The sequence below is a fragment of the Nocardia miyunensis NBRC 108239 genome (assembly GCF_001613065.1).
Taxonomy (GTDB): Bacteria; Actinomycetota; Actinomycetes; order Mycobacteriales; family Mycobacteriaceae; genus Nocardia; species Nocardia miyunensis.
Genome location: NZ_BDBQ01000074.1, coordinates 1 through 90,085, shown reverse-complemented (window position 1 = coordinate 90,085; position 90,085 = coordinate 1). Strand labels below are relative to the sequence as shown.

The 90,085-nt window shown below is 67.5% G+C and carries 82 protein-coding genes and 2 pseudogenes; 39 read left to right on the top strand and 45 right to left on the bottom strand.

Features of this window, described 5'->3' with window-relative positions; genetic code table 11:
- The coding region (locus NM2_RS30775; protein WP_169816262.1) for an NAD(P)/FAD-dependent oxidoreductase at positions 1-771 on the bottom strand (771 nt) is incomplete at its 3' end.
- A gap of 229 nt (positions 772-1,000) precedes the next feature.
- Positions 1,001-2,281 carry an MFS transporter gene (locus tag NM2_RS30770; RefSeq protein ID WP_067676140.1) on the bottom strand — a complete coding sequence of 427 codons (1,281 nt, stop codon included), beginning with the start codon at positions 2,279-2,281 and terminating at the stop codon, positions 1,001-1,003.
- Between the two features lie 137 nt (positions 2,282-2,418).
- Between NM2_RS30770 and NM2_RS30765 the strand changes: the two genes are divergently transcribed.
- Complete coding sequence (locus NM2_RS30765; RefSeq protein ID WP_067676134.1) at positions 2,419-3,087, top strand: FadR/GntR family transcriptional regulator; 669 nt, start codon at positions 2,419-2,421, stop codon at positions 3,085-3,087.
- A gap of 9 nt (positions 3,088-3,096) precedes the next feature.
- Here NM2_RS30765 and NM2_RS30760 read toward each other — a convergent pair whose 3' ends face one another.
- From NM2_RS30760 to NM2_RS30750, 3 genes are all read right to left on the bottom strand, one after another.
- On the bottom strand, positions 3,097-3,948 hold the full coding sequence (locus NM2_RS30760; protein WP_067676060.1) for a TIGR02569 family protein: 852 nt from the start codon (positions 3,946-3,948) through the stop codon (positions 3,097-3,099).
- A gap of 132 nt (positions 3,949-4,080) precedes the next feature.
- Positions 4,081-5,265 carry an adenylyltransferase/sulfurtransferase MoeZ gene (gene moeZ, locus NM2_RS30755; protein WP_067676057.1) on the bottom strand — a complete coding sequence of 395 codons (1,185 nt, stop codon included), beginning with the start codon at positions 5,263-5,265 and terminating at the stop codon, positions 4,081-4,083.
- A gap of 80 nt (positions 5,266-5,345) precedes the next feature.
- Positions 5,346-6,425 carry a DUF3152 domain-containing protein gene (locus tag NM2_RS30750; protein WP_439956943.1) on the bottom strand — a complete coding sequence of 360 codons (1,080 nt, stop codon included), beginning with the start codon at positions 6,423-6,425 and terminating at the stop codon, positions 5,346-5,348.
- 258 nt (positions 6,426-6,683) lie between these two features.
- On the opposite strand from NM2_RS30750, the gene fasR reads away from it, so the two are divergent.
- Complete coding sequence (gene fasR / locus NM2_RS30745; protein ID WP_067676048.1) at positions 6,684-7,361, top strand: HTH-type transcriptional activator FasR; 678 nt, start codon at positions 6,684-6,686, stop codon at positions 7,359-7,361.
- 73 nt (positions 7,362-7,434) lie between these two features.
- Here fasR and NM2_RS30740 read toward each other — a convergent pair whose 3' ends face one another.
- From NM2_RS30740 to NM2_RS30730, 3 genes are all read right to left on the bottom strand, one after another.
- A complete protein-coding gene (locus NM2_RS30740) occupies positions 7,435-7,662 on the bottom strand; it encodes a DUF3107 domain-containing protein (protein ID WP_067676046.1) in 228 nt (75 codons plus the stop codon).
- Positions 7,663-7,823: 161 nt separating this feature from the next.
- The gene (locus NM2_RS30735; RefSeq protein WP_067676043.1) at positions 7,824-8,522 is read right to left on the bottom strand and encodes a ferritin-like fold-containing protein; all 699 of its coding nucleotides are present in this window, start codon (positions 8,520-8,522) and stop codon (positions 7,824-7,826) included.
- A 150-nt stretch (positions 8,523-8,672) separates the two neighbouring features.
- Entirely contained in the window at positions 8,673-9,734 is a 1,062-nt protein-coding gene (locus NM2_RS30730) for an alpha/beta fold hydrolase (RefSeq protein WP_174575700.1), read from the bottom strand.
- Positions 9,735-10,185: 451 nt separating this feature from the next.
- Here NM2_RS30730 and NM2_RS30725 point away from each other — a divergent pair, with 451 nt between their 5' ends.
- Together NM2_RS30725 and NM2_RS30720 are read left to right on the top strand one after the other, a co-directional pair.
- A complete protein-coding gene (locus NM2_RS30725) occupies positions 10,186-11,922 on the top strand; it encodes a DEAD/DEAH box helicase (RefSeq protein ID WP_067676124.1) in 1,737 nt (578 codons plus the stop codon).
- Between the two features lie 207 nt (positions 11,923-12,129).
- The gene (locus NM2_RS30720) at positions 12,130-13,350 is read left to right on the top strand and encodes an Rv3212 family protein (protein WP_067676040.1); all 1,221 of its coding nucleotides are present in this window, start codon (positions 12,130-12,132) and stop codon (positions 13,348-13,350) included.
- Positions 13,351-13,654: 304 nt separating this feature from the next.
- Here NM2_RS30720 and NM2_RS30715 read toward each other — a convergent pair whose 3' ends face one another.
- Positions 13,655-14,341 carry a class I SAM-dependent methyltransferase gene (locus tag NM2_RS30715; protein ID WP_174575699.1) on the bottom strand — a complete coding sequence of 229 codons (687 nt, stop codon included), beginning with the start codon at positions 14,339-14,341 and terminating at the stop codon, positions 13,655-13,657.
- Positions 14,342-14,388: 47 nt separating this feature from the next.
- On the opposite strand from NM2_RS30715, the gene NM2_RS30710 reads away from it, so the two are divergent.
- Complete coding sequence (locus NM2_RS30710) at positions 14,389-14,805, top strand: MarR family winged helix-turn-helix transcriptional regulator (protein WP_067676037.1); 417 nt, start codon at positions 14,389-14,391, stop codon at positions 14,803-14,805.
- A gap of 245 nt (positions 14,806-15,050) precedes the next feature.
- Complete coding sequence (locus NM2_RS30700; RefSeq protein WP_067676031.1) at positions 15,051-15,314, top strand: hypothetical protein; 264 nt, start codon at positions 15,051-15,053, stop codon at positions 15,312-15,314.
- Positions 15,315-15,366: 52 nt separating this feature from the next.
- On the opposite strand, the gene NM2_RS30695 is transcribed toward NM2_RS30700, so the two are convergent.
- A complete protein-coding gene (locus NM2_RS30695; RefSeq protein ID WP_067676028.1) occupies positions 15,367-15,555 on the bottom strand; it encodes a hypothetical protein in 189 nt (62 codons plus the stop codon).
- A gap of 209 nt (positions 15,556-15,764) precedes the next feature.
- On the opposite strand from NM2_RS30695, the gene NM2_RS30690 reads away from it, so the two are divergent.
- On the top strand, positions 15,765-16,412 hold the full coding sequence (locus NM2_RS30690; protein WP_084531727.1) for a nucleotidyltransferase domain-containing protein: 648 nt from the start codon (positions 15,765-15,767) through the stop codon (positions 16,410-16,412).
- Between the two features lie 132 nt (positions 16,413-16,544).
- On the opposite strand, the gene NM2_RS30685 is transcribed toward NM2_RS30690, so the two are convergent.
- Positions 16,545-17,075 (bottom strand): hypothetical protein, encoded by a 531-nt coding sequence (locus NM2_RS30685; RefSeq protein WP_157121409.1) that lies wholly within the window; start codon positions 17,073-17,075, stop codon positions 16,545-16,547.
- Between the two features lie 313 nt (positions 17,076-17,388).
- Here NM2_RS30685 and cutA point away from each other — a divergent pair, with 313 nt between their 5' ends.
- The 6 genes from cutA to NM2_RS30655 all read left to right on the top strand — a co-directional run bounded on the left by cutA (position 17,389) and on the right by NM2_RS30655 (position 21,796).
- The gene (gene cutA / locus NM2_RS30680) at positions 17,389-17,712 is read left to right on the top strand and encodes a divalent-cation tolerance protein CutA (protein WP_067676025.1); all 324 of its coding nucleotides are present in this window, start codon (positions 17,389-17,391) and stop codon (positions 17,710-17,712) included.
- Positions 17,713-18,227: 515 nt separating this feature from the next.
- Positions 18,228-18,842, top strand: a complete 615-nt coding sequence (locus NM2_RS30675) for an acid phosphatase (RefSeq protein WP_067676022.1) — start codon at positions 18,228-18,230, stop codon at positions 18,840-18,842.
- Positions 18,839-19,315, top strand: a complete 477-nt coding sequence (locus NM2_RS30670; RefSeq protein ID WP_067676018.1) for a GNAT family N-acetyltransferase — start codon at positions 18,839-18,841, stop codon at positions 19,313-19,315. The genes NM2_RS30675 and NM2_RS30670 overlap by 4 nt, the downstream gene beginning before the upstream one ends.
- 96 nt (positions 19,316-19,411) lie before the next feature.
- Positions 19,412-19,753, top strand: a complete 342-nt coding sequence (locus NM2_RS30665; protein ID WP_067676015.1) for a YciI family protein — start codon at positions 19,412-19,414, stop codon at positions 19,751-19,753.
- 69 nt (positions 19,754-19,822) lie between these two features.
- On the top strand, positions 19,823-21,115 hold the full coding sequence (locus NM2_RS30660) for an RNA polymerase sigma factor (protein WP_067676013.1): 1,293 nt from the start codon (positions 19,823-19,825) through the stop codon (positions 21,113-21,115).
- A 72-nt stretch (positions 21,116-21,187) separates the two neighbouring features.
- Positions 21,188-21,796, top strand: coding sequence for a GNAT family N-acetyltransferase (locus NM2_RS30655; protein ID WP_067676010.1), 609 nt, complete (start codon positions 21,188-21,190; stop codon positions 21,794-21,796).
- 6 nt (positions 21,797-21,802) lie between these two features.
- Here the strand turns inward: NM2_RS30655 and NM2_RS30650 are convergent, their stop codons facing one another.
- Positions 21,803-22,198 carry a hypothetical protein gene (locus tag NM2_RS30650; RefSeq protein WP_067676111.1) on the bottom strand — a complete coding sequence of 132 codons (396 nt, stop codon included), beginning with the start codon at positions 22,196-22,198 and terminating at the stop codon, positions 21,803-21,805.
- A gap of 169 nt (positions 22,199-22,367) precedes the next feature.
- Between NM2_RS30650 and NM2_RS30645 the strand changes: the two genes are divergently transcribed.
- Together NM2_RS30645 and NM2_RS30640 are read left to right on the top strand one after the other, a co-directional pair.
- The gene (locus NM2_RS30645) at positions 22,368-23,327 is read left to right on the top strand and encodes a diacylglycerol/lipid kinase family protein (protein ID WP_067676007.1); all 960 of its coding nucleotides are present in this window, start codon (positions 22,368-22,370) and stop codon (positions 23,325-23,327) included.
- A gap of 230 nt (positions 23,328-23,557) precedes the next feature.
- Positions 23,558-23,812 (top strand): WhiB family transcriptional regulator, encoded by a 255-nt coding sequence (locus tag NM2_RS30640; RefSeq protein ID WP_040827274.1) that lies wholly within the window; start codon positions 23,558-23,560, stop codon positions 23,810-23,812.
- Positions 23,813-24,611: 799 nt separating this feature from the next.
- On the opposite strand, the gene NM2_RS30635 is transcribed toward NM2_RS30640, so the two are convergent.
- Together NM2_RS30635 and NM2_RS30630 are read right to left on the bottom strand one after the other, a co-directional pair.
- Positions 24,612-26,123 carry a sensor histidine kinase gene (locus NM2_RS30635; RefSeq protein ID WP_067676004.1) on the bottom strand — a complete coding sequence of 504 codons (1,512 nt, stop codon included), beginning with the start codon at positions 26,121-26,123 and terminating at the stop codon, positions 24,612-24,614.
- A gap of 3 nt (positions 26,124-26,126) precedes the next feature.
- A complete protein-coding gene (locus NM2_RS30630) occupies positions 26,127-26,342 on the bottom strand; it encodes a biotin/lipoyl-binding carrier protein (protein WP_067676001.1) in 216 nt (71 codons plus the stop codon).
- Between the two features lie 90 nt (positions 26,343-26,432).
- Between NM2_RS30630 and NM2_RS53465 the strand changes: the two genes are divergently transcribed.
- On the top strand, positions 26,433-26,507 hold the full coding sequence (locus tag NM2_RS53465) for a 50S ribosomal protein bL37 (protein ID WP_110293457.1): 75 nt from the start codon (positions 26,433-26,435) through the stop codon (positions 26,505-26,507).
- A gap of 99 nt (positions 26,508-26,606) precedes the next feature.
- On the opposite strand, the gene rsrA is transcribed toward NM2_RS53465, so the two are convergent.
- A complete protein-coding gene (gene rsrA, locus NM2_RS30625; protein WP_067675998.1) occupies positions 26,607-26,870 on the bottom strand; it encodes a mycothiol system anti-sigma-R factor in 264 nt (87 codons plus the stop codon).
- Between the two features lie 44 nt (positions 26,871-26,914).
- Positions 26,915-27,622, bottom strand: coding sequence for a sigma-70 family RNA polymerase sigma factor (locus tag NM2_RS30620; protein WP_067676107.1), 708 nt, complete (start codon positions 27,620-27,622; stop codon positions 26,915-26,917).
- Positions 27,623-27,894: 272 nt separating this feature from the next.
- Here NM2_RS30620 and ybaK point away from each other — a divergent pair, with 272 nt between their 5' ends.
- The 3 genes from ybaK (at position 27,895) to NM2_RS30605 (ending at position 29,489) form a co-directional block, all read left to right on the top strand.
- Positions 27,895-28,398, top strand: a complete 504-nt coding sequence (gene ybaK, locus NM2_RS30615; RefSeq protein ID WP_067675995.1) for a Cys-tRNA(Pro) deacylase — start codon at positions 27,895-27,897, stop codon at positions 28,396-28,398.
- 177 nt (positions 28,399-28,575) lie between these two features.
- Positions 28,576-29,070, top strand: a complete 495-nt coding sequence (locus tag NM2_RS30610; RefSeq protein WP_067675991.1) for a MarR family winged helix-turn-helix transcriptional regulator — start codon at positions 28,576-28,578, stop codon at positions 29,068-29,070.
- A 158-nt stretch (positions 29,071-29,228) separates the two neighbouring features.
- Positions 29,229-29,489: a hypothetical protein gene (locus NM2_RS30605; protein ID WP_157121407.1), complete on the top strand. Its 261-nt coding sequence runs from the start codon at positions 29,229-29,231 to the stop codon at positions 29,487-29,489.
- A gap of 184 nt (positions 29,490-29,673) precedes the next feature.
- Here NM2_RS30605 and NM2_RS30600 read toward each other — a convergent pair whose 3' ends face one another.
- Positions 29,674-30,444, bottom strand: coding sequence for an SOS response-associated peptidase (locus NM2_RS30600; protein ID WP_067676104.1), 771 nt, complete (start codon positions 30,442-30,444; stop codon positions 29,674-29,676).
- A gap of 145 nt (positions 30,445-30,589) precedes the next feature.
- Between NM2_RS30600 and NM2_RS30595 the strand changes: the two genes are divergently transcribed.
- The 4 genes from NM2_RS30595 to rsgA all read left to right on the top strand — a co-directional run bounded on the left by NM2_RS30595 (position 30,590) and on the right by rsgA (position 35,236).
- Complete coding sequence (locus tag NM2_RS30595; RefSeq protein ID WP_067675985.1) at positions 30,590-32,095, top strand: aldehyde dehydrogenase family protein; 1,506 nt, start codon at positions 30,590-30,592, stop codon at positions 32,093-32,095.
- Positions 32,096-32,155: 60 nt separating this feature from the next.
- A complete protein-coding gene (locus NM2_RS30590) occupies positions 32,156-32,806 on the top strand; it encodes a Uma2 family endonuclease (protein WP_067675982.1) in 651 nt (216 codons plus the stop codon).
- 85 nt (positions 32,807-32,891) lie between these two features.
- Positions 32,892-34,238 carry a 3-phosphoshikimate 1-carboxyvinyltransferase gene (gene aroA / locus NM2_RS30585; RefSeq protein ID WP_067675980.1) on the top strand — a complete coding sequence of 449 codons (1,347 nt, stop codon included), beginning with the start codon at positions 32,892-32,894 and terminating at the stop codon, positions 34,236-34,238.
- Positions 34,235-35,236, top strand: coding sequence for a ribosome small subunit-dependent GTPase A (gene rsgA, locus NM2_RS30580; RefSeq protein WP_067675977.1), 1,002 nt, complete (start codon positions 34,235-34,237; stop codon positions 35,234-35,236). The genes aroA and rsgA overlap by 4 nt, the downstream gene beginning before the upstream one ends.
- A 42-nt stretch (positions 35,237-35,278) precedes the next feature.
- On the opposite strand, the gene NM2_RS30575 is transcribed toward rsgA, so the two are convergent.
- The 4 genes and pseudogenes from NM2_RS30575 to NM2_RS30560 form a co-directional block, all read right to left on the bottom strand.
- The gene (locus NM2_RS30575) at positions 35,279-37,141 is read right to left on the bottom strand and encodes a DNA/RNA helicase domain-containing protein (protein WP_369690344.1); all 1,863 of its coding nucleotides are present in this window, start codon (positions 37,139-37,141) and stop codon (positions 35,279-35,281) included.
- A 258-nt stretch (positions 37,142-37,399) separates the two neighbouring features.
- Positions 37,400-38,854: an alpha/beta hydrolase gene (locus tag NM2_RS30570; RefSeq protein WP_067675974.1), complete on the bottom strand. Its 1,455-nt coding sequence runs from the start codon at positions 38,852-38,854 to the stop codon at positions 37,400-37,402.
- An 841-nt stretch (positions 38,855-39,695) separates the two neighbouring features.
- A pseudogene (gene secA / locus NM2_RS30565) lies at positions 39,696-42,333 on the bottom strand (preprotein translocase subunit SecA); the annotation flags it as partial.
- A 191-nt stretch (positions 42,334-42,524) separates the two neighbouring features.
- Positions 42,525-42,854, bottom strand: a complete 330-nt coding sequence (locus tag NM2_RS30560) for an Rv3235 family protein (protein ID WP_084531724.1) — start codon at positions 42,852-42,854, stop codon at positions 42,525-42,527.
- Positions 42,855-43,242: 388 nt separating this feature from the next.
- Between NM2_RS30560 and NM2_RS30555 the strand changes: the two genes are divergently transcribed.
- From NM2_RS30555 to bluB, 6 genes are all read left to right on the top strand, one after another.
- Positions 43,243-44,661, top strand: a complete 1,419-nt coding sequence (locus tag NM2_RS30555) for a WS/DGAT/MGAT family O-acyltransferase (protein WP_157121406.1) — start codon at positions 43,243-43,245, stop codon at positions 44,659-44,661.
- A 49-nt stretch (positions 44,662-44,710) separates the two neighbouring features.
- Entirely contained in the window at positions 44,711-45,274 is a 564-nt protein-coding gene (locus NM2_RS30550) for a DUF6912 family protein (protein WP_067675965.1), read from the top strand.
- 58 nt (positions 45,275-45,332) lie between these two features.
- The gene (locus NM2_RS30545) at positions 45,333-46,481 is read left to right on the top strand and encodes a ferredoxin reductase (RefSeq protein WP_439956942.1); all 1,149 of its coding nucleotides are present in this window, start codon (positions 45,333-45,335) and stop codon (positions 46,479-46,481) included.
- A gap of 107 nt (positions 46,482-46,588) precedes the next feature.
- Complete coding sequence (locus tag NM2_RS30540; RefSeq protein ID WP_067676089.1) at positions 46,589-48,085, top strand: fatty acid desaturase; 1,497 nt, start codon at positions 46,589-46,591, stop codon at positions 48,083-48,085.
- Positions 48,086-48,182: 97 nt separating this feature from the next.
- Positions 48,183-49,436: a fatty acid desaturase family protein gene (locus NM2_RS30535; protein WP_067675962.1), complete on the top strand. Its 1,254-nt coding sequence runs from the start codon at positions 48,183-48,185 to the stop codon at positions 49,434-49,436.
- A 163-nt stretch (positions 49,437-49,599) separates the two neighbouring features.
- Complete coding sequence (gene bluB / locus NM2_RS30530; RefSeq protein WP_157121405.1) at positions 49,600-50,232, top strand: 5,6-dimethylbenzimidazole synthase; 633 nt, start codon at positions 49,600-49,602, stop codon at positions 50,230-50,232.
- A gap of 18 nt (positions 50,233-50,250) precedes the next feature.
- Here bluB and NM2_RS30525 read toward each other — a convergent pair whose 3' ends face one another.
- The 13 genes and pseudogenes from NM2_RS30525 to cofD all read right to left on the bottom strand — a co-directional run bounded on the left by NM2_RS30525 (position 50,251) and on the right by cofD (position 66,026).
- Positions 50,251-51,543, bottom strand: a complete 1,293-nt coding sequence (locus NM2_RS30525) for an acetyl-CoA C-acyltransferase (protein WP_067675959.1) — start codon at positions 51,541-51,543, stop codon at positions 50,251-50,253.
- Positions 51,544-51,693: 150 nt separating this feature from the next.
- Positions 51,694-52,290 carry a ribosome hibernation-promoting factor, HPF/YfiA family gene (gene hpf, locus NM2_RS30520; protein ID WP_245718291.1) on the bottom strand — a complete coding sequence of 199 codons (597 nt, stop codon included), beginning with the start codon at positions 52,288-52,290 and terminating at the stop codon, positions 51,694-51,696.
- A 378-nt stretch (positions 52,291-52,668) separates the two neighbouring features.
- Complete coding sequence (locus NM2_RS47985) at positions 52,669-53,313, bottom strand: ComF family protein (protein WP_084531723.1); 645 nt, start codon at positions 53,311-53,313, stop codon at positions 52,669-52,671.
- A 100-nt stretch (positions 53,314-53,413) separates the two neighbouring features.
- Positions 53,414-55,255: an MtrAB system accessory lipoprotein LpqB gene (gene lpqB, locus NM2_RS30515; protein WP_157121404.1), complete on the bottom strand. Its 1,842-nt coding sequence runs from the start codon at positions 55,253-55,255 to the stop codon at positions 53,414-53,416.
- A gap of 419 nt (positions 55,256-55,674) precedes the next feature.
- Positions 55,675-57,309 (bottom strand): annotated as a pseudogene (gene mtrB, locus NM2_RS30510) (MtrAB system histidine kinase MtrB); the annotation flags it as partial.
- 44 nt (positions 57,310-57,353) lie between these two features.
- Positions 57,354-58,031, bottom strand: a complete 678-nt coding sequence (gene mtrA / locus NM2_RS30505; RefSeq protein WP_067675951.1) for an MtrAB system response regulator MtrA — start codon at positions 58,029-58,031, stop codon at positions 57,354-57,356.
- Between the two features lie 78 nt (positions 58,032-58,109).
- On the bottom strand, positions 58,110-58,757 hold the full coding sequence (locus tag NM2_RS30500; protein WP_067675947.1) for a dTMP kinase: 648 nt from the start codon (positions 58,755-58,757) through the stop codon (positions 58,110-58,112).
- 55 nt (positions 58,758-58,812) lie between these two features.
- A complete protein-coding gene (locus tag NM2_RS30495) occupies positions 58,813-59,439 on the bottom strand; it encodes a Uma2 family endonuclease (RefSeq protein ID WP_067675944.1) in 627 nt (208 codons plus the stop codon).
- 355 nt (positions 59,440-59,794) lie between these two features.
- Positions 59,795-61,270 carry an adenosylhomocysteinase gene (ahcY, locus tag NM2_RS30490; protein ID WP_067675941.1) on the bottom strand — a complete coding sequence of 492 codons (1,476 nt, stop codon included), beginning with the start codon at positions 61,268-61,270 and terminating at the stop codon, positions 59,795-59,797.
- 102 nt (positions 61,271-61,372) lie between these two features.
- A complete protein-coding gene (locus NM2_RS30485) occupies positions 61,373-62,539 on the bottom strand; it encodes an alkane 1-monooxygenase (RefSeq protein ID WP_067675938.1) in 1,167 nt (388 codons plus the stop codon).
- A gap of 499 nt (positions 62,540-63,038) precedes the next feature.
- Positions 63,039-63,557 carry an NUDIX hydrolase gene (locus tag NM2_RS30480; protein WP_067675935.1) on the bottom strand — a complete coding sequence of 173 codons (519 nt, stop codon included), beginning with the start codon at positions 63,555-63,557 and terminating at the stop codon, positions 63,039-63,041.
- 76 nt (positions 63,558-63,633) lie between these two features.
- Positions 63,634-65,016: a coenzyme F420-0:L-glutamate ligase gene (locus NM2_RS30475; RefSeq protein WP_439956941.1), complete on the bottom strand. Its 1,383-nt coding sequence runs from the start codon at positions 65,014-65,016 to the stop codon at positions 63,634-63,636.
- Positions 65,013-66,026 carry a 2-phospho-L-lactate transferase gene (cofD, locus tag NM2_RS30470; protein ID WP_439956940.1) on the bottom strand — a complete coding sequence of 338 codons (1,014 nt, stop codon included), beginning with the start codon at positions 66,024-66,026 and terminating at the stop codon, positions 65,013-65,015. Before cofD ends, NM2_RS30475 begins: the two co-directional genes overlap by 4 nt.
- 597 nt (positions 66,027-66,623) lie before the next feature.
- Between cofD and NM2_RS30465 the strand changes: the two genes are divergently transcribed.
- Complete coding sequence (locus tag NM2_RS30465; RefSeq protein ID WP_040827503.1) at positions 66,624-66,857, top strand: WhiB family transcriptional regulator; 234 nt, start codon at positions 66,624-66,626, stop codon at positions 66,855-66,857.
- 85 nt (positions 66,858-66,942) lie between these two features.
- On the opposite strand, the gene NM2_RS30460 is transcribed toward NM2_RS30465, so the two are convergent.
- Positions 66,943-67,419, bottom strand: coding sequence for a metallopeptidase family protein (locus NM2_RS30460; RefSeq protein WP_169816261.1), 477 nt, complete (start codon positions 67,417-67,419; stop codon positions 66,943-66,945).
- A gap of 130 nt (positions 67,420-67,549) precedes the next feature.
- On the opposite strand from NM2_RS30460, the gene NM2_RS30455 reads away from it, so the two are divergent.
- The 5 genes from NM2_RS30455 to NM2_RS30435 all read left to right on the top strand — a co-directional run bounded on the left by NM2_RS30455 (position 67,550) and on the right by NM2_RS30435 (position 72,946).
- Positions 67,550-67,942, top strand: a complete 393-nt coding sequence (locus NM2_RS30455; RefSeq protein ID WP_067675932.1) for a DUF3499 domain-containing protein — start codon at positions 67,550-67,552, stop codon at positions 67,940-67,942.
- 58 nt (positions 67,943-68,000) lie between these two features.
- Complete coding sequence (locus tag NM2_RS30450) at positions 68,001-69,428, top strand: phosphomannomutase/phosphoglucomutase (RefSeq protein ID WP_067675930.1); 1,428 nt, start codon at positions 68,001-68,003, stop codon at positions 69,426-69,428.
- A gap of 106 nt (positions 69,429-69,534) precedes the next feature.
- Entirely contained in the window at positions 69,535-70,713 is a 1,179-nt protein-coding gene (locus NM2_RS30445; RefSeq protein WP_067675927.1) for a tobH protein, read from the top strand.
- The gene (gene manA / locus NM2_RS30440; protein ID WP_067675923.1) at positions 70,713-71,930 is read left to right on the top strand and encodes a mannose-6-phosphate isomerase, class I; all 1,218 of its coding nucleotides are present in this window, start codon (positions 70,713-70,715) and stop codon (positions 71,928-71,930) included. Before NM2_RS30445 ends, manA begins: the two co-directional genes overlap by 1 nt.
- A gap of 95 nt (positions 71,931-72,025) precedes the next feature.
- A complete protein-coding gene (locus NM2_RS30435; protein ID WP_067675921.1) occupies positions 72,026-72,946 on the top strand; it encodes a cation diffusion facilitator family transporter in 921 nt (306 codons plus the stop codon).
- A 295-nt stretch (positions 72,947-73,241) separates the two neighbouring features.
- On the opposite strand, the gene NM2_RS30430 is transcribed toward NM2_RS30435, so the two are convergent.
- The 5 genes from NM2_RS30430 to rfbD all read right to left on the bottom strand — a co-directional run bounded on the left by NM2_RS30430 (position 73,242) and on the right by rfbD (position 78,373).
- The gene (locus NM2_RS30430) at positions 73,242-74,708 is read right to left on the bottom strand and encodes a phytoene desaturase family protein (RefSeq protein ID WP_218026021.1); all 1,467 of its coding nucleotides are present in this window, start codon (positions 74,706-74,708) and stop codon (positions 73,242-73,244) included.
- A gap of 25 nt (positions 74,709-74,733) precedes the next feature.
- Positions 74,734-75,306: a TetR/AcrR family transcriptional regulator gene (locus NM2_RS30425; RefSeq protein ID WP_067675915.1), complete on the bottom strand. Its 573-nt coding sequence runs from the start codon at positions 75,304-75,306 to the stop codon at positions 74,734-74,736.
- A 131-nt stretch (positions 75,307-75,437) separates the two neighbouring features.
- On the bottom strand, positions 75,438-76,556 hold the full coding sequence (gene manB, locus NM2_RS30420) for a mannose-1-phosphate guanylyltransferase (RefSeq protein WP_067675912.1): 1,119 nt from the start codon (positions 76,554-76,556) through the stop codon (positions 75,438-75,440).
- 53 nt (positions 76,557-76,609) lie between these two features.
- Positions 76,610-77,527 (bottom strand): glycosyltransferase family 2 protein, encoded by a 918-nt coding sequence (locus NM2_RS30415; RefSeq protein ID WP_281182547.1) that lies wholly within the window; start codon positions 77,525-77,527, stop codon positions 76,610-76,612.
- A gap of 9 nt (positions 77,528-77,536) precedes the next feature.
- Positions 77,537-78,373 (bottom strand): dTDP-4-dehydrorhamnose reductase, encoded by an 837-nt coding sequence (gene rfbD, locus NM2_RS30410; protein ID WP_245718286.1) that lies wholly within the window; start codon positions 78,371-78,373, stop codon positions 77,537-77,539.
- A 111-nt stretch (positions 78,374-78,484) separates the two neighbouring features.
- Here rfbD and NM2_RS30405 point away from each other — a divergent pair, with 111 nt between their 5' ends.
- The 3 genes from NM2_RS30405 to NM2_RS30395 all read left to right on the top strand — a co-directional run bounded on the left by NM2_RS30405 (position 78,485) and on the right by NM2_RS30395 (position 82,255).
- The gene (locus NM2_RS30405) at positions 78,485-80,005 is read left to right on the top strand and encodes an LCP family protein (RefSeq protein WP_084531721.1); all 1,521 of its coding nucleotides are present in this window, start codon (positions 78,485-78,487) and stop codon (positions 80,003-80,005) included.
- Positions 79,993-80,709, top strand: coding sequence for a TIGR03089 family protein (locus NM2_RS30400; protein WP_067675909.1), 717 nt, complete (start codon positions 79,993-79,995; stop codon positions 80,707-80,709). Before NM2_RS30405 ends, NM2_RS30400 begins: the two co-directional genes overlap by 13 nt.
- A 241-nt stretch (positions 80,710-80,950) precedes the next feature.
- Positions 80,951-82,255 carry a cytochrome P450 gene (locus NM2_RS30395; protein ID WP_067675906.1) on the top strand — a complete coding sequence of 435 codons (1,305 nt, stop codon included), beginning with the start codon at positions 80,951-80,953 and terminating at the stop codon, positions 82,253-82,255.
- A 26-nt stretch (positions 82,256-82,281) separates the two neighbouring features.
- Here NM2_RS30395 and NM2_RS30390 read toward each other — a convergent pair whose 3' ends face one another.
- The 5 genes from NM2_RS30390 to NM2_RS30370 all read right to left on the bottom strand — a co-directional run bounded on the left by NM2_RS30390 (position 82,282) and on the right by NM2_RS30370 (position 88,020).
- On the bottom strand, positions 82,282-83,856 hold the full coding sequence (locus tag NM2_RS30390; protein ID WP_084531720.1) for a carboxylesterase/lipase family protein: 1,575 nt from the start codon (positions 83,854-83,856) through the stop codon (positions 82,282-82,284).
- A gap of 144 nt (positions 83,857-84,000) precedes the next feature.
- Positions 84,001-84,273, bottom strand: a complete 273-nt coding sequence (locus NM2_RS30385) for an Rdx family protein (RefSeq protein WP_067675903.1) — start codon at positions 84,271-84,273, stop codon at positions 84,001-84,003.
- 141 nt (positions 84,274-84,414) lie between these two features.
- Positions 84,415-84,819 carry a YchJ family protein gene (locus NM2_RS30380; RefSeq protein WP_067675900.1) on the bottom strand — a complete coding sequence of 135 codons (405 nt, stop codon included), beginning with the start codon at positions 84,817-84,819 and terminating at the stop codon, positions 84,415-84,417.
- Positions 84,820-85,189: 370 nt separating this feature from the next.
- Positions 85,190-85,630, bottom strand: coding sequence for a hypothetical protein (locus tag NM2_RS30375; protein ID WP_067675897.1), 441 nt, complete (start codon positions 85,628-85,630; stop codon positions 85,190-85,192).
- Complete coding sequence (locus NM2_RS30370; RefSeq protein ID WP_245718288.1) at positions 85,615-88,020, bottom strand: AAA family ATPase; 2,406 nt, start codon at positions 88,018-88,020, stop codon at positions 85,615-85,617. Before NM2_RS30370 ends, NM2_RS30375 begins: the two co-directional genes overlap by 16 nt.
- 453 nt (positions 88,021-88,473) lie before the next feature.
- Here NM2_RS30370 and NM2_RS30365 point away from each other — a divergent pair.
- A partial coding sequence (locus NM2_RS30365; protein ID WP_169816260.1) for an SWIM zinc finger family protein occupies positions 88,474-90,085 on the top strand: 1,612 nt, incomplete at its 3' end.

The window sequence follows — 90,085 nt, the reverse complement described above, 5'->3', positions numbered from 1 at the left end:
CTCGTCGCGCGGCCGGATACCGGCGGAGAACACCACCAGCGAGGCGTCGATGACCGATTCGTCGGACAGCGAAACACGGACTCCCGCACCATCTTCCGCGGGCTCGATCGAGGAGGTGCCGACACCGGTGTGCACCCGCAACCCGAGATCGCCGACCAGCTTCTCCAGGATCGCGCCACCGCCCTGATCGACCTGCACCGGCATCAGCCGCGGCGCGAATTCGACCACGTGCGGGGTCACGCCCATCAGGCGCAGCGCATTGGCCGCTTCCAGCCCGAGCAGACCACCGCCGACCACTACACCCACGGCTCCCGGCCCGGCCTCCTGCGCCGCCGCCCGGATGCCGTCAAGATCCTCGATGGTGCGATACACGAAACATTCGGGCCGATCGTGTCCCGGCACGGGCGGGACGAACGCGTACGAGCCGGTCGCCAGCACCACCGCGTCGTAGGCGATGGCCTCGCCGTCGGAGGTGAAGACCTTGCCCGCGCCGCGATCGATCGACTCGGCCCGCACGCCCAGCCGCAGATCCACCAGCTCGTCGCCGGCGTACTCGTTACCGGGCAGCGCCAGCGCCGCCGGATCCCAAACGCCCACGTAGGAGGACAGCGCGACGCGATCGTACGCGGCACGCGGCTCCTCGCCCAGCACCATGATCTGCCACCGGTCCTCGGTATCACGCGACCGCAGCGCCTCGACGAAGCGATGACCGACCATGCCGTGGCCGACGACGACAACGGTGCGCTGGGCGGGGATGCGCGGCACGCTCACGGGGAACCTCCTGAATTCCGGATGACCCCACGGTAGGAAACGGGTATTGCGGCGATGCTGCGCGAAATGACCGTCAAATCAACGGTTGCTCACCTGCGTGACGATCTTCCCGTGAGATACCGGCCCCTGCCCTGCTACCGGATGCGCGGCCGCGAATGCGTTCGGGCCGAGGTGTTCCCGGCCACAGCATCATCGAAACGCATGTGGCCCGGACCACGCAACCGGACGATCAGTTCCAGGTGTCCTCGAGCATCCGCGGCTTGCACGCCTGCCAGGCGCCGGCCAGCATCACCACCACCGCGAGGGCCAGCAGGGCGAACGGCACGGCCCAACCGCCGGTCACGGTGTGCAGTACGCCGAACAGCAGCGGCCCGGCGCACGCGGCGGTGTATCCCACGCCCTGGGCGAATCCGGACAACGCCGCCGAACCCGCCTGGGTGCGACTGCGCAGATTGATCAGTGTCAACGCCATCGGGAACGTACTGGGCCCCAGGCCCAGCAGCAGCACCCACAGCACCGGGGCGCTCATCGGAGCCAACAGCAGTCCGGCGAACGCCACGAAATAGCAAATGGCACAACCGATCACGATCGGGAACGGATTGCGCACCCGGGCGGTCACACTCGGCGCGGCCAGCGCCGCGCCCAATCCGATGAACGAGAACACCGCGACCATGGTGCCGCCGAAGGCCGCGCTCGCTCCGGCGTCGGTGAAGATCTTGGGCAGCCAGGTGAACATGGCGTAGGTCGTCAGCGAGGTCATCCCGAACATGCCCGCCATACCCCACGCCACCGGCGACTTCCACGCCTTACCGCCCGCCGACTGGTCGGGCAGCGCGGTCCGGGCAGCGTTGAACGGCGGTGCTTCCGAGGGCCCTGCGTGGTGACGCTCCGCTACCGCCTCCGGGCCCGCCGGGCGCACCGCGACATCGCGACCGCGCCGATCGCGCAACACCCACAGCCACGGCAGCGCCGCGACCAGGGGAAGCAGCGCCCACACGCCCAGCGAGACACGCCAGCCGTCCGCGTCGGCGACCGGCACGGCGATCAGTGCGGGCAGCACGGTACCCAACTGCACCATCGTGATGTAAAGGGCGCTGAGCGTCGCGAGGCGATCGGAGAAATACCGTTTCACCAGCGGTGGGACCACGACGTTGCCGACGCCCATCCCGGCCAGGGCCAGCGCCGAGAACACCAGCAGCTCCCAGGTCGCCGGAACCAGTGCGCGCACCGCCTGCCCGACCGCGGCCGCCAGCATGGCCACCAGCGCCGTGCGCTCGAGCCCGAGTCGGCGCACCAGAATCGGGGTGAGCACGCCCGCGGCGGCGAACATCACGGTCGGGATCATGCCGAAGACGCCGACGACCGTCGTCGAATAACCGATATCCGCGCCGATCCGCTCGGCCAGCGGGGTGAACGCCGTGACCGCGAGGCGCAGGGTGAACGCCGAGACGATGATCGCGGCGAAGACCAGCAGCCGCCCTTCCAGCAGAACGCGGCGACGGTCGGCGATGGTTCGGACGTCCGCGTGCTGCGGTTCGGCGGACGCGATGGACGGGCTTTCGGCGGGGGCGGTCAGTGGCACCGGTAAATCATAGGATGACCGGATGATGGGAGGCAATGGATTACTACCGGGGTACTCTGTTGCGTGTGCAACAAGTCCGGCGCACCAGCCTCATCGCTCAGGTCACCGACCAGCTTCGTGCCGAAATTCGTTCCGGCCGCTGGCCCGTCGGCTCCCGCATACCCACCGAACCGGAGTTGACCGAACTCACCGGCACCGGCCGCAACACCGTGCGCGAGGCGGTGCAGGCGCTGGTGCACGCCGGAATGCTGGAACGCCGGCAGGGATCGGGCACCTACGTGATCGCGATCTCCGATCTGGGCGGCACCCTGGCCAAGTACTTCGCCGACGCCGTCGAACGCGACATCCTCGAACTGCGCCAGGCCCTGGACACCCAGGCCGCGCGCCTGGCGGCGCAACGCCGCGACGACAACGACATCGCCACCCTGCTGTATCTGCTCGACGAACGCCGAAAGGCATGGGACGACGACGATCCCGGCGCCATCCACGCCGACGTCCAACTGCACCGCGGCATCGTGGTCGCCAGCCACAACGCGGTCTATCTCGAGTTCTACGATTCCCTGCTGCCGGTGATGGAACAGGGAATCCGTTCGCGCACACCCAAATCCGGCGGTTCCTATCACACCGAACACGCCGAGTTGGTGAACGCGGTGATCGCGGGCGACCCCGAACGCGCCGCGAAGGCGGCCGACTGCTTCCTCGGCTCGCTCATCGCCGAATATCCCGGCCGCTGACCACCGCGACTAGAGCAGCAGCCGGACCATATCGGCCGTATGGGCCAGTCCCGGAAACGCCTCGGGCGTCGAGCGCGGATGCAGCGCGTGCACGGCGAGCCGGAACATGACCGCACGCAACATCATCTGCGGCCATTCCGGCAGATCCGACCACCGGTGCAGCAGCCCCTCGTCCGCGCCGCCCCAGGACAGCGCGTCGACCACGATCACCCCGGCCGCCCAGGACGCGGGTCGCCAATAGGGGGTGATATCGGTCAGGCCCGGGGTCGCCGTGCCGGAGAACAGAACCGTGCCGAACAGATCGCCGTGCACGAGCTGCGAGGCCGCCTGCACCGTTTTGCGCAGGGTGGACAGCTGGGCCAGGATTTCGAGACTGCGCTGCCCGTCGGGCGAGGTCACCGGCTGCATGCCACCTGCCTTGAGGCTGCGCAGCGGCACCGGTTCCCAGGCCGCGCGGTCGGCGGCGACGAAGACGTCCACGTCCATCCACGGACCGATGGGCTGTTGCGCCAGGAACCGCGGACGCTCGAGCCGGGCCGTGGCCCGATGCAGCCGCAGCGAGACCGACACCACCTCGTCGTGCCGGGGTTCGGGGGTGCCTTCGAGGAATGTGTCTGCGCGCCAACCGGATACGACGTACCGTCCGTCGGTCGCGCGAACCGGATGCGCCAGGCGCAGCCCGTCGACCGACAACGTCTCGCGGACATTCGCCGACCACGCGGCACGCGCGTGGTCGGCCACCGGTGAGAGCACCACATCCCCGCACCGCCAGCCGCCGTCCCAGTCCCCCAGCGCGATCGGCGTCACTTCGCGAAGACCGAATGTGGCCCGCACATGCTCGGGGGGTTCCACAGATGTCACGGCCGTACCGTACTCCCGCCGAGTGAACCACTCCCGCCGCCGCGCCGAAGCAACGCCCACGTCGAGATCACGCAGGCAGAACCCCGGATCCGCCGCCCCGGACCCGATGAAGTCGCGCGGCGGCGGCGGAACTCAGTAGACCGGGAGGGAGGGGTCGATCTGCTTGGCCCAGGCGATGATTCCGCCCTGCAGGTGGGTGGCGTCGGCGAATCCGGCCTGCTTGAGTGCGGCCAGGGCCTCGGCCGAGCGCACGCCGGTCTTGCAGTGCAGCACGATCGGGCGGTTCTGCGGCAGTTCGGACAACGCCTCACCGGACAGGATGCGGTCCTTGGGGATCAGCTTCGCGCCCTCGATGCGGACGATGTCCCATTCGACGGGCTCGCGCACGTCCACGATGGCGACGTCCTTGCCGGCGTCGAGCATGTCCTTGAGCTCGCGCGCGGTGATCGTGGAGCCCGCGGCCGCGGCCTGCCCCTCCTCGGACACCACACCGCAGAACGCGTCGTAGTCGATCAGTTCGGTGATCGGCTGACGTTCGGGATCGCGGCGCAGCTTGATGGTCCGGTAGCTCATGTCCAGTGCGTCGTACACCATGAGCCGGCCCAGCAGCGGGTCGCCGATGCCGGTGATCAGCTTGATGGCCTCGGTCACCATGATCGAGCCGATCGACGCGCACAGCACGCCCAGCACGCCGCCCTCGGCGCAGGAGGGAACCATGCCCGGCGGCGGGGCCTCGGGGTACAGATCGCGGTAGTTGATGCCGCGGTCGTCGGGTGCGTCCTCCCAGAACACCGACACCTGGCCCTCGAACCGGTAGATCGAACCCCACACGTACGGCTTGTGCGCCAGCACCGCCGCGTCGTTGACCAGGTAGCGGGTGGCGAAATTATCGGTGCCGTCGACGATCAGGTCGTAACCGGAGAACAGTTCGACCGCATTGTCGTTGTCCAGCCGGAACTTGTGCAGCACCACGTCGATTCCGGAATTGATCTCCAGAATCGAGTCGCGCGCGCTGTCGGCCTTGCTGCGGCCGATATCGGATTCGCCGTGAATGATCTGGCGCTGCAGATTCGACGAATCCACCTCGTCGAATTCCACGATGCCCAGCGTGCCGACTCCGGCGGCGGCCAGATAGAGCAGCGCCGGGGAGCCCAGCCCGCCCGCGCCGATCACCAGCACCTTGGCGTTGCGCAGCCGTTTCTGCCCGTCCACGCCCAGATCCGGAATGATCAGGTGGCGGCTGTAGCGGGCAACCTCCTCCCGGCTCAGCTCACCGGTCGGCTCGACCAGCGGCGGCAGGGGCTTCGGTGATGACACGTCCTGGACTCCTTGTATCGAATTCGCAGTAACGAAGTATGCAACACCCCGAATCGGGCCACTGTTCCCCGGGGCAGCTCTCATCCGCGAGGATAGGGCCACGGGTTGAAGCGGCACTTCTTGCCGTCTTTGGGTACGACGCCCTGCGGGTCGAGAGCGGCGATGTCGTCGTTGCGGATGCCGAAGGTCTGCTGCATCATCACCGGCGCGAGACCGCCGTCGACGGCACAGGGCTGGTGGTCGTGATAGCCGACGGCATGGCCGACCTCGTGATTGATCTGGTACTGGCGGTACGAGCCGATATCGCCCTCGAAGGCCAGCGCGCCGCGCACCCAGCGCACCTCGGACAGGACCACGCGGCCCAGATCGGAGTTGTAGCAGGAGGAGTCGATGGGAATGTCGAATCCGCAATCGGCCTCGGTGGTCTTGCGCGAGGTCAGGGAGATGCGGAAATCCGGTTCGCCCGAATCGATCCGGCGGAATCCGAATCGGGTGTCGTGAATCCAGCTCTTCGGGTTGGACAGCGTCGCGTCGACCATGTGCGCCATCGACTGGTCGCCGCCGTATCCGGCCGTTTCCACCCCGTCCTCGATCTCGACGGTGTAGGTGAACAGATGTTCCTGCGCGGCGCCCACCTTGGCCGACGTGCCGGGCACGACATGCCAGGTTCCCTTGCCCGCCTCGGTGAACGGGCCGCCGTCGGGCAGCGCGCCGGTCGGCAGTCCGGCCGCGAACTTCCCGTCGCCCTTGGGCGGTACGCCGATGATGCCGCCCCGATCCGACCGCGGACTCAGCTTTCCCACGCCGGGTATGCCGGATCCGCCGGAGGTCCCCCTGTCCCGCACCGCGTTCACCACGACCAGAACCGTCACCACGATCAGCACCGGCAGCGCGTAGGCCCGCCAGCCGTAGGTGGACACGAAGCGGCGTGCCATCGCCCGCTGCCGTTTCGCGCGTCCGGGCCGGGACGCGTCGGCCTCCCGCTCCCGGGAATCGTGATCCGGAGAATTCGTCGGATCCCACTGCGCTCGCAACGGTTGCCGGTCGCGGTCCCCGCCGGAAAAATCCGTATCCTCCGCGGCGTCCTGGTCGGGCACTACCGTGCCGACGCGACCGCGCCGGGCACCGCCGTCGAATGATCCGTCCTGTTGGTCGGTCACGACGAACAGACTCTCACAACCGTGATCTGCGCAATGCAGGACCGGGAAGAGCGGATCGGTTGCGAGATATCTCACCACTGTGCGAGATTGCTTACGAAGACCATTTACTGACAAGTTGCCAATAGCTACCGGGATCGGCTGCGCATACCCAGCCTCCGAGTTGGCCCGAGCCCAGCGAGGGACAATCGGAACGAGTATCGTTCGTTGGATACCCCGTGCACACCTTATTCCGCCGGGAATTGATTGGGAGATGCCGAAATGACAGACCTCGTGGACCGGATGACGTCGTCTCGACTGTCGTCCGAGACCATGGCCCCGAACAAGCGTGGAACCCGCCTGCCCCGCGACGCCCGCCGGGCGCAACTACTCGCGGCGGCGAGCGAGGTCTTCGTGCTACGCGGATACCACGCGGCGGGCATGGACGAGATCTCCCAATGCGCGGGTGTCTCCAAACCCGTTCTCTACCAGCACTTCTCGAGCAAGCTCGAGCTGTATCTGGCGGTGCTGCAGAACTACATCGACGCGCTGGTTTCGAGTGTGCGTCAGGCGCTGCGTTCCACCACCGACAACAAGCAGCGCGTTCGTGCCGCGGTCGCCGCCTACTTCGACTTCGTCGACCACGACACCCAGGGTTTCCGGCTCGTCTTCGAATCCGACCTGACCAGTGAGCCGCAGGTGCAGCGCCGGGTCGAGCAGGCCACCGAGGCATGCGTGGACGCGGTCTTCGACCTGGTCGCACACGACTCCGGCCTGGACCCCTACCGCGCCCGCATCCTGGCCGTCGGCCTGGTCGGCGCCAGCCAGATCACCGCTCGCTACTGGCTCGAGGCCGACCGGCCCATCCCCAAGGAAGAAGCCGTCGACACCACGGTCTCGCTCTGCTGGGGTGGCCTCAAGCACGTGCCGACCCGTTCGCCGGGAAGTTCGGCGTACTAGTCGCCGACCAGGCACACGTACAGACGATTTCGGGCCCCGGCGGTGTCGCCGGGGCCCGAAATCGTATGAACCTCTAGACCGCGGCGAAGCCCACGCGGCCGGTGGCGGCGGTGCCGATCTCCACGTAGGACACCTTGGCCGCCTGGATCAGAAACTTGCGACCCTTCTCGTCGGTCAGCGATATCACGCCGTCCTTGCCGGTCAGCGCACCGGACACCAGCGCCTCGACCTCTTCCGGGGTCTGCGAGCTGCTGATGACGAGCTCACGCGGGCTATCCGAGATACCGATCTTGACCTCCACGGCCAACCTCCTAAAAGTCCCTATGTCGTCATGATCAGGCTAATGCAGGGCAGGCGAGCCCACGTAACGCTCTCAGCGAAACGCGGTACGCGCCGCACGCCCCGCCCGGCGTGCGCCGAAACGATTCTCGAATGCCGCAGCGCGACAAGCGATCACCGCCCTCAGCCCAGACCCAGCACACGCATGCGCTCGGCGTGACTGTCCTGCATGTGCTCGAACAGCGCGGCAACCCCGTTGAGATCGCCGGTGGCCACGAGTACGAGTTCGGTCAGCTCGTCGCGCTGGGCCATCACCCACTGCGCCTGGGTGATCGCCTCGCCCAGCAGCCGTCGTCCCCACAGGTTCAGCCGGTCGCGCTCGGAACGGCTCGCCTCGACCGCGCGGCGGACCTCCTCCACGACGAACTGCGAATGATCGGTCTCGGCCAGCACGTCGCGCACGACCGCGGCCACCTCGGGGGCCAGCGCACTGGCCAGCACGGTGTAGAAATCCGCCGCGAGACCGTCGCCGACGTAGAACTTCACCATCGACTCGAGCCAGGTCGAGGGGTCGGTCGAATTGTGGTAGGCGTCCAGCGCGCGCACGAACGGCGCCATCGCGTCGAACACCTCGACTCCGCGATCGGCCAGGGCCCGGTTCAACATCTCGAAGTGGCCCATCTCGGCGGCGGCCATCGTCGCGACGGACACCTTGCCCCGCAGCGACGGCGACAGCTTCGCCTCCTCGGCGAGCCGATAGAACGCCGAGATCTCACCGTAGGCGAGGACGGCGAACAGGTCGGTGACGCCGGGATGATCGGCGGGAATGCGAACAGTGGATTCGGTCGAATCGTCCAGCGCGGCAGGCGGGTTTGCTCCCATGCCCTACACCCTAGTATCGCGCTCGGTGCAGTTGTGACAGGTCACCGTGATTTCACGGTGTCGTGCCCATCCGCTCATGCTGTAACTACAGACGGCATGAGCGGGGCCCTGCGTGGTGACGCTCCGCTGCCGCCTTCGGGCCTCGACCGCTCATGCCGGGGCATCCGCGAGGAACTTCTCCAGGTACGTCCACGTCGTGTTGCGGGCGGCCGGACCGGTGAGGATGCCGAGGTGACTGCCCGGCGCGGTCTCGAAGCGGACCCACGCGGCTCCGGTGAGGGTGCGGGTGCCGTGTTCGACGGCGGCGGCCGGGGTGATCACGTCGTCGGGACCGCCCACCAGCAGCACCGGCGCGGTCACCTCCGACAGCGCGATACGACGCTCACCCAGCCGGAATTCGCCCTTGCCGAGGTCGTTGGCCAGCATGCAGCGGCCCCACAGCTGGTTGTAGAGCCGTCCCGGATATCCGGGCATGCCGGCCTGGAAACGATCGATCGTCTCCATCCGGCCGAGCGTGGCGGCATCGGTGAGATGCGTCGCGACGAACAGTGGGCGCCGCAGCTCACGCTCCCAGGACGTCGCCCGGTAGGCCAGGCGAGTCAGCGGCGCGGGGACGCCGCCCGCCAGCCGGATCAGCGTGGACGCGCCGATGCCGCCGGTGAGCCGGGCCGCCGCGCGCACCTGCGGCACGAACGTCACCTTGTCGTAGTCCAGGGGCGCGCCGACCGCGGTGATCGAGCGGATCGGCAGCGCCGCGTCGGCAGCCGCGGTGAGCAGCGCGAGCACGCCGCCCAGCGACCAGCCGACCAGATCCACCGGCGCACCCCCGCGATCGGCGGACACTCGCCGGATCGCCTCGGGCAGGATGTCGTCGATCCAGTCCTCGAACCCCATCCGCCGGTCGGCGAAGGTGATCTCGCCGTAGTCGACCAGATACGGGTGATGCCCGCAGTCGAGCAGGAAACGCGCCAGGCTCTGATCGGGACGCAGATCGAAGCAGGTGGCCGCGGCGGCCAGCGGCGGAACGAACAGCACCGCGGAACCCGCGTCGGCCACACCCGGTTCCCCGATGCGCTCGAAACGATGCAGTCGCCGGTGCGCCTGATCCCACAGCACCGTGTACGGCGTCGGGGCGGGCTGCTCGATACCGTCGCCGAGCGTCAGCGCCCAGGCGTTGCGCGCGGCGCGGGTCACGGTGTCTGCCAGATTCACAGGCATCAAGGTATCCCGTGACACGGCGTCACACATATGTGGGATCTGCCACTCCCCCGGCGCCGGCCCCGGACCACCGCGCGCATACGCAAATTCAACGGGATTCGTGAATTATCCTGTGCCACACCGCACACCACGCGGGAAGACAATAAATCCGGCGAACTTCGCACCGGCCGCATCGCGCATTTACCATGAGGCATCCCGAGCGGCGGAAGATATCACGCTACAATCTGCATGGGTAGCGGAAATTTCGACTCGTGACATCACAGGGTGACCGAGCAGAAGTACCGCGGCCCGAATGGAAAATGTGCGCGCACAGATCCGCAACACCGATGCGCCGCGCCAGGTTGATGCCGCCACCGGCATCCCGCAGCGGCCGAGGTGGGACACACCGCCGGATATGTGGCCGAGAGTGGACCACCGGGTCCGCCCCACACCTCGTGCGCGCGAGATGCGAAACCGCGAGGAAGGCAAGAACCTGAGCAAGATCACCGTGGAACAAGAACCCGGGTTGAGCGACAATCTGGTGACAGCAGAGCTCGACCCCACGCACACCGCCCCCACATTCACCGAATTGGGAGTTCGCGCGGAAATCGTCCGCGCACTCGCCGAGATCGGAATCGAACGTACTTTCGCAATCCAGGAACTCACCCTGCCGCTCGCGCTGGCCGGTGAAGACCTGATCGGCCAGGCACGCACCGGTATGGGTAAGACCTTCGGATTCGGCGTGCCACTGCTGCACCGCATTTCCAGCGGCAATTCGGGCACCACCGCGCTGGACGGCACACCGCGCGCACTGATCATCGTGCCGACGCGTGAATTGTGCATCCAGGTCACCAAGGATCTGGAGAATGCGAGCAAATACCTGACCAATCACCAGGGACCGCTGAAGGTCACCTCGATCTACGGCGGCCGACCCTACGAAACCCAGATCGCGGCGCTGCGCGCCGGCGTCGACGTGGTCGTCGGCACCCCGGGCCGCCTGCTGGACCTGGCCGAACAGCAGCATCTGGTCCTGGGCAAGGTCGGCGTGCTGGTACTGGACGAGGCCGACGAGATGCTCGATCTGGGCTTCCTGCCCGATATCGAGCGCATCCTGAACATGGTGCCGGACCAGCGCCAGACGATGCTGTTCTCCGCGACCATGCCCGGCCCGATCATCACCCTGGCGCGCACCTTCCTGCACAAGCCGACCCACATCCGGGCCGAGGAGCCGCACGATTCGGCGGTGCACGATCGCACCGCGCAGTTCGTCTACCGGGCGCACGCGCTGGACAAGAGCGAGGTGGTCGCGCGCATCCTGCAGGCGTCCGCACGCGGCGCGACCATGATCTTCACCCGCACCAAGCGGACCGCGCAGAAGGTCGCCGACGATCTGGCCGAGCGGGGCTTCGCCGTCGGCGCGGTGCACGGCGACCTGGGCCAGGTACAGCGTGAGAAGGCCCTGGACAAGTTCCGCAAGGGCAAGATCGACGTGCTGGTCGCCACCGACGTCGCCGCCCGCGGCATCGATATCGACGATGTCACGCACGTCGTCAACTACCAGTGCCCCGAGGACGAGAAGACCTACGTGCACCGCATCGGCCGCACCGGTCGCGCGGGCCGCACCGGCGTCGCGGTGACGCTGGTGGACTGGGACGAGCTGAACCGCTGGTCCGCCATCGATTCCGCACTCGGACTGGGGATTCCGGAGCCGGTGGAGACGTATTCCCGCTCCCCGCACCTGTTTTCGGATCTCGACATCCCCGAGGGCGCGACGGGTACGTTGCGCCGCAAGGTGGAACGCGACGAGGACGCGGTCGTGGAGGAGCGCACCCCGCGCACCCCGCGCAAGCGCAACCGTCGCCGCACCCGCGGCGGGCAGCCGATCGACGGCGTCGAAAGCGCCCAGATGACAACCGAACCCGATGACGAGGGCACCGAATCGTCTGCGGCCGAACAGGATTCGACCGATTCGGAGACCGCCGACAAGCCCGCGCGGCGTCGCCGCCGTCGCCGGTCCTCCGGTGCGAGCGCGGCTGCCGAAGACGGTGCGCAGTCCACGTCCGAGGCCGACGGCTCGGACGCGCCGCCCGCCGAATCGGATGAGCAGGCCGACAAACCGGCCCGCCGCCGTCGCCGCCGTCGCCGGCCCGCAGGCGAGGAATCCGCCGAGGCCACGGACGCACCGATCTCCGTGACGGCCTGAACGTCGTAGCGATACCGACCGATCGAGGGGCCCCGCCTGCGAGTCAGGCAGGGCCCCTCGTCGGTTGGATCCGCCGGGCCCGCCGATTCGCTTCAGCGGCCTCGGCACTCCCGCTCGGCCGGGCGCACCAACCTGTGCGGCACCGGAAAGTCCTGCGCCGCGACGTCACCATCGGGCGGGCTCGGCGGATCGACTACGCTCGCTGGCGTGCTCGCACCTGAGCGGCGGACGCGCGCCGATCTCCTTGCCGCAGTCGCGATCGCCGTCGTGGTGGTGATCGCGATAGTCGTCGTGTGGTGGATCAGCGACGCGCGCGGCACGATTTCCGAGCCCGCCGCGCATGCCGCCGAACAACCCGTCGCCGCCGACCAGCTGCCGCAATCCCTGCACGAGCTGTGGCACGCGCCGGACGGCGCGGCGGCGCGGGCGCTGACCGCCGCCGGGGTGGCCGTCGCCGGTGACGGCGGCACCATCACCGGATACGATCCGGTGACCGGTAAGCAGGTGTGGAAATACCAGCGCGATATGCCGCTGTGCGGTGTGGAGGCGCAGTACGGCACCGTCGTGGGCACCTATCGCGATCAGCGCGGGTGCAGCCAGACCACGATGCTCTCGGCCGACACCGGCGCCCGCCGCACCGCGCGCAGCAGCTATATGGATCACGCGATCACGTTGACCGCGGACGGCACCTACTTCCTCGCCCAGGGTTCGGACCGGCTCGAGGTGTGGCGTTCGGATCTGGTGCGCACCCTCGAATACGGCTACGTGGACGCGCCGGTGAACATCAAGACCCAGCCGCGCGTCGGCTGCACCCTGCTGTCTTCGGTGTCCAGCAGCAGCCGGTTGGCGGTGCTCGAGCACTGCCCCGGCGACGGCGCGGACCGGCTGAGCGCGCTGAACCCGGCTCCCAAGGACAGCACAGTGCCCGAGGAGTACGGCTCACATGTGCTGACCGATCCCGGTGCGAACGTCGAGGGCGCGCGCGTACTCGCGGTGTCGGACAACCGAATCCTGCTGTATCTCCCCGGAACCGGCACCACCACACCGGAATTGGCGATCTTCGACGGCACCGCGAATCTGCTGTCCACCGAGCGTCTGAACGCCCCTCTCCCGCCGACGGCGACCGCCACCCGAATCGGCTCGGCCTACCTGATCTTCTCCGGCAACAGCGTTATCGCCTTGAACTCCAGCACATTCGATCCGCTCTGGACCGCCCCCGACGCCCTCGGCTCCCCCGTCCTCATGGCCGGTCGGATCCTCATCCCGGTCGACGGCGGCATCGCCGCCCTCGACCCCGACACCGGCGTGGAGACAGCTCGAATCCCCTTGCAGCGCACCGACTATCACAACGGCCCCATTTCCCTCGCCGCAGTGGGATCCACCATCCTGGAACAACGGGACGGCCGCATCTACGGCATCGGCCAGTAACAACCGAGGCGTGCCGGGGGCGAACACCCAACCCCTGCATGTTCGAAGTCCTTGCGCCCGTATACTTTCCGCCCTCTCTACGAAAATCACAAGGGGGGGTTCAGGTCGAAAACTGTTGCACGGCAATCGCTTTGCAATGCACAGCGGTCCGGGCAGTGCGGCCCGACGAGCACCGGCCACATCGGAGATGCCGGCGCCCGGAAACTCCACGGAGCCGTGCGATCGAGTGCGACAGAACGCCCGCGTTCGGTCATGGACCTGTGCGCGGGCGTTCGGAAAACGTTGTGCTGTACCTTGTTTCGCCTCAGCCCAGGTGGGCCGACAGCAGCCAGGCCGGTACCGACTTGCGGCCCGGGCCCTCGTCCCGGATGTCGGATCCGGCGAATTCGCCGAAGCCGGGAAAGTTGTCCGGGACGTTGGCGTGGATGCGGGCCGGGCGGATCTCGTCGATGGTCCAGTACGGGCCGACGGCCTCGCGCAACTCGTCCTCGCTCACGGCGTTGACCGGGCCCGCGGGCAGGGTCGCGCGATCGAAGACGAGGACGAAATAGGATGCGCCGGGCGCGGCGGCGCGCACGATCGACTCCTGGTACCCCTTGCGCAGTTCCACCGGCATCGAGTGGAACAGGGTGCTGTCGACGATGGTGCCGAACCGGCCGTCGTAACCGGCGAAAGAGCTGATGTCGGCGATCTCGAAGCTGGCGTTGGTCAGGCCGCGCTCGGCCGCCCCGGCTCGGGCGAGGTCGATCGCGGTGGGCGACTGGTCCAAGCCGACGGTGGTGAAACCTCGTTCGGCGAGATACAGCGAGGTCGCGGCCTCGCCACAGCCTGCGTCGAGGACTTCGCCGTGGAATCTGTCGGCATCGATGAGTGCGGCGATCTCGGGCTGCGGCTCGCCGAGACTCCACGGCGGCCGATTTCCCTGCCCCATCTCGGGGGCCTCACCACGGTAGGCGGATTCGAACATCGCGTCATTCGATGAACTCGTCATGACCCCATTCTATGTCAACCTGGTTGATATATGTCAATATAGTTGACATGGAAGGTCTCGAGGAAAGGCCTCTCGGTTACCTTCTGTACCGGGTTGCCGCGGCGTTGCGCTCCGAAGTGGTCGCGACCGCACTGGATCCGCTGGAACTGACGTTCCCGCAATATCTCTGCATGCGCCTGCTGTCCCAATCTCCCGGTAGGTCCAATGCGGAGCTGGCTCGCGACGCGACCGTCTCGCCGCAGGCGATGAACAAGGTGATCCGGGAACTTCAGGACCGCGGCCTGGTGACCCGCCCGGCCTCGGTGCCGACGGGCCGGTCGCTGCCCGCCACCCTGACGCGCGAGGGCGTGGCCCTGCTCGAGCGGCTCGATCCGCTGGTGCTCGCGGCAGAATCCCATGTCCTGGCCAAACTCAGCGCCGGTGATCGCCGAGAGTTCCGCCGTCTGCTCGCCGCGGTCGGCTGAGCTACGACACCGGCCCCGCCACGGCCGCGGACCGGGATTCCGCCGCACACGTCGGGTAGTTTGGCGACTGCTCGGCAACCACTCCGGCCAGGATCTCCGTCCGGTACGCGTCGGCCTCGTCCGGCCTCCGCGGCGCACAGGAAATATGAGTTTGCTGTGTATCGGCCCCAAGTTGTTGCGTCTCGGACCCGCGCAGCATCCAATGACATCCGAGGTCGGGACCGAACCTTCGAAGAAAGGTAATCATGAAGAGGACACTGTCCGCATCGTTCGTCGCCATTGCCGCGGGTGCCCTGCTGGCCGGGCCCGTTATCGGCTCGGCCGCCGCCAACCCGGTCCAACCGGCGCCGGTCCATCAAGACAACAACTGGGGCGGGTTCAACCGCCCCGGCTGGCACGACCCGAAGGACCCGTTCCGCCAGGACTGGCACTGCGACCGCCAGGGCATGTGGCACAACAACGAGCACGACCGCGGAGGCCACCACGACCGGCGCTGCCGCGCCTGGTAACTCCTCGGCAATCCCCCGGTTCCGGCCTGCGCGCCGGAGCCCGGGGGGCTGTTCAGCTCCCGCTGCCCGCCGAACTGATGATCAGGCGACGACGACGGCGAGCGCGCTCCACCGCCCGCTCGGCCGCGGCACTCGCATCCTCGGCCGACGCGCCCGCACCGACCGCCTTCTCGTAGGCCACGGTCCTGACCTTCTCGTCCCGCGCCGCCCGGCGTCGCCGACGTGCCTCGAGAAATCCCATAACACCCTCCTGTTCAGCGAGAAAGCTCCGACCCCCGGACATTCAGCCTGCCGGACAGCACATTCGCGGCACATCACCCCGCAGGATGATTCACCGCCCGACCGGCATACCGCTCACGGGCGACCCGGGTCAGCCCTGCGCACACCTCGGCCGCGCTCGCGAACCACCGACCCACTCCGGGCCAGCCCCTCCCGGACTATGGTCCGATGATGAAATCCTTTCCGCCGCAACATCACACGGATGCCGAGAAGATCGAGTTCCACCGGCTGTACGGCGCGTGGGCGACGGTCACGCCTTCCGACGGCCGCGACATCCTCGGCGATTTCGCCGGACCGTGGTGGATCGCCGGAGGCTGGGCACTGGACGCGTTCACCGGAACCCGACGCGCCCACGACGATATCGACGTCGCCATATTCCGCCACGACCTGCCCGAACTGCAACGCGCCGTCACCGGCCGCCTGCACGTGTGGTCGGCGAGCTCCGGAGCACTACGTCCCGTGAACGACCAGTACCCCGACCTCCTCGACGACGCCGTCCAGGTCTGGCTACGCGAAGAGGCCACCGCCCCTTGGCTCCTGGACGTCCTGCTCAACCCCAGCCGCAACGGCCGATGGGTCAACCGCCGCAACCCGTCGATGACCGCCCCGCTCGACGCCGTCACCTGGACCGCCCCCGACGGCATCCGCTACCTCGACCCGGAGATCGTCCTGATCTTCAAGGCCAAGCACGCCCGGCCGAAGGACCACGAAGACCTGCGACGAACCTGGCCCGCCATGACCGAGCCCCGGCGCCGCACCCTCCGAGACCACCTCCGCGACCACCATCCCGGACACGAATGGGAGTCCTGCACACGGTGATGCCTCCTCGGCGCGCAAGATCGTCACCATCTAGCAGCTTCTCGTTCGCGCAGCGGTGCTACGTCACGGCGGACAGATGAATATCGAAGTGGCGCAAGGGATCAGGGTTCGTGAATGCCATCGGTAGGCAGATCATCGCAGGCCGTCCAGGACGGCGATCGCGGCCGAGACGAGTTCGGAGAGCAGAGGCAGGGATTCGTCGCGCCGGGGTGGGCGGGCCCACCAGCGGCCCTCGGCGGTGTGACGGCCGAAACCGGTGGGTAGCACGACATTTCCGCGATGGGGACCGATATCGATGCCGCGACGCTCCAGGCGGGCCAGATGGTCGGGGCTCGGGTGGCGGTCGGCCACCACCAGGAATGTACGGCGGGGCGGGCGGGCCCGCACCAGGACCGGGCCGGGTATGCCACGGTCGACCAGTTCGCCGAGGATCGAAACACCCAGCGGCTCAGGCGTATTGACCGCCGCGATGGAATCGGTGAGGGGTAGCACGACGAACCCCGGCGCGGTGACGTGCACGCGGGGCAGGCCGAACAGCGATCGATAGGATGCGGCCCAATCCTGCGGTGTAACAACCTCTCCCGAGGCAGTCGCGGCGCAGTCCGGATCGGGCGGGAGGCCGTGGTGACGGCGCGGCAGGCCCGTGTCCCCCGGGCCGCTCACGACGCCCCCGTTCGGTCGTCGCCCCGGGCCGCGGCCCCGCGCCCGGAATGTTCCGCCCGCACTCTTCGCGCGTCCGCGCATCTGCCTCCGGACTTGCCGATCCCCGGCGCAGCGCAGGGAAACTCGTAGATCCGCACGCATCTGTCCACCTCGGCACCCCAACCTTCGCGAGATTTCACGAGACATATACGTCTGAGCAGACTTCGACGTCTGATCGTATGTCGCTCGATACGCTCGTGGTGAGGATTCGAGCGAACTCGAGCAGACCGAGCAACCGAGTGGCGCGTCGACCGAGACCGAAGGGTGTGCAGGCATGGCCGAAGAAGAGTTGGTGGACGTCACGATCACCGCGGACGACGCGGAATGGCTGGCGGAATTCACCCGGTCCCTGGTCGCCGACCGACTCGCCGCGTGCGGCAACATCATTCCCGCGATCCGTTCCATCTTCAGCTGGGAGGGCGCGGTCCAGGAGGACGCGGAGGCGCTGGTCGTCCTGCACACCCGCGGCTCACTGGTCCCGGCGATCATCGCCCGCGCCGATCGGGACCACCCCTACGACACGCCCCAGGTCCTCGCCGTCCCGGTCTCGAACGCCCACCCGGGCTACCGCCAGTGGGTCCTGGACTCCACCGCATGACGCATCAGTGACCCGTACGTGATCGCCTTCCGGGTCGGTGATTCGGCGTGATCGCTTTCGCCCGAACCGCTTTCGCCCGAACCGATCTCGCCGTACACGAATGAGCACTGCGCAACGCCGCGGCGGGCGATACAGCTGTCACGCACGGCTATAGTCGTCGATCATCCTCGCGCACTTGTGGATTCACCGACATGGGCCACATATCTAGCCGAATTATATTCGGCGACAATGCGTTCCACTAACAACACCTGTTCGCTACAATCCACGCGACTACCCGGACGTCGCTCCGACTACCCGGACGTCGCTCCGACTACCCGGACGTCGCTCCGACCACCCGGACGTCGCTCCGACCACCCGAACACCCCTCCGACCTCCGACCCGGCCCCGTCGCCCGACAGGCGACGGCCCACAGGCGACGGCCGACGCCCCGGACTCGTGCCACGGCCGGACCGCCCCTCTGCGACGGCCCGCACCGGCCGCAGGCAACCCCCACCCGGTCCGGCATGATCGAGCCCATGAGTGGTTCCACGAGTGAGTTCCGGTTGGTGGTGCTGCGGCATGGGGAAACCGAGTGGTCCAAGGCACACAAACACACCGGGCGGACCGACATCGCGCTGACGACGGCCGGGGAACAGCAGGCCCGGGCGGCGCGGGAGGTGCTCGCGGGGCTCGGATTGGCCGATCCGCTGGTGCTGTGCAGTCCGCGGCAGCGAGCGGTGCGGACCGCCGAGCTGGCCGGGCTGGCGGATGTGCGGATCGACGACGACCTGGTGGAATGGGATTACGGCGACTACGAGGGGTTGACCACGCCGCAGATCCGGGAGTCCGTACCGGGCTGGACGATCTTCACCGATCCGGCCCCGGGCGGCGAATCGGCCGCGCAGGTGCAGGCCAGGGCCGATCGGGTGCTGGCAAAGGTGGAGCCGGAATTGCAGGTGCGCGATGTGGTGCTGGTGGGGCACGGGCACTTCTCGCGATGCCTGATCGCGCGGTGGGCCGAATTCGAGGTGTGCGAGGCACGCCGGTTCTACCTGTCCACCGCCGGGATAAGCGTGCTGGGCCACGAGCACGGCACGCGCACGATCCTCGCGCACAACCTCGTCCCGGCCACCTCGGGAGGAGCCCGATGATCCGCCGCGCCACCCCCGAGGACGTGCCGGCCCTGGTCGGGCTGGTCTACGACCTGGCCGAGTACGAGAAGTCCCGGCACGAATGCGCCCTCACCGACGAGCAATTGCACACCTCCCTGTTCTGCCCCGATCCGAAAGTGTTCGCCCATGTGGCACAACATGATTCGGGCGGCGAGGTGCTGGGCTGCGCGATCTGGTTCCTGAACTACAGCACATGGACGGGCACACACGGGATCTACCTCGAGGACCTCTACGTCAAGCCGGAGGCGCGTGGTCTGGGGCTGGGCAAGGCCCTGCTCGCCGAACTCGCCCGCGAGGCCGTCGCCAACGGCTATCGACGCGTGGACTGGTCGGTCCTGAACTGGAACACCCCCTCGATCGAGTTCTACGACGCACTGGGCGCGACCCCCCAGAACGAGTGGACCGGCTACCGCCTGACCGGCGAGGCACTCGACCGTCTCGCCGCGCGCTGAAATTTTTCTCGCGGCCTTGTCGATTTCGCCGATGGCCGTCCGTCGAAGAGTTGAATGGTCCGAAAGGCGGGCCACACTGTTCGAAGGACGATCACCATGTCGCAGTATCTGGTCCTGATCTACCAGGACGAACGTCAGGTCTCCGAACCCGCGCCGGGCACCCCGACGATGGGCAGCCATCAGGAGTTCATGCAGGCCAACCAATCGGCCCTGCGCGGCGGCAACGCCCTCGCGCACAGCCACAGCGCCACCAGCATCCGCCCCGACGGCGCGGGCGGTTTCACCGTCACCGACGGGCCGTTCGCCGAGACGAAGGAGCAACTCGGCGGCTACTACCTGATCGAGGCGGACGATCTGGACGCCGCGCTCGAGGTCGCCAAGCAGGTGCCGATGGCCGAGGGCGGCGTCGAGGTGCGGCCGCTGCTCGTGCTGAGCTGAATCGCTATCCAGATCACGAATTATGATGCACCGCAACATGATTCACCTGGTTGCGCGGAGGTCCCGCAAGTGACGCACTCGCGGGACCGATCCGCGGCGGAACCCGCCGAGGCCGCGACGCACACCGAGGTCGCGGCGGCGGTGGCCGACGCACATCGCCACGAGTGGGCCTTCGTCCTGGCCACGACCGTGCGGATCACCCGGGATCTGGATCTGGCCGAGGAATGCGTACAGGACGCCTACGCCCAGGCGCTGGGCCACTGGGCGCGACACGGCGTCCCGGCGCGCCCGGCCGCCTGGCTGACCACGGTGGCCCGCAATCGCGCCCTCGATCTGCTGCGCCACCATTCGACGATGCGCCGGACACTGCCGCTGCTGATCGAGGACGATCGCACCGAGGACATCGCCGATTCCGCGATCACCGCTTTGACGCAGATCCCCGACGACCGACTGCGGCTGATCTGCACCTGCTGCCATCCGGCCCTGTCCGTGGAGGCGCAGGTGGCGTTGACGCTGCGGCTGGTCTGCGGTCTGAGCACCGCCGAGGTCGCCCGCGCCTTCCTGGTCGGCGAGCCGACCATGGCCGCCCGCATCACCCGGGCCAAGAAGAAGATCGCCGCGGCCCGCATCCCCTATCGGGTGCCCGGCCCGGCCGAACTCCCCAACCGCGTCGACGCCGTGCTCGAGGTGGTCCATCTGCTGTTCACCACCGGGCACACCGCACCCGCGGGCGCGGATCTGATCCGCCGCGACCTGACCGAGCGGGCCGCCGATCTGGCCCGCATGCTGCATACCCTTTTGCCCGAAAATCCCGATGTGACAGGACTTCTCGCACTGATCCTGCTCACCGACGCGCGCCGCGCCGCGCGCGTCGGAGCGGACGGGATGATGCTGCGGCTGTCCGAACAGGACCGCACCCGCTGGGATCGCGTGCAGATCGCCGAGGGCATCGCGCTGGTCCGGGCCGCGCTGAACCGCAATCCGGGCCGCTACGCGCTACAGGCCGCCATCGCGGCGGTGCACGCCGAGGCCGCCGGTTACGCGGACACCGATTGGCCCGAGATCGCCGGACTGTACGACGTGCTGATCCAGGTGTGGCCCTCGCCGGTGGTGGCGCTGAACCGGGCCGTGGCCGTCGGGATGGCCGAGGGACCCGCGGCGGGGCTGACCGCGCTGGCGGAGTTGTCCGCCGAACCGCAACTGGCCGGTTACGGCTACCTGCCCGCCGCCCGCGCACACTTCCTGGCCGAACTGGGCCACAGTCGCGAGGCCCGGCTCGCCTACGAGGAAGCCCTGCTGCTCACCGAGAACGCCGCCGAGCGCGCCTTCCTCACCGCCCGCGAAGCCGAACTAGACAAGTGACCAAAAATGCGCCCACGAGGCGCTCAGGGGTCGTTACGGGCCTACCGGGCACGGCGGTCCTATCGTGAACGAATGACGATCTCCGTTCGCCCGGCAATCGCCTCCGACGTGCCCGAACTGGCGCGCGTCCTGGGGGCCGCATTCGCCGACGATCCGATCATCAGCTGGCTCGTTCCGGACTCCCGCGTCCGGCCCCGGCGCGCGGGATACATGTTCGCCGCGATGGTCCGGCATCAGTTCCTGCCCGGCGGCGGTGTGGACGTCGCGTTCGACGAGACCGGCCGGATGCTCGGCACGGCGGTGTGGGCGCCGCCGGGCGGCTGGCAGACCTCTGGACCCGCCCAGCTGCGGATGCTGCCCGGCGTCGTGCGCGCGTTTCGCGGGCGAATGCGAGTCGCCGGGGAGATGGCCGATCGGATGGCCCAGCATCACCCCGCCGAGCCGCACTGGTACCTGGCCTTCATCGGCACCCATCCCGACGCCCGCGGACGCGGTTTCGGCCACGCCCTGCTCGCCCCGCGCCTGGCGCACTGCGACGAAACCGCCTGTCCCGCCTACCTGGAATCGAGCAAACAGGAGAACATCGCCTACTACGAGCGTTTCGGCTACGACCTCACCGGGGAGCTGAACATCACCGACGGCGGCCCGCCGATGTGGCCGATGTGGCGCAGCCCGCGCTGACGGCGATCAGCCCGCCGAGCCGATCGAGGAGTCGTACCCCTGCGCCATCCAGCGCGAGGACGCGGGCGCGAACAGCAGGCCCAGTCCGGCCAGCGCGATCAAGCCCAGCGGAATACCGAACTGCAACTGATGGCCTTCGATCATGTACCACGCCACCGGCAGCAGCAGGATCTGCGCGATCACCGCGATCGCCCGGCCCCAGCGACGTCCGAGGAACAACGCGATCCCGGCCGCCAGCACCGCACCGCCCAGGATCACGAACCACGCCGCGGTCCCGTACGCGCTCACCTTGCTCTGATCCGCCCCCGACAGACCGCGCACGACCAGCACGATCGCGACGATCACGCCGATCGCGCCCTCCAGGGCCGCCAGCGCGCCCGCACCGCGTACCGTCCCCGGCACCGCCCGCGCCTGGCTCTGCTCGACGACGGGGTCGTCATCGTGCCCGTCCGAGTTCTGCTTCGCCACCCGCCCAGCCTACGACCCGGCCCGGACGGACCACGACCAGGGAATCCGAGCGAGCTCACGGGCGGGGCACAGATTTCGGACAGGCGGTCAGTAGGCTCTTCGCGTGCGGACGTTGCTGATCGTGAATCCGAATGCCACCTCCACCACATCGGCCACCCGCGATCTACTGGCCCATGCGCTGGAGAGCCGGACCCAGTTGACCGTCGCGCACACCCAGCACCGCGGGCACGCCGCCGAACTCGCGCAGTGGGCCGCCACGAACGAGATGGACCTGATCGTCGTGCACGGCGGGGACGGCACCGTCAACGAGACGATCAACGGGTTCCTGCCGCTGCCGCAGATCGATGACGGGCAGGCGTGGAAACCGCGCCTGGGCGTGATCCCCGGCGGGTCCGCCAACGTCTTCGCGCGCTCGCTGGGCATCAAACCCGATCCGGTCGCAGCAACCAATCAGCTCATCGATCTGATGTCGCTGAAGAAGGACCGCCGGATCGGCCTGGGCCTGGCCGACGATCGCTGGTTCACCTTCACCTCGGGCGTCGGCCTGGACGCCGACGTCTGCGAGGCCATCGACAACAGCCGCGCCAAGGGTCATGCGGCCAGTCCGGCCCGGTACGTCCGCACGAGCGTGCGGCAGTTCTTCCGCGCCCGCCGCGCCGAGCCGTCGGTGACGTTGCACATTCCCGGGCATGCCCCCATCGGTGATGTTTATTACGCGTTCGTGACGAATACGACCCCCTGGACCTATCTCGACTCCACCCCCGTACACACCAATCCCGGCACGACGTTCGAAACGGGACTCGGGGTGTTCGCCATGCGGACCATGGGGGTGCTGCCCACCCTCCTGATCGCCCGGCAACTGTTGGCCGCCGAAGGAAACCCGCAGGCCCGCAGCCTGTTTCGGGATGACGACGTCCCTTCGGTGCGGATCGAGGCCGACACGCCCATCGGCTTGCAAATCGATGGCGATTTCATCGGCCGGCGCAACGTGGTGGATTTCACGGCCGTGCCGCAGGTCCTCGATGTGGTCGCGCCGCAGCCGGATGTGAGCCGACACAACTGAGAAACCTCCCAGTTGTGCTGCGAAAACCGTGTCGAGCGGGTAGAAAGGACTCCGCGTCCCCGTTAGCGGGGTCTTAGGCGTGAGCTTCCCCACGGTGCACCACAAAGCTATTGACATCTACGGTGTTCGTGAAAGCATTCACAAGCAACCGTGCGGAAACATTCGAGTCGCACAAGTGAACGAACCACAAACTCACGGCGCCTTGCGGCGCCCAGCAAAGGAGCAGAGGAATGGACTGGCGCCACAAGGCCATCTGTCGCGATGAGGACCCCGAGCTGTTCTTCCCGGTGGGTAACAGCGGTCCTGCACTCGCGCAGATTGCCGATGCCAAGCTGGTCTGCGCCCGCTGCCCCGTCACTGCTGACTGCCTGTCCTGGGCCCTTCAGTCCGGGCAGGACGCCGGCGTATGGGGCGGTATGAGCGAAGACGAGCGGCGCGCGCTGAAGCGTCGTAATGCGCGTACGCGCACCAGGGCCGTCGTCTGAGACGACGGCCGGCGTTACGGCCACCGCGATCGCTCGCATCAGCCCCGGCACGTAACCCACTTCAGCCCGGCACCCGCGAGGTGCCGGGCTTCATTGTCTCCGAGGTCCGATATCGCCGGTCCGGACGGCACTTTCGGATGCCCACCGCTCGAACCGACCACTCTGTGGCACAGGCATATCCGTCATCCTGGTCATTCGACCGGACCACGGCGACGCAGTGCAATCCGCACATTTCGGATCGGCATGCCCCGAAATGGCAGATACCGTGCCGCACAAAACAACCGGACGGAAATTCGGCGCGGCAATGCATCATGCATAGCAATGCACCCGATCGAATAGCTCGCGCTATGTGACGCACGACAAGTCCCATAAACGCGTATTGCCTGGTAAGAACCGCCAGCGCACGCCGAGCAACCACGTGACGTGCCCGACACACCCGGCTCCGGGGGGATCTCCGGCAGGCCGCGGACCGCAAGGACCGATTCTTCCGCTGCTCCGTCGGCCCAGAATCCCCTCGGGCCACGGCCTCGAAGTCGGTGTTTCCAGGTGTGGCCGCCCAGGGTGACCAACACGTCCCCCCGCAATCACGAACGTGCTCAGCGGCGAAGCGTCTCCGTCCCGCTGGAAATCGCCCGCGAAGCGAAAGGCTCAGCAAGACCAGCTCCAAGGTTTTCGGCGCGGGCTCGTCGTTCAGCCCTCGAAGCGCATGGCCGAAGGCCGAGTCTCGAGGGCTGAACGACGAGCCTTACAGCGCCGAAAACCCGCCGGAGCGGAGCGGAGGCCAAGAATACAGCCGAAATTACCGTGTGCGGCGGCCCAGGGGGACTCGCAGCACCGCGTCGGTGCCCACGTCGGCGCCGGGATGCAGGCCGATGGAACCGCCGAGTTCGGCGGTGACGAGCGTGCGGACGATCTGCAGTCCCAGCCGGTCCGAACCCTCCAGGCTGAAACCGTCCGGCAACCCGCGACCGTCGTCGCCGATGATCACGTCCAGCCAGCGCGCCGAGCGCTCCGAGCGGATCGTCACCGTGCCGTTCTCACCGGCGTCGAAGGCGTGCTCGATGGCGTTCTGCACCAGTTCGGTCAGCACCATGACCAAGGGCGTCGCGCGTTCGGCGGAGAACACGCCCAGCGAACCCTCCCGGCGCACCTTGATCCGCGCGGTGTTGACCGTCGCGACGTCGGCCATGATCGGCAGCAGGCGATCCACGACCTCGTCGAGATCGACCTCCTCGTCCACCGACATGGACAGCATCTCGTGCACCGAGGCGATCGAGGTGACCCGGCGCACCGACTCGGTCAGCGCCAGCTGCGCCTCCTCGTTCTCGGTGCGACGCGCCTGCAGCCGCAACAGCGCGGCAACCGTCTGCAGGTTGTTCTTCACCCGGTGGTGGATCTCGCGAATCGTGGCGTCCTTGGACAGCAGCGCGCGGTCCCGGCGCTTGACCTCGGTGACGTCGCGCACCAACACCGCCGCCCCGGCCAGCTCACCGTGCGGGCGCAGCACCAGGGTGCGCAGCAGGACCGTGGCCCCGCGCGCCTCGACCTCCATGCGACGCCCCGATTTGCCCGCCAGCGCGGCCTGGATGTCGCTGACGACCTCCTGGGCGTCGAACGGGTCGGTGATCAGCGAACGCGTCGTCTGGGCCAGATCCTGGCCGTCCAGATCCGCCTGCAGCCCCATGCGGTGATAGGCGGACAGCGCGTTGGGGCTGGCGAACCGCACGATGCCGTCGGTGTCGAGCCGGATGAAACCGTCACCGGCGCGCGGGCTCGAATGCGAACCGGTGCGATCCTCCAGGGTCGGGAAGGTGCCGTCGGCCATCATCTGGCACAGATCATCCGCGCACGCCGTGTAGGCGATTTCGAGATTGCCGCGAATCTTGGTGCGCTGCACCTCGATATCGCGACCGAGCACCGCGATGACGTCCTCGCCGACGCGCACCGGGATCGCCTCGTGGGTCAGGTGCACCGGATTCGGGTGGTAGACGCCGGTCTGTTCCACGTCGGTGTCGACCCGCACGATCGCACCGCTGCGCAGCGCCTGGAAGATCTGCGCGTGATCGGCACGGGAGGCCAGCGAGCCGACCAGGTCCTCCGGGTGCACGGTGGGCGCGGTGGTGGGGCGGCACTGGGCGACGCACACCACGTCGGCGCCCTCCGCGACCGGGCCGACGCCGACCCACAGCTGCAGATCCGCGAACGACAGATCGGCCAGCAGCTGCCAGTCGCCCACGACGCGCTGCAGATGGTCGACGGCCGCGCCCGGTAGGTCGGTGTGCTCGGCGAGCAGATCACTCAGAGTGGACATGAACTACGAGATCACTGCGATCAGGTCGCCCTTTTGCAGGACGTCACCGGGCTTCACGTTGATCGAGGCGACCGTGCCGGGGCCCTCGGCGACGACGGGGATCTCCATCTTCATCGACTCCAGCAGCACCAGGGTGTCACCCTCGGCGACGGCCGCGCCCTCCCGCGCGACGATCTCGAAGACGGTGGAGACCATCTCCGCGAGTACTTCCTCAGCCATGGCACCCTTCCGGAGTTCGACGTGATCGACCAGCTGAAGGTATAGCCAACCACACGTGGAACAATGTCTTTCGATCAGAAGGGAGAAATCATGGGAAAGCGTGGTCGTAAGAAGCGCAGCCGCAAGGGCAACGCAGCCAATCACGGCAAGCGTCCGAACAGCTGAATCGTTCGTGGCTTCGCCCGGCGCCGTGTGCAGACAACCTACGCGCCGATGAAATGCACTGAGCGGCACGCCTTTTCGTTGAGGCGTGCCGCTCTGCTGTCAGGGGTTCTCGATCGTGCTGTCGGTCACGGTGATCGAACGCCGGATCTCCACGGTCAATCGCTCGCGCAGTGAATCCGGGGCCCGGTCGCCGCCGCACTTGCGGTTGAGCAGCCGCTTGAGCTTCTCCTCGAGGCCGTACGCGTCGATACACGGCGAGCAGGTCTCCAGATGGTGCTGCAAACGCTCGCGAGTGGCCTGATCGCATTCGCCGTCGAGCATCAGCCAGACATCGGCGAGTACCGCCGTGCAGTCCAGCTTCATATCCGCATCCCCTTCGGTCCCGCGCTCGCTGTGCTGGTGCCCACTCACTGGGTGACCTCCTGACGCGCCCCGTCCCCCGCCTGGTTTCGATCGAACCCCCGCTCGTGGGCCACATCGGCGAGCAGCCCCTTGAGCTGCTTGCGACCGCGATGCAGCCGGGACATGACCGTGCCGATCGGAGTGCCCATGATCTCGGCGATCTCCTTGTAGGGGAAGCCCTCCACGTCGGCGTAGTACACCGCCATGCGGAACTCCTCGGGAAGTTCCTGCAGCGCGGCCTTGATGTCGTCGTCCGGCAGCGCCTCCAGCGCCTCCATCTCGGCCGAACGCAGACCCGTCGAGGTGTGCTCGGCCGTGGCGGCCAGCTGCCAGTCGGTGATCTCGTCGGTCGGATACTGCGCGGGCTGACGCTGCTTCTTGCGGTAGGAGTTGATGTAGGTGTTGGTCAGGATCCGGTACAGCCAGGCCCGCAGGTTGGTGCCCTCCCGGAAGGACCGGAAGCCCTGGTACGCCTTCGCGAAGGTCTCCTGCACCAGATCCTCCGCGTCGGCGGGGTTGCGGGTCATCCGCAGCGCCGCGCCGTAGAGCTGGTCCAGCAGCGGGAGCGCATCGCGCTCGAACCGCTGCGCCAACTCGGCGGGATCCGCGGACGCGGCCGATTCCCGCGCCTCGGCGTCACCGCCCGATTTCCGCGTCTCGGCCGCACCGTCCAGGCGATCGGCCGCCAAATCGTCGTCGCTCGTCACGCCCATCCCTTCGATCGCCGTAGTCACAGAATCTACCGTGAGCGATGTGGGCAGCGGGAATCCGGTGACGGGAGGCACCGGGATCGCGGTGAGCACCGCGGACGACGCTGTGCGCAGCGGACGTTCGTCGATCAGAACCGTCACCGGCAGACTCCTTCGATTCTCACGGGTTGGGATGCGTGTCGTATCGCATGCAACATGCGCCGGGGCCGCTGTGTTCCCGCGCTGCCGGGCACACCGCTTGGCCGGGCCCGGCGGCCCGTCCTAGGGTGACCGGCATGGCTGCCCCGACCCCCGCGATCCGCGCAGTGACCCAGGCCGAGGTGGCTCATCGCGTGCACACCTATCCGCACGATCCGCGCAACGACTCGTTCGGGGCCGAGGCGGTCTCGGCCCTGGCCGAACGGCTGGGCGTGCAGGCCGGGCAGATCTTCAAGACGCTGGTGATCGAGTTGTCGGGCGGGTCGGGCGCACCCCGGCTGGCGGTCGCGGTGCTGCCGGTCCCCGCGACGCTCTCGCTCAAGGCCGCCGCCGCGGCGCTGGGTGCGTCGAAGGCGGTCATGGCCGACAAGACCAAGGCCGAACGGACCACCGGCTACGTGCTGGGCGGAATCTCCCCGCTGGGCCAGAAGCGCGCGCTGCCGACGGTGATCGATGCCTCGGCCCTGGACTGGGATCGGATGCTGTGCAGCGCCGGACGACGCGGTCTGGAGATCGAACTCGCGCCGCAGGATCTGGTGCGGCTCACCTCGGCGGCCACGGCCGCGATCACCGCCGCCTGAGAATTCACAACCCGGACATCTCGGACAGCACCCTCGCCGACCTGCGACGACGGAACGCCACAGCGGCCGCCTTGCATATCCCCCACAGCCTGACACATACTTGCCTAGTACAACTAGTTGGATTATTCAAGCAATTGACCGCGTCGGCCAGTGTTGCGGTTCCCGAGGAGGGCGTCCATGGACCACGACGAGGCGATCGATCTCATCGCCCTGCAGTTGATCCGCCTGGGCCGAATCCGGGAGCGCACCAACGCGCAGATCTCGGCCGCCTCCCACGGTGAGATCGAGGCAGCAGCTTACTCGATCATCTTCCGGCTGCTCTACGACGGCCCGATGCGCTCGGGCGCACTGGCCGAACTGCTGTACTCCGACGCCTCCACCATCAGCCGCCAGGCCGCCGCACTGGTCAAACGCGGACTCATCGAACGTCGCGCCGATCCGGCCGACGGCCGCGCCAGCGTCCTGGCCGTCACCGACGCGGGACGGGAACTGGCCACCGCGCTGCGGCAGCGCCGCAACGCGATGCTGGACAGCGTCCTGCAACACTGGAGCGAATCGGAGCGCGCCGAACTCGGGCAGATGATGCGCCGCTTCGTCGACGACTACGAACAGGCACGCGAGACCATCCTCACTCTGCATCCGAAGGATCCCGCGCCGGAGAAGCCCCGGTAACCACCGCGTCCGCTCGAGAACTCCTCGAGAACACGCTGAGCTACGAGCGCGAATACCCAAATCACGTGCGGCACTCCCCGGTGTGCGTTTACTTGACGGGCCCGTTCCGTCGATCCGAGGATGTGATGCGCATGTTCCACCGACAGTCCGTTCGCGCCATGATCATCGCCCTGTGCGGCGGCGTGATCCTCACCTTCGGCGCCGCCACCGCCGCCGCCGAGCCGCAGGGAAATCCCGACTACCCGCTCGGCGGCGCGCAGAACGAAGCCCCCGGCCATTCCGACCCCTACGATCTCGGCGAGCAGGCCGAGAGGGTGCAGGACCGGGGCGGGGATATCGTCACGCGGATCATCGATATGAGCGCGGAGCTCACCAAATGCACGCTCAACCTCATTGCCCCGAGCGTCCGCTGCGAGTAGTACCCAAGCCCGAGCCACGTCCGATTCGCCCACCTCGAGTTTGCGGCGCGGCTCGCCGCCCGGACGCGTGGCAGGTGCGAGGAACGAGCGCCCGGCACGGTGCCGGGCGGTGAGCCTCCGGGCGCCGCAAACCCGCCGGAGCGAAGCGCACTGCAAACCCGCCGGAGCGGAGCGGAGGCCGAAATTACAGCAGGCTGGTCTGTCCGGGCTGGTCCTCCACCCGGCTCAGCAGTTCGGGGCCGTTGTTGCGGACGCTGTTCACCAGCGACGGGACCTCCCGCACCACGATGTCCGAAACCCGTTCCGGCCCAGGGGTTTCCAGAAGCTCATGCGGTGCGGGGTGGTCCGGGTCGAGCCAGGCGGACCACTGCTCGCGCGGCATCATCAGCGGCATCCGGTCGTGGATCGCGGTCAGGTCGCCGATCGCGTCGGTGGTCAGGATCGTGCAGGACAGCAGCGGATCCATCTCCCCCTGGGCGCGATCACGCCAGATCGACCACAGCCCGGCCATGTAGAGCGGCGAACCGTCGGCCCGGGACATGTAGTAGGGACGTTTGACGGCCTTGCCCTTGGTCGTCGAATCACCCTCCACGACCCACTCGTACCAGCCGTCCATCGGCACCAGGCAGCGGCGTTTCCGCACCGCATCGCGGAAGGACGGCGCCTCGGCGGCGCGATCGGCGCGCGCGTTGAACAGCGGCTTCCCCTTCACCGGCACGCCGGGTTCGGCCGCCTTGGTCCACACCGGGATCAGACCCCAGCGCATCCGCCGGATCCGCAGTCGAGCGGCGTCGTCGGGATGGTCGCGATCGTGCCGCTCGACCACCGTCAGCACCTGATTGGTCGGCGCGACATTGTAATTGGGCTCGACGGGCGCATCACCCGTCTCATCTATCGCATCGAGTTCGGCCGCCAGACGGCCCGGATTCACCGTGGTCGCATATCTGCCGCACATGTGAACCATGCTAAAGAGCTGCCGCAACGGCCGTCCAGATTGGCCGGAATTACATGTGATGGCGGGTGACTTCATATCTAAGCTGTCCATATCCAAGCTATGAGAACTTCATGCACTCACTTTCTCACTAGGGGTCGCCGAAACCATGTCCACCACCGATCCGACAACCGCCCGACGGACCGTGCTGACCTCGGTCAACCCGGCCACGGGCGAGGTCATCGATACGCATCCGATCGCCGACGAGGAGGCGGTGGCCGCGGCCGTCGCCAAGGCCCGCACCGCCGCCGGAAGCTGGGGTGCGCTGAGCTACGCCGACCGCAAGCGATATCTGCTGCGGTGGGCCACCCGGCTGGTCGAGAAATCCGATGAACTCTGCGATCTGATCCACGCCGAGAACGGCAAGACCCGCGACGACGCGTTCCTCGAACTGATGCTGACCCTCGAGCACATCTCCTGGGCGGCCAAGAACGCCGAGAAGGTCCTGAAGACCAAGAAGGTCTCCCCCGGCGCGCTGATGTCCAACTTCGGCGCGTACATCGAGCAGCGTCCGCTCGGCGTGATCGGCGTGATCGGGCCCTGGAACTACCCGATCTACACCCCCAACGGCTCGATCGCCTACGCCCTGGCCGCGGGTAATGCCGTGGTCTACAAGCCGAGCGAATTCTCCACCGGCATAGGCAATTTCGTCGCCCAGGCGTTCACCGAGGCCAATCCCGAACTGCCCGGCGGGGTCTTCACCACGATCAACGGCTACGGCGAGACCGGCGCGGCGCTGGTGCGCGCGGATATCGACAAGATCGCGTTCACCGGATCGGCGGCCACCGGCAAGAAGATCATGGCCGCGGCGGCCGAGCGGCTGACCCCGGTGCTGCTGGAATGCGGCGGCAAGGACGCGGTGATCGTCGCGGCCGACGCCGACGTCACCGCCGCCGCCGACGCGGTCGCCTACGGCGCGACCATGAACAGCGGCCAGACCTGCGCGGGCGTCGAACGCGTCTACGTGGACGCCTCGATCCGCGACAAGTTCGTCGCCGAGGTCAAGCGGATCCTGTCCGGCGTGCACCCGGGCTCGGACGCCAAGGCCGACTACGGCCCGATGACCATGCCCAGCCAGATCGACGTCGTGCGCCGCCACATCGAGGACGCGCTGAACAACGGCGGCACCGCCGTGCTCGGCGGCCTCGACTCGATCAAGGGACCGTTCATCGAACCGGTCGTCCTGGTCGACGTGGACGAGGACTCGGCCGCCGTGCGCGAGGAGACCTTCGGCCCGACCGTCACCATCCGCACCGTCGACAACATCGACGAGGCGATCGAACTGGCCAACAACTCGACCTACTCGCTGGGTTCGACGGTGTTCTCGCGAAAGCAAGGCCTGGAGATCGCCCGCCGGATCAAGGCCGGGGCCACCTCGGTCAACGCGGTGCTCGGTTTCGCGGCGATCTCCGCACTGCCCTTCGGCGGCGGCCGCGACTCGGGTATCGGCCGCATCCACGGCGCGCCCGGCATGCTGGAGTTCACCGTGCCGCATTCGATCGCGGTGCAGCGCTTCGCGATTCCGGGTATGGCGTTGCTGAGCTACTCACGTACCTCGAGCACGATGAAGCTGCTGCGCCGGGTGGTGCCGATCCTGCACGGGCGGCACAAGTAGCGGGTTCGGGTGGCCGGTGGAAAATCACCGGCCACCTGGGGGCCGGGCTATCATTTCGGCATGTCCACGCCATACGTCCGGCCCGATCTCCCCGAGACCATGACGTGGGAGGAACTGGAGCGTCTACCGGAAGAGATCGCCGCGCAGATCGAATTGTGGGAAGGTCATGTCGTGTGGGCGCGGCGCGGGCCGGGGGAACATCAGATGTTTACTCGCCGACTGACGAATTCCCTCGAGCGCTCCGCCCGCAAGGACATGTCGGACCGAACCGAGCACTGCTGGATCGCCAATCTCGAGACCAACGTCTTCTTCGGGCAGACCGGGAAATCCGACTTCATGACCCCCGACTTCCTGGTGCACCGCTGTCTCGGTGCCCCGTACCAGGACGTTCGCGCCGACGATGTGGTCTTGGTCGGAGAAGTTCTCTCCCCTTCCAACAGCGTCTCGGAGATCGAGGCCAAGCGGGCCCGCTACGCCGGAGGTGGAATCCCCTGGTACTGGGAAGTCGAGCTGGCCCGCGACGACAGCGCGATCGATACAGTGCGTGCCTTCGCACTGGAGACACGCTCCGGACAACTGCCGGACGGAGTCCGAGCACTGCACCGGGCCAACTACATCCTCGTCGGCGAATGGACACACGCCGACGAGAACGGCGTGGAGATCGTTCATCCGTTCCCCATCTCCATCCCCTGGTCCGAACTCGAGTTCTGAACACCCCGCCACGCCCGGTGAAATCTCATAAGCCCGCGCCGGTTTCCCCGCCGCGGGCTTGTGCATTTGCTGCGAGTTCATGACCATGCGCATCCCGAATCAACCGATAGGCGAAGATGGTGGTGTGAGTCTCTGGCCAGCGCCCCATACCGAGCAACCCGTCCACGCGACCGTGCCCCTGCCCGGGTCCAAATCCATCACCAACCGGGCCCTGATCCTCGCCGCGCTCGCCGATCGCCCCTCGACCATCACCGGGGCGCTGCGCAGTCGCGACACCAACCTCATGATCGCGGCGCTGCGGGCGATGGGCGCCGAGATCAGCGGTGACGCCGACACTCTCGCCGTCACCCCCGCCGAGTTGACCGGCGCGAGCGTCGACTGCGGACTCGCCGGAACCGTCATGCGCTTCCTGCCTCCGGTGGCGGCGCTGGCCCACGGCGACGTCGCGTTCTTCGGCGACGATCAGGCCGCGCTGCGGCCGCTGCGCACCATCCTGGACGCGCTGCGCGGGCTCGGCGTCACCATCGACGGCGACACCCTGCCGTTCACGGTGCACGGCGACGGCGCGCTGCGCGGCGGATCGGTGACCATCGACGCGTCGGGCTCCTCGCAGTTCGTCTCCGGGCTGCTGCTGTCCGCGGCACGCTTCACCGAGGGGCTGACGGTGCATCACAAGGGCGCCCCGCTGCCCTCGATGCCGCATATCGAGATGACCGTGCAGATGTTGCGGCAGGCCGACGTCGAGGTCACCGCGCCCACCGATCCACGCCGCGAGCAGATCTGGACGGTCGCGCCGGGCCCGATCCACGGCGTGGACTGGGAGGTCGAGCCCGATCTGTCCAATGCGACGCCGTTCCTGGCCGCAGCCGCGGTGACCGCCGGCGAGGTGACCATTCCGCACTGGCCGCAGCTGACCACGCAGCCGGGGGACGTCATCCGGGAGATCCTGGTGCGCATGGGGGCCGAGGTGCGCCGCGCCCACGGCAAGCTCGTCGTGCGCGGGCCCGATCGGCTGGCCGGGATCGATATCGATCTGCACGATGTCGGCGAACTCACCCCGACGGTGGCCGCCCTTGCGGCACTTGCGGATTCGCCGTCGCGGCTGCGGGGCATCGCACATCTGCGCGGGCACGAGACCGATCGGCTGGCGGCGCTGTCCACCGAGATCAACCGGCTCGGTGGCAAGGTCACCGAGACCGACGACGGGCTGACCATCGTGCCGACACCGCTGCAGGGCGGGCCGTGGCACTCCTACGCGGATCACCGGATGGCCACCGCGGGCGCGATCCTGGGTCTGCGGGTGCCCGGCGTGCGGGTGGAGGATGTCGGCACCACCGCCAAGACCCTGCCGGATTTCGTATCCCTGTGGGAGGCAATGCTTTCCGCTGACGGCACGGCCCCTGTCGACGACGCGGCGGGGTCGGCGCACTGAAGCGGCGCGAGTACGACGAGTCCGATGTCCGGGTGCGCCCGGGCAGGGGCTCTCGTCCGCGCACCAAGAATCGTCCCGAACACCGGGACGCGCGCGCGGCGATGGTCACCTCGGTCGATCGCGGGCGCTGGAGCTGTGTGCTGGACGGGGATCCGGATCGGCCCATCGTCGCGATGCGCGCCCGCGAGTTGGGCCGCACCCCGATCGTGGTGGGCGATCAGGTGGACGTGGTCGGCGATCTGTCCGGTAAACCGGACTCCCTGGCCCGCATCGTGCGGGTCGCCGATCGCGCAACGGTGTTGCGGCGCACCGCCGATGACACCGATCCGTACGAGCGGATCGTGGTCGCCAACGCCGAGCAGCTGTTCATCGTGGTCGCCCTGGCCGATCCCCCGCCGCGCACCGGATTCGTCGAGCGCGCCATGGCCGCGGCGTATGCCGGTGGGCTGCAACCGATTCTGTGCCTGACCAAACACGACCTGGCCGCCGAGTCGGAATTCGCCGCCGCCTTCGACGATCTGGATCTGACCATCGTCTACGGCGGCCGCGACGACCTCCTCGACGCGGTGCACGACCTACTGCACGACAAACTCACCTGCCTGCTCGGCCACTCCGGCGTCGGCAAGTCCACCCTGGTCAATCGCGTTGTCCCACAAGCGGATCGAGCTGTAGGCGACGTCTCCGGCGTAGGCAAGGGCCGCCACACCTCGACCCAGTCCCTGGCTCTGCCCCTCACCGACGGCGGCTGGATCATCGACACCCCCGGCATCCGCTCCTTCGGCCTGGCCCACATCACCCCCGACGACGTCATCGCCGCCTTCACCGACCTCGCCGAAGCCACCGAGAACTGCCCCCGAGGCTGCACCCACCTCGGCCCACCCGCCGACCCCGAATGCGCCCTGGACGAACTACCCGGCAAGGAACGCCGAGTAGCCGCCATCCGCCTCCTACTCGTCGCCCTCAACTCCAACGACCCGTGGGTCATGGGCAACGGCTAGCGCAACCAACCAGCGTTCCCAGGCACAGAACCGCGACGAGCTCTACTGCACCGACAGATCGCGGTTCACCAGACCGGACAGGAATTCCCGGGTTTCGGGATCCACGGAGTAGATCACGACACCACGCATGCCGCGGGTCAGCAGCACCTTGTAGATGTTTCGCACCAGGACATCGAACTCCTCGTCCGATACCGGGTCTTTCTTCGTTCCTTTGAGCGTCGTGTCCTTGGTGGCCTGTCGCACGGTGGTCAAATGTCCGTTTCGGACCACGAGATCAGGCCCGATGATGACCCCGGACCAGTCGTATTCGAATCCCTGAGCGGTATAGATGCAGCCGACCTGGCCGAATCCTCGCGGATCGGTCGCCCACAGCGGACTCGGCGGAGCGTCACCCACAGCGCGATCACCCCGGAGATTCCACGGCCGGGACCAGTCGCCGATCACGACGTCCTCGACCAGGGTGCCGTCCTCTTTCGGAGAGCTCCACGGCCAGCAGTAACCGGCCGCCATCCTCGCGGTCATCCCGTCGGAATTCTTGTCCCGCAGAAAGTCTTCCATCTCCCGGGGCGACGACGCGATCCGCACGTCGAACCGCGGATCGCCGGGCCACGGGGTCGGGCCCCCGACCCTGAGTTCGAGCAGTCGGCGCACCCACTCGTCGTATTCGGCGCTGCCGCCGCACCGGAACTGACCGTCCAGTTCGACGTGGTGTACCAGATAGCCGGAACGTACCGCGTGTTCCCTGATCGCCTTGACCGTACCGATCTCGTCCGGGCGAACGACCTGATTCTCGTCGAGAAGGAACACCGGCACCCGAGCCACGGCCATCAACTCATCGATCTGAGGACGTTTCGTGCGCTTCGCCGCCGGAGTGAAGCGGTTCGTGGACACCTCTCGAACCCGGTGTGCCTCGTCGCAGATCAGCACGTCCAGATCATTTTTCCCCGCGTCGGAGAAGTTCCGGAAGTATTTGAACAGTCCCTGCAGTTCGGTCGATCCCTTGCCCGGAAATTTTCGGAGCGATTCGGTGAATGCCAGGGAGCCCGTCGCGTGACGTACCCGATATCCGTCCCGATGCAGTTCGGCCAACAGTGAGGCCGCGATGAGACTTTTTCCGCTGCCGGGTCCGCCGGTCACGATGACGACGCTCTTCTGATCGGCTTGCCTGGACAAGCTGACCCGGTTCATCACCGTCTCGTACGCGAGCTTCTGATGATCGAGCAGCGAATACTGTGTGGCCGCACGAAGTTCGGCGCCGGTGAAGCTGAACAGATTCTGCTTCTGTCGAATCGCGCTCTGCAGCAATCGATCCGCTGCCCCGGTATCGGCGTCCGGGGCGAACTGACTCTTCAGGTAGGTCAAGAATTCGTCGTGCTGCTCACCGGTGAACATCCGGCCGGAGTCCTCCGGCGGCCGCTCGCGCAGCGCACTGACGGAGTTCTCGGTCGCGTTGTGCAGGTAGGCAACTCCGTGCACCGCGTCCGGCCGATCATGGAGCACCTCGACGTACTGGGTCAGATAGCCGCAATAGCCACTCACCTGGTCGATCGGATGCAGCTGCTCATCCGGGATACCGGAGGCTCGGACGATGCGATCGCTGTGGTGGGCGAGTGTGGCGCTGCTCCACTGCTTCAATTCGACGACGACGTAGTTGTCCGCCCCCGTCTCCGGATGGACACCACTGAGAATCACGTCGGCCCTGCGGCTCGACTCCGGCAGCTGGTACTCGATGAGCATCTCGATCTGCCCGAGCCCCACCGTCTTCAGGTCCTCCGCGATCAGGGGCAGGCTCACGTCCCATGAGCGCTCTTCGGAGGATGGCCGCTGCCGACGTGTCCGCCCGAGGTGCTTGGCAACCATCGCCGACAATTGTTGCTCGATGGACAGATCCAGCACTTCTTGCACGGACGATCGGTACACCCGATTCGACAACACAACACCCCCGGCAGCACGAATTCTCGTGCGGTGGGGGCATATCCAAACCCGTGGAAGCCCGTCGGGCCCGCAACCTGACGACGAGATACTAACGTACCGAACGAATACGGATGCGGAGCCCCGCCGTGCCGATGTCCCGCAACGTAATTCGGGCCGCCCCCACGTGCATCGCCCGGAGCTGGGTGTGACACTCGAAGACGCTCGGAAGACGCATCACGATCGGCTTTGTCAGGATGCGAACGGAGTGACGTCCGGGGTGCAGTGGGCTCCGGGGCTCGGGAGTTGGCCCGATACAAGGTAATTCGATACGGCGCGGAGTGCGCAGGTGGACTTGTCGGTGACGATATGACCCCAGCCTTCGTTGATCAGGAGGCGACTGCCGGACAGGTGGGCGGCCAGGTCGATGGCGCCGGGCAGGGGGGTGGCGGGGTCGAAGCGGTTGTTGAGCAGGAGGGCCGGGTTCGCGGTGTGGATATCCCACGGGCCGGTGTAGCGGTCGGTGGATGATGCCTGCCAGAAGGCGCAGGGGCTGGTTTCGTAGGCGCGGACGGCGGCGAAATCCGGTGCGAGCGTTGCTCGTTGGGCGCTCGCTGCCCACCATGCGGGGGCGAAGTGGGGCAGTGCGGTGTCATTACAGGTGAAAGCGTAGAAAGGCGGTTGGACACTCCCCGAGTACGGGGTGCTGAAATCATCGTCTGCGGGCGCGGCGACGTGTGCCGTCGCTGGACGTTCGGCCAGCTGGGCCCGATATATCACGTGCAACCCGGCAGCCAGCAACGGCCACATCACCGGTTGATACACGAATTCGCCGAGCGAGTGGACGTAGTCTTCGTAGGTCACCGAGACGGACACGCCGTTCGGACCGGTCAGCGTGACAGGTTTCGCACGCAACGAGGCCAGTACAGCCGGAAACGCCTTCCACGGGTCGTCCTGGGCGAAGGCGCAGTTCTCACCCTGCGCACACAGGCGGAGGAACTCGTGCACGACCTGCTGGCTCGACTCGTCCGAGTCCATCCGTTCCGACAGGATCGAACCGGCCGCGGCATTCGTCGTCTGCACCGGATCCTCGATACTGTCCAGCACGAACGAACCCACTCGCTGCGGGAACATCGCGGCATAGACCGCACCGAGTGCAGTGCCGTAGGACTGCCCGAGATAGTTCAGCCGCGACTCACCCAGCGCGGCTCGGATGGTATCGAGGTCGCGAGCGACGGTCGCCGTCGACAGATGGTCGAGCAGACTGCCGCTGTGCTGTCGGCAGTCGGCGGCGAATTCCGCATCCTTGGCCGTGCGCTGTGCGATCTCCACCGGCCCCTGCGGCACAAGCGGCACACCGGCCCCGAACACGGCCGCCGCCTGATCGGAATCGAAACACCGGACCGCGGGCGTCGCCCTGCCGACCCCGCGCTGATCCACCGCGACGATGTCGTACCGGTCCCGGACCCGATCGTCCCACGGCGCCCGAACCTGCCCGGCCACAATCTGATTCAGATATTCGATCGAGGAGTACCCCGGGCCGCCACGATTGATCACCAGCGTCCCGAGTCGCTCACCCGGCTTACGGGCCGGAAGCTCGGCCAGCGCGACACCTACGCGCGCCCCACCCGGATCACCATAGTCCAGCGGAACCTCCAACGTGGCACACTCGATCCGCGAATCATCGACGCACCGTTGCCATTTCACCGAAGACTCCGGCCCCGCGACAGCCGTCGCAGCCGATACGACCGACCAGAAACACACCGCGACAACGGCGACACACACGCCGCGACGCGCCCCCCTGAAATTCGTCACCCACCAAAATTACCGCAAGCCTGGCAACTCCCGCGGCACTACGACTCGGGAGACCAACACGCTCCCAACATATTTCACAACCGAATCCCGAACCCGGAAAGATCCGGCCACGGGCCGTTCAGAATTCGAGTTCAGGCCACGGCTCGACGCAACCCGCTCCACACCAAGTTCGTGAATTCCTGATGCTCAGCTGGACCGCGTGACAGCCACACCCGCCCGTCCCACAGCTCGATCTGAGCGGCCGTGTCCTCCGGAAGTCTCTCCAGTTCCTCCCAGGTCATGTACTCGGGGAGTCGGGCCGATCGCTGTGCGGACTCGACATATCGGCATGGTAGCCCGATCGGATCGGTTGGTCGGGGGCGATCCGGGACCGGGCGCCCGCCCCTGGGGGACGGGCGCCTGATCCGCGGAAACTACCTGCGGCGCTTGGGCTTCGGGCTGCGGTCGCCGCGGCCCTCGTGGCGGGCGGCCTCGCGGCGTTCGCGGCGGGTCATGCCGGTGTCGTCGGCGGTACCGTATTCCTGGGCGGCGCTGCGGCGGGCGGCGTGACCGGCCTCGTCGGGACCCGAGTAGCTCAGGCCGTGCGGGGTGGTGTCGTCGATTCCCTTGGCGCGCAAGGGGGCCGGGGCCGCGGTGCCGTTGGTCTGGGGCGCGTCCACGAGGGCGCCCACCGGGGAGCGCAGGCCCTGGTCGATCGCGGTGCCCTGCGGCTGCTGCGGCGCCTCGAACTCGAACTTGGCGTTGAACAGGTAGTGGACCGACTCCTCCTTCAGGCCCTCGAGCATCGCGGAGAACATGTCGTAACCCTCACGCTGGTACTCCACGAGCGGATCGCGCTGCGCCATCGCGCGCAGGCCGATGCCCTCCTTGAGATAGTCCATCTCGTAGAGGTGCTCGCGCCACTTGCGATCGAGCACCTGCAGCAGCACCTGATGCTCGAGGGTGCGCATGCTGCCCTCGCCGACCAGGTCGTCGATCTCCTTCTCACGCTGCTCGTAGGCGGTGTGCGCGTCCTCGAGCACGGCGTCGAGCAACTCCTCGCGGCTCAGCTCGCCGATCTCGTCGTGCTCGTTCTCGCCGGTCAGATCCTTGTAGTCGATAGTGATCGGATACAGCGACTTCAGCGCCGTCCACAACTTGTCCAGATCCCAGTCCTCGACGTAGCCGTCGGCGGTCGCGGCGTTGACGTAGGCGGTGACCACGTCGGTGATCATCTCCTGGACCTGGCCGTCCATGTCCTCGTCGCCCAGAATGCGCTGACGCTCGTCGTAGATGATGGTGCGCTGCTGGTTCATCACCTCGTCGTACTTCAGCACGTTCTTGCGGATCTCGAAGTTCTGCTGCTCGACCTGGGTCTGCGCGCTCTTGATCGCCCGCGAGACCATCTTCGCCTCGATCGGCACGTCGTCGGGCAGATTCAGGCGGGTCATGATCGACTCGAGCGTCGCGCCGTTGAACCGCCGCATCAACTCGTCGCCCAGCGACAGATAGAACCGCGACTCACCCGGATCGCCCTGACGGCCGGACCGGCCGCGCAACTGGTTGTCGATACGCCGCGACTCGTGCCGCTCGGTGCCCAGCACGTACAGCCCACCGGCCTCGCGCACCGCCTCGGCGTCCTCGTCGACCTCCTGCTTGACCTGTTCGAGGGCCGCGTGCCAGTGCGCCTCGTACTCGTCGGGGGTCTCGACCGGATCCAGACCCTGCCGACGCAGCAGCAGGTCGGCCAAGATGTCCGGGTTGCCGCCGAGCACGATGTCGGTACCGCGACCGGCCATATTCGTCGCGACGGTGACCGCGCCGGGCCGCCCCGCCTCGGCGACGATCTCCGCCTCCTTCTCGTGGAATTTGGCGTTGAGCACGTTGTGCGGAATGCCGCGCTTGGTCAGCAGCTCGGACAGATACTCCGAACGTTCCACGGAGGTGGTACCGATCAGGACCGGCTGCCCTCTCTCGTACCGCTCGGTGATGTCGTCGGCGACCGCGGAGAACTTGCCCTCCTCGGTCTTGTAGATCAGATCCGCCTGGTCCTTGCGGACCATCGGCTTGTTGGTCGGAATCGGCACCACGCCGAGCGAATAGGTCTGGTGCAGCTCGGCCGCCTCGGTCTCGGCGGTACCGGTCATACCGGCCAGCTTGTCGTAGAGACGGAAGTAGTTCTGCAGCGTGATCGTGGCCAGCGTCTGGTTCTCGGGCTGGATCTCCACGCCCTCCTTGGCCTCGATGGCCTGGTGCATGCCCTCGTTGTAGCGGCGGCCCACCAGGATCCGGCCGGTGAACTCGTCGACGATGATGACTTCCCGGTCGCGGACGATGTAGTCCTTGTCCCGGACGAACAGATCCTTGGCTTTGAGGGCGTTGTTCAGGTAGCTGATCAGGGGCGAGTTCGCCGCCTCGTACAGATTGTCGATGCCCAGCTGATCCTCGACGTACGCGACGCCCGTGGTGCTCACACCGACCGTGCGCTTCTTCAGGTCGAACTCGTAGTGGTACCGCCCCTCGATCTCCGCCGCCCGGCTCTGCCGCTCCTGGCTGGTCATCGCGGTGGTATCGATGCCCTTCATCTCCGGCGCCATGCGCGCGAACTCGGTGTACCACTTGGACGCGGTCACATCGGCCGGGCCGGAGATGATCAGCGGCGTACGGGCCTCGTCGATGAGAATGGAGTCGACCTCGTCGACGATGGCGAAGTTGTGCCCGCGCTGAACCAGATCGTCCTTCGAGTGCGTCATGTTGTCGCGCAGGTAGTCGAAGCCGAACTCGTTGTTGGTGCCGTAGGTGATGTCGGCCGCGTAGGCCGCCTTGCGCTCGGCCGGGGTCATCCCGGACAGGATCACTCCGACCTCGAGGCCGAGGAACCGGTGCACGCGGCCCATCCACTCCGAGTCGCGCTTGGCCAGATAGTCGTTGACGGTGACCACGTGCACGCCGTCGCCGGCGAGGGCGTTGAGGTAGGCGGGCAGCACACAGGTCAGGGTCTTGCCCTCACCGGTCTTCATCTCCGCGACGTTGCCGATGTGCAGCGCGGCCCCGCCCATCACCTGCACCTTGTAGTGCTTCTGGTTCAGCACCCGCGAGGACGCCTCGCGGGCCACCGCGAACGCCTCCAGCAGAGTCTGGTCCAGGAAGTCCTGCTTGACCCGCGCGACGATGCGTTCCTGCTCCTGCTCGTCCTCGACGCCCTCGAGGGCCTCGGTGATGTCGTCGACGAGGCGGTCGCGGAACTCGTCGGTCTTGGCCTGCAGTTCGGCGTCGCTGAGATCGGCGAACTCCTCTTCCAGAGCCAGGACCTCGTCTGCCAGCTTGGAGAGCCGCTTGACGGTGCGGCCCTCACCAAAACGTAGCAACCTCGTCAGTGTCAGCGCAGGCACGGGTCTCGTCAGTCCTCTGGTCGGTGTTGTCGTATTGCGTTGCTTACATCCTGTAGTACCCCGCGCGGGCGGGATCCCCGATGCGCGGATGCGCAGCAAGGTTCATGGTAATGCGCGGCCCATGGTATGCCTCGCGCGGCGGAGTGAGCAGGCCCCGCAGGTCGGCGACGTGCGCCGAAGAGTACGGCGGTTCAGCGCAGACGCAGCGCCGTCAGCCGCCAGTCGCCGCGTTTCACGGTGATCCGGGCCGCGACGGCGAATCGGCGGCCACCGCGTTCGTAACCGCCGAAGACCTCGGCCGCACCCGCCGAGTCCGGCACGACGCGCACGCTGACCAGCACGGCCGCACCCAGTCGGCGATCGCCGTCTCCGGTGCGCAGCAGCGTCTGCACCGCCGCGAGCACGGCGGGCTCGGCCAGCGGCCGCAGCTGTGCCGCGCTGCGGCGGCCGTCCAGCACCTCGAATACCAGACGCAGTGTTCGCTCGGCGAATTGCTTTGCCGCCGAATGGTTTTCATCCACGCGAACCGGCGTTGCCGATCGCCCGTGGTGCGGTGAGCGACGAGGTGCGCCGTGCCGCCGGACCCCGCCCGCGCACGGCAGGGCCCCTCGTCGCACCGACCCCCCGGCCCGCGCCGGAATGCCCCCTGCGCACTCCAGCGGCGGCTCGAAGGCCGGCGCCTCCGCCAGTGACCGGCCCGAACCGGCCGTGTCGGTGTCGTTCCGAGGTCCGAGCATTCCGTCTTCCCCCTGTTTGTCGGGTCCCCTGGACACGGATCGAAACAGCATGCCACGTGCTCGGTCGCCGGTACAGGATTTCCTATCGGTTTCGCGACATGTCCCACACCTGACACCGAACGATTCGGTGCGCATCACAATGGAGCGAGCATCGAAAGGGGTACCGGTCAGCGTGATCACGAGACTCTCACCGCAGGACGCATCGTTCTACCGACTCGAGACGGGCGGCAACCCGATGCACATCGGCTCGCTCGCGATCGTGCGCGCGTCCGCCGCCGAGGGCCCGTGCGGACCGCTGGACTACGACCGGCTGCTGGATCTGGTGTCCAGTCGTCTGCCGCTGGTGCCGCGCTACCGACGCAAGGTGCGCGAGGTCCCGTTCGAACTCGGCCGTCCGGTCTGGGTGCAGGACAGCCGATTCGATCCGACGTATCACGTGCGACGCGCGAGGCTGCCCGAACCCGGTTCGAACGAGCAACTGCTCGACCTGGTCGCGGAACTGTCCTCGCGCCCGCTGGATCACACCCGCCCGCTGTGGGAGATGTACCTGATCGAAGGCCTGTTCGGGGATCGCTGCGCGATCTTCACCAAAACTCATTCGGCGCTCGTGGACGGCAGTTCGGCCTTCGAGATCGGTCATGTGATCCTGGACAACTCCCCGAATCCGCGGGAGGTCGCCACCGAGGCGTGGGTGACCCAGCACGAGCCGGGCGAGGCCGAGTTGCTGGCCATGGCGGTGATCGATCTGGCCACCCAGCCCGCCGAGGCCCTGGACGTCCTGCGCCGCGCCGGGGCCGACGCCTTCTCGTTCATCGATGCCGCGGGCAAGGCGGCCGGCCGGGTGGTGACGGCCGTGCGGACCGCCGCGAGCGGGACGCCCGTCAGCCCGTTCAACGCGCCGACCTCCCGCAATCGGCGTTTCGAGGTGGTGTCCACCGATCTCGAGGACTACCGCACGATCCGCAAGGCGTTCGACTGCTCCATCAACGACGCCATCCTGGCCGTGGTGACCGGCGCGCTGCGCATCTTCATCCAGTCCCGCGGCGAGGTGCTCACCGAATCGGCCGCGCTGCGCGCGGTGGTGCCGATGTCGGTCTACGTCGAAGGCAAGCACGGGGACCGGCCGCGGCCGACCAGCGAGGTCTCCTCGTTCCTGATCGATCTGCCGGTGGGCGAACCGAATCCGGTGATCCGCCTGTCGCATATCGCGCATGCCACCGAGCCGAATTCCCGGCACCGGCGCGGTGTGCGGGCGCGTACGCTCGTGCACATGGCCGGCTTCGCCCCGGCGAGCCTGCACGCGATGAGCGTGCGCGCGGCGAGTACTTTCGCTGAGCACACGTTCAATCTGGTGATCACCAATGCACCGGGTCCGCAGCAGCCGATGTACATCGGCGGCGCGCGGATGCTGGAGATGTATCCGGTCTCGCCACTGCTGCGCAACCAGGCCACGAGTATCGGAATCACCTCGTACGACGGACGGGTGTTCTACGGTCTCAATGCCGATCGCGATGCGATGGCCGACATCGGCGTGCTGTCCGCGGCGGTGCACGAATCCATGGAGGAGATGCTCGGTGCCTGCGTCCAGTGAAGCGGCCGGAAAAGGCAAACTTCGGGTCTACATCCCGGCGACCGTCCCGATGCTGCGAGAGCTGGTGGCCGACCGCGAGATCCGGGCGATCAACGACACGGCGTTCGCCGTCACGCCGGCGTTGCGCGAGGCGTACGCCTCGGGTGACGACGAGGAACTGGCCGAGGTCGCGATGATCGAGGCGGGCCGCGCGTCCCTGCGCCTGCTCGCACAGGAGCGCGAGGCCGCACTGCTGGCGGACGAGATCGCCACCGGCTCGGACGACGCGGGCGCACCGACTCCGGGCGATGACGCGGACCCCGACGACGGCGGCGACTACTCCGCACCCGTCTACCGCCGCGCGGTGATCGCCGCCGACGTCACCGGCGCGACACTGCGCTCCGACCTGGACGACGCCGTGGTCCGCCTGTCCGCACCCGTCACCTACAACCAGATCGCCTCGGTCCACGTCGATCTGGCCGAGGCCGAACCGGCGATCGCCAAGGCGGTGGACGTCATCGACGCCGCCGACATCGGCGACGAGGACGCCGAATTCGTCCTCGGCGACGCCGAGGATCACCAGCTCGCCTGGTACGCCGCCCAGGAACTACCGTTTCTGCTCGACCTGCTCTAACCTACGATGCCGTAACCTTGGGGCTCGACAACCGCGTCATCACCATGATCACAGGGAAATGAGCATTCGCACGATGGTCTCGAAATCGGTACAGGGCGTTCGGGCATGGCTGGAGGCCCCCGTCGCCGAGGCGAAGATGGCCGGTCGCACCCGGCTCAACGCGCTGCGCGGCGTGGCCGCCCGCGTCACGACGCCGCTGCTGCCGGACGACTACCTGCATCTGATCAACCCGCTGTGGTCGGCGCGCGAGCTGCGCGGCCGCATCGTGGACGTGCGCAAGGAGACCGTGGATTCGGTCACGCTGGTGATCAAGCCCGGCTGGGGGTTCGATTTCAAGTTCACCCCGGGCCAGTACATCGGCATCGGAGTCCTGGTCGAGGGCCGCTGGCACTGGCGCTCCTACTCGCTGACCTCCCCGCCCGACTGGAGTGAGCAGCGCGTGATCTCCATCGCGGTGAAGGCGATGCCGGAGGGTTTCCTGTCCAGCCATCTGGTCAACGGCGTTCCCGAGGGCACGATCGTGCGGCTGGCCGCGCCGCAGGGCGGTTTCGTCCTGCCCGAGCCGCCCCCGGCGAAGGTGTTGTTCCTCACCGCGGGCAGCGGCATCACCCCGGTGATGGCGATGCTGCGCACGATGGATCGGCGCGCAGGCGTGCCCGACGTGGTGCACATCCATTCCGCCCGCACCGAGCAGGATGTGATGTTCGGCGAGGAACTGCGCCGGATGCACGAGCGCCACCCGAGTTTCACCGCGCACGTGAACCTGACCGGCGAGCAGGGCAAGTTCGACCTGGACACCCTGGACGAGCTGTACCCGGACTGGCGCGAGCGGCAGACCTGGGCGTGCGGCCCGCTACAGATGCTCAACGACATCGAAAGCCATTGGGCGGCAGCGGATGTCAGCGACAATCTGCATGTCGAGCGGTTCGAGGTGGAACGGTCGGCGGTCGGCGAGGGCGGCACGGTCACCTTCGCGCGATCCGGCCGCACCGTCGCGGTCGACGGGGCCACCACGCTGATGCAGGCCGGGGAGAACGCGGGCGTGCAGATGCCGTTCGGCTGCCGGATGGGCATCTGCCAGACCTGTGTGGTCGCCATCACCGACGGACACGCTCGCGACCTGCGCAACGGCACCGAGCACCAGGCCGGGGAGAAAATTCAGACCTGTATTTCCGCGGCGGCAGGCGACTGCACACTCGACGTGTAAACGCTATTCACCGAAACCCGATACTCTCGATAAGGGCACCTGGTGCATTGCGTCCCGCGATCACCCTCACCTACGATGCGCCGAGCGAATCGAGGCAACTCAGCACTGTGGCAATCACCGACATCAAGGCGTTCGCTCATCTGACCGAGACGGATATCGAGGCCCTGGGACAGGAACTCGACAGCATCCGGCGCACCGTCGAATCATCTCTGGGCGAGAACGACGCGAAGTACATCCGGCGGTCCATTCGCGCGCAGCGCATCCTGGAGGCCGCGGGACGGATCACCCTGTTCGCCGGCAAGCGGCGCACGGCGTGGCTGGCCGGCACGACCTTGCTGACGATTGCCAAGATCATCGAGAACATGGAGCTCGGGCACAACATCAGCCACGGGCAATGGGATTGGATGAACGACCCGGAGATCCACTCCACCTCGTGGGAGTGGGATATGACGGGCACCTCCGGGCAGTGGAAGCGCGCGCACAACTATTCGCACCACACCTACACCAATGTGCTGGGCAAAGATGAGGACCTGGGATTCGGCATCCTGCGGATGACCCGCGACGAGCAGTGGCGCCCGGTCCACCTCATCCAGCCGCTGGCGAATCTGCTGCTGGCCGCCACCTTCGAGTGGGGCATCGCGCTGCACGACCTCAGAGCCGAGAAGGATCAACTCGGCGTCCGGCCATGGGAGGTGCTCTCCGAGCCCAACAAGGCATTCTTCCGCAAGGCCGGTCGGCAGGTGGCGAAGGATTTCGTGATCTATCCCGCGCTGACCGGCCCGGCCTGGAAGCAGACGCTGAAAGCCAATGCGACCGCGAATCTCCTGCGCAACCTGTGGGCGTACGCGGTGATCTTCTGCGGTCACTTCCCGGACGGCGCGGAGAAATTCACCGAGGAGCAATTCGCCGACGAGACTCGCGGCGAATGGTATCTGCGGCAGATGCTGGGCAGCGCGAATTTCACCGCGGGCAGGTCGATGGCGTTCATGAGTGGCAACCTCTGCTACCAGATCGAGCATCACCTGTTCCCGGACATTCCCAGCAGCCGCTATCCGGAGATCTCGGTCCAGGTGCGCGAACTGTGCGACAAATACGATCTGCCCTATACGACCGGCTCGCTGGGCAAACAGTATCTGCTGGCCTTCCGGACCATTCACAAGCTGGCGCTGCCGGACCGATATCTGCGCCGCACCGCCGACGACGCACCCGAAACCTCGTCCGAGCGCAAATTCGCGGCGCTGTCGCTGTATTGGCCGAGCGCCGAGACCGTCGTCGACCCGGAAACGGGTGTGCGTCGCGGTCTGCGTTCGGCGATGGCCGAGGCGAAGGTGGCTTTGCGGGAGCGGGCCCGTCAGGAGAAGGAGGCCCTGCGCGAGGCCAAGCTGGTCCTGCAGGACAAGGCCCGGCAGGAACAGCAGGCGCTGCGTGAGGCGACCCAGGCGTGGCAGGACAAGGCGCGCCACGAACAGCAGGCATTGCGCGAGGCCACCCAGGCTCTGCAGGACAAGGCGCGCGAGGAACGGCGGCAGTTGTGGAGACGCGCGTTGCGGGAGCGGGCCCTGTGGCGGGTGCGTCGTCGGCAGCGGACGCGGCGGAGCCCGTAAGCATATCTTGGTTACATTCACAATGCGGCGTACGCCACAGTTGTGGATCGATCAGGAGATAACCTACGGGCCCGTAACCTACGGTAGTGTAACCCCCATGGCGATCTCGGATGTCAAGGAATACGCGCACCTCACCCCGGAGGACGTGGAAGCGATCGGTGTAGAGCTGGATGCCATCCGGCGGGAAATCGAAGCCTCTCGTGGACAACGCGATGCCCGCTACATCCGCAATGTGATCCGGCTCCAGCGCGCGCTCGAGATCAGCGGCCGCGCGGTGCTGTTCGCGAGCTTCCTCCCGCCCGCATGGCTGGCCGGCGTCGCCCTGCTGGGCACGGCCAAGATCATCGAGAACATGGAAATCGGCCACAATGTCATGCACGGCCAGTGGGACTGGATGAACGATCCGGAAATCCACTCCGCGTCGTGGGAGTGGGACAACGTCGGCCCGTCCGCGCACTGGAAGATCACGCACAACTTCCTGCACCACAAGTACACCAACGTCCTGGGCATGGACGACGACATCGGCTACGGCCTGCTGCGCGTCACGCGCGACCAGCGCTGGGCGCCGTTCTATCTCGGTCAGCCGGTGTACAACCTGCTGCTGCAGATGTTCTTCGAATACGGCGTGGCGATCCAGCACCTGGAATTGGGCAAGGTGGCCAAGAAGAAGTGGGCCCCCGACAGCCCGGAGCGCAAGCAGTTCGAAGAGGACCGTCGCTTGGTGCTGAAGAAGGTCGGCAAGCAGGTGGCCAAGGATTATGCGATCTTCCCGCTGCTGACCGGCCCGGCATTCCTGTCCACGCTCTCGGCCAATATCGTGGCCAACATCATCCGCAATGTATGGACCAATGCGGTGATCTTCTGCGGCCACTTCCCCGACGGTGCCGAGAAGTTCACCAAGGCCGATATCGACGGCGAGACCCAGGGCGAATGGTATCTGCGCCAGATGCTGGGCAGCGCCAATATCTCCGGCGGCCCCGTGCTGCATTTCATGACCGGCAACCTCTCCCACCAGATCGAGCACCATCTGTTCCCGGACCTGCCGAGCAACCGGCTCGCCTCGATCGCGGTGCGGGTGCGCGCGCTGTGCGATAAATACGATCTGCCCTACACCACCGGTTCGCTGCCGGTGCAGTACGGCAAGTCGTGGCGCACGATCATCAAGCTCTCGCTGCCGAACAAATATCTGCGTCGGTCCACCGACGACGCCCCCGAGACCAGGTCCGAGCGCGCCTTCGGCGGCGTCTCCGAGATCGACCCGGTCACTGGACGTCGCCGGGGCCTGCGCACCGCATTGAAGCAGGGCCGTCGCCGCCTCGCCGAAGCCCGCCGCGCGGTGCCGATCGGCTGAGCCCGCCACGTAGAGCACCTGAGCGCACCCCGTCCGGCATCCCGGGCGGGGTGCGCTCATCTGCCGGCACAGGTGCGTCGGGCAAGGGTTCGGCGCTGCGAGATTATTTGCCTCTGGTTGACTGGTGCCGACTGGGATACGTGCGGGCAAGATTGGCGATGGTGTGGTTACTGAGCACGACATTTACGAAGTGATCCGGCGGCGGCGCGATGTGCGCGCCGAGTTCACCGGCGAACTCCTCGACGATGCCGCCCTGATGCGGATCCTCGACGCGGCGCATCGCGCGCCGAGCGTCGGCAATTCGCAGCCGTGGGATTTCATCGTCGTGCGCGACCCCGCCACGCTGACCCGCTTCGCCGCGCACGTCGCGGACAAGCGCATCGAATTCCGTGAGTCGCTGCCGCCCGAACGGGCCCGGACCTTCGAGCCGATCAAGATCGAGGGCATCACCGAGAGCGGCACCGGCATCGTGGTCACCCACGACGACAGCCGGGGCGGCCCGCACATCCTGGGCCGGGCCACCGTCCCCGAAACCGGGCTCTACTCCACTATTCTCGCGATTCAGAACCTGTGGCTGGCCGCCACCGCCGAGGGGATCGGCGTCGGCTGGGTCAGCTTCTACGACGCGCCCTTCCTCACCGACCTGATGCACCTGCCGCCCGGAATCCGCCCGATCGCCTGGCTGTGCGTGGGGCCGGTCCACGAATTCCAGGAAACGCCCGACCTGGAACGCTTCGGCTGGCGCGAGCGACGCCCGCTGAGCGAGGCCGTGCACTGGGAGAAGTTCTCCGGCTGAACCGGCCCCGCGCGGGAACTACACCCGCTCGAGCACCGCGGAGGCCCCGATGCCACCGGCCGCGCAGATGCCCAGCAGCGCAACGCTTTTGTCCGAACGTGCCAGTTCATTGGCCATCGTGGTGACCATGCGGGCGCCCGTCGCGCCGAAGGGATGTCCGAGCGAGACCGATCCACCGTGCACGTTCAGCACCGCGGGATCGATCTCGCCGACGGCACTGTCGCGGTCCAGACGTGTCTTGGCCCACTCGTCACTGGCCAGCGCCGCCAGCACGGAGAGGGTCTGCGCGGCGAACGCCTCGTGAATATCGACGAAATCCACGTCGCCCAGAGACATTCCGGCCTTGTCCAGTGCGCGCGGCATCGAGATGGCCGGGCCGATCAACACCTGATCGCGGGGATCCACGCTGACATAACTCCATGACCGGAATGCCGCGAGCGGTTCGAAACCCAGTGCGCGCGCTTTGTCCTCGCTCATCAGCAGCACCGCGGAAGCCCCGTCGGTGAGCGGGCTGGCGTTGCCCGCCGTGACGGTGCCGTTCTTCGCGAACACCGGTGCCAGCGTGGCGAGCTTCTCGACGCTGGTGTTCGCGCGAACCAGACCGTCCCGGGTGACCGTCTTCCCTTCGGGCGTAACCACATCGAGCACCTCGTCGGCGAACCGGCCGGAGTCGATGGCAGCGGCGGCGCGGTGATGCGAGCGGGCCGCGAACTCGTCCTGGGCCGCGCGGCCGACGCCGTGGATCGCGGCCATCTTCTCGGCTGACTCCCCCATCACCTCACCGGTCGTGCGCTCGGCGATCTTGGGCCGGTGCGGCAGGATATCGGTGAACGGCGCGAGTTGGGCGACCGCCGAGAGATAGTCCTTCGGTTTGGGTTTGCCGAGTGCGAGCGGCGCACCCGCGTGGACCAGCTTCTGCGGCAACTTCACCTCGGCGTTGCTGGTGGAATCACTACCACCCGCGATCATCACGTCGTACTCGCCACGTTCGATCGCGGCGGCCGCGGTCGTCACCGCCTGCAATCCCGACGCGCACGCCCGGGTCACCGTATGCCCCTCGCATCCGGAATCCAGTTCCAGATCCAGGGCGATCTCCCGGGCGATATTGGGTGCGGCACTGGGCAGGATCACCCCGCCCCACACGATCGCCTGTACCGCGGCCTTGGGCAGCCCGGTCCGGGCCAGCAGCCCGGCGACCGCCGTATCGGCCAGGTCGATGGAATCCATCCGCATGTAATCGGTGAACGCCCGCACGAACGGCGTCCGCACTCCGGACACGATCACAGCACGGCGAGTTGCGCTGGTAGCCATGCGATTTCCTTTCGAGAGAATCACCCGGCACCGAACTTACTCCAAGGTAAGGAGAAAAGCGATACACAGCGTCACAGGCAAATCCCCGAAAGGACATACCGAAAGGGCCGACGACACCTGGTCGGTCGCCGGCCCCGAGACCGATAACTGCTACGCGAGCCTGATCAGGCCGTAGTCGAAGGCATGACGGCGGTACACCACCGAGGGACGATCGGACTCCCGGTCGTGGAAGAGGAAGAAATCGTGGCCGACGAGTTCCATCTGGTAGAGCGCGTCGTCGACCGACATCGGCGCGGCGGGATGCACCTTGGTCCGCACGATATGGCCGGGACCGGCGTAATCAGCCTGATCCACTTCCTGATCCACGACACCGTTCGCGGCCGGGCGGCGCAGCGATTCGTCGATGAGATCCGCGGTCGCCTCGGCCACCGATACCGGGGTCTTCTCCCCGTAGTGCACCCGGCGACGATCCTTGCTGCGACGCAGTCGGCTCTCGAGCTTCTCGGCAGCCTGTTCCAGAGCGGCGTAGAAGCTGTCCGCACAGGCCTCCGCGCGCACGATCGGCCCCTTGCCGCGTGCGGTGATCTCGAGCCGCTGACAGCTCTTGCGCTGCCGGCGATTGCGTTCGTGGAAGAGCTCCACATCGAACAGATAGATCAACGGGTCGAAACGCTCGAGCCGGGAGAGCCTGTCCGCCACGTGAATTCGGAAATGATCAGGGACCTCGACGTTGCGGCCCTTCACCACGACGTCGGCACTGGGGACTTTGGGCTGTTCCTCGGGTTCGGCTCGGTCGAAAGCGGTGGAATCGGCTGTCGCGCCATAGCGGGCCGAGGCGTCTGCTTCTTTCACTGAAGGTCGTGAAGTCGTCACGCGTACCTCCCGGATCTGGCCACACACACGAGTCGTGTGCGGCGGGTAATAGCCGTATCGAGAGGTGTGCGCGGCAGGCGATCAGCTGACACGGGCGGCGGTCGCGAGACTGGTTGCGCACACTGGAAAACTCGACACGTAAGTCGCTCGAGGCGCCACCTCCAACCTCTGGTACGGGGTGTCAGATCGCTCTGATGGCCACGCTATTACGCCAGCGACCTGTCCGCCAGTGTTCACGCAAATTTCGCCGCCTCATGCCGCGCAAGTCACCATGACAGCGCGCACACCGATGCCCGCGGCGGCCAGCGCACGAACCGACTCGCCCGCTGTTGCTCCCGTTGTCAGGACATCATCGACCAGCACTACCTCGACATTTGCCGCCGAGAGAGCAGCGGGCAACACCCGGGCACAGGCCGTGATCCGCCCGTGCAGATTGGCTCTGCGCTCCCTCGGGCCCAGGCCGACCGAATCCCTCACCGCACGGTGCATTCGCAACGCCGGAACAGCCCGGCAATCAGGTAGCGAACTCGCGGCTAATCGGGTGACCCGGGCCACCGGATCACCCCCGCGACGGCGCGCGGCCGACCGCTTGGTCGGTGCCGGAATCAGAACCAGCGACCGTCGTGGATCCCGAAGTTTATCCAGCCCCCTGGCCAATGCCAACCCCAACGGCCGCGCCAGATCCCGGCGTCCATGCTCCTTTACGGCGATGATCGCCCGGCGTCCAGCACCGGAATACCTGCCCAGCGCCCAGCACGGCACACCCGGATCGGTGCGCGGTCGCACCCGCATCGGCATACCGGACAGACTCCGTGCGCACCCGGCGCACCATACATCCCCGTGTGCCCCACATCCCCCGCACGTTCGCGGCAGGATCAGATCCAGCAGCATCCGCATCGGCCCAGTGTGCCGGTCATTTCCGGCATCGCCAACAGGTTCGGCGTTCACCCATGTGCAGCGGGTGCGCCCGATGATCCCGAAGGATCGTCCACCGAACTCAGCCCGGCAGCACCGGTACGGCGTTCGTGCCCAATCCCTGTACCTCGCGCCAGAATCGGTCCGCGGCCGGATCGGTGGACTGCAATTGCATCACCGCACGCGAATCCGCGACGTAATACGTGTCGGAAGCCACGCTGACCGACCGCACCGGCGGGGTCAGATTCTGACTCGACAACGTGGTCAGATCCGAACCGTCGATGAAGACCGTCTCCACCGGATTCACATCTCCCTCCCGGGCCACGACCAGGGTGTCGGGACTGGTCCAGTCGATGGACACCGCGGTCGTGCTCAGATCGACCGCGACCGGCTGGGGCGAGACCAGGGAGTACTTGCCGTCCGGATGGACCACCACGACCGCCAGGTACACCTTGCCGCCGGCGATGATCGCCGCACGGGTGCCGTCGCGGGAGATGCGCAGATCGGTGATGGGCAGCCGCGGCACCGGATCGGTACTGTTCGGCTCACCGACCGTCAACGTGGAACTGTCGACGTCCTGTCGCGAGACATTGCCGGTGGCCCGGTCGTGCACCACCCGAACGACCTTCGTGCCGTCGATGACGGTCCACACCGCTCCGCCGTCCGATGTCCACGACGGCCGGGTGAAGGTGTCGCCCTGCACCACCGAGAACGTGGTGGAACCGTCATAACTCCCGATGACCAGGGTGTGCTTGGGCTTGGGGGCGGGCTCGCCGCTGTCGGCGACCGCGGCGACCAGCTGGCCGTCATCGGACAGTCCGACCGACTGCAGATTGTGCGCGGTACCGAAATATCCCGGCGTCGGCGTGATGTGCCCCTTGGCGGTATCCACCGTGACCAGCGTGCCGTCCCGCAACGCGTGCAGACCCGTGCGATCGGCGGTGGGCGTCTTCGGATTCATCGCGTTGACGTCGTCCAGCGACCAGCCGGTGTTCGCGTACCGGTCGTCGAGCGGCTTGCCGTCCGCGAGCAGGACGTACGGACCGAGGATGCCCGCACCGGCCAGTGTCAGCACCACCTGCGCGGCCAGCAGCTCCTTACTCCGCGCATCGAGCGCCGAGGCGCCGGCGAAGTCGATCCGCACCCCGCCCAGCCCCAGCCCGACCCCGTCTGCCGCGCCGTTGGCCTTGGTGATGCCGCCGCGCAGACTGATCGGCGCGGCCAGCACATTGCGCACGGCCGGCGCGAGGGACGGCTGCGCCCCCTCGGACAGCAGCGCCAGCAGCCGCTCGGTGACCTGATCCTTACTCGTGGCGATCCAGCGCAGATCCGGAACCATGCTGGAACCGGCATTGTTCGCGAAGTACAGCGAATAGCGGCGATAGGACTTGTAGAACGCGGCGCTGTCCACGACGACGCCCGGTTCCACCTGATTGATCCGCCACTCGTCGCCGACCTTCGTCAGCTCGACCCGGGTCTCGTAGGTGTTGTCCTGGGCGCGGAACGCCCCATCCGCGCCCAGCTCACCGAGTTTGCGCGCGCGAATCCGATACGTGGCGGTATCGCCGGTCAGGGATTCACGCAACGTGTCCGGAGATTCCACGATCGCGGTCCCGGCACTGTCGTCCCAGTTCAGCGCCGCGGTCGGGGACAGGTACTCCCGAGCCTGCTGATGCCGGTTGGCCGGGTTCGCGGTGGCGGACAGGAAATTGCGCACCAGCAGATCCGGATCGTGCCCCGCGACCGGCGTCACCGGACCGGTGCTGGTCGGCGCGTGATCAATGGTCCCCAGCGCCTGCGGTGCGGAGGAATCCGGCAGATTCGCACATGAGCTCAATGCCAGCACCGACACCAACAGCAGTCCGATCACCAGGCGTAATCGGCTCACCCCGGCGCGCTGCCAGGTGCGAGAACCTCGACTCATTTCGTCCCGTCTCCGGTATCGCTCAGTACGGTTTTCTCCCCCGCCACCGAGCTCGCACCGGACCCCTGCGCCCGCTCACCCGAATCCTTACCCGCCCCAACCGAATTCGACTCATCACTCGACGAATCCGCCGCCGCGGAATCCGTGTCCGCCACCGGCTCGTTCGTCTCGGATACCGACGAATCCTCCTCGGCCGCGGCCGCATTCGCGCTGGACTCGGGCACATCCGTCCCGGCCGTGGACCCGCTCGGCTCGATCCCGGCCATTTCCGCCTCGGCGGCGGACAATTCTTCCTCGGTGACGGGTGCATCCGCCTCGACCGCAACGAAATCCGTCCCGGCCGCCGATGTGTTCGCACCCGAATCGACACCCGCGGCCGGATCCACCGCAGCTACGGACGGCCCGTCCGGACCACCGTCCTCCTCGGCCGTCGTCTCCGCTCGCGGTGCGTCCTGCGTCACCGGATCCGAGGACGCTGCGGGCAGTTCGCGCGTTGCGCCACGCCGTCTCGGCGGCTCCAGCGACAACGGACTCGGGCCCAGCTTGCGCCCGCGCACCAGCGGCAACGTCAGCCGGAAGCTGGCGCCCACGCCGAGCTCACCCCATGCCTCGAGCTTGCCGTCGTGCAGGTTCGCATCCTCGACGCTGATCGACAGGCCCAGACCGGTACCGCCCGAACGCCGCATCCGCGAGGGATCCGAGCGCCAGAACCGGTTGAACACCAGCTTCTCCTCACCCGGCCGCAGACCGACGCCCTGATCGCGCACCACGATCCCGACGGCATTGGCGTCGACGTCGCCGCGCATCCGGATCAACACCGGTTTGCCCTCGCTGTGGTCGATGGCGTTGGCGAGCAGATTGCGCAGCACCCGCTCGACGCGTCGCGGATCGACCTCGGCGACAAGCGGCTCCTCCGGCAGATCCACGACCAGCTCGACATTGGTCTCCTTGGCCAGATGCTTGACCGTGGAGATCGCCGCCCGCGCGCACATCCGCACGTCCAGCGATTCGACCTGCAGCTCGGCCACACCGGCATCGTGGCGGCTGATCTCGAGCAGATCGTTGAGCAGACCCTCGAATCGGTCCAACTCGGTGACCAGCAGTTCGGCACTGCGGGCCAGCGCGGAATCGAGTTCGTCGCTGGAACCGTGGATCAGATCCGCGGCCATTCGCACGGTGGTCAGCGGTGTGCGCAGCTCGTGACTGACATCGGAGGTGAAACGGCGCTGTAGATTACCGAATTCCTCGAGCTGGGTGATCTGGTTCGACAGACTCTCGGCCATCGCGTTGAACGATATGGCCAGTTTCGCCATATCGTCCTCACCCCGGACGAGCATGCGTTCGCGCAGCCGCCCGTCGGCGAATCGGCCCGCGATCCGTGCCGCGGACCGGATCGGCAGCACGACCTGCCTGGTCACCAGCGCGGTGATCGCGGCGAGCAGCACCAGCAATACCGCGCCGCCGATGAACATCGTCCCGCGCATCAGTCCGAGGCTGCGATCCTCGTTGGTCAGCGGGAAGATCAGATAGACCTCGAGCGTCGGCACCTGCGTGCTCGGACTGCCGATGACCAGTGCCCGGCCGCGATAACCGTCCGGATCCGACACCGTGGCGAACTGATAGCTGACCTGGTTCTGCTGGACGAACCGGCGCAACTCGCCCGGCACCTCCTGCACCGGCCCGACCGAGATGTCCTGCCCATTGTCGCCGACCATCTCCAGCACGGAATTGAAATTGCCTGCCGTGCCGCCGGACTGGCCGGTGTTACCGCTCGACAGCGCATTGCGCGCGGCCTGCAGTTTCGCCGTCTGAGTGGCCGAATCATGCGCTCCGCCGAGCTGGTTCTCCACCGTCGAGCGAGCGCGTCCCATCTCCTCGACGGCCGCGGCGATCTTGCCGTCGAGGAGCCGGTCGGTGATCTGACTGGTCAGCACCACCCCGAGAATCGTGATCACGATCAGCGACAGGGTGAGCGTGGATACGACGACGCGCAGTTGAAGCGACCGCCGCCACACATGCCCCAGCGACTCTCCGACGGATTTGAACCACGCCATCATCGCTGCCAGCAACCGCTCGATGCGGTTTCTGGAGCGATCGATCACGGCGGTCCGGCCTTGTAGCCCACACCGCGGACGGTCAGCACGATCTCAGGGTTCTCCGGATCCTTCTCGACCTTGGCCCGCAGCCGCTGCACATGCACGTTGACCAGGCGGGTGTCGGCGGCGTGCCGATAACCCCAGACCTGCTCGAGCAGAACCTCGCGGGTGAACACCTGGCGCGGCTTGCGGGCCAGCGCCACCAGCAGGTCGAATTCGAGCGGGGTCAGCGAGATCTGCTGTCCGGCCCGGGTGACCTTGTGCGCCGGGACATCGATCACGATGTCGGCGATGGACAGCAGCTCCGCGGGCTCCTCCTCGGTGCGCCGCAGCCGGGCTCGCACCCGCGCGACGAGCTCCTTCGGTTTGAAGGGCTTGACGATGTAGTCGTCCGCACCGGACTCCAACCCCAGTACGACGTCGACCGTGTCGGTCTTCGCCGTCAGCATGACGATCGGCACACCGGAATCGGCTCGCAGCACGCGGCATACGTCGATGCCGTTCATGCCGGGCAGCATCAGATCCAGCAACACCAGATCCGGGCGTAGCTCCCGGACCGCGGTCAGCGCCTGTGTGCCGTCGCCGACTGTGTGAGGGTCGAAACCCTCGCCGCGCAAGACGATCGTGAGCATCTCCGCGAGCGCCATATCGTCGTCGACGACCAGAATCTTCGGCTTCATAACTACTATGGTGTCATCTCTCCGGCTCGGAACGGGCAACCACGCCAACACTGGTACGTATCCGACGCCCATCCAACCCTATCGGCCAATAATTTTCGACAGACGCGCGGTCAGCTCCGCCGGATCGTCGTGTGGTGCATGGCGCCACCACGGACCGTGCCAGTGCGATTCGGCCATCACACGATAGACCTCGCCGGTGCGTTCTTGCAGCGGTTTGTCCCGCTCGTACGCGTCGAGCGCACGATCGCTGTCGAGTTCGCCGCGCCGCCGCGCTCGTTCGGCGGCGAGTTCGACCGGCACGGCGAGCAGTACGTGTTCATCGGGCACAGGCAATTCGAAGCGCCCGAATTCCAATTCCTCGATCCAGGAGGCGATTTCACCGTCGGCGGATTGTCGCGTCCGGGCCGCGCTGTAGGCGATGTTCGACGCGACATACCGATCGAGCAGCACGATATCGTTGTCCGCCAACAACTTCGACAACTCCTCGCGCGCCTCGGCCCGGTCCAGCGCGAACAACAGCGCCATCGCATTGACCGACGCCGCCACGTCCCCGTGCCGCCCCCGCAACGCCTCCGCCGCCAGATCCGCATGCACCGATTTCCCATACCGCGGAAACGCCATAGTGCCCACCCGCACCCCGCGCCCGGTCAGCTCACCGACGACCGCATCGATGAGCGTGCGCTTCCCGGCCCCGTCCAGCCCCTCCACCGCCACCAACACACCCATAAGCAGCAGATTACCGCTCACCCCCGACAGAAAATCCCCGCCCCGGCCGAACCCCTCAGCGGGTCAGCTCATCCAGCCGGTCCCAGTCGATCTTGATCGTAATGGGCGCGCTGACCACGCTGAACGTGTCAGCGCGGTCATGCTTCTGGTGCGGACGGTACAGGCTCAGCACATGGTCGAGTACGTAGGTCTCGATCGTGGTGACCCGGTTCTCGGATACCCAGACGATCCAGTACCAGGGAATGCCCGCCTTCGCATATTCGGCCAGCTTGTCGGTGGTATCGACACGTTCCGAGCCTGGCGAGACGACCTCGATCACCAGCTTGATCAGCGACGCGGGCAGTGGTCGCAATTCATCAGGAGCACAGGTGAACAATGCCACGTCCGGCCGCCGGATCGTGGCTCTCGGTAGTTCCCACAGCAGTACATCGAAGTCGGCGTCGACGTCGAGACAGCCGTCGTTGTAGCGGTCCATGTGCGCCTCGGCAGCCGCTTCCACCAGATCCGCGATCCTTCTTGCGGCTTTCTGGTGAGCACGGCGCGGCGACTCGGCACGAACCGCTTCCCCGTTGACGACCTCGACCAAACGGCAGAACTCTTCCGGCAATTGCCGCCAAGTCTCGAGGGTGATCGGTTCCGGCTGCAGGTTCTCTTCCCGCGCCCAATCGAGCAGTGCAGACACGTGCGCTCCTGGCGATAGCTGGACTACGAGGCGATCCTATCCGGGCACTACGACAACCATCACACAACGGCCCAGCGGCGAAACCCCGCCCCGCATGCCAGGCCACCACCCCAGACGCCCGGCGACCTGACGACCCAACTCCACCACCTCCACCGTGCCCAGCGGCGAAGCGTCTCCGTCCCGCCGGAAATCGCCCGCGAAGCGAAAGGCTCCGCAAGACCAACTCCAGGTTTTCGGCGCGGGCTCGCCGTTCAGCCCTCGAAGCGCATGGGCGAAGCCCGAGTCTCGAGGGCTGAACGACGAGCCTTACAGCGCCGAAAACCCGCCGCAGCGAAGCGGAGGCCGAAAATTCAGCTCAGTAGCGGTAGTGGTCGGGCTTATAGGGGCCCTCGACGTCGACGCCGATGTATTCGGCCTGGTCCTTGGTGAGCTTGGTCAGCTGACCGCCCAGGGCCTCGACGTGGATGCGGGCGACCTTCTCGTCCAGGTGCTTGGGCAGGCGGTAGACCTCGTTGTCGTACTGCTCCGGCTTGGTCCACAGCTCGATCTGGGCGATGACCTGGTTGGAGAAGCTGTTCGACATGACGAACGAGGGGTGGCCGGTGGCGTTGCCCAGGTTCAGCAGGCGGCCCTCGGACAGCACGATGATGGACTTGCCCGAATCGCCGAACGTCCACTGGTCGACCTGCGGCTTGATGTTCAGCCGGGTCGCACCCGAACGCTCCAGCGCGGCCATATCGATCTCGTTGTCGAAGTGGCCGATGTTGCCCAGGATGGCCTGATCCTTCATGGCCTTCATGTGGTCGAGCAGGATGATGTCCTTGTTGCCCGTGGAGGTGATGACGATATCGGCGTTGCCGATCGCGTCGTCCACGGTCACCACGTCGAAGCCGTCCATCAGCGCCTGCAGGGCGTTGATCGGGTCGATCTCGGTGACCTGCACGCGCGCGCCCTGCCCGGCCAGCGACTCCGCGCAGCCCTTGCCGACGTCGCCGTAACCGCAGATCAGCACCTTCTTGCCGCCGATCAGCACATCGGTGCCGCGGTTGATGCCGTCGATCAGCGAGTGCCGGGTGCCGTACTTGTTGTCGAACTTGGACTTGGTGACCGAGTCGTTGACGTTGATCGCCGGGAACACCAGCTCACCCGCGGCGGCGAACTGGTACAGCCGCAGCACCCCCGTGGTGGTCTCCTCGGTGACGCCGCGCACGCTGTCCGCGATCACGCCCCACTTGCTCTTCTCGCTCTCGAACCGCTCGCGCAGCAGGTTCAGGAACACGGTGAACTCGGCCGAGTGCTCCTCGTCGGCCGGCGGGACCACGCCCGCCTTCTCGAACTGCGCGCCGCGCAGCACGAGCATGGTCGCGTCACCACCGTCGTCGAGGATCATGTTGGCCGGTTCGCCCGGCCAGGTGAGCATCTGCTCGGCAGCCCACCAGTACTCCTCGAGGCTCTCGCCCTTCCACGCGAAGACCGGCACGCCCTGCGGCTCGTCGACGGTGCCGTGCGGGCCGACGACCACGGCCGCGGCCGCGTGATCCTGGGTGGAGAAGATGTTGCACGAAGCCCAGCGCACCTGCGCGCCGAGCGATACCAGCGTCTCGATCAGCACTGCGGTCTGCACGGTCATGTGCAGCGACCCGGAGATGCGCGCGCCCTTCAGCGGCTGCACCTCCGCGTACTCGCGACGCAGTGCCATCAGGCCGGGCATCTCGTGCTCGGCGAGTCGAATCTCCTTGCGGCCGAACTCGGCCAACGACAAGTCCGCGACCTTGTAATCGATCCCGTTGCGGCTGTCGGCAGTCATCATGCTGCTCACTGCGGTCGTCATCTGCCTCTCCTGGTCGGCGTGTACGCAGAAGAGACTAGTACGAATCGTGCGTACACGGTACGCATGGTCGTTCACATGCGAAATCGCAGAGCGAGGCGGGCCTCAGGCCGCGGCCGCGCGGCCGTCGTCGGCGGCCAGGATCCGCTGCCGTTTGCGCGGCGCGATATTGGCCCGGCCGAGGTCACCGCCGTAGTGCGCCGACACCTTCGGATCCATCACGCGACGCCACAGCGGCGGCACCGCGGCCAGCAGGATCATTCCCGCATAGCCCGCGGGCAACTGCGGGGCCTCCTGCGAGCTGCGCAGCGTCTGATACCGGCGCCCCGGATTCGCGTGATGGTCGCTGTGCCGCTGCAGATGGAACAGGAAGATATTGGTGACCAACCGGTCACTGTTCCAGCTGTCGGCGGGCGAACAGCGGGCCCACGTCCCGTTGGGCCGCTTACCGCGCAGCAGGCCGTAGTGCTCGACGTAGTTGACCGTCTCCAGCAGACCGGCCCCGATCACCGCCTGCAGGAACAGGTACGGCAGCATGTTCGGGCCGAACGCCGCGAGCAATCCGAGGTACAGCACCAGCGTCATCGCCCATGCCTGCAGGATGTTGTTCTGCCCGCTCCACCAGCGTAATCCTTTGCGCTGCAGACGTTCCCGTTCGATCTGCACGGCCGATCGGAAACCGCCGAGCGCACTGCGCGGCAGGAATTCCCACAGCGACTCGCCCAGCCGGGCGCTGGCGGGATCCTCCGGGGTCGCCACCCGGGCATGGTGGCCCTTGTTGTGCTCGACATAGAAATGGCCGTAACCCGACTGCGCCAGCGCGACCTTCGCCAGCCAGCGCTCGGCACGTTCGACCCGGTGTCCGAGCTCGTGCGCCGCGTTGATGCCGATCCCGCTGACCAGGCCCAATGTGGTCGCCAGGCCGAGCTTGTCGACGATGCTCAGCTCGTCACCGGCCCACAGATAGGCGGCGATCCCCAGCCCGAACAGCTGGATCGGCAGGAACAGGTAGGTGCACCAGCGGTAGTAGTGGTCCTTCGACAGGGCCTCGTAGTCCTCATCGCGCGGATTGGTGCCGTCGTCGCCGACGACCCAGTCCAGCACCGGTATGGCGATCAGCACGATGATGGGTCCGAGCCACCAGAACACCCGCAACCCGGTGTGCAGCACCAACTGTGAAGGCAACAGGGCACAACTCGGGGCGATAAGCCCGAGCACCCACAGGTACCGCTTGGAGTCGGGCTTACCCGAGCGATTGCCGACCGATTGCACGTTTGCCCCGCTAAATAATTCTCTGGAACGACTGCCAGTAGATAGGTACAGACGTTACGCCCGTTACACACAGTTTCAGGGCCCTCGATTGTTGACTGTTACATACAGCCCGGTCCCTTTTTAAGCCGTTCCTCATGCCCCGGCAATCACCGCATACGGTTGGCTAACCCCAATGCGCGACCCTCGCACGATGCGTCGTCCTCTCGTTCCCAGCCCTACAGATCGGTAGCTTTCGCCGCGGAGCACACACCGGGCGAGTCGACGCAATCGTTATACAACACAACACAATTCGGATAAGCCCGAGGCAGTCGTACACGAAGGGCCGACCGGTCTTCGCACGGTGTCAGCACTCTCTGCCGGAAGAAATATCACATCCGTCACCGCCATGCCGGATCCAGCCAGACGTATTACCTACCGCGAGAGGGCCGCGGCACGATGCGACCGCATGCCGGATGATCGCCGGGTCACCGGCGGCACCCGCCGACCGAGGACCGGCGTCTCAGCGGAGCAGCAGGTCGGAGTCGGGCGGCAGGGCGTCCACGGGCCACCAGCGCAGGTCGGTGGATTCCGAACTGCGCACCGGGACAGCGCCTTTCGGCGCCCTGATCTTGAAGAGCAGGTCCAGGTGGCGGGTGGGGCGGCCGAGGGAACAGGTGATGGGGTGGGCCTGAGCGCCGTAGAGGCCGGGCTCGATCGCCAGAGCGGGGATGCCCGACTCCTCGGTCGCCTCACGCAGGGCCGCGGCCGGGACGGAGTCGTCGGATTCCTCGCAGTGGCCGCCGAGCTGGATCCAACGCCCGACGCGCGGATGCAGGGTCAGCAGGACCTCACGTTCGTCGTGGGAGAAGACCATCGCCGAGGCGGTGACGTGCCCGGCGGCGTGCTCACGCAGGCACCCGCGCGGCGCCGAACCGAGGAATGCCAACATGGCCTGCCGCAGGGATTGTTCCGGACCCGTTGTCACAGCCCAGGTTTCCAGCAACTCTGTCGCAGACTCGTGCAGCGAGCTCGCGCTCATTTATCCCTTTCGATCATCGAAACCACGATTTACTTTCATGGAAATTCGTTTCGCCGCGACTGCCGTGCGAGCCCGCCTACAACTCGACCAGACCGATGCCGGGATCGCGCGGCTCGCGCGGGGTGAGCTCCTCGTCCGGGTAGCCGATCGCGATCGCGCCCAGCGGATTCCACTCCGCGCTCAGGCCTAGCACTTCGCGGGTGGTCTCCGGGGCGAAGATGGTCGAGCCGATCCAGCAGCTGCCCACGCCCTCGGTGGCCAGGGCGACCAGCAGGCCCTGCACCGCCGCGCCGACGGCCACGGTGAACATGGTGGATTCGGCGGCGCGGCGACGCTCGTCCGGATAGTCGTGCGCACCGTCGGGCAGGCAGAACGGAATGATCACCTCGGGTGCGTCGAACAGGATCCGCCCGCGCGCCACACGACGCTCCACACTGTCGGCACTGCGACCGTCGCCGTTGAGATCCTCGCGCCACCGGTCGGCCATCGTCTCCAGCAACCGCGCCCGCAACGCGCGATCGCGCACCCAGACGAATCGCACCGGCCGGGTGTGGTGCGGCGCGGGCGCGGTCAGCGCCATCGAGACCGCGGACCGGATCAGCTCGGGATCGACCGGGGTGTCGGCGAATCGGCGCACCGACCGACGCAACAGCAGCGCCTCGTGCCGCCCCCGCTCGATCGCCTCGGCGGTGCCGAGCCAGAACAGGTCGTCCTCGCCGCCGCGCACCAGATCCGCGGCGCGGGAGCCGTCGTCGTGCGGGTCGAGTCCGCGCACCACCGCGACCGGGACGCCGCCGAGTTTGCCCTTGGCCAGATCGGCGGCGGCGGCGAGTTCGTCGGCGACCGCGACCTGGGTGACCTGCAGCTCGTTACCCTGCCCGTCGACCGCGCCCGCGTAGTCGTGCAGCACCCGCAGTCCGGCCGCGCCGATCGCCGCATCGGTCTGGCCGTTGCGCCAGGCGCGGCCCATCGTGTCGGTGACGACCACGGCGACGTCCACGCCGAGCCGCTGGGCCAGCGCGCCGCGCAGGGCCGAGGCGCTGGCGTCGGGATCGCTGGGCAGCAATACCAATTCGCCCTGTTCGACATTGGAACCGTCCACGCCGGAGGCGGCCTGCACGATGCCGAGTTTGTTCTCAGTGATCAGGGTGCGGCCCTTCTGCGCCAGCACCCGCACCGCCTCCGAGCGGACCAGTTCCCGGCGGACCGCATCGCGTTCCTCGGGATCCTCCGGCGCGGCGACGATCCGCCCCTCCACCTTCGCGACGATCTTGCTGGTCACCACCAGCACGTCGCCGTCGGCGAGCCAGGGCGCCTGTGCCGCAATATGTTCGGCGAGATCGTCACCGGGGCGGAATTCCGGCAGTCCGGCCACGGGGATGATCCGCAGCTCACCGCCGGGCGCGTGATCACCGGCGTCCGCCAGCACCGGCACGCGCTGTGCCGACAACTCGTTCACGGCTTCACCCCCGCGATATCCAGTGCCTCGCGGGCCATTTCGGCGGTGGCGGCCGGATCGGTCATCAGCAGCGGGACACTGCGCACCTCCACGCCCGGAACGTCGGCGGTATCGGTGGAGTGGACCAGCCAGCCGTCCAGGATGCCGGTGTCCGAACGGGCGCCGAAATGCCTGCCGATGGCCTCGGCCGTGGTTTCCACACCCAATACCGCGAGGCATTCGTCGGCCATGCCGCGCAACGGCTTTCCATCGATCACCGGCGACAGGCCGACCACCTTGGCCGCGGTGGTGCGCAGCGCGCCGCGAATTCCGGGGACCGCGAGGATGGCGCCGATGCTCACCACGGGGTTCGAGGGGGCCAGCAGAACCGCATCGGCCCGCTCTATGATTTCGGTCACACCTGGCGCCGGAGCGGCTTGATCCGCCCCGATTGTGACGAATCCATGGGTGTCGACGTCCGCGCGATAGCGTACCCACCACTCTTGGAAATGAATCGCGCGACGTTCGCCAGAGTTGTCCGGCTCACTGATGACGACATGGGTTTCGCATCGATCGTCGGTCGCGGGAAGAAGTTTCACACCGGGTTGCCATCGGTTGCACAACGCCTCGGTGACCGCGGAGAGCGGGTATCCGGCACGCAACATTTCACTGCGAACCAGATGCGTCGCGATATCGCGATCTCCGAGCCCGAACCAATCGGGCTGGGCATGATATTTCGCCAACTCCTCCTTGGCGTGCCAGGTCTCCCCGACCCGACCCCAGCCGCGTTCGGTATCGATGCCGCCGCCCAGGGTATACATGCAGGTGTCCAGGTCCGGGCAGATGCGCAGACCGTGCATCCAGACGTCGTCGCCGACGTTCACAATCGCCGAGATATCGGCGTCCGGCAGTAGTTCACGCACGCCCTGCAGGAACCGTGCGCCGCCGACTCCGCCGACCAGAACGGCAACACTGGTTCGGGGACCGGCATGCTCGGCAGCGGGCGCGATGTCCGCTTGTTCTCCAGTCACATCCGCATAGCCTATGCGTTGTCTCGGCGGGCCCGACGAGGAGCATATTTGCTGGTCATTTGCTACTAGAGAGTCGCCGAGTAGCCTCGAACCCGGTCGCGGATAGTAACGGAATTGTGTCGGCAGCTTGACCACCGCGCAGTCCGGCGTGTCTAATCACAGGCATGTCATTCCGGGCATGCGCGAGAGCACAAGGCGCAGACCGCATTTCGAACGAATGTTCGAACGGGAATGACGAGCTCGGGGATGTCCGCGGGACAACGTCGCGGTGTTGGGCCGTCGGTGGGCAAATCGGGTCCGACGGATAAATCTTTCTGCGCTAACACACAGTGAGGAGGCGGAGCGATGGCCGAGGAGCTGGCCCCGTCGGGCATTCCGGGTGGTGTATCGCAAACCGATTCCACGGCAGGCGCAGTTCCAGGCGTCTGCACCGACCGCTGGATCGGCGAACGAGAGGGGGGAAGCATGGTGACCGGAATCGATTCCGACACACCGGCGCAGCCGGACGGTCACCCGCAGCAGGGCGGCCAGTGGGCACGCGCACAGCGCAAGCCCGAGCCGCCGCAGCTGAGTCTCATCGTCACCGACTTCGATGCGATGTTCGACACCATCGAGGAGCAGTGGCAGGAACGCGCCCTGTGCGCCCAGACCGATCCGGAGGCGTTCTTCCCCGAGAAGGGCGGCTCGACGCGCGAGGCGAAGCGGATCTGCATGGGCTGCGAGGTCCGGGACGAATGCCTGGAATACGCACTCGCCCATGACGAGCGTTTCGGTATCTGGGGCGGCCTGTCCGAACGCGAACGCCGCCGTCTCAAGCGCGGCATCGGCTAGGAGGCCGAGGGCGCTCGCCCTCGCCTCCGCATGTTCGACACAGCGGGCTCCGGCCCGCCTCTCGCCGCGGGGAGCCGCGGCGAGTTCACTCCTCCGGGTCGATGACGTCCGGTTCCACGCCGAGATAGGTCGCGATCTGCTGGACCAGGACCTCGCGTAGGAGATCGACCAGGTCGTCCGGGTCGTTGGCGCGAAGTTCGAGGGGCTTGCGGAAGATCACCACCCGGGCGCGGGTCGGCTCACCGCGCGAATCGACTCCCGCGGGAATCAGCCGGGACAGCGGCACCGCGCCGTCGGCCACGACCTCGTCCGGCCAGGTCACCGAATCCGGGTGCAGCGCACGGATTTTCGGCACATCATCGACCGCGATATCCAATTTGGTGAGCCGGTCGTGCCAGCGGCTGTCCAGCGGCGCGAAGGCCTCCAGCACGAGCCGGTCGAACTGCTGCCCGCGCGTGCGCCAGGCCGGAACCGTCGGCGGCAGCATCGGACCGCGCACCCCCCGCCCGCGACGGATCACCGACCGTGCCGTCGGCGGTCGCCGCTTCCGTGAACGCGTCATAACCACGAGATTAGTCACCCCTCCCGACACCGGGGCGAGGAGGTGAACGCGACAAACTGGTATGCGCCATTCGCGCGTGTCTCCTCGGCGTGGGGGCCTCGGGAGGGTTACTCTCCTTTGCGTGATTCCCATGCGTCGTTGCTGCCGGCCCGGCTGCAAGAACCCGGCCGTCGCGACGCTGACCTACGTCTACTCCGATTCGACGGCCGTCGTCGGCCCGCTGGCCACCGTCGCCGAACCGCATTCCTGGGACCTGTGCGAGACGCACGCCTCCCGGATCACCGCCCCCAAGGGCTGGGACATGGTCCGCCATGAGGGCGGCTTCTCCTCCAGCAGTCCCGACGACGATGATCTGACCGCGCTGGCCGAGGCCGTGCGCGAGGCCGGGATGCGCCGCCGCACAAGCGAACCCGAACAGCGCGGCTACTCCGCCGACTACCAGCCCGCCTCACAGCGCCCGGCTCGTCCGGCGCGCACCGGCCGTCGCGGGCACCTGCGCGTACTGCCCGACCCGCCGAACTGAGTGGGCGGATCCGGGACGGAATATGTTCCGGGGGTCAGGCCCTATTAGGGTGTCAACCATGTCAGCATCGCGCAGCGATTCGATCAGGGGTGGCGGTCGGGCGACGGGTGGGCCGGTCGCTCGGTCTGCCGAATCGGTTCAAGCAGTTGTCAAGGCCTACGACGTGCGGGGTGTGGTCGGAGAGCAGATCGACGAGGAATTCGTGCGCGACGTCGGCGGTGCCTTCGCCCGCCTGATGCGCGGGGAGCAGGCGACCCGGGTCGTCATCGGCCACGACATGCGCGACTCCTCCCCCACCCTGTCCGCCGCCTTCGCCGCCGGAGTCCTGGCGCAGGGCCTGGACGTGGTGCAGATCGGTCTGGCCTCCACCGACGAGCTGTATTTCGCCTCCGGACATCTGGGCTGCCCGGGCGCGATGTTCACCGCCAGTCACAACCCCGCGCGCTACAACGGCATCAAACTGTGCCGCGCCAACGCCCTGCCCGTCGGACAGGACACCGGACTGGCGACGATCGCGAGCGAGCTCGTCGAGGGCGTCCCGGCCCACGCCGGCGCACCGGGCACCGCCACCGAGGAGAGTCTGCTCGACGCCTACGCCGAATTCCTGCGCGGGCTGGTCGATCTCGGCGGCATCCGCCCGTTGAAGGTCGCGGTCGACGCGGGCAACGGCATGGGCGGTTACACCGTGCCGGCCGTACTGGGCGCGGTACCGGCGTTGACCATCGATCCGCTGTATTTCGAACTCGACGGCTCGTTCCCCAATCACGAGGCCAATCCGCTGGATCCGAAGAATCTGGTCGATCTGCAGCAGTTGGTCCGCACTTCGGGTGCGGATATCGGCCTGGCCTTCGACGGCGACGCCGATCGCTGCTTCGTGGTGGACGAGCGCGGCGAGCCGGTCTCGCCGTCGGCGATCACCGCGTTGGTGGCCGAACGCGAGTTGGCCAAGGAGCCGGGCGCGACCGTCATCCACAACCTGATCACCTCGCAGTCGGTGCCGAAGCTGGTCGCCGAACTGGGCGGTACCGCGGTGCGCACCCGGGTCGGGCATTCGTTCATCAAGCAGCAGATGGCCGCGACCGGAGCGATCTTCGGGGGCGAGCATTCCGCGCACTACTACTTCCGCGATTTCTGGGGTGCGGATTCGGGCATGCTCGCCGCCCTGCACGTGCTGGCCGCCCTCGGCGGCGGGGAGCGTCCGATGTCGGAGCTGGCGTCGTCCTATGCGACGTATGCGGCGTCGGGTGAGATCAATTCGACGGTGGCCGATGCCAAGGAGCGGACTATGGCCGTACTCACGGCATTCCAGGACCGGGCCGTCGCGGTGGACCGGCTGGACGGGGTGACCGTGCAACTGCCCGAGGAAGCGTGGTTCAATCTGCGCGCCTCCAATACCGAACCGCTGCTGCGCCTGAACGTCGAGGCCCGCTCGACCGAGCAAGTAGACGCACTCGTAACCGAGATCCTGAGCATCGTGCGCGGCTGACTGGAATAGTGGAATCACAGGGCGTGTATTCGCCCCCCGACTTTTCACTCCGTACGGACAGGTTCTCCCGGCCTGCTGACTCGATGAGGGGAGGTGGCAACGCCCGATGATCGCAGGGACACCGGTCCTGGACCTCGATGACGTCGCCTCACTGGAGGCTGCGGATTCCGGGGGGACGTTGCGTTCGGCAGCATCCGGCGGTGCGCAGGTGCGCGCGACCGCCGCGGCTGTCGGCGAAGGCGTACTGGCACGGCTGAGGGATATGCGCCCGCGCAGCCTCGTCATCGTCACCGGCGCGGGCCGCGCCGCGCGTGCGGCCGCACTGCTGGTGGCCTGCCTGGGCGATCGCGCCGCACTGCCGATCGTGCCCGTCACGTCGATCCCGCAGTGGGTCGGCCCGCTGGACGTCGTGCTCGTCGCCGGAGACGACGCGGGCGATCCGCGGGTGATCGGCGCGATCGATCGGGCACTGCACCGTGGCGCGGAGGTCGTCGTGGCCGCGCCCGATGAGGGCCCGCTGCGCACTGCCGCCGCCGGACGCGCGGCCATGCTGCCGCCGCGGGTGCCCGTACTGGACCACAACCGCCTGCTGCGTTATCTGGCCGTCGGCATCGCCGTTCTGCAGGCCATCGATCCGGCCCACATCGGCCCGCTCACACCGGATCTGGACGCGCTGGCCGACGCGCTGGACGCGGAGGCCCTGCGCGACGGACCCACCAACGAGGTCTTCCACAATCCGTCGAAGACGCTGGCCGCTCGGATGCAACAGCGCAGCGTCGTGCTCTCCGGTGATTCCCCCGCCGCCACCCAGGTGGCCGCGCACATCTCCGAGGTGCTGCTGTCGGCGGCCGGGCAGATCAGCACGGCCGCGGACCTGGCCCAGGTGGCGGGCGCACACGCCCTGATCTCCGCGGCCGCGGGTGCGGCGGCACCGGGCTTCGATCCGCTGTTCCACGACGAGCAGCTCGACGGCCCGGCTCCCGTACAACGGGTCGGCCTGTTCGTGGTGAGCGCGGATGCCGATCAGCTCGCCGCGCATCGTCGCCTGACCATCTTCGCGGCGGGATCCGGCCTGATCGACGCCGAACTGGTGAACGTGGACGCCGAACTGATCGCCGGACAGCCCGGCGAGCAGGGCCCGCGAGCCGTACAGCCCGGCGGTGAACTCGAGCAGCTCGCGGTACTCGCGCTGCGGCTCGAGACGGCCGCGGCGTATCTGCGTCTGCTCAGCGGTCCCGCGACGTCGGCCGATCGCTCTGCCCACTACGACGGGGGCCATTACTAGTGCACGAACTCGTTGGTGCGTTGCGTTCCTACGCCTGGGGCTCGCGCACCGTCCTGGCTGAGCTGTGCGGACGTCCGGTGCCATCTGCCCATCCCGAGGCCGAACTGTGGTTCGGCGCGCATCCGGCCGACCCGGCGCAGGTGCACATCGACGGCCGCACCGAATCGCTGCTCGAGTTCGTCGCGGCGGATCCGCAACGCCAATTGGGCGCGGTCGCACCGGAATTCGGCGGACGCCTGCCGTTCCTGCTGAAGATTCTCGCGGCCGAGGAGCCGCTGTCGCTGCAGGCGCATCCCAGCGCCGCTCAGGCCCGCGCCGGATTCGAGCAGGAGAATCTGCAACGGGTGCCGCTGGATTCGCCCATGCGCAACTACCGCGACGACAGCCACAAACCCGAATTGGTGGTGGCGCTGAACCGATTCGAGGCGCTGGCCGGATTCCGCGATCCGCACCGCACCGTCGCGCTGCTGACCGCGCTGGCCGTTCCCGAGCTGAAGCAGTACATCGAACTGCTTGCCGCACAACCGGATTCGTCGGGTCTGCGGACGGTGTTCACCACCTGGATCACCCTGCCGCAGGCCATGCTGGACACGCTGCTGCCCAAGGTGCTCGACGGCTGTGTGCACTATCTGGCCGAGGGCCACGACGAATTCACTCCCGAGGCGCGCACGATTCTCGAACTCGCCGAGGCGTATCCGGGCGATGCCGGCGTACTGGCCGCGCTGCTGATCAACCGGATCACCCTCGAACCCGGCCAGGGCCTGTTCCTGGCGGCGGGAAATCTGCACGCCTATCTGAACGGGGTCGGCGTGGAGATCATGGCCAACTCCGACAACGTGCTGCGCGGCGGGCTCACGCCCAAACACGTCGACGTGCCCGAACTGCTGCGGGTGCTGGACTTCGAACCGCTCGCCCTGCCCATCGTGACCGCGGAACCGGTCGGCGATTGTTCGTTCCGATACCGCACGCCCGCAACCGAATTCGCGCTGCGTCGCTTCGAACTCGAGGCCGGGGCCGAGCCGACGCCGATTCCGCGCACCGGACCGGGGATCATCCTGTGCACGGCCGGGACGGTGCGACTGCTGCAGGGCGGCGGCGACGATCTGGTGATCACCCCGGGCGGTGCGGCCTGGATCTCCGCGGCGGACACCGATATCCGTGCGCAGGCGGTCGACGGAGCGGCACAGCTGTTCTGCGCCTGCGTGGGGGGCGAGTAGTACACCGGAGATCGGATGTCGGGACGTTCCGGTAGGGTTTGCGGACAAATCGGACACAGAGTGAGCAGGGCTACGAAAGGGCAAGGACGACAGGTATGTCTGCGAGTGGCGGTAAGAAGGCGATCTTCGCGGCACTCAGCGCGAACGCGGGCATCGCTGTCGCCAAATTCGTCGGTGCGCTGATCACCGGCTCCGGATCGATGCTGGCCGAGGCGGTGCATTCGCTGGCCGACACCGGAAATCAGGGATTGCTGCTGATCGGGCAGAAGCGCGCCGAGCAGGAGGCCGATGAGCTGCATCCGTTCGGCTACGGGCGCAATCGCTACTTCTACTCGTTCGTCGTGGCGCTGGTGCTGTTCACGCTCGGCTCGATGTACGCGATCTATGAGGGCATCCACAAGATCCAGCATCCGGAGGAGCTGACCTCGCCGATCGTGGCGGTCGTCATCCTGGCCATCGCCGCGGGGCTGGAGGGCTACAGTTTCGCCACGGCCATGAAGGAGTCCGCGGCGTTGCGCGGCGGCGTCGGCTGGTGGCGGTTCATCCGCAACTCCCGCAATCCGGAACTTCCGGTGGTGCTGCTCGAGGACAGCGGGGCGCTGATCGGCCTGCTGATCGCGCTGGTCGCGGTCGTGCTGACCATGCTCACCGATAATCCGGTGTGGGACGGCATCGGCACCCTCGGCATCGGAATCCTGCTGGGCGTCATCGCCGTCGTGCTGATCGTGGAGATGAAGAGCCTGCTCATCGGCGAGGGCGCGACCCCCGAACAGATCCGCGCGATCCGCGAGAACCTCGTCGACGGCGCCCACATCGATCGCGTCATCCACCTGCGCACCGAATACCTGGGCCCCGAGGAGCTCTTGATCGCCGCCAAGGTCGCGATCGTGCCCGGCCTGGAGATCGGCGATATCGCCACCGCCATCGACGCCGCCGAGGAACGGGTTCGCACCGCGGTCCCCATCGCCCGCCTCATGTACATCGAACCCGACCTCTACCGCACCCAGCCCGCGTAGCGCCCGTCCGCGCGGACGATCCGCGGCGGCAGGTCCGGCGATACGGATTCGGCCCGCCCGGAAACGAATTCGGATCCTGCGGACGAACCGCTCGACATGGATGATGCATCGACAACGCGTGGATTGATGCGGCCGCACTCATCGCGTCGGGCCGCGCGGCATCGTGGTGGTCTCTGTCTGCGGTGGAAACCTCGATCGCGGCATAGCCATTCGGTTCACACGGCCCGTGCCCGCGGGCAGAGAACCGCAGAGGACAACCTGCCGGGGCGTGCAACCGAAATCCGTCGCCGGTCGTTCACCCCGGGATCGGTGCGGCTCCGGCGGCGAGAGCAAGTGGGTCGGTGCGGATGCCGAAGCGGGTGCGCAGGGCGTGGGATGCGGCGTGCAGACCGGACATGCCGTGCACGCCCGGTCCGGGCGGGGTGGATGCCGAGCAGAGGTAGACGCCGGGCAGCGCGGTGGAGTAGGGGTTCCAGCGGGGGGTGGGGCGTAACAGGGTCTGGCGCAAGGTCATCGCGCCCGCCGAGATGTCTCCGCCGACGTAGTTCGCGTCGTACGACGGCATCTGCGCGGCGGTACGGACGTGCTGCGCCAGGATCAGATCGCGGAAACCCGGTGCGAAACGCTCGATCTGGGCGATCACCTCGGCGCTGACGTCGCGCGCGGAACCATTGGGCACGTGCGCGTAGGCGTAGAGGGTGTGATTGCCCTGCGGCGCACGGGAATCGTCGACTACTCCGGGCTGGATGACCAGTACGTACGGCCGATCGGCATGACGCCCGGCGGCGACCTCGCGCTCGACCGCGAGCGCCTCGGCCCGCGTGCCCACCAGATGTAGCGTCCCGGCCAGCGCGCAGTCGCGCATCTGCCACGGCACCGGTCCCGACAGCGCGAAATCCACCTTGCAGGCCGCACCGCCGTAGCGGACCCGGGAGAGTTGGGCGGCGTACCGCGCGGGCAGGCGATCACCGCCCAGCCGCAGCAGTTCCGCGGGCGCGGTGTCGAGCAGAATCGCATTCGCGCCGTGCAATTCGTCGAGCGAATCGACGCGGTGACCGGTCGTGATGCGGCCGCCCGCCCCTTCGAGTCCGGCAGCCAGCGCGTCGACGATGGTTTGGCTGCCGCCCCGCGGAATCACCCATCCGTCGACGTGCGCGAGCGTGCCCAGCAGCAGTGCGACGCCCGCGGCGGAGAATGCGCGCGGCGGAACGATGGCGTGCGTGGCCACTCCGGTGAACAGCGCGGCGGCGGCATCCTGCCGAAAACGCAAGTTCCACAATGGCGATGCCTGTTCCAGCAGCCTTCTGCCGAAGCGCACACCGGTGATCGCGTCCAGCGGCGGATGGCGGGTGTCGGACATCGCCAGGGCGACGAGTTCGCGCCAGTTGCGCACCAGCGGCCCGAACAGCCTCCCCCACGACGCACCGTCGCGGCCCAGCCCGGCCACCGTGCGATCCAGATCACGCCAGGCCAGACCTGCCGTTCCGCCGTCGAGCGGGTGGGCGTAGGAGATCTCGGGGGCGAGCAGCTCGACCCCCTGCGCGGCCAGGTCGAAGGCGCGGAAGAACGGGGAGGCCACCGCCATCGGATGCGCGCCCGCGCACCCGTCGTGCCGGAAACCGGGCAGGGTCGCCTCGCCGGTGCGGCAGCCGCCGCCGAGCGTGTCCGCCGCCTCGAACACCTGCACGTCAAGTCCCGCACGGGCGCAGATCACCGCCGCGGCAAGACCATTGGGCCCGGATCCGACAACGGCGACGTCCATGATCACCATGGTAGGTGCGAGATGCTCAGCGTTGTGTCCAGTGGGTCACGAGAAGGGCGAGGCGCTGGTCACGAAAGTCCGGCCGCAGCCTGCTGTGCTGTTCCAGCGTCGCCAGCCCGTGCAACGCCGCCCAGCCGACCTCGGTGAAGGTCTCCACGTCGTGTTCACCGGCGAAGGGTGCGAATACCGCCGCCAGTTCGGCGAACGCGTCCTGCAGCGCCTGCGGCGCGCCCTCGCCGAAGGTGAGATCCACCTTCTGCACGAACATCGCGTCGTACAGGGCGGGACTGTCCCGCGCGAAGTCCAGATAACCGCTCGCGACGGCGGTCAGGGCCTGTTCCGGGGTCCGCGCCGCCGTGCGCAACTCCCGGGATCGAACCGCCATCTCGGCGCACCCCTGTTCGGCGACCGCGGCCACGATCGCGTCGCGCCCGCTGAAATGGCTGTACAGCACGGGCTGGCTGTATTCGATCGCCTCGGCCAGCCGTCGCACGGTCACCGCATCCCAGCCCTGCGTCTCGGCGATCTCCCGCGCGGTATCGATGATCAGCTGATGCCGCTCGGCCCGCTGCCGTTCGCGTCGCGTCTGGGTGCTCATGGACAAATTCTAGCATCGCTAGACAATGTAGCCATGTGCAATCATGCTCAATGCACCGCAGCCGGACTCGGCACCGCGGCCGGGCAACGTCACCGCAGACGTTGCCCGAGCCGCGACCCGGACATGAATTCCTAGACGTCCGTGGAGAATCGGATTCCGCCGTCGGGCAGCTCGACGCCGGGCCAGATGCGGGCGCCGCGCAGGAGTTCGCAGCGAGCGCCGACACTCGCGCCGTCGCCGATCACGGCGTCACGGACCAGGGCGCGCGGCCCGATGCGGGCGCCGAAGCCGATGATCGAACGTTCCACTGTCGCACCGGCTTCCACGCGTGCGCCGTCGAACAGCACAGCGCCGTCCAGGCGCGCACCCGCGCCGACCTCCGCGCCGCGTCCGACTACCGTGCCGCCGATCAGCAGCGCACCGGGGGCCACACCGGCCCCGGGATGCACCAGCGATTCACCGCGCTGGCCGGGCAGGGCGGGCGAGGGTGCGATACCGCGCACCAGATCCGCCGAACCACGCACGAAATCCTCGGGCGTGCCCATATCGCGCCAGTACGAGACGTCCACGTGGCCCTGGATGTGCGCACCCTCGGCCAGCAAGGACGGGAACACCTCACGCTCCACCGACACCGGACGCCCGGTCGGGATCTTCTCGATGTACTCGCGGCGGAACACGTAGCAACCGGCGTTGATCTGATCGGTCGGCGGATCCTGGGTCTTCTCCAGGAATGCGGTGACCCGGCCCGACTCGTCGGTGGGCACACAGCCGAAGGCCCGCGGATCGCCCACCCGTTCCAGATGCAGTGTCACATCGGCCTGGGTCGCGACATGCGTGTCGAGTATCGCGCCCAGATCCGCACCGCCGAGCACATCGCCGTTGAAGACCAGCACGGTGTCCCCGCGCAGTCTGGGCAGCACGTTGCGGATGCCGCCACCGGTGCCCAGCGGCTCGGTCTCGGTGACGTACTCCAGGTCGAGCCCGAGTTCGGCGCCGTCCCCGAAATGCTCCTCGAACACCTCGGCCTTGAACGAGGTGCCCAGCACCACGTGCGTGATACCCGCGTCGGCGATCCTGGCCAGCAGATGATGCAGGAAAGGCAGACCCGCGACGGGCAACATCGGTTTGGGCGCGGAGAGCGTCAGCGGGCGCAGCCGGGTGCCCTGGCCGCCGACCAGGATCACCGCATCGGCCGTCGCGGCGGGCTCGGGCCCGGCGCTGCCGCCGTTCGACACAGCGTTGTCCGCCATCAATCTCCCCTTGTCAGGTTCGGTCCACGCGCGCGTGGGTGAAAGTCGTCGCGCTAACGCTGTGCGTCACGTTCGCGCAGCGCAGATCGAACCGCAAGCCTGCAGCGAATCGCAAGTCCCGCCTTGAGCGCCCACCGCAACGGTGCCTGCCACCAGTGCGGATGCCGATCGGCCTGGAAACGATACGCCGACGCGTGATGGGCGGGCAGCATCGTTTCGGGATTGCGTCCGGCCGCATGGCCCTTGGCGTGCGTGACCTCCGCGGACGGCACGAACACATTGTGCCAGCCCGCGCGTCCCATCCGGTCGCCGAAATCGACGTCCTCCATGTACATGAAGTACCGGGAATCGAAGCCGTCGATGCTGTCGAACGCGGCGCGGCGCACCAGCAGGCAGGAGCCCGAGAGCCAGCCCACGGTGCGTTCGGCGATCTGCTCGTTGTCCTGACGATAACGCTGTGTCCAGGGATTGCCCGGCCAGATGCTGCCCAGGACGGCATGCCCGGCGCCATCGAGCACTCCGGGCACCGAGCGCGCGGACGGGTACACGCTGCCGTCGGGTTCGCGCACCATCGGGCCGATCGCCCCGGCGCGCGGCCAGCGTTGGGCTGCCTCGAGCAGAGTGTCGATCGAATCGGTACCCCAGCGGATGTCCGGATTGGCGATCAGGATGTACTCGATCTCCGGATCGATCTCCGCCACGGCCCGGTTGATCGCGCCGCCGTATCCGATGTTGCCGCCGGTCCGCAGCAGCCGCACATGTTCGTTCGCATCGGCCGCGAGTTCGGGAGTCCCGTCGTCCGAACCGTTGTCGGCCAGGATGACCTGCGGTTTCTCAGCGGTGGCGGTGGTCAGGGTACTGATGAAGTGCTCGAGGTGCTCGCCGGGCGAATAGGTCACGGTGACCACGACCAGACGGGGCCGAGGGATCGTCTCACCGTCGTGCCGTTCTACTGCATCCGAAGAGTTCACCGGTGCAGCCTACTGGTCCGGCCGGGCCAGCGCGTCGGCGAGTGCGAGCCGCCAATCACGCAGCGGAGTCAGCCCCGACTCGGTCCAGGCACGGTTGGACAACACCGAATATGCCGGGCGCGGTGTGGAACTCGGATATTCCGCACTGCTGCACGGACGCACCCGTTCCGGATCCGCGCCTACCCCGGCGAAGACCGCGCGAGCCAATTCGAACCAGCTGGACTGTCCGGCGTTGGTGGCGTGCAGGATCGGCGCGATGCCGTGCCCACCGGCCGCGGCAGAACGAACCAGCTCGAGCAGGCCCGCGGCCAGGTCCGGAGCGAAGGTGGGTGAACCGATCTGGTCGTTCACGACCGAGACAGTCTCGCGTTCGCGTTCCAGCCGACGCATTGTCGCGACGAAATCGCGCTGCTCACCGGTGTACACCCAGGCCGTGCGCACGATGTGCGCATCGGGCGCCGAGCGCAGCACAGCCTGTTCGCCGGCCAGTTTGGAGCGGCCGTACACGGTTGTGGGCCCGGTCGGGTCGCCGGGTTCGTAAGGGCGGGTTCCGGTCCCGTCGAAGACGTAGTCGGTGGAGATGTGAATCAGTGTGGCGCCCAGCGCGGTACACGCCGCCGCCAGCACCGCCGGGCCGGTCTCGTTGCGGGCGAACGCGCCCTCGACATCGGATTCGGCGGCGTCGACCGCCGTGTAGGCGGCGCAGTTGAGCACCACGTCACCGGGTTCGAGGGCGGCGCGCACTTCCGTGGCGTCGGTGATGTCGAGATCCTCGCGGCGCAACGCCACGACATCGGGAGCCTGGGCGCGCACGGCTCGGCCGAGTTGTCCACCCGCGCCGGTCACCACTACACGCCTGGAAATTTCTGGGCACACGCGGGCCAGTCTGGCACGCCACGCCCGTCGCGCCTCAGGTGTGCCCGCGACTGTGTTGGCTAGCCTCGAATCACGGGGTCGATGCGTGAAAAATTTCTTCAGGGCGTGGCCGAAAGGATCAGAGCATTGCCGCAGAAGCTGTCTTACGCCCGCCCAGCTCGATCGCCTCGCGCCCATCCGGGCCGGGTACTGGTCGCGGCGCTCGCCGCCCTGGTCTTCATCGTCACCGGTTTCGGCTGGCACAGCATCGACGGACTGATCTCCGGCATCGAGCGGATCGGCGATCTGGGCCTCGGCGGCGGCAGTGACGGGGCCACCGACATTCTCATGGTCGGCATCGACAGCCGCACCGACGCGCACGGAAATCCGCTCAGCAAGACCGAACGGGCGATGCTGCACGCCGGGGACGAGGTCGGCACCAACACCGACACGATCATCCTGATCCGCATACCCAACAACGGCCGCTCGGCCACGGCGATCTCGATACCGCGTGACTCCTACGTGAACATTCCCGGCATCGGCATGGGCAAGATCAATTCAGCGTACGGGTCGACCAAGGAGCTGGCCCGGCAGAAGCTCGCCGCGAAGGGCGTCTCGGATGCCGAGGCGGACAAGGAGTCCACCAAGGCCGGGCGCGAGGCGCTGATCAAGACGGTGGCCGGTCTGACCGGTATCACCGTCGACCACTACGCCGAGGTGGGGCTGCTGGGGTTCGTCCTGCTCACCGATGCCGTGGGCGGGGTGCAGGTCTGTCTGAACAACGCGGTCGACGAACCGATGTCGGGTGCGGACTTCTCGGCGGGTGTCCAGCGGCTCAACGGCGCGCAGGCGCTGAGTTTCGTGCGTCAGCGGCACGATCTGCCGCGCGGGGATCTGGACCGGATCGTGCGTCAGCAGGCGTACATGGCCTCGCTGGTACATCAGGCGCTCAGTGCGAAGATCCTGGCCAATCCGTCGAAGCTGGACGCGCTCAGCAAGGCGATGGGCCGCACGATCGTGCTGGACGACAAGTGGGACGTGCTGGATTTCCTGAAGCAGTTGCAGGATCTCTCCGGCGGGCAGGTGCGCTTCGAGACGATCCCGGTGGCCGATCTCAACGGCACCACCGACAACGGCGAATCGGTGGTGCGGGTGGATTCGTCCGCGGTCCATACCTATGTCGCGTCGCTGGTCGGCCGATCCGGCTCGGGCGGCGTCACCCCCTCGCAGGTGACCGCGGACGTGTACAACGCCAGCGACACCTCCGGATTGGCCGGACAGGTGGCACAGGCATTGGCGGGCAAGGGATTCCGCACCGGAACGGTGGACAACTGGTCGGGCGCTCCGGTGTCGACGAGCCGGGTGCTGGCGGCCAGCACCTCCGACCCCAAGGCCGAGGCGGTGGCCAAGGCGCTGGGCGGGCTGCCGGTGCGGGCCGTTCCGGGGACGCCGGAGGGGGCCGTTCGGGTGGTGCTGGCCGGTGACTACTCTGGTCCGGGCTCGGCGGCGGGCGAACTGTTCGACATGTCGGGAAGTTCGAGCTCGAGCTCGAGCACCGCGACTCCGGTCCCGCCCGCGGCTCCCATCGACGCAGGGCAGAACGGACCGAAATGCGTGAACTGAACCAGACTCTCACTGATGCGCTCCTGGAGCCGATCCTCGCCCGGGACCCTGCCGGACCGCGGATCACCTACTACGACGACGCCACCGGCGCTCGCATCGAACTGTCCGCCCTCACCCTGGCCAACTGGGCGGCCAAGACCGCCAACCTGATCCGCGACGAATTCGGTCTCACCCCCGGCGCGCGGGTCGCGGTGCTGCTGCCCGCGCACTGGCAGACCGCCGCGGTGCTGCTGGGCTGCTGGTGGGCCGGTGCGGAGGTGGTGCTGCGGCCCGACGACGACGCCGAACTCGCGCTGGCCACCGCGCAGCGGCTCGACGAGGTAGACCACATCGCCGAGGTGGCGGCGCTCTCGCTGGACGCGATGGGCGGGCCGGTGCGTGATCTGCCGCTGGGCGTCACCGATTTCGCGACGTCCGTGCGGGCGCACGGCGATCAGTTCCACCCGCGTGGCGCGGGCGTCGCGCTGGCGGGCACATCCGTCGCCGACGTTCTGGCGGAATCTCGTAAATCCGCTGTGCGGCAAGGGTTCTCGGAGCAGGATCGGGTTCTGTCCGAAACACCCTGGGGCACCTCCGACGAGGTGATCGACGGTCTGCTCGCGGTGTACGCGGCGGGCGCGTCGCTGGTACAGGTCGACAATGCCGATCCGGCGAAACGTGAGCACCGGGTCAGCACCGAGCACGTCACCCGCACGCGGTCCTGATCGGTTGCAGGACGCACCCCGTTCGTGGATCCGCACACGGTTCGAAGGCTGTCGTCGGCGTGTCCGCGAGTAGCGGGTGCGGCTGGGACAGAAGTGTGTACGTCCTGGTATCGCGCTCGTAGCATCGGACGTGGCAGTCCTACCGCGGTAGGGGTTCGAGTCCGACCGTAGGACGTTTCCGCGGACTGTACGCGTACGTACCGTGGATGCCGAATGGACGAAACGACGATTGGGGGTAGCGATGAGGCCGCTGTACTGGATGCGGTGGATGTCGGTGCAAGGTGCGCCGCGGCTGGCACTGAAGGCGTACGCCCGGCGTGGCGATCCACTCGCGCAGCTGTTCGGCGACCCCGCGACGACTCATGATCCGTACCCGCTGCTCGAGTCGATACGGGCGCGCGGACGCCTGGTCGGCGGGCCGTTCGCCCGGATGACCGTCGAACACGATCTGTGCCGGAGCATCCTGCGCGACAATGCGATGGGTGTGCGCGCGGCGGAGAGCTTCGACATCCCCCGCCCGCTGCGCGGACTGACCACGCTGGCCCCGCTCCCGCCGAATCCGATGGAACCGCCGTCCATGCTGGTCATCGATCCGCCCGAGCACACCCGGATGCGTCGGTCGGTCTCGGCGGCGTTCACCCCGCGGGCGATCGGCAGGCTGCACGCGCGCGTCGAATCGGTCACCGAGGAGCTGCTGGACGCCTTGCCCGCGAACGGTTCGGCCGATCTGGTGGCCGATTTCGCCGCGCAGGTGCCGATCGCGATCATCTCCGAGATGCTCGGCTTCCCGCACAGCGCGAAGGATCGCTTCCTCGGCTGGGGCGATGCGATCAGCCCGCTGCTGGACATCGGCATCCCGTGGCCCTCCTATCGCAGCGCCGTGGCAGCCATCGCCGAGATGGACGCATACGCCGACGAGCACCTCGCGAAGTTGCGCCGCTCCCCCGGCGAGGACATTCTGTCCAGCCTGATCACCGCGGGCGAACTCGACGACAACGATCTGAAGGCCACCGCGAGCCTGTTGATGGGCGCCGGTTTCGAAACCACGGTCAACCTGATCGGCAATGCCATCGTGCAACTGCTCGACCATCCCGACCAGCTCGCGAAACTGCGCGAGGATCCGGAGCTGTGGCCCAACGCCGTCGAAGAGGTGCTGCGTTTCGACGCGCCCGTACAGAACACCGGGCGGGTCGCGCTGCGCGAGGTGGAGTACGAGGGCATCCGGATGCCCAAGGGCACGACCATCGTGTTGTCACTGGCCGGCGCCAATCGCGATCCGAAGGTCTTCGCCGCGCCGGACCGTTTCGATATCACCCGCGACAACGCCAAGGATCACCTGACGTTCTCCTCGGGCATCCACGCCTGTCTCGGCGCCAGCCTGGCCAGGATGGAGGCCGTGCACGCCCTGCGCGCACTGTTCGACCGCTTCCCCGACCTGCAACTCGACGGCCTACCACAGCGCCGACCGCTGTTCACCCTGCACGGCTACAGCCATATGCGAGCGAACCTGGGCCGTCGCCACGCCGAACACACGACCCCGGTCTGACAGACCGCCAGGTCGTTCGCCGCGGCTCAGCTGAAGCCGACGACCTGGTCACCCCAGGCGGTGAAGAGGTTGTGGTCCGGATCGTCGACGATGCGGTCCGCGATGTCGATGACCAGTGTGGCGCGGGTGGACTCGCGGTACGGCGGCCAGTGCTTGGATCCGTCCAGTGCCGCGGGAACACCGTGCTCGGCGAATGCCAGCCAGCGCCGCATCATCCGGCCCGAGACCTCCATAGCCGCCTTGCGACCGCCGAGCCAGAACGTCGGGTCGTGATTGAGAGTGCCGAAATTGCCGAAGACGTACGGCAATTCGGTGGCATGTCCGGCGCCGACCCGCGCCGCGCGCAACATCGGGGTGGCCTGGTCGAACCGGTACATCCAGGTGCGGGTGTGCCGGGAGTGCGCATCGGCGACCCAATGCGCGGGCATCCGGAACGCGGCGTCGGTGGACATCGCCAGCGCGCCACGGGGTTTGCTCAGATCCGGATAGGCCGAGGTGATCTCGGCGATCCGCTCGGGCGACATCTCCGGGTGATCGGCGGCGACGCCCTTGAGCATGGCGTTCACCGCATCCGGGGTGACCGGCATGATCGGCGAGCGGAAGAGCCGGAACAGCGACGACTCGTCCCGGTTGGTGCCGATCATCAGGGGCACGCGGTGAGAACGCCCCTGCTGGAAGCGGTCGGTCGGATAGGTGGGTAGCAGATCGCCGTCCACCACGGGCGCCGCGGCCAACCGGCCCGGGGATTGCAGCGGCACCTCGTCCAGCAGGATCCCGGCCGCCGCCACAATCCGATCGATCGGGCAGTCGAGCAGCTCCTTGGCCCGTTGCCGGGGCAGGTCCATGAGTTCCAGGAATCGGCTGGCCACGCCCGTAGCTCGTTCAGGCCCGAAAACCGTTGTGGCGGGCGGACTCTGCGCGATGGCCCGATGAAACAGCCCGGCCGCCGGCGGCGAGGTGAGCAGGGCTGTCACACATCCCGCACCCGACGATTCGCCGAACAGCGTCACATTGCCGGGATCGCCGCCGAATGCGGCGATATTGTCGCGCACCCACTCCAGTGCGGCGATCTGATCGTGCAGGCCCAGATTCGGCACGAAGTCGTGCCCGAGTGAGGAAAGGTCCAGGAAACCCAGCGCACCCAGCCGATAGTTGACCCCGACCACGACGACGCCACCGGTCTCGGCGAGTTTGCGACCGTCGTAGATGCTCTGGGCAGCGGTGCCGAGGCAGTACGCACCGCCGTGCAGCCAGACCATCACCGGACGCGGCTCCGAGCGCGACCCGGCGGGAGCCCATACGTTCACCCACAGACAGTCCTCGCCCATCCGCAGACCGGAATCCACCGGGACCATGGTGCCCATCGTCTGCGGGGCGATCTCGCCGAACTCCGTGCAGTCACGTTCCCCGTCCCACGGGACGGGCGGCTGCGGGCGGCTGAACCGCTCGGGCCCGGCCGGGGCCGCCGCATACGGAATACTCCGCCAGACGTGCACCGATCCGTCGTGGAATCCGCGCACCGCGCCCGCGGCGGTGCGGGCGACGGGCTCGGGGCCCCGGGTATCCACACCGGGAGCCTCCTGGAAGAATTGAGTACTCATCCCCGTGCCTCGCTCTGGCTCGACTCCGGTACGACAACCGCGGCTGCGCTTAGAACTCGCTCGCTCATGCGGCACCTCCTCAACTCTCTGTTAAGAGAGTACGTCCGAGATCATGTCCGACGGCGAAGCCCGAGCCCTCGCACGTCAGCCGCGATCGATATGACCGAGATCGCGACCGGGATCGATCCGGTCGCGGACGCGCTGTTTGAGCAGCGCGATGTCGGGGAAACCGCCGTCGGACCGGCGTTCCCAGATCTGCTCTCCGTCGAGTGTGATGCGGAAGACACCCCCGTCCCCCGGGATCAGCGCCACCTCCGACAGTTCGGTGGTGAAAGTACTCAACAGCTCCTGCGCCATCCAACCTGCTCGCAGCAGCCAGCGGCATTGGGTGCAGTACTCGATCGCGACTCGTGGCATACCCGCACCCTAACGTCGGCGGCGGAGCTGCCCTCGAAAAAACTGGTAGCAACTCCTCCGCTTCCTTGGCGCATCTGTAGTGGGAACGGTATGGGCGTCCCCGTAACCGGGCAACATCTCGAGAAAGAAGCACCCGAATCGTTATATCTCGACATCTCCGTCCAAATAACGCCATGTGCCGTCGACCCTGGCAAACCTGCTGCACTCGTGCAGCGACCCCCGCTCGCCCGCACTGCGGTAGTGCGCGCGAAATTCCACGACACCGGTGTCGTCGAACGGCCCGCCCGCCTCTGTGCGCAGAATCTCCAGGAACATCCAGCGCTGCCCCGGATCCAGTTCGAGCCGACGCGGCCGGGTCCGGGGATGCCAGGACGCGAGCAGATATGCGGTGTCGCCGACCGCGAACGCGGTGTACCGCGACCGCATGAGCGTCTCCGCAGTGGGTGCGGGCCGGGTGCCGTCCAAGCGCGGCCCGCAGCACTGCTCGAACGATTCACCACTACGGCAGGGACACCGATCGGCGCCGGCCGGAGATTCGCTGTGCATCGTTCGATTATCGGATCCGGGCGGCCCGAGTACGGACCGCCCGGTCACCGACCGGGGTGCGTCGCCGGATCATCGGCTCCGCACCCGTCGGGTTCACAGCATGCTGAGCAGATTGATGACACTCGCCAGCGCAGCGCTGGCATTGGCCACCAGAGACGAACCGGTGTTGAGCAGGTTGAGCGTCCCCATATCCATGATGCAGCTCTCTTCCATCGAGATAGATGAAACCTGACCGTGTACAACCGCATTCACGCCGCAAACCGAGCAGCAAGCACACAGTACTGGTCATAGTTCATTCGCATCACCGAAATCCCCATGTTGATAGCGATATTGGGGCGCAAATCACCGAATTGATAGACAATACGGGCCATTACGACCGGCCGGTATGCGGTTGCTTGCTCGTAGCCACATCGTCGGATTCGGACGATGCCGCCAATTCGTCGGAGAGCCGGGCGGTTTCGTCGAACCAGCGACGCAGCTCGACCACGGTCGGGGCCAGCTCGTAATCCTGGTGATGCCCCACCCGGGAGAGCGTCGCCCACAGCGCCGAGATCCGGGCCGAGGTCTCCTGACCGACATAGGAATCCAACGCCAGCAGCTGAGCTCGCATACTGCACCGCGCCAGCGGCGGCGCCACGACCAGCCACAGCCGATCGATGGACTGCTCGAGCGCCAGGCGCAGAATCCACACCGTCGCCCGCGACCACAGCCCGCCCGCATCGGTCACCGTGCCGCGCAGCAACTCGTCCGCCGCGGCGAGGCGCTGCGCGACCGTCGGCGGCTGCGATTCCTCCGCTACGGATTCAGCCATTTGACGAATTTCCTGGTCCCGCTGATCAATTCGCGTGTCCCTCGATCGATCCGGATATGCGCTCCAGCGGCAGCGTCCCGCAGCACCGCCCGGGCCCACGCCGCGTCGCGATCGAGCAGCTCGTTCAGATCATCCACCCGGTCCGGATCGCCGAAGACGGCCAGCGACACCTTCTCCCAGGTGGTGCGCGCGGCGTCCACCCGACGCTGCACCTCGCGGTGATCGATGCCCTCGGCCAGCAGCGTCCGCCGAGACCGGGCCAGAGCGGCGGCCTCGATGGCCGAGCGGCAGCAGGTCACCACCAGTTCGGCGGCGATGGCACGCGGCAGCTGTTTGGTGCGCACCAGGGCGTTGGCGTCGCTGAGATAGCGCCGCACCGGATCCTCCGCGACGCGCACCTCAACCGCGGACCGCTCCCGACGCTGCACATCCAGAACCGTTGCGTCCAGCCGCAATCGGCGCACCGCCTCGGCCAGGCGCTCGTCGTGGGTGAACACCACGACCTGACGTCCGCTGCGCGCGGCCGCGGCGAGCACCCGGGCCAGACCGTCCACCTTGGCCGGATCCATCGCCTGCACGGGGTCATCGATGACGACGAAGCCGAACGGACTCTCCGGCACCGTCGCGCGCGGCAGGAACAGTGCCAGGCCCAGGGCATGCAACTCGCCCTGGCTCATCACACCGAGCGCATTGCTCCCGGCGTCGTCGACGGTGACGTCCAGCAGGACCTTGCGACTGGCTCCGGCGTTGCCCTGCAATCGGATCACGCCGAGGTCCACATTGCTCTGCTGCCGCAACCCGCGCCAGATACCGCGGGCGTGCTCGGCCAGCGGGGCCATCCGCTCCTCGCGCAGTCCGGCGGCGGCCGATTTGAGCCAGTCCTCGGCCCGCCGGACGGTGTGCAGCTCGGATTCCGCGGCCGCGACCGCCCGCGCACCCTGCAGCCACGCGGCGATGCGCGGAACCAGTGGCACCCAGACCGCGTCGAGCCGATCCAATTCCTTACGGGCCGAGCCGCGCAGCGCCGCCAGCAGCCGCGCGAGATCCGCGTGGGCGGCTCGCAACCGCTCCGGAAACTCCGCGTCCGGTTCCGCCTGCGCCAGCGTCGCCCACACCGCCCAGGCCCGCCGCGCCGGTCCGGTGTCCACGTTGGGCGCCTGCGGCGGAGGCGGATCCAGTTCGGCGGGTACCGGCGACACCAAGGCGCGAGCATGGTTCGCCGCCGCTAGGAGACTGTCGCGGGCCGCGGTGACCGCGGCGGCGCGCTCGGTCAGCCGGGCGATCTGGGTATCGGTCTCGTGCAGCCATCGCGCGTCGAGCGCGCCCGCACCGCACACCGGGCACGCGCACGCACCCGAGGCCGCGACGTGCGCTCGGGCGCGGGTGAGCAGATCCAGCACACGCAATTCCGCCTCGGTATCGCCGGTGGTCAGCTCGCTCAGACGCCGCGCACACGCCTCGACCGTCGCGGCGGCCTCGTCTACCGACCCCGCATCCGGCAGTCGCAGTCGCAACATCGCCTGCAACGCGGCGGTACCGGCCGGATCGCGCCGGGCGCCCGACACCTCCCCGCCGATGGCCGCCAGATCCGGATCCGCGGCCCGTAGCAACCGCGCGACCCGAGCCGCACGATCATCGGCGACGGCCTCGAGGGCCGTGCGCAGCTCGTTGCGTTCGTCGCGGGATTGTCTTGCCGCACGCTCCAATTCGAGGCGGCGAACGCGGGTTCGCTCCTGTGCCGCGGTGAGATCGTCCAGGCCCAGCAGCCGGTGCAGTGCGTCGAACAGATCGCTGGGACGGCCGTCGACCAGAGCGCCGAGTTCGCTGTACGACAGGAACGGCCGGTACAGCTCGAGTGCGCGGGCCCAGCGCTCGATGCGAAATTCGGTGGGATCGGCGGCTTTTCGCGACTGTGTCCAATTACCGCCGGTGAGATCGGCTCCCTCGGGCCACTCCCTCGCGATCGTCAACGCGCCGTCCGGTCCCGCCGCGGTGAGTTCCACCTCGACCCGGGATGTCTTGCCGTCGTGGAGGTTTCGCCAACCTTCACGCCAGACCGATGCTCGGCCCGCCCAGCGTCGGGTGTCACCGGTCAGAGCCAGTTCGGCGGCCTCGGCGAAACTGGACTTACCGGACCCGTTGCGCCCCACCACGAGCGTGAGCCCCGGGCCGGGCTCCAGGCGCAGCGACGCCTCGGGACCGATACCACGGAAGCCACGAACTCGGATGGCGCGCAAGAAGATTCCGTTCATGCCCAGATCGGGCGACCGGTCGGGTTCGGCGTCCAGCGCGGCCAGTACCGCACTCGACACCTCCGGGGTGATCGTCGGGTCGGCATCCAGCCGGTGCAGCACCAGATCGGACAGGCGTTGCGCCACGCCGGTGGACACGTCCCCCAACTGCCACTCCCTCCGCAAACGCGGTAGTGCGTTCGAACTACCGACGTTCGGACTACCGATATGCTGACGCTACCGGATGCGCCGCGCGCCCGCGTATGCCGGAGGCCGCGAACCGTCCCGGACGGGGTGCTTATGGCCATCGAGCGGTGATCCGCCCGATGTCCACCCCTCGGCCGTCCCCGGCCGGGCAGTTCTACGGGTCTCACCCGGATTCGGGTGGTTCGGATCAACCGAACAGAACAGAATGACAGAGTTCGATTCCCGGCACAAGAGCACATGAAGTTTCAATTCTTCACCGCCCCAGCGCTATTGGCCTCGCAAACACACCGCGAACCCGCCCTTCGACCCGTCGAGCGGTTTCCTGTCGGTGGGGTGAGGTAGAAATCCGATCAACCGAAGGAACGGGGGACGGCAGTGCCGACGACACCAGTGGGAACCGAATCGATGACATGGACCGCACAGCAGGTCACCGCGCTGGCGCCCGATGCCGCCTCGCTCGCCGCCGCGCGAAAACTGCACGGGCGGTGGGGTTCTACCGGATGCTGCGACACCGCGCTGTGGGGGCTGTGCAAGGGCAGCGGCGCCAAGCCGTACCAGACGATCGTGGACCTGTCCGGCCCCGCCTACAAATGTTCGTGCCCGAGCCGGAAATTCCCCTGTAAGCACGCATTGTCGCTCCTGCTGACCTGGTCCGACGGCATGGTGCCCGAGGCCGCCGCACCCGCCGAATACGCCGCGGAATGGCTCGGCACCCGCGCGCAGCGGGAGACCAGATCCGTTGCCGCACAGCAGAAGACACCCTCCGCGGCCGCCGCGGCGCAGCGCCGCGATCGGGTCGCGGCCGGGCTGGCGGATCTGGACGTGTGGCTGTGCGATCAGGTGCGTACCGGCCTGGCCCAGGCGGACCGCTCGTTCGACTCCTTCGAATCGGTGGCCGCCCGGATGGTCGACGCACAGGCTTCCGGCGTGGCATCGGCGCTGCGGCAACTTCCACGCAATGTCGTCGGCAGGGAGGACTGGCCGACGATACTGCTGCGTGAATACGCCCGGCTGCATCTGCTCGCGACGGCACATCGCCGTCTCGACGATCTCGAACCCGCGCTGGCGGCGAGTGTGCGCACCCACATCGGTTATCCGGTCACCGCGGAGTCGGTCCGCGACGAGCCCGCCGTCCGCGATCAGTGGATGGTGCTGGGCCTGCGCATCACCGAGGAGGAGCGTCTGTACGCCCGCCGAGTCTGGGCGCGCGGGCGCACCAGCGGGCGATGGGCGCTGATCCTCGACCACTCGTTCGGCACTCCGGCCTTCCCCGCGGAAATGCCGGTGCCGGGCTCGATGGTGGAGGCCGAACTGCACTTCTACCCGAGTGCCGCGCCGCTGCGTGCGCTGTGGGGCGAACGGCACGGTGTACCGGAACCGCTCCCCCGGTCGTTCGCCACCGCACCGGAGGTCTCCGGCGCGCAGCCGGGCGGTATCGCCGCCGCGCTGACAACTCACGCCCGCGCACTCGGCGCGGACCCCTGGCTGCGATCGTGGCCGGTGCTGCTGGCCGATGTCGTTCCGGTGGTGTCCGGTGACGCCTGGTCCGTGGTGGACCGGGAGGGTTCCGCACTGCCGCTGGCGCGGCCGGCCCGGCAGCCCTGGCAGCTGATGAGCCTGTCGGGCGGACATCCGGTGACTGTCGTCGGCGAGTGGACCGCCGACGGGCTCGTTCCGGTGTCGGCGTGGGCGGGCGGTGAGATGGCCGCCATCGACGCGGAGGCGATCGGCGGATCCCGGGCGCAGGCCGACGAACTTGCCTCGGTCGCACTGTTGGGCACGGCACGGCGCGGATTCGATCCGGCCACGCTGCCCGAACCGGTGGCCGAGGCGGCCGGGCGGCTGCACGGGGATCCGGCACTGATTCTGCTCGAGGCCGCCGCGCTGCGGGACGTCTTCGCCCGCGGCGCGGTCCTGCCCGGCACGGGTGAGCCGCCCGAACCCGCCGCCGCCGATCAGCGCCCGGTCCTGCCCGCCCCGGCCGCCGCTCGCCTGGTCCGCCTGTTGAGCGAGGGGT

What these genes read in the sequence shown, in the direction of transcription:
- NM2_RS30590 (WP_067675982.1), top strand. Translation starts at nt 32,156, where the DNA reads ATGTCCACGCCATACGTCCGGCCCGATCTCCCCGAGACCATGACGTGG.
- NM2_RS30695 (WP_067676028.1), bottom strand. Translation starts at nt 15,555, where the DNA reads ATGGGATTTCTCGAGGCACGTCGGCGACGCCGGGCGGCGCGGGACGAG.
- NM2_RS30395 (WP_067675906.1), top strand. Translation starts at nt 80,951, where the DNA reads ATGAGGCCGCTGTACTGGATGCGGTGGATGTCGGTGCAAGGTGCGCCG.
- NM2_RS30550 (WP_067675965.1), top strand. Translation starts at nt 44,711, where the DNA reads ATGCTGCGAGAGCTGGTGGCCGACCGCGAGATCCGGGCGATCAACGAC.
- NM2_RS30480 (WP_067675935.1), bottom strand. Translation starts at nt 63,557, where the DNA reads ATGAGCGCGAGCTCGCTGCACGAGTCTGCGACAGAGTTGCTGGAAACC.
- NM2_RS30400 (WP_067675909.1), top strand. Translation starts at nt 79,993, where the DNA reads ATGCGTGAACTGAACCAGACTCTCACTGATGCGCTCCTGGAGCCGATC.
- NM2_RS30630 (WP_067676001.1), bottom strand. Translation starts at nt 26,342, where the DNA reads ATGGCTGAGGAAGTACTCGCGGAGATGGTCTCCACCGTCTTCGAGATC.
- NM2_RS30610 (WP_067675991.1), top strand. Translation starts at nt 28,576, where the DNA reads ATGGACCACGACGAGGCGATCGATCTCATCGCCCTGCAGTTGATCCGC.
- NM2_RS30605 (WP_157121407.1), top strand. Translation starts at nt 29,229, where the DNA reads ATGATCATCGCCCTGTGCGGCGGCGTGATCCTCACCTTCGGCGCCGCC.
- NM2_RS30655 (WP_067676010.1), top strand. Translation starts at nt 21,188, where the DNA reads ATGACGATCTCCGTTCGCCCGGCAATCGCCTCCGACGTGCCCGAACTG.
- lpqB (WP_157121404.1), bottom strand. Translation starts at nt 55,255, where the DNA reads ATGAGTCGAGGTTCTCGCACCTGGCAGCGCGCCGGGGTGAGCCGATTA.
- NM2_RS30545 (WP_439956942.1), top strand. Translation starts at nt 45,333, where the DNA reads ATGAGCATTCGCACGATGGTCTCGAAATCGGTACAGGGCGTTCGGGCA.
- ahcY (WP_067675941.1), bottom strand. Translation starts at nt 61,270, where the DNA reads ATGACGACCGCAGTGAGCAGCATGATGACTGCCGACAGCCGCAACGGG.
- NM2_RS30425 (WP_067675915.1), bottom strand. Translation starts at nt 75,306, where the DNA reads ATGAGCACCCAGACGCGACGCGAACGGCAGCGGGCCGAGCGGCATCAG.
- NM2_RS30430 (WP_218026021.1), bottom strand. Translation starts at nt 74,708, where the DNA reads ATGGACGTCGCCGTTGTCGGATCCGGGCCCAATGGTCTTGCCGCGGCG.
- NM2_RS30390 (WP_084531720.1), bottom strand. Translation starts at nt 83,856, where the DNA reads ATGAGTACTCAATTCTTCCAGGAGGCTCCCGGTGTGGATACCCGGGGC.
- NM2_RS30380 (WP_067675900.1), bottom strand. Translation starts at nt 84,819, where the DNA reads ATGCACAGCGAATCTCCGGCCGGCGCCGATCGGTGTCCCTGCCGTAGT.
- NM2_RS30635 (WP_067676004.1), bottom strand. Translation starts at nt 26,123, where the DNA reads ATGTCCACTCTGAGTGATCTGCTCGCCGAGCACACCGACCTACCGGGC.
- NM2_RS30675 (WP_067676022.1), top strand. Translation starts at nt 18,228, where the DNA reads ATGAGTGGTTCCACGAGTGAGTTCCGGTTGGTGGTGCTGCGGCATGGG.
- NM2_RS30465 (WP_040827503.1), top strand. Translation starts at nt 66,624, where the DNA reads ATGTTCGACACCATCGAGGAGCAGTGGCAGGAACGCGCCCTGTGCGCC.
- NM2_RS47985 (WP_084531723.1), bottom strand. Translation starts at nt 53,313, where the DNA reads ATGCGGATGCTGCTGGATCTGATCCTGCCGCGAACGTGCGGGGGATGT.
- NM2_RS30535 (WP_067675962.1), top strand. Translation starts at nt 48,183, where the DNA reads ATGGCGATCTCGGATGTCAAGGAATACGCGCACCTCACCCCGGAGGAC.
- NM2_RS30670 (WP_067676018.1), top strand. Translation starts at nt 18,839, where the DNA reads ATGATCCGCCGCGCCACCCCCGAGGACGTGCCGGCCCTGGTCGGGCTG.
- NM2_RS30375 (WP_067675897.1), bottom strand. Translation starts at nt 85,630, where the DNA reads ATGGCTGAATCCGTAGCGGAGGAATCGCAGCCGCCGACGGTCGCGCAG.
- NM2_RS30735 (WP_067676043.1), bottom strand. Translation starts at nt 8,522, where the DNA reads ATGGGAGCAAACCCGCCTGCCGCGCTGGACGATTCGACCGAATCCACT.
- NM2_RS30455 (WP_067675932.1), top strand. Translation starts at nt 67,550, where the DNA reads ATGCGTCGTTGCTGCCGGCCCGGCTGCAAGAACCCGGCCGTCGCGACG.
- NM2_RS30525 (WP_067675959.1), bottom strand. Translation starts at nt 51,543, where the DNA reads ATGGCTACCAGCGCAACTCGCCGTGCTGTGATCGTGTCCGGAGTGCGG.
- aroA (WP_067675980.1), top strand. Translation starts at nt 32,892, where the DNA reads ATGCGCATCCCGAATCAACCGATAGGCGAAGATGGTGGTGTGAGTCTC.
- NM2_RS30385 (WP_067675903.1), bottom strand. Translation starts at nt 84,273, where the DNA reads ATGCCACGAGTCGCGATCGAGTACTGCACCCAATGCCGCTGGCTGCTG.
- NM2_RS30725 (WP_067676124.1), top strand. Translation starts at nt 10,186, where the DNA reads ATGCGAAACCGCGAGGAAGGCAAGAACCTGAGCAAGATCACCGTGGAA.
- NM2_RS30445 (WP_067675927.1), top strand. Translation starts at nt 69,535, where the DNA reads ATGATCGCAGGGACACCGGTCCTGGACCTCGATGACGTCGCCTCACTG.
- manB (WP_067675912.1), bottom strand. Translation starts at nt 76,556, where the DNA reads ATGGCGGACAACGCTGTGTCGAACGGCGGCAGCGCCGGGCCCGAGCCC.
- NM2_RS30500 (WP_067675947.1), bottom strand. Translation starts at nt 58,757, where the DNA reads ATGGGTGTGTTGGTGGCGGTGGAGGGGCTGGACGGGGCCGGGAAGCGC.
- NM2_RS30450 (WP_067675930.1), top strand. Translation starts at nt 68,001, where the DNA reads ATGTCAGCATCGCGCAGCGATTCGATCAGGGGTGGCGGTCGGGCGACG.
- NM2_RS30405 (WP_084531721.1), top strand. Translation starts at nt 78,485, where the DNA reads ATGCGTGAAAAATTTCTTCAGGGCGTGGCCGAAAGGATCAGAGCATTG.
- ybaK (WP_067675995.1), top strand. Translation starts at nt 27,895, where the DNA reads ATGGCTGCCCCGACCCCCGCGATCCGCGCAGTGACCCAGGCCGAGGTG.
- NM2_RS30435 (WP_067675921.1), top strand. Translation starts at nt 72,026, where the DNA reads ATGTCTGCGAGTGGCGGTAAGAAGGCGATCTTCGCGGCACTCAGCGCG.
- NM2_RS30710 (WP_067676037.1), top strand. Translation starts at nt 14,389, where the DNA reads ATGGAAGGTCTCGAGGAAAGGCCTCTCGGTTACCTTCTGTACCGGGTT.
- NM2_RS30665 (WP_067676015.1), top strand. Translation starts at nt 19,412, where the DNA reads ATGTCGCAGTATCTGGTCCTGATCTACCAGGACGAACGTCAGGTCTCC.
- NM2_RS30700 (WP_067676031.1), top strand. Translation starts at nt 15,051, where the DNA reads ATGAAGAGGACACTGTCCGCATCGTTCGTCGCCATTGCCGCGGGTGCC.
- NM2_RS30600 (WP_067676104.1), bottom strand. Translation starts at nt 30,444, where the DNA reads ATGTGCGGCAGATATGCGACCACGGTGAATCCGGGCCGTCTGGCGGCC.
- NM2_RS30620 (WP_067676107.1), bottom strand. Translation starts at nt 27,622, where the DNA reads ATGGGCGTGACGAGCGACGACGATTTGGCGGCCGATCGCCTGGACGGT.
- NM2_RS30715 (WP_174575699.1), bottom strand. Translation starts at nt 14,341, where the DNA reads ATGACGAGTTCATCGAATGACGCGATGTTCGAATCCGCCTACCGTGGT.
- NM2_RS30595 (WP_067675985.1), top strand. Translation starts at nt 30,590, where the DNA reads ATGTCCACCACCGATCCGACAACCGCCCGACGGACCGTGCTGACCTCG.
- rsrA (WP_067675998.1), bottom strand. Translation starts at nt 26,870, where the DNA reads ATGAAGCTGGACTGCACGGCGGTACTCGCCGATGTCTGGCTGATGCTC.
- NM2_RS30690 (WP_084531727.1), top strand. Translation starts at nt 15,765, where the DNA reads ATGAAATCCTTTCCGCCGCAACATCACACGGATGCCGAGAAGATCGAG.
- NM2_RS30460 (WP_169816261.1), bottom strand. Translation starts at nt 67,419, where the DNA reads ATGACGCGTTCACGGAAGCGGCGACCGCCGACGGCACGGTCGGTGATC.
- mtrA (WP_067675951.1), bottom strand. Translation starts at nt 58,031, where the DNA reads ATGAAGCCGAAGATTCTGGTCGTCGACGACGATATGGCGCTCGCGGAG.
- fasR (WP_067676048.1), top strand. Translation starts at nt 6,684, where the DNA reads ATGACAGACCTCGTGGACCGGATGACGTCGTCTCGACTGTCGTCCGAG.
- NM2_RS30640 (WP_040827274.1), top strand. Translation starts at nt 23,558, where the DNA reads ATGGACTGGCGCCACAAGGCCATCTGTCGCGATGAGGACCCCGAGCTG.
- cutA (WP_067676025.1), top strand. Translation starts at nt 17,389, where the DNA reads ATGGCCGAAGAAGAGTTGGTGGACGTCACGATCACCGCGGACGACGCG.